General features: G+C 67.5%; 101 protein-coding genes, 13 tRNA genes, 1 other RNA gene and 1 pseudogene (2 of these 116 cut by a window edge). 78 read left to right on the top strand and 38 right to left on the bottom strand.

Features of this window, described 5'->3' with window-relative positions:
- The 3 genes and pseudogenes from AC1DCJ_RS15065 to AC1DCJ_RS15055 form a co-directional block, all read right to left on the bottom strand.
- Nucleotides 1-337: pseudogene (locus AC1DCJ_RS15065) on the bottom strand (oxidoreductase); its annotated part reaches 1,598 nt to the left of the window's first position; the annotation flags it as partial.
- A gap of 113 nt (nucleotides 338-450) precedes the next feature.
- The gene (gene yczE, locus AC1DCJ_RS15060) at nucleotides 451-1,065 is read right to left on the bottom strand and encodes a membrane protein YczE (RefSeq protein ID WP_478071312.1); all 615 of its coding nucleotides are present in this window, start codon (nucleotides 1,063-1,065) and stop codon (nucleotides 451-453) included.
- A 107-nt stretch (nucleotides 1,066-1,172) separates the two neighbouring features.
- On the bottom strand, nucleotides 1,173-2,195 hold the full coding sequence (locus tag AC1DCJ_RS15055; protein ID WP_478071311.1) for a zinc-binding alcohol dehydrogenase family protein: 1,023 nt from the start codon (nucleotides 2,193-2,195) through the stop codon (nucleotides 1,173-1,175).
- A gap of 368 nt (nucleotides 2,196-2,563) precedes the next feature.
- Here AC1DCJ_RS15055 and AC1DCJ_RS15050 point away from each other — a divergent pair, with 368 nt between their 5' ends.
- The 4 genes from AC1DCJ_RS15050 to AC1DCJ_RS15035 all read left to right on the top strand — a co-directional run bounded on the left by AC1DCJ_RS15050 (nucleotide 2,564) and on the right by AC1DCJ_RS15035 (nucleotide 6,071).
- Nucleotides 2,564-3,655, top strand: a complete 1,092-nt coding sequence (locus AC1DCJ_RS15050; protein WP_478071310.1) for an OmpA family protein — start codon at nucleotides 2,564-2,566, stop codon at nucleotides 3,653-3,655.
- Nucleotides 3,656-4,271: 616 nt separating this feature from the next.
- Nucleotides 4,272-4,781: a hypothetical protein gene (locus AC1DCJ_RS15045; RefSeq protein ID WP_137190941.1), complete on the top strand. Its 510-nt coding sequence runs from the start codon at nucleotides 4,272-4,274 to the stop codon at nucleotides 4,779-4,781.
- Between the two features lie 19 nt (nucleotides 4,782-4,800).
- Nucleotides 4,801-5,634, top strand: coding sequence for a pseudouridine synthase (locus AC1DCJ_RS15040; protein ID WP_478071309.1), 834 nt, complete (start codon nucleotides 4,801-4,803; stop codon nucleotides 5,632-5,634).
- Nucleotides 5,635-5,726: 92 nt separating this feature from the next.
- Nucleotides 5,727-6,071 (top strand): hypothetical protein, encoded by a 345-nt coding sequence (locus tag AC1DCJ_RS15035; RefSeq protein ID WP_313247214.1) that lies wholly within the window; start codon nucleotides 5,727-5,729, stop codon nucleotides 6,069-6,071.
- A gap of 836 nt (nucleotides 6,072-6,907) precedes the next feature.
- On the opposite strand, the gene kbl is transcribed toward AC1DCJ_RS15035, so the two are convergent.
- On the bottom strand, nucleotides 6,908-8,119 hold the full coding sequence (kbl, locus tag AC1DCJ_RS15030; RefSeq protein WP_478071308.1) for a glycine C-acetyltransferase: 1,212 nt from the start codon (nucleotides 8,117-8,119) through the stop codon (nucleotides 6,908-6,910).
- 193 nt (nucleotides 8,120-8,312) lie between these two features.
- On the opposite strand from kbl, the gene AC1DCJ_RS15025 reads away from it, so the two are divergent.
- Nucleotides 8,313-9,014, top strand: coding sequence for a TorF family putative porin (locus AC1DCJ_RS15025; protein ID WP_137190938.1), 702 nt, complete (start codon nucleotides 8,313-8,315; stop codon nucleotides 9,012-9,014).
- 193 nt (nucleotides 9,015-9,207) lie between these two features.
- On the opposite strand, the gene tdh is transcribed toward AC1DCJ_RS15025, so the two are convergent.
- Nucleotides 9,208-10,230 (bottom strand): L-threonine 3-dehydrogenase, encoded by a 1,023-nt coding sequence (gene tdh / locus AC1DCJ_RS15020; protein ID WP_038690209.1) that lies wholly within the window; start codon nucleotides 10,228-10,230, stop codon nucleotides 9,208-9,210.
- Between the two features lie 431 nt (nucleotides 10,231-10,661).
- Here tdh and AC1DCJ_RS15015 point away from each other — a divergent pair, with 431 nt between their 5' ends.
- From AC1DCJ_RS15015 to AC1DCJ_RS14985, 7 genes are all read left to right on the top strand, one after another.
- Nucleotides 10,662-12,824 carry a S46 family peptidase gene (locus AC1DCJ_RS15015; RefSeq protein WP_478071307.1) on the top strand — a complete coding sequence of 721 codons (2,163 nt, stop codon included), beginning with the start codon at nucleotides 10,662-10,664 and terminating at the stop codon, nucleotides 12,822-12,824.
- A 323-nt stretch (nucleotides 12,825-13,147) separates the two neighbouring features.
- The gene (locus AC1DCJ_RS15010; protein WP_038690206.1) at nucleotides 13,148-13,792 is read left to right on the top strand and encodes a histidine phosphatase family protein; all 645 of its coding nucleotides are present in this window, start codon (nucleotides 13,148-13,150) and stop codon (nucleotides 13,790-13,792) included.
- A gap of 46 nt (nucleotides 13,793-13,838) precedes the next feature.
- Complete coding sequence (gene folC / locus AC1DCJ_RS15005) at nucleotides 13,839-15,113, top strand: bifunctional tetrahydrofolate synthase/dihydrofolate synthase (protein WP_478071306.1); 1,275 nt, start codon at nucleotides 13,839-13,841, stop codon at nucleotides 15,111-15,113.
- A gap of 107 nt (nucleotides 15,114-15,220) precedes the next feature.
- Entirely contained in the window at nucleotides 15,221-16,276 is a 1,056-nt protein-coding gene (locus tag AC1DCJ_RS15000) for an SPOR domain-containing protein (protein ID WP_478071305.1), read from the top strand.
- Between the two features lie 55 nt (nucleotides 16,277-16,331).
- Entirely contained in the window at nucleotides 16,332-17,129 is a 798-nt protein-coding gene (locus tag AC1DCJ_RS14995) for a CvpA family protein (RefSeq protein ID WP_478071304.1), read from the top strand.
- Nucleotides 17,130-17,158: 29 nt separating this feature from the next.
- A complete protein-coding gene (gene purF / locus AC1DCJ_RS14990; protein WP_478071303.1) occupies nucleotides 17,159-18,625 on the top strand; it encodes an amidophosphoribosyltransferase in 1,467 nt (488 codons plus the stop codon).
- A 10-nt stretch (nucleotides 18,626-18,635) separates the two neighbouring features.
- Nucleotides 18,636-19,487: a ferritin-like domain-containing protein gene (locus AC1DCJ_RS14985; protein ID WP_478071302.1), complete on the top strand. Its 852-nt coding sequence runs from the start codon at nucleotides 18,636-18,638 to the stop codon at nucleotides 19,485-19,487.
- A gap of 49 nt (nucleotides 19,488-19,536) precedes the next feature.
- Here AC1DCJ_RS14985 and AC1DCJ_RS14980 read toward each other — a convergent pair whose 3' ends face one another.
- Complete coding sequence (locus AC1DCJ_RS14980) at nucleotides 19,537-21,024, bottom strand: DUF2235 domain-containing protein (protein WP_478071301.1); 1,488 nt, start codon at nucleotides 21,022-21,024, stop codon at nucleotides 19,537-19,539.
- Nucleotides 21,025-21,242: 218 nt separating this feature from the next.
- Here AC1DCJ_RS14980 and AC1DCJ_RS14975 point away from each other — a divergent pair, with 218 nt between their 5' ends.
- Nucleotides 21,243-22,496 carry a M12 family metallo-peptidase gene (locus AC1DCJ_RS14975; protein ID WP_478071300.1) on the top strand — a complete coding sequence of 418 codons (1,254 nt, stop codon included), beginning with the start codon at nucleotides 21,243-21,245 and terminating at the stop codon, nucleotides 22,494-22,496.
- Nucleotides 22,497-22,554: 58 nt separating this feature from the next.
- Here AC1DCJ_RS14975 and AC1DCJ_RS14970 read toward each other — a convergent pair whose 3' ends face one another.
- The 10 genes from AC1DCJ_RS14970 to AC1DCJ_RS14925 all read right to left on the bottom strand — a co-directional run bounded on the left by AC1DCJ_RS14970 (nucleotide 22,555) and on the right by AC1DCJ_RS14925 (nucleotide 37,392).
- Nucleotides 22,555-23,205: a hypothetical protein gene (locus AC1DCJ_RS14970; RefSeq protein ID WP_478071299.1), complete on the bottom strand. Its 651-nt coding sequence runs from the start codon at nucleotides 23,203-23,205 to the stop codon at nucleotides 22,555-22,557.
- Nucleotides 23,206-23,223: 18 nt separating this feature from the next.
- A complete protein-coding gene (lpxH, locus tag AC1DCJ_RS14965) occupies nucleotides 23,224-23,967 on the bottom strand; it encodes a UDP-2,3-diacylglucosamine diphosphatase (RefSeq protein WP_313247205.1) in 744 nt (247 codons plus the stop codon).
- A 52-nt stretch (nucleotides 23,968-24,019) separates the two neighbouring features.
- Complete coding sequence (locus tag AC1DCJ_RS14960) at nucleotides 24,020-24,559, bottom strand: phosphatase PAP2 family protein (protein ID WP_478071298.1); 540 nt, start codon at nucleotides 24,557-24,559, stop codon at nucleotides 24,020-24,022.
- On the bottom strand, nucleotides 24,540-25,679 hold the full coding sequence (locus tag AC1DCJ_RS14955) for a glycosyltransferase family 4 protein (RefSeq protein WP_314405091.1): 1,140 nt from the start codon (nucleotides 25,677-25,679) through the stop codon (nucleotides 24,540-24,542). The genes AC1DCJ_RS14960 and AC1DCJ_RS14955 overlap by 20 nt, the downstream gene beginning before the upstream one ends.
- A 534-nt stretch (nucleotides 25,680-26,213) precedes the next feature.
- Nucleotides 26,214-29,141, bottom strand: coding sequence for a TonB-dependent receptor domain-containing protein (locus AC1DCJ_RS14950; protein ID WP_137190925.1), 2,928 nt, complete (start codon nucleotides 29,139-29,141; stop codon nucleotides 26,214-26,216).
- A 456-nt stretch (nucleotides 29,142-29,597) separates the two neighbouring features.
- Nucleotides 29,598-31,124, bottom strand: coding sequence for an exopolyphosphatase (gene ppx / locus AC1DCJ_RS14945; RefSeq protein WP_038690184.1), 1,527 nt, complete (start codon nucleotides 31,122-31,124; stop codon nucleotides 29,598-29,600).
- 227 nt (nucleotides 31,125-31,351) lie between these two features.
- Nucleotides 31,352-33,433 (bottom strand): polyphosphate kinase 1, encoded by a 2,082-nt coding sequence (ppk1, locus tag AC1DCJ_RS14940; RefSeq protein WP_141059309.1) that lies wholly within the window; start codon nucleotides 33,431-33,433, stop codon nucleotides 31,352-31,354.
- Nucleotides 33,430-34,770, bottom strand: a complete 1,341-nt coding sequence (phoR, locus tag AC1DCJ_RS14935; RefSeq protein WP_038690180.1) for a phosphate regulon sensor histidine kinase PhoR — start codon at nucleotides 34,768-34,770, stop codon at nucleotides 33,430-33,432. The genes ppk1 and phoR overlap by 4 nt, the downstream gene beginning before the upstream one ends.
- 156 nt (nucleotides 34,771-34,926) lie before the next feature.
- Nucleotides 34,927-35,616, bottom strand: coding sequence for a phosphate regulon transcriptional regulator PhoB (gene phoB, locus AC1DCJ_RS14930; protein WP_038690178.1), 690 nt, complete (start codon nucleotides 35,614-35,616; stop codon nucleotides 34,927-34,929).
- Between the two features lie 135 nt (nucleotides 35,617-35,751).
- A complete protein-coding gene (locus AC1DCJ_RS14925) occupies nucleotides 35,752-37,392 on the bottom strand; it encodes a M48 family metalloprotease (protein WP_137190924.1) in 1,641 nt (546 codons plus the stop codon).
- Nucleotides 37,393-37,552: 160 nt separating this feature from the next.
- On the opposite strand from AC1DCJ_RS14925, the gene grxC reads away from it, so the two are divergent.
- The 6 genes from grxC (at nucleotide 37,553) to AC1DCJ_RS14895 (ending at nucleotide 42,196) form a co-directional block, all read left to right on the top strand.
- Entirely contained in the window at nucleotides 37,553-37,852 is a 300-nt protein-coding gene (gene grxC, locus AC1DCJ_RS14920; RefSeq protein ID WP_137190923.1) for a glutaredoxin 3, read from the top strand.
- Nucleotides 37,849-38,241 carry a carboxymuconolactone decarboxylase family protein gene (locus AC1DCJ_RS14915; protein WP_478071297.1) on the top strand — a complete coding sequence of 131 codons (393 nt, stop codon included), beginning with the start codon at nucleotides 37,849-37,851 and terminating at the stop codon, nucleotides 38,239-38,241. Before grxC ends, AC1DCJ_RS14915 begins: the two co-directional genes overlap by 4 nt.
- Nucleotides 38,242-38,515: 274 nt before the next feature.
- Complete coding sequence (locus AC1DCJ_RS14910; protein WP_038690170.1) at nucleotides 38,516-39,523, top strand: isocitrate dehydrogenase; 1,008 nt, start codon at nucleotides 38,516-38,518, stop codon at nucleotides 39,521-39,523.
- Between the two features lie 176 nt (nucleotides 39,524-39,699).
- Nucleotides 39,700-40,443, top strand: a complete 744-nt coding sequence (locus AC1DCJ_RS14905; protein WP_141059307.1) for a cysteine hydrolase family protein — start codon at nucleotides 39,700-39,702, stop codon at nucleotides 40,441-40,443.
- A 56-nt stretch (nucleotides 40,444-40,499) separates the two neighbouring features.
- Entirely contained in the window at nucleotides 40,500-41,408 is a 909-nt protein-coding gene (locus AC1DCJ_RS14900) for a LysR family transcriptional regulator (protein WP_478071296.1), read from the top strand.
- A gap of 26 nt (nucleotides 41,409-41,434) precedes the next feature.
- A complete protein-coding gene (locus AC1DCJ_RS14895) occupies nucleotides 41,435-42,196 on the top strand; it encodes a sulfite exporter TauE/SafE family protein (RefSeq protein WP_478071295.1) in 762 nt (253 codons plus the stop codon).
- A 44-nt stretch (nucleotides 42,197-42,240) separates the two neighbouring features.
- Here AC1DCJ_RS14895 and AC1DCJ_RS14890 read toward each other — a convergent pair whose 3' ends face one another.
- Nucleotides 42,241-42,999, bottom strand: a complete 759-nt coding sequence (locus AC1DCJ_RS14890) for a Bax inhibitor-1/YccA family protein (protein ID WP_313423653.1) — start codon at nucleotides 42,997-42,999, stop codon at nucleotides 42,241-42,243.
- Nucleotides 43,000-43,174: 175 nt separating this feature from the next.
- Between AC1DCJ_RS14890 and AC1DCJ_RS14885 the strand changes: the two genes are divergently transcribed.
- From AC1DCJ_RS14885 to AC1DCJ_RS14800, 18 genes are all read left to right on the top strand, one after another.
- Nucleotides 43,175-43,251 (top strand) — tRNA-Pro (locus tag AC1DCJ_RS14885).
- A 42-nt stretch (nucleotides 43,252-43,293) separates the two neighbouring features.
- Nucleotides 43,294-43,370, top strand: a tRNA-Arg gene (locus AC1DCJ_RS14880).
- A 35-nt stretch (nucleotides 43,371-43,405) separates the two neighbouring features.
- Nucleotides 43,406-43,482: transfer RNA gene (locus AC1DCJ_RS14875), tRNA-His, on the top strand.
- An 81-nt stretch (nucleotides 43,483-43,563) separates the two neighbouring features.
- Nucleotides 43,564-43,639: transfer RNA gene (locus AC1DCJ_RS14870), tRNA-Lys, on the top strand.
- Between the two features lie 224 nt (nucleotides 43,640-43,863).
- Nucleotides 43,864-43,939 (top strand) — tRNA-Lys (locus tag AC1DCJ_RS14865).
- Nucleotides 43,940-44,206: 267 nt separating this feature from the next.
- Nucleotides 44,207-44,470 (top strand): hypothetical protein, encoded by a 264-nt coding sequence (locus tag AC1DCJ_RS14860; protein ID WP_478071294.1) that lies wholly within the window; start codon nucleotides 44,207-44,209, stop codon nucleotides 44,468-44,470.
- A 64-nt stretch (nucleotides 44,471-44,534) separates the two neighbouring features.
- On the top strand, nucleotides 44,535-45,884 hold the full coding sequence (locus AC1DCJ_RS14855) for a chloride channel protein (RefSeq protein WP_478071293.1): 1,350 nt from the start codon (nucleotides 44,535-44,537) through the stop codon (nucleotides 45,882-45,884).
- Nucleotides 45,885-45,971: 87 nt separating this feature from the next.
- Nucleotides 45,972-46,056 (top strand) — tRNA-Leu (locus tag AC1DCJ_RS14850).
- Nucleotides 46,057-46,293: 237 nt separating this feature from the next.
- A complete protein-coding gene (gene tig, locus AC1DCJ_RS14845; RefSeq protein ID WP_038690156.1) occupies nucleotides 46,294-47,589 on the top strand; it encodes a trigger factor in 1,296 nt (431 codons plus the stop codon).
- A gap of 66 nt (nucleotides 47,590-47,655) precedes the next feature.
- Entirely contained in the window at nucleotides 47,656-48,282 is a 627-nt protein-coding gene (gene clpP, locus AC1DCJ_RS14840) for an ATP-dependent Clp endopeptidase proteolytic subunit ClpP (RefSeq protein WP_038690153.1), read from the top strand.
- A gap of 125 nt (nucleotides 48,283-48,407) precedes the next feature.
- Complete coding sequence (gene clpX / locus AC1DCJ_RS14835) at nucleotides 48,408-49,697, top strand: ATP-dependent Clp protease ATP-binding subunit ClpX (protein ID WP_038690151.1); 1,290 nt, start codon at nucleotides 48,408-48,410, stop codon at nucleotides 49,695-49,697.
- A gap of 142 nt (nucleotides 49,698-49,839) precedes the next feature.
- Nucleotides 49,840-52,305: an endopeptidase La gene (gene lon / locus AC1DCJ_RS14830; protein ID WP_137190915.1), complete on the top strand. Its 2,466-nt coding sequence runs from the start codon at nucleotides 49,840-49,842 to the stop codon at nucleotides 52,303-52,305.
- Between the two features lie 205 nt (nucleotides 52,306-52,510).
- The gene (locus AC1DCJ_RS14825) at nucleotides 52,511-52,783 is read left to right on the top strand and encodes an HU family DNA-binding protein (RefSeq protein ID WP_038690141.1); all 273 of its coding nucleotides are present in this window, start codon (nucleotides 52,511-52,513) and stop codon (nucleotides 52,781-52,783) included.
- An 11-nt stretch (nucleotides 52,784-52,794) separates the two neighbouring features.
- Nucleotides 52,795-52,869 (top strand) — tRNA-Val (locus AC1DCJ_RS14820).
- Between the two features lie 27 nt (nucleotides 52,870-52,896).
- A tRNA-Asp gene (locus AC1DCJ_RS14815) sits at nucleotides 52,897-52,973 on the top strand.
- Nucleotides 52,974-53,086: 113 nt separating this feature from the next.
- Nucleotides 53,087-53,163, top strand: a tRNA-Asp gene (locus AC1DCJ_RS14810).
- 90 nt (nucleotides 53,164-53,253) lie between these two features.
- Nucleotides 53,254-53,330 (top strand) — tRNA-Asp (locus AC1DCJ_RS14805).
- Nucleotides 53,331-53,864: 534 nt separating this feature from the next.
- Complete coding sequence (locus AC1DCJ_RS14800) at nucleotides 53,865-55,838, top strand: peptidyl-prolyl cis-trans isomerase (protein ID WP_478071292.1); 1,974 nt, start codon at nucleotides 53,865-53,867, stop codon at nucleotides 55,836-55,838.
- Between the two features lie 406 nt (nucleotides 55,839-56,244).
- On the opposite strand, the gene AC1DCJ_RS14795 is transcribed toward AC1DCJ_RS14800, so the two are convergent.
- A complete protein-coding gene (locus tag AC1DCJ_RS14795) occupies nucleotides 56,245-57,474 on the bottom strand; it encodes a lytic transglycosylase domain-containing protein (protein WP_038690138.1) in 1,230 nt (409 codons plus the stop codon).
- Entirely contained in the window at nucleotides 57,471-58,238 is a 768-nt protein-coding gene (gene gloB / locus AC1DCJ_RS14790) for a hydroxyacylglutathione hydrolase (RefSeq protein ID WP_478071291.1), read from the bottom strand. Before gloB ends, AC1DCJ_RS14795 begins: the two co-directional genes overlap by 4 nt.
- A gap of 11 nt (nucleotides 58,239-58,249) precedes the next feature.
- Here gloB and AC1DCJ_RS14785 point away from each other — a divergent pair, with 11 nt between their 5' ends.
- From AC1DCJ_RS14785 to dnaQ, 3 genes are read left to right on the top strand one after another with little or no spacing between them, the layout of a single operon-like run.
- Nucleotides 58,250-58,894: a class I SAM-dependent methyltransferase gene (locus tag AC1DCJ_RS14785; RefSeq protein WP_137190912.1), complete on the top strand. Its 645-nt coding sequence runs from the start codon at nucleotides 58,250-58,252 to the stop codon at nucleotides 58,892-58,894.
- A gap of 11 nt (nucleotides 58,895-58,905) precedes the next feature.
- Nucleotides 58,906-59,358 (top strand): ribonuclease HI, encoded by a 453-nt coding sequence (gene rnhA / locus AC1DCJ_RS14780; protein WP_038692460.1) that lies wholly within the window; start codon nucleotides 58,906-58,908, stop codon nucleotides 59,356-59,358.
- 4 nt (nucleotides 59,359-59,362) lie between these two features.
- Nucleotides 59,363-60,088, top strand: a complete 726-nt coding sequence (gene dnaQ, locus AC1DCJ_RS14775) for a DNA polymerase III subunit epsilon (RefSeq protein WP_137190911.1) — start codon at nucleotides 59,363-59,365, stop codon at nucleotides 60,086-60,088.
- 211 nt (nucleotides 60,089-60,299) lie between these two features.
- Here dnaQ and AC1DCJ_RS14770 read toward each other — a convergent pair whose 3' ends face one another.
- Nucleotides 60,300-61,004, bottom strand: a complete 705-nt coding sequence (locus tag AC1DCJ_RS14770; RefSeq protein WP_038690130.1) for a PP2C family protein-serine/threonine phosphatase — start codon at nucleotides 61,002-61,004, stop codon at nucleotides 60,300-60,302.
- Between the two features lie 169 nt (nucleotides 61,005-61,173).
- Here AC1DCJ_RS14770 and AC1DCJ_RS14765 point away from each other — a divergent pair.
- Nucleotides 61,174-61,264 (top strand) — tRNA-Ser (locus AC1DCJ_RS14765).
- Nucleotides 61,265-61,602: 338 nt separating this feature from the next.
- Nucleotides 61,603-62,004: a DUF6165 family protein gene (locus AC1DCJ_RS14760; protein WP_038690128.1), complete on the top strand. Its 402-nt coding sequence runs from the start codon at nucleotides 61,603-61,605 to the stop codon at nucleotides 62,002-62,004.
- A 101-nt stretch (nucleotides 62,005-62,105) separates the two neighbouring features.
- Here AC1DCJ_RS14760 and AC1DCJ_RS14755 read toward each other — a convergent pair whose 3' ends face one another.
- The gene (locus AC1DCJ_RS14755) at nucleotides 62,106-63,155 is read right to left on the bottom strand and encodes a glycosyltransferase family 9 protein (RefSeq protein WP_478071290.1); all 1,050 of its coding nucleotides are present in this window, start codon (nucleotides 63,153-63,155) and stop codon (nucleotides 62,106-62,108) included.
- A gap of 21 nt (nucleotides 63,156-63,176) precedes the next feature.
- Between AC1DCJ_RS14755 and AC1DCJ_RS14750 the strand changes: the two genes are divergently transcribed.
- The 3 genes from AC1DCJ_RS14750 to AC1DCJ_RS14740 are packed head-to-tail and all read left to right on the top strand — an operon-like array spanning nucleotide 63,177 to nucleotide 65,073.
- On the top strand, nucleotides 63,177-63,926 hold the full coding sequence (locus AC1DCJ_RS14750; protein ID WP_038690124.1) for a 3-deoxy-D-manno-octulosonic acid kinase: 750 nt from the start codon (nucleotides 63,177-63,179) through the stop codon (nucleotides 63,924-63,926).
- On the top strand, nucleotides 63,926-64,693 hold the full coding sequence (locus tag AC1DCJ_RS14745; RefSeq protein WP_478071289.1) for an MBL fold metallo-hydrolase: 768 nt from the start codon (nucleotides 63,926-63,928) through the stop codon (nucleotides 64,691-64,693). Before AC1DCJ_RS14750 ends, AC1DCJ_RS14745 begins: the two co-directional genes overlap by 1 nt.
- A gap of 2 nt (nucleotides 64,694-64,695) precedes the next feature.
- The gene (locus AC1DCJ_RS14740) at nucleotides 64,696-65,073 is read left to right on the top strand and encodes a nuclear transport factor 2 family protein (RefSeq protein WP_478071288.1); all 378 of its coding nucleotides are present in this window, start codon (nucleotides 64,696-64,698) and stop codon (nucleotides 65,071-65,073) included.
- 119 nt (nucleotides 65,074-65,192) lie between these two features.
- Here the strand turns inward: AC1DCJ_RS14740 and ffs are convergent.
- Nucleotides 65,193-65,289: signal recognition particle sRNA small type (gene ffs, locus AC1DCJ_RS14735), an RNA gene on the bottom strand.
- A gap of 133 nt (nucleotides 65,290-65,422) precedes the next feature.
- The gene (locus AC1DCJ_RS14730) at nucleotides 65,423-65,815 is read right to left on the bottom strand and encodes a hypothetical protein (RefSeq protein WP_137190907.1); all 393 of its coding nucleotides are present in this window, start codon (nucleotides 65,813-65,815) and stop codon (nucleotides 65,423-65,425) included.
- 218 nt (nucleotides 65,816-66,033) lie between these two features.
- On the opposite strand from AC1DCJ_RS14730, the gene AC1DCJ_RS14725 reads away from it, so the two are divergent.
- The gene (locus AC1DCJ_RS14725) at nucleotides 66,034-66,351 is read left to right on the top strand and encodes a DMT family transporter (RefSeq protein ID WP_141059295.1); all 318 of its coding nucleotides are present in this window, start codon (nucleotides 66,034-66,036) and stop codon (nucleotides 66,349-66,351) included.
- Between the two features lie 66 nt (nucleotides 66,352-66,417).
- Here the strand turns inward: AC1DCJ_RS14725 and AC1DCJ_RS14720 are convergent, their stop codons facing one another.
- Nucleotides 66,418-66,870, bottom strand: coding sequence for a GNAT family N-acetyltransferase (locus AC1DCJ_RS14720; protein WP_478071287.1), 453 nt, complete (start codon nucleotides 66,868-66,870; stop codon nucleotides 66,418-66,420).
- Nucleotides 66,871-66,970: 100 nt separating this feature from the next.
- Here AC1DCJ_RS14720 and AC1DCJ_RS14715 point away from each other — a divergent pair, with 100 nt between their 5' ends.
- The gene (locus AC1DCJ_RS14715) at nucleotides 66,971-67,660 is read left to right on the top strand and encodes a hypothetical protein (RefSeq protein WP_478071286.1); all 690 of its coding nucleotides are present in this window, start codon (nucleotides 66,971-66,973) and stop codon (nucleotides 67,658-67,660) included.
- 164 nt (nucleotides 67,661-67,824) lie between these two features.
- Here AC1DCJ_RS14715 and AC1DCJ_RS14710 read toward each other — a convergent pair.
- A tRNA-Ser gene (locus AC1DCJ_RS14710) sits at nucleotides 67,825-67,917 on the bottom strand.
- A 135-nt stretch (nucleotides 67,918-68,052) separates the two neighbouring features.
- Between AC1DCJ_RS14710 and dnaX the strand changes: the two genes are divergently transcribed.
- From dnaX to AC1DCJ_RS14690, 4 genes are all read left to right on the top strand, one after another.
- Entirely contained in the window at nucleotides 68,053-70,014 is a 1,962-nt protein-coding gene (dnaX, locus tag AC1DCJ_RS14705; RefSeq protein WP_478071285.1) for a DNA polymerase III subunit gamma/tau, read from the top strand.
- A 6-nt stretch (nucleotides 70,015-70,020) separates the two neighbouring features.
- Nucleotides 70,021-70,341, top strand: a complete 321-nt coding sequence (locus tag AC1DCJ_RS14700) for a YbaB/EbfC family nucleoid-associated protein (protein ID WP_038690110.1) — start codon at nucleotides 70,021-70,023, stop codon at nucleotides 70,339-70,341.
- 99 nt (nucleotides 70,342-70,440) lie between these two features.
- Nucleotides 70,441-71,040 carry a recombination mediator RecR gene (recR, locus tag AC1DCJ_RS14695; RefSeq protein WP_038690108.1) on the top strand — a complete coding sequence of 200 codons (600 nt, stop codon included), beginning with the start codon at nucleotides 70,441-70,443 and terminating at the stop codon, nucleotides 71,038-71,040.
- A gap of 96 nt (nucleotides 71,041-71,136) precedes the next feature.
- Entirely contained in the window at nucleotides 71,137-71,496 is a 360-nt protein-coding gene (locus AC1DCJ_RS14690) for a histidine triad nucleotide-binding protein (protein ID WP_141057369.1), read from the top strand.
- Between the two features lie 186 nt (nucleotides 71,497-71,682).
- Here AC1DCJ_RS14690 and AC1DCJ_RS14685 read toward each other — a convergent pair whose 3' ends face one another.
- Genes AC1DCJ_RS14685 through AC1DCJ_RS14670 form a run of 4 tightly spaced genes read right to left on the bottom strand, consistent with a single transcriptional unit; the run spans nucleotide 71,683 to nucleotide 76,057 of the window.
- Nucleotides 71,683-72,207 carry a Slp family lipoprotein gene (locus AC1DCJ_RS14685; protein WP_128096756.1) on the bottom strand — a complete coding sequence of 175 codons (525 nt, stop codon included), beginning with the start codon at nucleotides 72,205-72,207 and terminating at the stop codon, nucleotides 71,683-71,685.
- Nucleotides 72,204-74,153, bottom strand: a complete 1,950-nt coding sequence (locus AC1DCJ_RS14680; RefSeq protein ID WP_478071284.1) for a transglutaminase TgpA family protein — start codon at nucleotides 74,151-74,153, stop codon at nucleotides 72,204-72,206. The genes AC1DCJ_RS14685 and AC1DCJ_RS14680 overlap by 4 nt, the downstream gene beginning before the upstream one ends.
- Nucleotides 74,146-75,102, bottom strand: a complete 957-nt coding sequence (locus AC1DCJ_RS14675) for a DUF58 domain-containing protein (RefSeq protein ID WP_478071283.1) — start codon at nucleotides 75,100-75,102, stop codon at nucleotides 74,146-74,148. Before AC1DCJ_RS14675 ends, AC1DCJ_RS14680 begins: the two co-directional genes overlap by 8 nt.
- A gap of 1 nt (nucleotide 75,103) precedes the next feature.
- Entirely contained in the window at nucleotides 75,104-76,057 is a 954-nt protein-coding gene (locus AC1DCJ_RS14670; RefSeq protein WP_137190899.1) for an AAA family ATPase, read from the bottom strand.
- Nucleotides 76,058-76,097: 40 nt separating this feature from the next.
- Between AC1DCJ_RS14670 and AC1DCJ_RS14665 the strand changes: the two genes are divergently transcribed.
- Nucleotides 76,098-77,939, top strand: coding sequence for a glycosyltransferase family 39 protein (locus tag AC1DCJ_RS14665; protein ID WP_428712144.1), 1,842 nt, complete (start codon nucleotides 76,098-76,100; stop codon nucleotides 77,937-77,939).
- Between the two features lie 19 nt (nucleotides 77,940-77,958).
- Here AC1DCJ_RS14665 and AC1DCJ_RS14660 read toward each other — a convergent pair whose 3' ends face one another.
- Entirely contained in the window at nucleotides 77,959-78,531 is a 573-nt protein-coding gene (locus AC1DCJ_RS14660; RefSeq protein ID WP_478071282.1) for a Maf family protein, read from the bottom strand.
- A gap of 112 nt (nucleotides 78,532-78,643) precedes the next feature.
- On the opposite strand from AC1DCJ_RS14660, the gene AC1DCJ_RS14655 reads away from it, so the two are divergent.
- The 22 genes from AC1DCJ_RS14655 (at nucleotide 78,644) to AC1DCJ_RS14550 (ending at nucleotide 99,318) form a co-directional block, all read left to right on the top strand.
- Nucleotides 78,644-79,153 carry a YceD family protein gene (locus AC1DCJ_RS14655; RefSeq protein WP_038690091.1) on the top strand — a complete coding sequence of 170 codons (510 nt, stop codon included), beginning with the start codon at nucleotides 78,644-78,646 and terminating at the stop codon, nucleotides 79,151-79,153.
- Between the two features lie 108 nt (nucleotides 79,154-79,261).
- On the top strand, nucleotides 79,262-79,459 hold the full coding sequence (gene rpmF, locus AC1DCJ_RS14650) for a 50S ribosomal protein L32 (RefSeq protein WP_038690090.1): 198 nt from the start codon (nucleotides 79,262-79,264) through the stop codon (nucleotides 79,457-79,459).
- A gap of 88 nt (nucleotides 79,460-79,547) precedes the next feature.
- Complete coding sequence (locus AC1DCJ_RS14645) at nucleotides 79,548-80,525, top strand: beta-ketoacyl-ACP synthase III (protein WP_038690087.1); 978 nt, start codon at nucleotides 79,548-79,550, stop codon at nucleotides 80,523-80,525.
- Between the two features lie 74 nt (nucleotides 80,526-80,599).
- Nucleotides 80,600-81,382 (top strand): BUD32 family EKC/KEOPS complex subunit, encoded by a 783-nt coding sequence (locus AC1DCJ_RS14640; RefSeq protein ID WP_313247169.1) that lies wholly within the window; start codon nucleotides 80,600-80,602, stop codon nucleotides 81,380-81,382.
- Nucleotides 81,383-81,974: 592 nt separating this feature from the next.
- Complete coding sequence (gene fabD, locus AC1DCJ_RS14635; protein ID WP_137188751.1) at nucleotides 81,975-82,919, top strand: ACP S-malonyltransferase; 945 nt, start codon at nucleotides 81,975-81,977, stop codon at nucleotides 82,917-82,919.
- A 70-nt stretch (nucleotides 82,920-82,989) separates the two neighbouring features.
- On the top strand, nucleotides 82,990-83,733 hold the full coding sequence (fabG, locus tag AC1DCJ_RS14630) for a 3-oxoacyl-ACP reductase FabG (RefSeq protein WP_038690081.1): 744 nt from the start codon (nucleotides 82,990-82,992) through the stop codon (nucleotides 83,731-83,733).
- 153 nt (nucleotides 83,734-83,886) lie between these two features.
- Nucleotides 83,887-84,126, top strand: a complete 240-nt coding sequence (acpP, locus tag AC1DCJ_RS14625; RefSeq protein WP_017357544.1) for an acyl carrier protein — start codon at nucleotides 83,887-83,889, stop codon at nucleotides 84,124-84,126.
- A 136-nt stretch (nucleotides 84,127-84,262) separates the two neighbouring features.
- Nucleotides 84,263-85,525 carry a beta-ketoacyl-ACP synthase II gene (fabF, locus tag AC1DCJ_RS14620; protein ID WP_038690078.1) on the top strand — a complete coding sequence of 421 codons (1,263 nt, stop codon included), beginning with the start codon at nucleotides 84,263-84,265 and terminating at the stop codon, nucleotides 85,523-85,525.
- 85 nt (nucleotides 85,526-85,610) lie between these two features.
- Nucleotides 85,611-86,966 carry an aminodeoxychorismate synthase component I gene (locus AC1DCJ_RS14615; protein WP_478071281.1) on the top strand — a complete coding sequence of 452 codons (1,356 nt, stop codon included), beginning with the start codon at nucleotides 85,611-85,613 and terminating at the stop codon, nucleotides 86,964-86,966.
- Between the two features lie 66 nt (nucleotides 86,967-87,032).
- Nucleotides 87,033-88,091: an endolytic transglycosylase MltG gene (gene mltG / locus AC1DCJ_RS14610; RefSeq protein WP_320490652.1), complete on the top strand. Its 1,059-nt coding sequence runs from the start codon at nucleotides 87,033-87,035 to the stop codon at nucleotides 88,089-88,091.
- Nucleotides 88,088-88,756: a dTMP kinase gene (tmk, locus tag AC1DCJ_RS14605; RefSeq protein WP_478071280.1), complete on the top strand. Its 669-nt coding sequence runs from the start codon at nucleotides 88,088-88,090 to the stop codon at nucleotides 88,754-88,756. The genes mltG and tmk overlap by 4 nt, the downstream gene beginning before the upstream one ends.
- On the top strand, nucleotides 88,749-89,708 hold the full coding sequence (locus tag AC1DCJ_RS14600; RefSeq protein ID WP_038690070.1) for a DNA polymerase III subunit delta': 960 nt from the start codon (nucleotides 88,749-88,751) through the stop codon (nucleotides 89,706-89,708). The genes tmk and AC1DCJ_RS14600 overlap by 8 nt, the downstream gene beginning before the upstream one ends.
- Complete coding sequence (locus AC1DCJ_RS14595) at nucleotides 89,705-90,058, top strand: PilZ domain-containing protein (protein WP_137188756.1); 354 nt, start codon at nucleotides 89,705-89,707, stop codon at nucleotides 90,056-90,058. Before AC1DCJ_RS14600 ends, AC1DCJ_RS14595 begins: the two co-directional genes overlap by 4 nt.
- 65 nt (nucleotides 90,059-90,123) lie before the next feature.
- A tRNA-Val gene (locus AC1DCJ_RS14590) sits at nucleotides 90,124-90,198 on the top strand.
- 154 nt (nucleotides 90,199-90,352) lie between these two features.
- The gene (locus tag AC1DCJ_RS14585; protein WP_478071279.1) at nucleotides 90,353-90,649 is read left to right on the top strand and encodes a hypothetical protein; all 297 of its coding nucleotides are present in this window, start codon (nucleotides 90,353-90,355) and stop codon (nucleotides 90,647-90,649) included.
- A gap of 220 nt (nucleotides 90,650-90,869) precedes the next feature.
- Nucleotides 90,870-92,219, top strand: a complete 1,350-nt coding sequence (locus tag AC1DCJ_RS14580) for an SWIM zinc finger family protein (RefSeq protein WP_478071278.1) — start codon at nucleotides 90,870-90,872, stop codon at nucleotides 92,217-92,219.
- On the top strand, nucleotides 92,216-93,754 hold the full coding sequence (locus tag AC1DCJ_RS14575) for a DUF5691 domain-containing protein (RefSeq protein WP_478071277.1): 1,539 nt from the start codon (nucleotides 92,216-92,218) through the stop codon (nucleotides 93,752-93,754). Before AC1DCJ_RS14580 ends, AC1DCJ_RS14575 begins: the two co-directional genes overlap by 4 nt.
- A gap of 18 nt (nucleotides 93,755-93,772) precedes the next feature.
- Entirely contained in the window at nucleotides 93,773-94,855 is a 1,083-nt protein-coding gene (locus AC1DCJ_RS14570; protein WP_354287202.1) for an ATP-binding protein, read from the top strand.
- Nucleotides 94,856-94,864: 9 nt separating this feature from the next.
- Nucleotides 94,865-97,234 carry a DUF5682 family protein gene (locus AC1DCJ_RS14565; RefSeq protein WP_478071276.1) on the top strand — a complete coding sequence of 790 codons (2,370 nt, stop codon included), beginning with the start codon at nucleotides 94,865-94,867 and terminating at the stop codon, nucleotides 97,232-97,234.
- Nucleotides 97,231-98,427: a VWA domain-containing protein gene (locus tag AC1DCJ_RS14560; RefSeq protein ID WP_478071275.1), complete on the top strand. Its 1,197-nt coding sequence runs from the start codon at nucleotides 97,231-97,233 to the stop codon at nucleotides 98,425-98,427. Before AC1DCJ_RS14565 ends, AC1DCJ_RS14560 begins: the two co-directional genes overlap by 4 nt.
- A 153-nt stretch (nucleotides 98,428-98,580) precedes the next feature.
- A complete protein-coding gene (locus AC1DCJ_RS14555; RefSeq protein ID WP_478071274.1) occupies nucleotides 98,581-98,910 on the top strand; it encodes a hypothetical protein in 330 nt (109 codons plus the stop codon).
- Between the two features lie 24 nt (nucleotides 98,911-98,934).
- Complete coding sequence (locus AC1DCJ_RS14550; protein WP_038690053.1) at nucleotides 98,935-99,318, top strand: YbjQ family protein; 384 nt, start codon at nucleotides 98,935-98,937, stop codon at nucleotides 99,316-99,318.
- Between the two features lie 60 nt (nucleotides 99,319-99,378).
- On the opposite strand, the gene AC1DCJ_RS14545 is transcribed toward AC1DCJ_RS14550, so the two are convergent.
- Nucleotides 99,379-99,885, bottom strand: coding sequence for an SMI1/KNR4 family protein (locus AC1DCJ_RS14545; protein ID WP_478071273.1), 507 nt, complete (start codon nucleotides 99,883-99,885; stop codon nucleotides 99,379-99,381).
- 212 nt (nucleotides 99,886-100,097) lie between these two features.
- The gene (locus AC1DCJ_RS14540; protein ID WP_478071272.1) at nucleotides 100,098-101,171 is read right to left on the bottom strand and encodes a NucA/NucB deoxyribonuclease domain-containing protein; all 1,074 of its coding nucleotides are present in this window, start codon (nucleotides 101,169-101,171) and stop codon (nucleotides 100,098-100,100) included.
- Nucleotides 101,172-101,424: 253 nt separating this feature from the next.
- Between AC1DCJ_RS14540 and AC1DCJ_RS14535 the strand changes: the two genes are divergently transcribed.
- The 3 genes from AC1DCJ_RS14535 to AC1DCJ_RS14525 all read left to right on the top strand — a co-directional run bounded on the left by AC1DCJ_RS14535 (nucleotide 101,425) and on the right by AC1DCJ_RS14525 (nucleotide 104,347).
- The gene (locus AC1DCJ_RS14535; protein ID WP_478071271.1) at nucleotides 101,425-102,948 is read left to right on the top strand and encodes a serine hydrolase domain-containing protein; all 1,524 of its coding nucleotides are present in this window, start codon (nucleotides 101,425-101,427) and stop codon (nucleotides 102,946-102,948) included.
- A 31-nt stretch (nucleotides 102,949-102,979) separates the two neighbouring features.
- Nucleotides 102,980-103,393: a hypothetical protein gene (locus AC1DCJ_RS14530; RefSeq protein ID WP_478071270.1), complete on the top strand. Its 414-nt coding sequence runs from the start codon at nucleotides 102,980-102,982 to the stop codon at nucleotides 103,391-103,393.
- 75 nt (nucleotides 103,394-103,468) lie between these two features.
- Nucleotides 103,469-104,347 (top strand): SDR family NAD(P)-dependent oxidoreductase, encoded by an 879-nt coding sequence (locus AC1DCJ_RS14525; RefSeq protein WP_478071269.1) that lies wholly within the window; start codon nucleotides 103,469-103,471, stop codon nucleotides 104,345-104,347.
- A 157-nt stretch (nucleotides 104,348-104,504) separates the two neighbouring features.
- Here the strand turns inward: AC1DCJ_RS14525 and AC1DCJ_RS14520 are convergent, their stop codons facing one another.
- From AC1DCJ_RS14520 to AC1DCJ_RS14500, 5 genes are all read right to left on the bottom strand, one after another.
- A complete protein-coding gene (locus tag AC1DCJ_RS14520) occupies nucleotides 104,505-105,302 on the bottom strand; it encodes a hypothetical protein (protein ID WP_478071268.1) in 798 nt (265 codons plus the stop codon).
- Nucleotides 105,303-105,367: 65 nt separating this feature from the next.
- A complete protein-coding gene (locus tag AC1DCJ_RS14515) occupies nucleotides 105,368-106,165 on the bottom strand; it encodes a hypothetical protein (protein WP_478071267.1) in 798 nt (265 codons plus the stop codon).
- A 30-nt stretch (nucleotides 106,166-106,195) separates the two neighbouring features.
- A complete protein-coding gene (locus AC1DCJ_RS14510) occupies nucleotides 106,196-106,378 on the bottom strand; it encodes a hypothetical protein (RefSeq protein ID WP_478071266.1) in 183 nt (60 codons plus the stop codon).
- A complete protein-coding gene (locus AC1DCJ_RS14505; RefSeq protein WP_478071265.1) occupies nucleotides 106,375-107,511 on the bottom strand; it encodes a PepSY-associated TM helix domain-containing protein in 1,137 nt (378 codons plus the stop codon). Before AC1DCJ_RS14505 ends, AC1DCJ_RS14510 begins: the two co-directional genes overlap by 4 nt.
- Before the next feature lie 58 nt (nucleotides 107,512-107,569).
- Entirely contained in the window at nucleotides 107,570-108,493 is a 924-nt protein-coding gene (locus tag AC1DCJ_RS14500) for a LysR family transcriptional regulator (RefSeq protein ID WP_320490631.1), read from the bottom strand.
- Nucleotides 108,494-108,601: 108 nt separating this feature from the next.
- On the opposite strand from AC1DCJ_RS14500, the gene AC1DCJ_RS14495 reads away from it, so the two are divergent.
- Nucleotides 108,602-110,125 (top strand): MFS transporter, encoded by a 1,524-nt coding sequence (locus AC1DCJ_RS14495; protein WP_478071264.1) that lies wholly within the window; start codon nucleotides 108,602-108,604, stop codon nucleotides 110,123-110,125.
- Here the strand turns inward: AC1DCJ_RS14495 and AC1DCJ_RS14490 are convergent.
- Nucleotides 110,109-110,943: the 3' portion of a TonB-dependent siderophore receptor gene (locus tag AC1DCJ_RS14490; RefSeq protein ID WP_478071263.1), read on the bottom strand. The gene runs 1,265 nt beyond the window's last position; the window shows 835 of its 2,100 coding nt (coding positions 1,266-2,100); the start codon falls outside the window, past its right edge — the gene reads right to left on this strand; the stop codon is at nucleotides 110,109-110,111. The genes AC1DCJ_RS14495 and AC1DCJ_RS14490 overlap by 17 nt on opposite strands.

The raw sequence follows: 110,943 nt of genomic DNA, 5'->3' as shown, positions 1-110,943 counted from the left end.
GGTCAACGCCACCGGCACTCAGCGCGCGCGGGGTGAACGGATTGATCGGCGCCTTCAGCTTGCTGGGGGCCACCGACAGGGGGTGGTAGGCATAGCGCCCGGCGTGCAGCAGCTGCAGGCAGATCTTGCCGCCGTTGTCGTGCACCGCGGCGGTCACCTGGCGGTGCGGACGCACTTCCCACGGCCAGGACAGCTTGCCGCCGAACGGCTTGAGCCAGCCGACCACGTTCGGTGCGAAGCCGGTGAAAGGGCCTTGCGCGCAAGGCCCTTTCACGGCRCCCTGCGCGCTTCGCTCCAAGGTTCGCTGCGCGAACCTTGGACCCTGATGCATGCCTCCTCTACCCCCGCCTGTCGGCGCGCCCCTTCAACAGAAGGGGCTTTTCTCCGGAGGGGCGCGCGCGCTGCATTGGGTAGGTGCCAACCGTTGGTCGGCACGGCGGTGGTCGTGGCTTACGGTGCCGCGACGGTGGCCGGGGCGGGCTTGTGGATCCCGAACAGCGGCAGCGTGACGCCGCAGAGCGGGCCGATCAGCAGGGCGAAGGCGAGGGTGCCCACGCCGACGTTGCCGCCGAGCCACCAGCCGATCAGCAGGACGGTGCCCTCGATCTGGCTGCGTACCACCCAGATCGGCCAGCCGGTACGGGCGTGCAGGCCGGTCATCAGGCCGTCGCGCGGGCCGGGGCCGAAACGTGCGCCGATGTACAGGCCGGTGGCCACGGCCACCATCAGCAGGCCGCAGACGAATACCGGCACCTGCCACGCCAGCCCGTGCACCTCCGGCAGCAGCCACAGGCCGAACTGCGCGCTCGGGCCGATCAGCATGACGTTGAGTACCGTGCCCAGCCCCGGCTTCTGCCGGATCGGCCACCACAGCAACAGCACCAGCGCGCCGATCACGTTGGTGGCCACGCCGAACGACAGCGGCGTCTGCAATGCGATGCCCTGCGACAGCACATCCCACGGCGCCACCCCGATCGCGGCGCGGATCATCACCGCCGCGCCCATGCCGTACAAGAACAGGCCAAGCAACAGTTGTAACAGGCGCAGGGGGAATGAGGTGGGCATGGCGGGTGTCACCGGAGGGGCCCTTGAATGTAGGGCGCGCCCGCCACGCCGGACAGATACAGATGCACGCCAATATGCGCCGACACCTGCGCCGCCGGCGCAGGCCTCTACCAGCCGGCCAGCACCAGCTTGCCGACCGTGCCACCGCTTTCCAGTTGCCGGTGAGCGTCGCGCAGGTTGGCGGCGTTGATCAGGCCAACGTGCGTACTGCGCGTGCTGCGCAGTTCACCCGCATCAACCAGGCTTGCAACGCGGTTCAGGATGCGATGCTGTTCGATCATGTCCGCGGTGCGGAACTTCGCGCGCGCAAACATGAATTCCCAGTGGATGCCGATGCACTTGGCTTTATAGGGATCGCCGATGCGCAAGGCGTCGCGCGGTTCGACAATCAGGCCGACATGGCCCTGTGGTGCGAGCAGTTCGCCCAGCACGTCCCAGTAGCGGTCGGTGTCGGCCAGGTTGAGTGCCACCTGCACCTGCGCGATGCCCAATGCCTGCAGCTGTGGCGCCAACGGTTGATGGTGATCCACCACATGGTGGGCGCCCATCTGTCGACACCACTGCACCGAGCTCGCGCGCGAGGCCGTAGCGACGACGGTGAAGCCGGCATGCCGGGCAAGCTGGATCGCGATGGAGCCAACACCGCCCGCACCGCCGATGACCAGCAGCACCTGGCCGGCATGGCGACGGTCATCAAACTGCAATGGCATGCGCTGGAACAGCAGTTCCCAGGCGGTCAACGTAGTCAGCGGGAGCGCGGCAGCGTCGGCGAAATCCAGCGTGGTCGGCTTGCGCCCGACGAGTCGCTCGTCAACCAGGTGCCATTGCGCGTTGCTGCCGGGGCGTGTCACATCGCCGGCGTAATACACCTCGTCGCCGGGAACGAAGGCCACGACATCCGGTCCAACAGCCTCGACGGTGCCGGCCGCGTCGTAGCCAAGAATGCGCGGAGGATCTTCCTGCGCCGGGCGCGGCGCGCGCTGTTTGGTATCCACCGGATTGACGGAAACGGCCTGTATCCGCACCAGCAGGTCCGAACCCGTGGGTGGGGCAGGGTCGGGCAGGGTCAGATCAAGCAGTGCGGCGGGGTCGTCAATCGGCAGGTACTGGCGCAAACCCACGGCTTTCATGGCAGCTCCTGTGCAGGACGTTCCCCATCATACGTCCGGTAACAAAGCTGTTCTTGCGCTGAATCAAGGCGGGGGCGGATTTTTGGCGGAATACTGCGACGGCGCAGTCCACAGGTAGCAAAATCGGGTCGGATCCCTTGCCATTACTGGGTCTTGCGCAATTTCATCAACCTGTATAGGGTGCCACCAGCTGGGCCGGTAGAGGTCTGGCGGTCGTCTTCACATGTTACGTGACTGTTAACATCACCTTCACCCTCCTGAGCATAATGTTCGCGGCGGTGGCGTGCTGAATCGGCAGTCTGAAAACGACGCAGGTGCTGGCCCATGCCTCTACCGGTTTCATACCCCCGAAATAGGAGCTGTACTCAATGAACAAGAAGATCCTCACTGCCGCGCTGCTGGGCGGTCTGGCTTTCGCCCAGGCTGCATCGGCGCAGGATTTTGACGACCGCTGGTACCTGACCGGTTCGGCCGRCTTCAACTTCCAGGATAACGACCGTCTGACCAACGACGCTCCGTTCGTGACCCTGGGCCTCGGTAAGTTCATCAGCCCCAACTGGTCGCTGGACGGCGAGCTGAACTACCAGAACCCGAACTTCGACGCCAACCAGGATCTGAACTGGAGCCAGTACGGCGTGTCGGTCGACATGCGTCGCCACTTCATCTCTGAAGGCCGTGGCTGGAACCCGTACCTGCTGATGGGTCTGGGCTACCAGAAGTCGGAAGAAGAGTACGCTGCCAACAGCCTGAATGGTCCGCGTGAGCGCAAGGACGGCAACTTCGCCGCCAAGCTCGGCGTCGGCCTGCAGACCACCTTCGAAAAGCGCGTTGCTGTCCGCGCCGAAGTGGCCTACCGCGCTGACTTCGACGACCAGAGCATCTCCGCTCCGTCGGAAGACTGGTTCGGCGACGTGCTGGCTTCGGTCGGCGTCGTGATCCCGCTGGGCCCGGCCCCGACCGCTGCTGTGGTTGCCCCGGCTCCGGTTGCTCCGAGCTGCGCCGACCTGGATGACGACGGTGACGGCGTCAACAACTGCGACGACAAGTGCCCGGATTCGCAGCCGGGTCAGACCATCGGTCCGGACGGTTGCCCGGTCCCGGTGTCGATCGATCTGAAGGGTGTGAACTTCGACTTCGACAAGGCGACCCTGCGTCCGGACGCCGTGGCGATCCTGAGCGAAGCCACCGAGATCCTGAAGCGTTACCCGGATCTGCGTGTTGAAGTTGCCGGTCACACCGACTCGAAGGGTACCGACGCTTACAACCAGAAGCTGTCGGAGCGTCGCGCCACCACCGTGTATGACTACCTGACCAAGAACGGCGTGTCCGCTTCGCGTCTGGTGGGCCCGATCGGCTACGGCGAGAGCCGTCCGATTGCGCCGAACACCAACCCGGATGGCTCGGACAACCCGGAAGGTCGTGCAAAGAACCGTCGTACCGAGCTGAACGTCCAGAACTAATCCTTCTGGTAGTACAGTCTCAGAAGAGGGCCCGGCATTGCCGGGCCCTTTTTTTTTGTCTTTTTTTTAGGTCAAAAGCCAAAAGCCAAAGCCAAAGCCAAAGCCAGAAAGCGGTCGTTGCCGTCTGCTTCCAGGCTGGGCGGGGGTGTGTGGGTTCGCGGGACACGCTGCAAGTACGTCCATGTAAGCTCCGTCGCCGCATCCATGCGGCTCAGGGTCCCGCGAACCCACACACCCCCTCCCTCGACAGTGGGCCGGTGGCCAATGAAAAGCGACGAGCGAAAGCAGGCAGGGCCGTCGCGCACCGTCTTTTCTGTGCGCACCAGCCATGTGTCGGAGGCTGGTAGGGGTGGGGTTGCGGGACCCTGAGCCGCATGGATGCGGCGACGGAGCCTCCAGGGATGGATTTACGGCGTGTCCCGCAACCCCACCCCTACCAGCCCAGCCCGGGACAAGCGGACATGATGGGCCCCGCACTTGATCTTGGCCTCACGCTCTTGATCAAGAAATCAACAATAAATCCAACAAGTTGCCGTATTCATTGAATGTGGGATCTTGAAAGCCGTTGTGGCGCTGTTAAACTCGCCGCGTCGCCCCTTTTCCCTGGATGCATCCCATGCTGCGTATCGCACTGGCCGCCGTGCTCGGCCTGGCCTTGGTTCCCACCGCCTACGCAGCTGTGGATTGCTCGGCGCATGCCATCAGCGCCTCGCCGCTGCCGCTGCCGGCCACCGCGATTGCCCCGGTCGCTGAAGAGCTTTACATCCGGAATGTGCAGCTCGGCATGCCTGCCGGCGTGCTCACCTCCAACTTCGACCAGCAGCAGTCGCTTGATCGCGTCCTGCAGCGCCTGCGCATCGACGGCTGCCAGAACATCGCCAAGGCCATGCCCGGCGCACCGGCGATCAAGGCCAACGACCCGGCCGCCTACAAGCCGGCTACCGAATTCGACAACACGCCGTGGCGCTTCGACATGAGCCAGAACGGCAAGCGCATGACCGCTGAAGAATTTGATGCCTGGATGAAGGCCCGTGGCGTGCGCGTGGTCAAGGCGCGTCCGGTTCCTGCTGCCGCCCCGGCCGCGGCCGAAGCACCGGCTGACACCAAGCCGGGCGAGAAGAAGTAAGCCGCCTGCGCGGAGCACGATGAGCACACGCCGGCCCCCTGCCGCGCCTGCATCTCGACCACGCCGCCCCGAGCGGCGTGCGTCACCGGTAAGCGCAGCGCGCACCGACAGCGCGCCGCGCCATGGCCTGGCCCGCGTCCTGTCCAAGGCCGGGCTGTGTTCGCGCACCGAAGCCGCGCGCTGGATCCAGGCCGGGCGCGTCACCGTCGATGGCCGCGTCATCAACAACCCCGAATTTCCCATCATCGACGGTCGCCACCATGTGCGCGTCGATGGCCAGCCGCTGGACGCGCCGCGCCGCATCCACCTGATGCTCAACAAGCCCCGCGGCCTGGTCACCACCGCGCAGGACGAGCAGGGCCGTGACACCGTCTACCGCTGCTTCGATGGTGCCGGCCTGCCGTGGATCGCCCCGGTCGGGCGCCTGGACAAGGCCAGCGAAGGCCTGCTGTTGTTCAGCAACGACCCGCAGTGGGCCGCGCGCCTCACAGACCCCACCACCGGTCCGGACAAGACCTACCACGTCCAGATCGACGCCATTCCCGATGCGGCGCAGCTGCAGGCGCTGTGCACCGGCGTGGAGGACGAGGGCGAGCTTCTGCGCGCGCGCCGCGCCACCCTGCTGCGCAGCGGTGACAAGACCGCCTGGGTCGAAGTGGTGCTGGAGGAGGGCCGCAACCGGCATATCCGCCGCCTGCTCGCCGCATTCGACATCAACGTGCTGCGCCTGGTGCGCGTGGCCATCGGGCAGTTGCCGATGGGTGCGCTGGGCAAGGGCACCTGGCGCGAACTGAGCGCGCACGACCTCGAACTGCTGTATGCCGCGGCCGACGGTGCCGTGGCCCCGCCGTGATTTCCTGGCCTGCCCGTGCGTGGCAGGCCAACCGAACCGGGCAATGGATGGCCTTGTACCCGACGTTCCATTCACTCCCGGGAGATTCCCCCATGCACGCCCAACGCCTCAACTTTTCCCTGTTCCGCGGCGCCTGCCTGCTGGCATCGGCCGCGCTGCTGACTGCCTGCGGCGGACACAAGCACACCGCCAAGGCGGACGCGCCGGCGGCTGACAAGGTGGTGGAAGTCACGACGCCTGAACTCGACGGCCGCGGCAGCTACCGCTTCATGATGAGCAACGGCGACAAGAAGATGTCCGCCGACGAGTTCGATGCATGGATGAAGGCCAACGGCATCCGCGTGGCCAAGGGCAACGGCCAGGACCGCCCGGTCGCTGCCCCGGTGGTGGTGGCCAGCAAGGAACAGGCCAAGGACAAGAAGAAAAAGAAGAAATAACCCGGCGCGCGGGGCGGATGTCCATGACCCGCAACGGCCGGGTCAACCCCGTTCATGCGCACGCAACGCCGGTAGAGCCGACCGTTCGTCGGCTGGGGCACGCCCGCGTGCCCCGTGTCAGACGTTCATGACCCACACCGCCGGTAGAGCCGACCGTTGGTCCGCTGGACACGCCCGCGTGCCCCCGTGTCAGACGTTCATGACCCACACCGCCGGTAGAGCCGACCGTTGGTCGGCTGGGGCACGCCCGCGTGCCCCCGTGTCAGACGTTCATGACCCACACCGCCGGTAGAGCCGACCGTTGGTCGGCTGGGGCACGCCCGCGTGCCCCTTTGGCCGGATGTTGATGACGCCCAACGAAGGGCAGCCGACCAACGGTCGGCTCTACCTGGCCAGGCGCGTGTTCAGATGTTCATGACCCACGACGAAGGGCAGCCGACCAACGGTCGGCTCTACCTGGCCAGGCGCGTGTTTAGATGTTCATGACCCATAACGAAAGGCAGCCGACCAACGGTCGGCTATACCCGGCCAGGCGCGTGTTCAGATGTTCATGACCCACAACGAAAGGCAGCCGACCAACGGTCGGCTCTACCTGGCCAGGCGCGTGTTCAGATGTTCATGACCCACGACGAAGGGCAGCCGACCAACGGTCGGCTCTACCCCGGTTACGCGCGCGTGTCGGATGTTCATGACCCGCAACGGTCGGGTCCACCCCGGTCATGCACCCGTGTCGGATGTCCATGATCCGCAATGGTCGTATCCACCCCGGTCATGCGCGTGTCCGATGTCCATGACCCGCAACGCCGGTAGAGCCGGCCGTTGGTCGGCTAAAGCGCTCAGCCCTTGATCACACCCAGCTCCACACCAATGCGGGTGAACGCATCGATCGCGCGGTCCAGGTGGGCACGGGTGTGCGCGGCGCTGATCTGGGTGCGGATGCGCGCCTGGCCCTTGGGCACCACCGGGAAGAAGAAGCCGATCGCGTAGATGCCTTCTTCCAGCAAACGCTCAGCAAACTTCTGCGCCAGCGGCGCGTCGTACAGCATCACCGGGCTGATCGGGTGCACGCCCGGCTTCACGTCGAAACCGGCGGCGGTCATCTTCTCGCGGAAGTAGGCAGTGTTTTCGGCCAGGGTGCTGCGCAGGTCGTCGGCGGCGGCCAGCATCTCGAACGCCTTGATGCCGGCGGCGACCACGTGCGGCGGCAGCGAGTTGGAGAACAGGTACGGGCGCGAGCGCTGGCGCAGCAGTTCGACCACTTCGGCGCTGGCGCAGGTGAAGCCGCCCAGCGCGCCGCCCATGGCTTTGCCAAGGGTGCCGGTGATGATGTCGATCTTCTCCAGCACGCCCTTGACCTCGGCCGAGCCACGGCCCGTAGCGCCGAGGAAGCCGGTGGCATGGCATTCGTCGATGTGGACCAGCGCGTTGTACTTCTTCGCCAGCGCGGTGATCTCGTCCAGCGGGGCGATGAAGCCGTCCATCGAGAACACGCCGTCGGTGGTGATCAGCTTGGTCTTGCAGCCGGCGGCATCGGCGGCCTGCAGCTGGGCTTCCAGGTCGGCCATGTCGCAGTTGGCGTAGCGGAAGCGCTTGGCCTTGCACAGGCGCACACCGTCGATGATCGAGGCGTGGTTCAGCGCATCGGAGATGATCGCGTCGTTCTCGCCCAGCAGTGGCTCGAACAGGCCGCCGTTGGCATCGAAGCAGGCCGCGTACAGGATGGTGTCCTGCTTGCCGAAGAAGGCGGCGATCTGCTGTTCCAGCTGCTTGTGCAGGTCCTGGGTGCCGCAGATGAAGCGCACCGAGGCCATGCCGAAGCCGTGGCTGTCCAGCGCGTCCTTGGCCGCCTGGATCAGGTCGGGGTGGTCGGCCAGGCCCAGGTAGTTGTTGGCGCAGAAGTTCAGCACCTTGCGGCCATCGTCCAGGGTGATCTCGGCCGACTGCGGGCTGGTGATGATGCGTTCGGACTTGAACAGGCCCTGGGCGCGGATCGCCTCCAGTTCTTCAACGTAGTGCTGGGTCAGCGGGGCGGAGGTGGCGTCGCTCATGGCAGGCAGTCTTCGGCACGGGAAAACCGGGATTTTACCTGTCGGCGCCGGGCCCGGGGGCGCGGGCGGGGTCTTGCCAGGCCGATGGTGGGCGAAACGGTTGCACACGTGATTGTTGCATCGCAATATCAATCAGGTTAAAAAACCGTAAACCCCGCTGCACTGCCCACCCCACGTCCCGGAGAGACCCCGCATGAACCACGCCACGCGCTGTACCGCCGCCGCTGTGCTCTGCGCCGCCCTGCTTGCCCCGTTTGCCGCCAGCGCCCAGGACGAGGCCGAATCGCCGTTCAGCTGGAACGTCACCGCCGTATCGGACTACGTGTTCCGTGGTGTGTCCCAGACCGATGAGGATCCGACCCTGCAGGCCGGCTTCACCTATACCTCGCCGGTGGGCCTGTACGCGGGCGTGTGGGGCTCGGGCGTGGACTTCGGGCCGGGCGACCCGAGCACCGAGATCGACTACCTGATCGGCTACGGGGTGGATGTCACCGACGGCGTCAATTTCGACGTGCTGCTCAACCGCTACACCTACCCGGGCGCCAGCGAGCTGAACTACAACGAGCTGATCACCACCACCACCTTCGCCGAGCAGTACAAGCTGACGGTGGCCTACACCGACGACCTGTCCGGGTCCGATACCAAGAGCTGGTATTACGCGGTGGGCGGCGAGTGGGGCCTGCCCAATGATTTCACCCTGAGCGCGAACGTGGGCCGTACCTCGCTCGAGACCGATTTCGGCAAGGACTACACCGACTTCAACGTCGGCGTGAGCCGCCAGTTCGGCCTGTTCAACCTGGGCCTGGGGTACCACGGTACCGATGGCGCTGGTCGCGACAACAACGGCAAGCTGGCGGACAACCGCGTGGTGTTCACCGTGGCCGTGGGCAAATGACCTGACGCTGCGATGGACATGAAAAAGGCGCCGAAAGGCGCCTTTTTCGTTTGCGGGGCGTGTACCGACCAACGGTCGGTATCTACCGGGGTCATGCCACGGCTGAGGCGCGTACCGACCAGCGGTTGGTACCTACCTGGTAGGTCACGACCGTTGGTCGTGACACCGACCGGCGCGCCAACGGCGCGCTGCCTCAATTCCAGCTCAGCACCACCTTGCCGGCCTTGCCCTGTTCCATCAGGTCGAAGCCCTTCTGGAAATCGTCGATCGGCAGCTGGTGGGTGAGCACCTTGCCGAGCGGGAAACCGGACAGCACCAGCTGGGTCATCTTGTACCAGGTCTCGTACATCTTGCGACCGTAGATGCCCTGTACGGTCAGGCCCTTGAAAATGATCTTGTCCCAGTCGCAGCCGGCGCCCTTGGGCATGATGCCGAGCATGGCGATCTTGCCGCCGTGGTACATGCAGTCGAGCATGTCGTTGAAGGCGCGCGGGTTGCCGCTCATTTCCAGGCCGACGTCGAAGCCCTCCATGTGCAGGTCCTTCATGACGTCCTTGAGCGAGGTGTTGGACACGTTGACCACGCGGGTGGCGCCCATGTCCGCGGCCAGCTTGAGGCGGAAGTCGTTGACGTCGGTGACCACCACGTTGCGCGCACCGATGTGCTTGCAGATGCCCGCGGCGATGATGCCGATGGGGCCGGCGCCGGTGATGAGCACGTCTTCGCCGATGACGTTGAACTCCAGCGCGCAATGCGCGGCGTTGCCGTACGGATCGAAGAAGGCGGCCAGTTCGGACGGGATCTGGTCGGGGATGGGCCACAGGTTGCTGGCCGGCATCACCATGTATTCGGCGAAGGCACCGTTGACGTTGACGCCGATGCCGACGGTGTTGGGGCACAGGTGCGGGCGGCCGCCACGGCAGTTGCGGCAGTGGCCGCAGACGATGTGGCCTTCGGCCGAGACGCGCTGGCCGACTTCATAGCCGGTGACGCCGGGGCCGATCTCGGCGATGCGGCCGACGAATTCGTGGCCGATGGTGAGGCCCGGCTTGATGGTGCGCTGGCTCCATTCGTCCCACAGGTAGATGTGCAGGTCGGTACCGCAGATGGCGGTCTTTTCCAGCTTGATCAGGACCTCGTTCGGGCCCGGGGTGGGGACCGGAACTTCTTCCAGCCAGATGCCCTTGGCGGCTTCACGCTTGACCAGGGCCTTCATTGTTTGCTGCGCCATCGGGGTGGAACTCGTCTGGGGGAAAACGCGGATTATAGGGCCGCGGGCGGGTTTCCCATGTTGCATTGCGGGTGGTTTAGCGGGGCGGCAGCGCCTGCTTCTGGCGAGCGAGGTGGCGGGCAGGCCGGTGCAGGACACGCCGTGAACCCGTCCATGGGGGCTCGTGGTCCGCATCCATGCGGCTCAACGGTCCTGCACCGGCCTACCCGCCACCTCCAGCCGGCTATCCGTGCCCGCGGAGGGCGTAGAGCCGGGCTCTGCCCGGCTGGCAGGGCGGCCCGCCACCTCCAGCCGGCTGTCCGTGCCCGCGGAGGGCGTAGAGCCGGGCTCTGCCCGGCTGCCCCATGACTTCCGGGCTTCGGGCCGGGGCAGGGGGCTGGGCTACACTCGGCGGTTCTTTCACCAGGGGCTGCTCAATGCGCTCGAACCTGCTCGCTTTCTCCGTCGTCGCCAGCCTTGGGCTGGTCCAGGTCGCCCATGCCGCTGAAGGCATGTGGGTGCCGCAGCAGCTGCCGGAGATTGCCGGGCCGCTCAAGCAGGCCGGGCTGAAGCTGTCCGCCGAGCAGATTTCCAACCTCACCGGCGACCCGATGGGCGCGGTGGTGGCACTGGGCGGCTGCACGGCCAGCTTCGTGTCTCCGCAGGGCCTGGTGGTGACCAACCACCATTGCGCGTACGGCGCGATCCAGCTGAACTCGACCGCCGAGAAGAATCTGATCAAGGACGGCTTCAATGCGCCGACCCTGAAGGATGAACTGAGCGCCGGCCCGAATGCGCGCGTGTTCGTGCTCGACCAGATCACCGATGTGACCGCGCAGGCCAAGGCCGCGATCGCCGCCGCCGGCAAGGACCCGCTGGCCCGCACGCGCGCGCTGGATGCCTTCGACAAGGCGCAGACCGCCGCGTGTGAAGCCGACGCCGGTTTCCGCTGCCGTCTCTTCAGCTTCTCCGGTGGCAACACCTACCGCCTGTTCCGCAACATGGAAATCAAGGACGTGCGCCTGGTCTATGCGCCCCCGGGCAGCGTGGGCAAGTTCGGCGGCGACGTCGACAACTGGATGTGGCCGCGCCACACCGGCGATTTCTCGTTCTACCGCGCCTATGTGGGCAAGGACGGCAAGCCGGCGGCCTTCGCGGCCGACAACGTGCCCTACCAACCCAAGCACTTCCTGAAATTCGCCGACCAGCCGCTGGGCGCCGACGACTTCGTGATGGTGGCCGGCTACCCGGGCCGCACCAACCGCTACGCGCTGGCCGGTGAGTTCAACGAAACCGCCGGCTGGACCTACCCGACCATCGCCCAGCACTACAACGCGGTGCTGAAGATGATCGACGAGGCCGGCAAGGCCGACGCCGACATCAAGGTGAAGTACGCCGCCACCGCGGCCAGCATGAACAACGTGGCCAAGAACTACGTCGGCCAGCTGGAAGGCTTCAAGCGGATCGACGCGGCCGGCCAGAAGAAGGCCGAGGAAGCGGCCGTGCTGGCCTGGCTGAAGCAGCAGGGCGCCGCAGGCAAGCCGGCGCTGGCCGCGCACGCGCAGCTGATCAAGCACCTGGATACCAGCAAGGCCACGCGCGAGCGCGACCTGTTCGTGAGCCAGTTCAACAGCACCTCGGCGGTGGGCGCGGCCCTTTCGCTGTATCGCCTGTCGATCGAGCGCGCCAAGCCGGATGCCGAGCGTGAAGCGGGCTTCCAGGAACGCGACCTGACCACCATCGAAGGCGGCCTGAAGCAGATGGATCGCCGTTACGTGGCGAAGATGGACCAGCAGCTGCAGAGCTACTGGCTGGACCAGTACGTCGCCCTGCCGGCCGACCAGCGCAGCAATGAGGTGCTCAACACGTGGCTGGCCGGCAGTGATGCCGCTGCGGTCAAGGCGCTGGTGGCCAAGCTGGGCGGCACCGAACTGGGCAGCCTGGACAAGCGCCTGACCTGGTTCAAGGCCGACCGCGCGGCCTTCGAGGCCAGCACCGATCCGGCCATCCAGTACGCCGTGGCGGCGATGCCGTCGCTGCTCAAGCAGGAAGAGCAGAAGAAGATCCGCGAAGGCGAATCGCTGACCGCCCGCCCCCTGTACCTGCAGGCCGTGGCCGACTACAAGAAGAGCAAGGGCGGCTTCGTTTACCCCGATGCCAACCTGTCGCTGCGCATCACCTTCGGCAACGTGATGGGCTATGGCAAGGACGGCGTGAAGTACACCCCGTTCACCACCCTGGAAGGCGTGGCTGCCAAGGAAACCGGCGTGGATCCGTTCGACTCGCCCAAGGCGCTGCTGGATGCGGTCAAGGCCAAGCGTTACGGCGGCCTGGAAGACAAGCGGATTGGCTCGGTGCCGGTGAACTTCCTGTCGAACCTGGACATCACCGGCGGCAACTCCGGCTCGCCGGTGCTGGATGCGCACGGCAAGCTGGTGGGCCTGGCCTTCGATGGCAACTGGGAGTCGGTGAGCTCCAACTGGGTGTTCGACCCGGTTATGACCCGCATGATCGCGGTGGACAGCCGCTACATGCAGTGGATCATGCAGGAAGTGGCGCCCGCGCCGCAGCTGCTGAAAGAGCTGAACCTGGCGAAGTGACCCCCAAAACCCCGCGGCGAAAGCCGCGGGGTTTTGCGTTGGGGGATCGGGCGTGCCGCGCGTACCGACCAACGGTCGGCACCTACCGGCGGCAGATGCCGACCCACACCGATCCGCGTAGATGCCGACCGTTGGTCGGCATGCAGGCGACCCACACCCATCCGGTAGATGCCGACCGTTGGTCGGCATGCAGCCGGTTCAGGGCCGAGGCGGCATGCCGACCAACGGTCGGCATCTACCGGGTATCATGCGGTGCTGCGTGCTCATTCACGTCATGTGAACGATTGCGACAGCCTTCCTCCCCCCAAGGACTCCCAGTACGCATGCGCATCCTGCTTGCCCGCCACGGTGAAACGCCGTGGAATGCCGAAGGCCGTTACCAGGGCCAGATCGATATCCCGTTGTCGCCGATCGGCGAAGCCCAGGCCCAGGCCCTCGGGGAGCGCCTGAAGTCGGTGGATATCACCCGCGCGGTGGCATCGCCGCTGTCGCGTGCGCAGCGCACCGCGCAACTGGCGCTGGGCGCCGAACGCGCGTCGATGCTGCTGACCGAACCGGAGCTGCAGGAGATCGCGCACGGTGAGTGGGAAGGGCTGCTGGCCAGCGAAATCCATGAAAAAGACCCGTCGCGCCTGCAGGCCTGGCGCGACGAGCCCGATACCGTGCTGATGCCCGGTGGCGAATCGCTGCGCCTGGTGCTGGAGCGCAGCTGGCGTGGCCTGGCGCGTGCCGCCGAAGGCCTGGGCGAGCATGACACCCTGCTGGTGGTCGCCCATGACGCCGTCAACCGCGTGATCCTGTGCCGCATCCTCGGCCTGCCGCTGTCGCGCCTGTGGACCTTCCGCCAGGCCCCGACCACGCTGAACCTGCTCGAAGGTGCCGACCTGGACCAGCTCGAACTGGTGCGCCTGAACGACTGCGCGCATCACACCCCGTTCTTCGGCGAAGCCAAGCACCGCGCGCTGTAACCGTCCCGCGTCCCATTCCGTCGTTCGCCCCACTGATCCAATGCCCATGACCACCGCCCGACCGCAGACCCTTTCCGCCTGGCTCAGCCACATCGAGCAGCAGCACCCGGCCACCATCGACATGGGTCTGGAGCGCGTGCGCAGCGTCGCGCAGGCATTGGGGCTGGCGCAGCCGGGCGCGCACACCGTGGTCGTGGGCGGCACCAACGGCAAGGGCTCCACGGTGGCCTTCATCGAGGCGATCGCGCGGGCCGCCGGCTGGAAGGTGGGCGCGTACACCTCGCCGCACCTGCTGCGTTACAACGAGCGCGTGCGCATCGATGGGCAGGACGTCACGGACGAGGCGCTGATGGCCGCGTTCAATGCGATCGAAGACGCACGCGGCAGCACCACGCTGACCTATTTCGAGTACGGCACGCTGGCCGCGCTGTACCTGTTCGCGCAGGCCGGGCTCGACCTGGCGGTGCTGGAAGTCGGCCTCGGCGGGCGCCTGGATGCGGTCAACATCGTCGACAGCGACGTCGCGGTGATCACCACCGTGGACATCGATCACAGCGAGTGGCTGGGCGAGGACCGCGAAACGATCGGCGTGGAGAAGGCCGGCATCATCCGCGGCTGGAAGCCGGTGATCCTGGGCGAAACGGATCCGCCGTCCAGCGTGCTCGCACGTGCCTACCTGCTTGGGGCCAACGCGATCCGCGGCGGCAGCGATTTCTTCGCCGACGTCATCGACGCGCAGCAGTGGCGCTGGCGCGATGTGGGGTTCAGCATCGACTTGCCGACGCCGGCACTGCGCGGGCCGATCCAGCTGCGCAATGCCGCCTCGGCGATCGCCGCGCTGCGCACCCTGGACAAGCCGCTGCCGCGCGCGGCCATCGCCGAAGGCGTGGCCAACGCGCGCATCCGCGGCCGGTTGGAGAGCGTGCAACGCACTGGCGTGGACGTACTGGTGGATGTGGGCCACAACCCGCAGGCCGCGCGTGAACTGGCGGCCGCACTGAAGGCCGCACCGGTGGCCGGACGCACCCGGGCGGTGTTTGCCGCCCTGCAGGACAAGGATGCGGCCGGCGTGGTCGAGGCGCTGGGCGGGCAGGTGGATGACTGGCACCTGGCCGGCCTGGACGGTGCCCGCGCGCAGAGCGCGCAGGCGCTGCAGGCACGCCTGCACGACACCGCTGCCGCCGCCGCCCAGCAGCACGCCACCGTGGCCGATGCGCTGGAGGCCGCGCTGGCTGCCGCCGCCGCCGGCGACCGGGTGCTGGTGTTCGGCTCGTTCCATACCGCCGCACAGGCGCTGCAGTGGCTGGACGCAGCCGACTGAGTCACGCTTTTCATCGCGCTGCGGCCGTTCAGCCGCCACCGTCGCCGCTCACGCCGACACCCGTATAATCGCCGTGGCATTCCGCCGCGCCGCCCTGCCTGCCTTCCGTGGATACTCCTCTGAAACAGCGACTGATTGGTGCCATCGTTCTGGTGGCTTTGGCTGTGATCTTCCTGCCCATGCTGGTCAAAGGCCCCGCGCCTGACAGTGGCGTGGCCAGCGTGCCCATCAGTGCGCCGGCAGCGCCGTCGGACGGCCAGTTCGAAACCCGCGAACTGCCGCTGGTCGCGCCCACCGGTGCGGCCACAGGCCTGCAGGGGGCATCGACCACCCAGCCGCTGCAGGATGGCGTGGACGCCGCCACCCCGGCGGCCGCCGCAGCCGATACCTCGCCCGCGGTGGCGGCCGGCAACTTCGCGGTCAGCTTTGGCGCCTATGGCAGCCAGGCCGATGCCGATGCGGTGATCGCCTACCTGAAGAAATCGCAGCTGCCCGGGTTTGCCGAACCGGCCACCATCAACGGCCGCCAGGCGTGGCGCGTGCGCGTCGGCCCGTATGCCGATCGCGCCCAGGCCGAAGCCGCCCGCCTGCAGGCGGTGAAGGTGCGCAACGACGTCAAGGCTGAAGTGGTGACGCTGGACGCACGCGCCGACACGGCCGTGGCCGCTGCCCCGACGCCGACGCCGGCCGCCACTGCCGCCCCTGCCACTGCGTCCAGCGCGGCCGCCGCGCCGTCCAGCGCCGCGGTCAAGACCGAAGCGCTGCCGCCGGAGCCGGTCGCCGCGACCAAGCCGGTGGCGCCCAAGCCTGAGCCCAAGCCGGCCCCGGCCAAGCCCGAGCCGGCCAAGCCCGAGCCGGCCAAGCCGGATCCGGCGGCAACCGCCGCCGCCAAGCCGGTGGCCACCCCGGCGGCGCCGGCCGCCAGCAGCATCGGGTTCGCCGTGCAGCTGGGCGCGTTCGGTCAGGCCGCCGAAGCCAATGCGCTGCGCGACAAGGTCCGCGCGGCCGGGTTCAGCGCGTTCGTGGAACAGGTACGCACCGACAAGGGCACGCTCAACCGCGTCCGTGTCGGTCCGGTCGCCAACCGCGCCGACGCCGAAAACCTCAAGGCCCAGGTGGCGTCCAAGGTGGGCGTGGCAGGCATGGTCCGGCCGCATCCCTGATGCCGCACGCGTCCGCGCGCCCTGAGCCCGCACGGCCCCGATGCCGGGGGCGCGCATGATCGATATCGCCCTGCTGGTGGTGATCGCCCTGTCGGCCCTGCTGGGCGTGCTGCGCGGCTTTGTCAGCATCGTCATCAGCCTGGCGTCGTGGGTGCTGGGCGGCTGGGCCGCGCTGGTCTTCGGGCAGGACGCGGCCATCTGGTGGGCGGCGTCGGCCGAACCCGGCACCGGCCATGTGATTGCCGGCTATGTGTCGGTGTTCCTGCTGGTCATGGTGGCGGTGTGGGCCCTCGGCCTGGTGATCCGCCAGCTGGTGCGGGCCACCAGTCTCAACGGTGCCGACCGCCTGCTCGGCGGGGTACTGGGCGTGGCCCGGGGCGCGGTGATCGGTTGCGTGCTGTTGTTGGCGGCGTCCTACACCCCGATGGCCAATGAACCCAGCTGGCGCGACTCGCAACTGCGGGGCGTGCTCGACCCCGGCGTGGCCTGCTTGCAGGCGCGCATGCCGGGCATGCCCGAGCTACCGCAGCTGCCCGGGGTGGACGCCCTGCAGGGCCTGGCCGGCCTGCCGGCGGCGTTGCCGGAGGTGAATGCGGCGCAACTGCCCGGCGCGGAGTTGGGCAAGCCGGGCCTGACAGGCGATAATGGCGTGCTTGGCGGATTGCTGGCAGGGCGCGGATGGCCGCGACCACTGGATGAAACCCCGCAGCAGGCGGGAGACCCCACCGACGTGGGGGCGCGCAGCGGCAGCCCAGGTTCCTCGCAGCACAACGATCCGGCGCGCGTGCGCCCGGATCAGCCTGTTCCGGCACGGAACGGGTCCCCCGGCCAGGCACGGCCACCTTCACTGTAGATGGGCACAGCCCAGCGGAGATTCGCACCATGTGTGGCATCGTCGGAATCGTCGGCAACCAGAACGTCGCCGGGCAGTTGTATGACGGCCTGACCGTCCTCCAGCATCGTGGCCAGGACGCGGCCGGCATCGCCACCGCCGACGGCACGCGGCTGCGCGTGCAGAAGGCCAACGGCCTGGTCCGCGACGTGTTCGACGCCAAGCGGATGTCGACCCTGGAAGGCCGCGTCGGCATCGCCCACGTGCGCTACCCGACCGCCGGTTCGGAAGGCATGGACGAGGCGCAGCCGTTCTACGTGAACTCGCCGTACGGCATCGCGCTGGCCCACAACGGCAACCTGATCAATACCGAAGCCCTGCGCCAGCAGGTGTTCGAACAGGACCGCCGCAACGTCAACACCGATTCGGACAGCGAAGTGCTGCTGAACGTGTTCGCCTTCGAACTGGACGCGCAGCGCCAGCTGACCCCGGAAGCGGCGATCCGCGCCGTGGCCGCCGTGCACCGCCGCGTCAAGGGCGGCTATGCGGTGATCAGCGTGGTGCTGGGCCTGGGCCTGGTCGCCTTCCGCGACCCGCACGGCATCCGCCCGCTGGTGCTGGGCAAGCGCGCCCACGCCGAAGGCGACGAATACATCGTGGCCTCCGAATCGGCCGCGCTGGACGTACTGGGCTTCCAGCGCGTGCGCGATGTGCGCCCGGGTGAAGCGCTGGTCATCACCGCGCGTGGCGAGCTGTTCTCCGAAGTCTGCGCCGAACCGGTCGAGCACAGCCCGTGCATCTTCGAGTACGTGTACTTCGCACGCCCGGATTCGATGATCGACAACGTGTCGGTGCACAAGGCGCGCATGCGCATGGGCATCAAGCTGGGCGAGAAGATCCTGCGCCTGCGCCCGGACCACGACATCGACACCATCATCCCGATCCCGGACACCTCGCGCGACGCCGCGCTGGAGATCTCCAACACGCTCGGGGTGAAGTACCGCGAAGGCTTCATCAAGAACCGTTACATCGGCCGCACCTTCATCATGCCGGGGCAGGGCGAGCGCGTGAAATCGGTGCGCCGCAAGCTCAATCCGATCCACCTGGAGTTCCGCAACCGCGTGGTGCTGCTGGTGGATGACTCGATCGTGCGCGGCACCACCAGCCAGCAGATCGTGCAGATGGCGCGCGACGCCGGTGCGCGCAAGGTGTACCTGGCCAGCGCCGCGCCGCCGGTGCGTTACCCCAACATCTACGGCATCGACATGCCGGCCGCCGAAGAACTGGTGGCGCACAACCGCAGCATTGAAGACATCGAAAAGCACCTGGGCTGCGACTGGTTGATCTACCAGGACATCGAAGACATGGAAGCGGCGGTGCGCGAAGGCAACCCGGAGCTGAAGGCCTTCGATTCGTCGTGCTTCAACGGCATCTACCCGACCGGTATCGAGCCGGGGTACTTCGAGCGCATCCAGCAGCTGCGCTCGGACGATGCCAAGCACAAGCGCCGCGCCTGAGGGTGCACCGATGGCCGAGCAGTTGCCGCTGGAGGCGGCCGGTGACCTGCTGCGTGCCGCGCAGCAGTGCCTGGCCGCAACGAACCCGCTGCACAAGGTCGCGCTGACCCAGGCCTACGCGGTGCAGTTCCGTGCGGGCCAGCTCAAGGCCCGCGCCGATGCCGCACCACCCGCACCGATCCGCATGCCGGGCCGGCCGTCCCGGCCGCACCTGGTGCACCCGCGCGACCTGCCCAAACGCGGGCTGGGCAGTGTGGAGGGGCGCGCGGCGTTCATCCATGCCATCGCCCATATCGAACTCAACGCCATCGACCTGGCCTGGGACGCGGTCTACCGCTTCCGTGGCCTGCCCGGTGCGTTCCATGCCGACTGGGTGAGCGTGGCCGACGACGAGTCGCGCCATTTCATGCTGTTGCACGGGCGGCTGCAGGCGCTGGGATTCGACTACGGCGATTTCGACGCGCACAACGGCCTGTGGGAAATGTGTGAGAAGACCGCGCACGATGGGCTGTCGCGGATGGCGCTGGTACCGCGCGTGCTGGAGGCCCGCGGGCTGGATGTCACCCCGGGCATGATCAATAAGCTGCGGTCGGCCAATGACCACGCCACCGCCGATGTACTGGAGATCATCCTGCGCGAGGAAGTGGCGCACGTGGCCGCCGGATCGCGCTGGTATCACTGGTACTGCAAGCGCGCCGGGGTCGAACCGCGCGAACGTTTCATCGCGCTGTTGAACGAGTACGCCGGCGGCTTCCTGTATGGGCCCTTCAACCTGGAGGCGCGCCTGCTGGCTGGGTTCGACGAAGAAGAACTGGCCAACCTGATCGAGCAGGCCGGCCGCACCAGCGGCCCGGTGCGGTAAACCCACACCGGGTGCGGCTGGCGCATCACGTTGGGTGGCTGCACGTAGATCACGCGTTTGGCAACACCACGCGTTTGCCGTCCTCGGTGGGCCGGTTGATGTAGAACAGCCCCGGCCCGGGGCGATACGGCAATTCACGCGTGCCTTCATCGGCGGCGTACAACAGCGCGGTATCGCCCAGCGCATCGAAATTCCAATGCGCCGACTGCATCAGGTAGTGCTGCCGCAGCAGCTGTTCCTGTGCCGCATCCAACGCCTGGCCCGACAACAGCCGCGCTGCGATCGGCACTAGCACGTCGGGCAGGGTGAGCGCGGCCACGTCATCGGCATCGGCCAACCAGCGCACGCCGGCCGCGGCCGCACGCTGTTGCATCAACCGCAAGGCCACCCACTGGTAGCGCCCGTCGATGTCGCGCTTCAACACCACCGCCGCATGCGCATACAGCACCCACTGCGGCAGCACGCTGGCACTGCCGGCCACCCGCTGCGCCTGCCAGCGGTGCCACACATCCACCCACACCGCGTCATCGCCCAATCCCAGCGCGGCTTGCCAACGCTGGCACGCCGCCAGCGCCTGCCGGTACACCTGGGTGCCCTGTAGCAGGTGCAGCGGCGGCACCTCGGTGTCGGCCAGGCCGTGCCCTGTAACGCGCTGGCCGAGCGGGCGGGTCAGCAGCTTGGGCCCTTCGACGCGCTGGTCGTAGCCGCCGCCGATGTTGGCGTGCACGCCGGGCAGGGCGATCTCTTCATGCTGCGGTGCGACCGAGGTCAGCGCGAAGTGGTAACGGTGTTCGTCGCGCGCGGCAATCTGCAGCACCTTGGCAGCGCACCCGGCCGGCAGCGCGACATCGGGCAGTTCGTCGCGCTGCTGCGGGTTGATCGCCACCACCGTATCGAACAGCCCGACAAACCGCGCCGGCCGTGCGGGCACGACCGCCTCATTGGCCACCTGCCAGCCGGTGCGGCGCACCTGTTCGCGCAACCACGCGCGGCCGTCGGCGCGGTTGAGCCGAGTGAGTGCATCGCGTGCGGACGCCGCGCCGCGCGAAAAACCGAACAGGTCGATCTGCAGCGTCTCCAGCACCGCCTGCGGATGGGTACGCGCCAGCGCCCGCAGTGCATCGGGCAGCAGCTCGTCCAGCGCCCGCCGCGCCTTGGCACGCACCCCCGTGCGCCCGATGCCGAAGGCCAGGCCCATCAGGTCGTCATCGCTGCCGGTGCGGGTGCCGGCGCCTTCGATGTAGATGGCCAGCGACACCACCGGGCCGCGCGCCGGCTGTGCGCGGTCGTCGGGATACAACGCATGCAGCCGCGCGATGTTGGTCAGCCCGTTGCTGTAGCTGCTGGTCAGCCGGCTCTGGTAGGGCGAGGCGTCATCGGCCACCAGCGGTGCCGGTGGTCGTGCGGTGGGGGTGGTGCTGCCGGGCGGGCGTGACGCGCGCAACAGGTTGTCGGCGTTGTTGCGGGTGCCGTCGAAGAACAGGCCGATCTGCAGCGATAGCGTCGCTGTCGTTGCCGGAGGGGGCTGTCCTGCCATGGCCGTCTGTTCCCAGTGGATGTGACGACGTTAGCGCGAAAACGACACGGACGCGACGTCGCTGAACCGCGCGGTCGGCGGTCACAGTTCGGAAAAGTGATCGACCTTGTCTATTGAATTCACGCGATCAAGTGGAGCCATATGGGCGGGCCCGCTCGCAGGGGCAGCACCGTAACCACGATGTCCACCCCGTTTTCCACTCAGAGAGAGACGACACGATGTCCAGATCGATGAGCAAGGCCGCAGGTGTGATCACGTTGTGCATGGCGGCGGCAGGCGCTGCCAGCGCCGCCCCGTTGTTCGAACCGGTCACGGTGCTGAGCCGCGCCGGCAGTGCCAACCAGCCCGCCGCGCAGGCGGTGCTGTCGGCTGCGTCCACCGCGGCGGTGCAGGAGGTGCGAATCGATGCCGCAGCGGTCAATGCCGGCCAGCGCCAGCTCGAGTTCGAGCTGCTGGGTACGCCGGTGCAGGCGCTGCAGCAACGGGTCGAGGCCCTGCCGGATGGCGGCAGCGTCTGGTACGGCCAGCTGCAGTCGCGCAGCGCCAAGCTGGGCGCGCGGGCGGTGGCCAACGACCCGGCCAACTCGGTGATCCTGGTGCGTAACGGCGACACGGTCACCGGCTCCATCCGCAAGGACGGCCAGCTGTACCGCCTGCGCCCGCTCAGCGATGGCCGCCATGTGCTGGTGGAAGTGGACGAGTCGCGCATGCCGGCCGACCACCCGGCCGACTACAACAGCCTGCCGCAGGTGGCCATGCCGGTCAGCGACCGCGCCGGCATTGCGGCGGCGTCATCGGGCACCCCGGCCACCATCCGGGTGCTGGTGGTCGCCACCAACGGCGCGGTGGCCGCGTACGGCGGCAACATGCAGTCGCTGGTGCAGCTGGCGGTGGCCGAATCCAACCAGGGCTACGTCAACAGCAACGTGGGCATCACCCTGCAGCTGGCCGGTTACGAGACCACCTCCTATGTGGAATCGAGCAGCTTCTCCACCGACCTGTCGCGCTTCCGCAACACCGCCGACGGGGTGATGGACAGCATCCATACCAGCCGCAACACCACCCGCGCCGACGTCGCCGTGCTGGTGATCAACAACGCCAGCTCGTGCGGCCTGGCCTCCGGTATCGGCTCCACCGCCGCCACCGCGTTCGCGGCGGTGCATTGGGACTGCGCCACCGGCTACTACTCCTTCGCCCATGAAATCGGCCACCTGCAGAGTGCGCGCCACGACATCGCCACCGACCCGAGCACCTCGCCGTACGCGTATGGCCACGGCTACCGCTACGAGCCGTCGAGCGGGTCGCGCTGGCGCACGATCATGGCCTACGCATGCACGGCGGGCTGCCCGCGCCTGAACTTCTGGTCCAACCCGAACATCAACTACAACGGCGTGCCGATGGGCATTGCCAGCAGCGCCGACAACCAGCGCGTGCTGGTCAACACCAAGGCGACGGTGGCCGCCTTCCGCTGATCCTGGCCAACGCCCTGCCTGCCACCGCACGCTGCGGTGGCGGGCAGGGCACCTTGGGTCAGCTAGGATCTGCCGCGTCGGGGCGGCAGCGCCGCAGCGCGGTCTGGCCGTCGTCGGCCTCGATCCGACCGGCGCTCCTGTCGCCCCCGGCGGCGGTGCTGTCGGCGTCGATGAAGAGCAACAGGTTCACGATCGCACTGGTGGCCACATACGCGGTGTCGCCGTCGGCCGTGGTCACGCCGCGATACAGGCGCGGGGTTTTGCCACAGACCACCAGCTCGTAGGCCATCGCACCGATGCCCTCGCCATCACCGGCCTGCAGCCGCATGCGTTCGCCATTGGGGCCGCTGCCGAAGCGCTCCAGCAGTACCCAGCCCTGCGCGGGAGGCGCCTGTTCGAACGCGAACACGGGCGTGCGTCCCTGCGCATCGGTGATGCCCTGGTAGACATCTTTCTCTGCGGCCACGAACGGCAGGTCGAACGCGGTGTGCGACAGCGCGAACGGCCGCAGCGCGGCCGGTGCGGCGCTGACCGTATCGCGCAGCACGAACTGGTACCGGTGCGGGCCGCTGCCGACCTGCGGGGCCTGCGGGTCCGGGCGGATCTGTTCCACCTGGGGTGAGGCAGTGGCTGGGGCGGCGCTGGCTGCCACAGGCGCGCCCAGCGAAAGCAGCGCGGCCAGCAGCAGGGCCGGTGTGCGGTCGATCATCCGTGATCCTTTATCGGCTCAGCGCGCCAGCGTGTCCAGGCTCCAGCCCTGCGCGGTCACGCGCAGCACCGACCCTTGTTCATACCAGTCGCCCAGGACAATCCGGGTACACGGGCGATCGCCGACCTGCAGCGCATGGATCGCCGGGCGGTGGGTGTGGCCGTGGATCATGGTGTCCACGCCGTGGCGCGCGAAGGTGGCCTCCACTTCAGCCGGTGCCACGTCGGTGACGGTCTCGAAGCTGGCGCGGTCGTCCTGCTTCATTTCCGACTGACGCGCCTGGCTGGCATCGCGCGCTTTCTGCGCGAAGGCGATGCGTGCGGCCAGCGGCTGCGACAGGAACTGCGCCTGGAACACCGGGTCGCGGGTCTGCGCGCGGAATTGCTGGTAGGCCACGTCGTCGGTGCATAGCAGGTCGCCGTGCTGCAGCAGCACCGGGCGGCCGTACAGGTCGATCACGCTCGGGTCGGGCAGGATGCGGAAGCCGGCGCGGCGCGCGTAGTCGTTGCCGACCAGGAAGTCGCGGTTGCCGCGGATGAAGTACACCGGCACACCGGCATCGGCCACGGCATGCAGGGCGTCGGCTACCGCGTCGGCCGCGGCCGAGGGCGTGTCATCGCCGATCCAGGCTTCGAACAGGTCGCCCAGGATGTACAGCGCGTCGGCCTGCATCGCTTCATCGCGCAGGAACGCCAGGAACAGCTCGGTGATGGCTGGACGACTCGGGTCCAGGTGCAGATCGGAAATGAACAGCGTGGTCATGCGCGCATTGTAAAACGGGTCGGGCGGCTCTGCTGCGGCCGGCACCAGCGGGTTAGATCGGCAGCGGCAGCCACCGCAGGCTGGCACCGGCCAGCGCCGTGGCGATCGCCGTGGCGGCCAGCACGTCGCTGGGATAGTGCAGGCCCAGCACCACACGCGACAGGCCCACCGCGGCGGTGAACGGCACCAGCAGCGGTGCCAGCCACGGGTAGTAGGCCAAGGCGACGATGGTGAACGACACCGCGTGCAGGGTATGCCCGGAAGGGAAACTGAACTCATCCAGCGGCGCCACCCAGGCGCGGATGCGCAGGTCGGCGGCATACGGGCGCGGGCGTCGGGTCCAGCGTTTGAGGCCCTTGTACAGCAGCAACGCCATCAGCCCGGTGGCGGCCATGTGCAGCGAGGCCTGCAGCCCTTCAAACCCGTCCACCAGCACCAGCACGCCCATCAGCGCGTACCAGAACACGCCATCGCCCAGCCGGCTGACCACGGCGAATGCGCGGCGTACGCGGCGGCGCCGGCAGTAGTGGTTGGCGCGGCGGCACCAGCGGGTTTCGTGCCCGCGCAGGGCCTCAAGCGGCGTGGTCGGCATGCGGCCTCCGGGCATGGGCCAGTTCGGACAACAAGGCATCGAATTCGGCCACGACCTGCTGCGGATGCAGCCGTTTCATCGCGGTGGCCGCATTGCGGCCGAGCCGGGCCCGCAGCACATCGTCGCCGGCCAGTTGCAGGGCGGCGGCGACGAACTCGCTGTCTGTGTTCACCGCCATGCCGTTTTCGTCGGTGCGCAGGTATTCGCGTGCCGCGCCGTAATCGAAGGCCACTGTCGCCACGCCGCTGGCCATCGCTTCCAGGGTGACGTTGCCGAAGGTCTCGCTGCGGCTGGGGAACAGGAACAGGTCGCCGCTGGCGAAGTGGCGCGCGAGCGCGTCGCCGCGCTGCACGCCGCAGAAGATGAAGTCAGGATTCTCATGCGCCAGTTTTTCGCGCGAGGGGCCATCGCCCACCCAGATGAAGCGTGCCTTGGGGCGGATCTGCTGCAGGCGGCGGAACGCCTTCACCGCCAGCCCGAGGTTCTTTTCCGGCGCGATGCGGCCCACGTAGATCGCCGCGAAGCCGGTGCCATCGATGCCCCATTCCTCGCGCAGTGCCGGGTCGCGTCGCGGCGGTTCAAACTGGCTGCTGTCCACCGCGCGGGCCAGCAGGCGCACGCGGTCGAAGCCCTGTTCGCCCAGGAACTGCTGCAGTTCCTGGGTGGGCACGAGGGTGGCATCGGCTTGGTTGTGGAAGCGCCGCATCCAGCGCAGCGCAGCGGCCTGCAGCCAGGCCACGCCGTAGTCGGGCAGGTACTCGTCGAAGCGGGTATGGAAACCGCTGGCAACCGGAATGCCGAGCCGGCGCGCGGTGCGCAGCGCCGACCAGCCCAGCGGGCCTTCGGTGGCGATGTAGATCGCGTCGGGGCGCTGCAGCTGCCATTGCCGGGCCAGACGCTTGGGCGCGGGCAGCCCGAAACGCAGGCCGGGGTAGCGCGGCAGCCCGGCCCCGGTCACCAGCAGGGTGCCTTCCTCGCTGTCGGCTTCGGTGGCCTGGCGCGGGCGAACCAGGTCCACCTGGTGGCCGGCCGCGCGCAGTCCCTGTTCCAGCCCCTGTACGGTCAGGGCGACGCCGTTGACTTCGGGGGGGTACGTTTCAGTGACGATGGCATAGCGCATGGCGGGCCTCCGGTATGCGGCCATGCTGGGCGCGCGCGATGTAGCCCCCATGACGCGCGCATGACCGGCCGATGACGCCCCCAGCTTCTGCACGCGCAGTTTGGATCGGCTGGCGTCTCCGATCGGGGCGGTCGCGCGCGTGAGGGCCCCGCAGCAGCCGGTAGGCCCCTGGCGCAAATGTCCCCCGGCCGCGGGGCGGCCTCCTCCTTTATTTTGCCCAGGAGCCTACCGGCTGCTACGGGGCTCGGCTCGCGGTAAGCAGGGGAAGCCATGCTTTTCTGGCGCTGTCGGTGGGTCGGGCGCTGGGGCCCATGCCCTTGGAGGCGAAATAAAGGGGGAGGGGGCCGCCGCAGGCCGACGCCGGAGGACATTCGCCGGAAAGGGCATGGGGGCCCAGCGCCCGGCCCGCCGACGGCTGCGCCTGAAAAACGTCAAGGCACGTTTCTGCCTACCTCGCAGGTGGGCGAAGAACCAAAAAAAAACCACGGCCCCGAAGGGCCGTGGTCAGCGTGTTGCGGTGTTACCCGGCAACGATCAGAAGCGCTGCTGGTACTTCATGTACATGAAACGACCGATGTCATACCCGCCGTAGTACGAGAAGGCCGAGTTCGGCTTGCTGTACATGACCGGGCCGAGCTTGTCGAACACGTTGTTGGCGCCGACCGAAACGGTGGCATCCCACGGCAGGTTGTAACGGAACTGCAGGTCGTGGAACGTGACCGAACCGCGCTCGTTGTAGTTACGCGCGCCCTTGTACCACGGAGCGTACACGCCCGGATCGGAGCACTCGCCCGGGTACTTGGTGATATCCACGCACTGTTCCTTCACGCCGGAATAGTAACGCGCGGTCCAGGTCACGCCGAAGTTCTCCAGATCCCAGCCCACCGACAGGTTGGAACGGATGCGGAAGCCGCTGCCGATACCGTTGGTCGGGGTCGGAACCACCTTGCTGTCGTTGGTCGAACGGTAGATGTTCTCGCTGACGTAGGTGCTGGCCCAGTTGGCGCTCAGCTTGCCGTAGCCCGTATCCACGCGGTAGCTCACATCCAGATCGTAACCTTCGGTCTGCAGGAAGCCGGCATTGCGGTTGCCGAACTGCAGGTCCGTCACGATCCCGTTGGACGGATCACGCGTGAAGCGGGTGCAACGCGCGTCGATGCCCTGCTCGTAGCAGTCGATCAGGATCTGCGTCGGCGAATCGGCAATGATCGTGTTGTCGATGCGGATCTTCCACCAGTCCAGCGCAATGTTGAAGTTGCTGATGAAGGTGGGGCTCCACACCACGCCCAGCGTCTTGCTGGTCGAGGTTTCCGGGGTCAGCAACGGGTTGGAGCCGTTGGTGAACGGCACCGGGGTCGCGTCGGTCGCGGTGGCGACCGGCTGGTTGCCCTGGCGCAGCTGGCGGAAGGTATCGGCGTTGGCGATGTCGCGGGCGCAACGTGCGCGCACTTCGGCGCTCGTCTTGGACGCACCGAACTGGGTGTCGCACGGATCACTGAACTGCGCGAAGGTCTGCGAACCGCCACCGTACAGATCGTTGATGGTCGGCGCGCGGAAGCCCTCGGCCCACGTACCACGGACCAGCAGCTGCTCGATCGGCTTCCACTTGAAACCGAACTTGCTGTTGAGGGTGTTGCCGAAGGTGTCGTAATCCGAGAAGCGGGTGGCCGCGTTCAAGGTCAGTTCCTTGGCGCCCGGCAGGTCGGCCAGCACCGGAACGTTGACTTCCAGATAGGCTTCGTTGACCTGGTAGTCACCACCGGTCGGGCCAGCGGCCAGGTTGGTGGTGGCACCGGTCTGGGCCAGCGGATCGGGCACGTACTTGCCCACTTCCTTGCGGCTTTCAACGCCGAACGCGAAGCCCAGGTCGCCGGCCGGCAGGGTGACGATCGAACCGGCGATGTTGGCGAAGAAGTTCTTCGTCGTCGTCTGGCCCTTGGTCAGCTCCGGCGGGAACAGCCATTCCTGCAGAGACGCATTGCCGTCCAGGCCGTTCGGATCGATCGTGCCGTACGGCACCAGCGGGTTCCACGGCTTGCAGGTAGCGGCATCGATCGGCGCGCCCGGGGTACCGCACTGCACCTGGCCGGTGGCAGCGTTGAGGAACGACGGACCCACGGCAGCGGCGACACGCCCCTTGTGCAGGTTGCCGGTCGCTACCGACTCCAGCTCGTTGCGGTTGTACTGGTAGCCCACTTCCCAATCGAAGTAGCGCTCGCCGATGTCGAACGAACCATCAAACGAGGCCACCGCACGGTAGGTCTTCAGCTCGCTGGTGGTGACGCGCGGCACTTCCCAGGTACGGCGGTTCCACGCAATGGCGGTCGGCGCGGCGTAGCCGTGCTGGTTGCCGAACGGGTTGAAGTAGCTGTTGATCGACATCGAACCGACGCCGGCAGTGCTGGACTGCAGCGGGTAGCCGGCGATCTGGCGAACCGAGTTGCGCTTGTTGTAGCCCAGCTCGGTGCGGAAGTTGATGTTGTCGGTGATCGCAAAGCGACCATCGAAGTACACCGAGTCGCGCTTGACCGGATAGCTGACGTGCATCTGGTCGTTGGAGTTGCTCACATCACCGGTGAACCCGGTCGGGTCGGTCAGGTGATAGTTGGCCGGGTTGAGCGGGTCGGCGCCGCGGTTGAGCGAGTAGTTGCACCCGGCGGTGGCGTTGGTGCAGCCCGGGCGACCCTTCAGGCCGGTGAACTGGCCGTACTGGCTGATGGTGGCCCAGTTGGTCACGTTGTCGGCGTGGCGGTCGGTCAGGCCGTAGGCACTGAAGCCGCGGTCGGCGGCCCACACGCCCTTTTCTTCGGAATGCTCGGCCGACAGGGTCAGCGAGATCCGGTCGTTGCTCCAGCCGGCGACCACGTCGAAGCGGTCACGCGCGCCGTCGCCTTCGCTGTACTGGCCGTGGTAGACGTTGGCGGTGACGCCGGTGACGTTGCTGCGGGTGATGATGTTGACCACGCCGGCCATCGCGTCGGAGCCGTAGATGGCCGATGCGCCGTCCTTCAGCACTTCGATGCGCTCCACTGCCGAGACCGGCAGGGTGGACACGTCCTGGTAGCCGGAGGTGCTGATGCCCAGGCGCTTGCCGTTGACCAGCACCAGCGTGCGCTGGGTGCCCAGGTTGCGCATGTCGATGTAGGTACCGCCGGCATTTTCACCAGCGGTCAGCGCGTTGGCGCGGCTGATCGTCGGGCTGCCCATGGCGGTAACGTTCTGCAGGATGTCGGCCACCGAGCTGAAGCCCTGGCGTTCGATATCGTTGCGGCTGATCGCAAACACCGGCTGTGCGGTTTCCACGTCAACCTGGCGGATGCGCGAACCGGTGATCTCGATGCGGTCAAGGTTGGTTGCTGCCGGCGCGTCCTGTGCCATCGCCGGGGCGGCCATCAGGCCTGCGGTGCCGGCGACCAGGGCATAGCGGATTGCCTGCCCCAGTACGTTGGTGCGTGAATTCATGTGGCTCTCTCTCTCGGTTGGAACTGGATCAAAAAGAGTCGGCGGGCCCAAGTTCCCGCGTTCCCAAAAATCCGACCGTGTGAAGGCCGGTTCCTTGATCATAGTCTCGGTCGTTAATACTTTGTAAATAGTCCGCAAAGAAATTCTCACGAACTTGTAACGAGCGAGACAAAACTGCAAGAGAAGCAATGACTTGTCGTGGCGGTTCAGTAGTCGTGGCGTATCGATTTGTGTCGAAATGTAGCAATTTGCTGCGCTGCGGCATGGCGCGCGCGCAAATCAGCCCCTCGCGCTGGTGCTGGACCTGCCCGCAGACGCACGCAGCGATGCCGCCGCCCGCCGGGGTTGGGCGGTCAGCGGGAGGGGGATAAGGTGGGTTCACGACCGCCCGGTGCCGGCACGCGGCACGCAAGGGGCAGGGGAGGGCGGCCCGCGTCGGTGCGCGGGCCGGCGGGTTCAGGCCACGAACGGCCGGAACTGCACACCCAGGCCGGCCATGCCCTCGGTTTCACCGATCAGGTCGGCGCGCAGCAGCGGCCGCGCATCGATGTAGGCCTGCGGCAGGATCAGCGCCAGCCGGCTGTCGTCGGCGGTCAGTTCCAGTGCCGGCATGGGGGTCTCTTCGTGCGCCCGGTTGAGCAGCACCGCCAGCCGCAGCAGCGCGGTCATGCGCCGTGCCGGTTGCAGCAGGCGCTCGGGCAGCGCCTCGAACGCCGACTTGGAGATGTTGCGGCGGTGGCTGCGGACCAGCGCGGCCAGCAGCTGCTGCTCCTGCCGCGAGAAGCCGGCGATATCCGAGTTCTCCAGCACGTAGCTGCCGTGTACGTGGTAACCGCTGTGGGCGATCATCAGGCCCAGCTCGTGCAGGCGCGCGGCCCAGCCGAGCATGCGCGCGTCGTCGGGGTCCAGCGCCCAGCTGTCTTCCACCTGGGCCAGTAGGTTCATCGCGGTGTGCTCGACGCGGTCGGCCTGCACGATGTCGATGCCATAGCGCAGGGTCAGCGCGGCCACCGATTCGTCGCGCAGGTCGTTTTCGCTGGCGCGGCCCAGGATGTCGTACAGGATGCCTTCGCGCATGGCCGCCTTGCTGACCAGCAGCTTCTGCAGGCCCAGCGCCTGGAAGGCCGCCTCCAGCACCAGGATGCCGCCGGCGATGATCGGCCGGCGGTCGGCCGACAGCCCGGGCAGGTTGATGTCTTCGATGCGCTTGGCCTTGAGCAGCTCATCGCGCAGCTGCGGCAGGGCTTCGGCGGTGATCGCGCCCTTGCTCAGCTTCATGGTGGCGCAGATCTCGCTGATCGCCTTGTGCGTGCCCGACGAGCCCAGCGCTTCGTGCCAGCCCAGCGCCCGGTACTTGTTGGCGAACTGCTGGAACTCCGCGCCGATCTCGGTCAACGCATCCTTCCAGCGCTTGCGGCTGAGCTTGCCGCCCGGGAAGAACCGGCGCGTGCTGGCGATGCAGCCGGCCTGCAGGCTTTCGCGCTCCAGGGTCTGCATGCCCTGGCCGATGATGAATTCGGTGGAGCCGCCGCCGATGTCGATCACCAGCCGGCGCTGGTCCGGCTTGGGCGGCTGCGCGTGGGCCACGCCCAGGTAGATCAGGCGGGCCTCTTCGCGGCCGCTGACCACTTCGATGGCATGCCCGAGCGCGGTCTCGGCCGGCATCAGGAAGGCCTGCGGCGACCGCAGCTGGCGCACGGTGTTGGTGGCCAGGGCGCGCACCCGGACCGAGGGAATGGCGCGGATGCGCTGGCCGAACCGCGCCAGGCATTCCAGCGCGCGCTGGCGCGCCTCGGCGGACAGGCCACCCTTGCCATCCAGGCCGTCGGCCATGCGCACGGTCTCGCGCAGGCGGTCGACCACCCGCAGCTGCCCGAGCGTGTAGCGCGCGATGACCATGTGGAAACTGTTGGAACCCAGGTCGATGGCGGCGAGCAGGTCGCCATCCTGCAGGGCGGGCGGAGTCGTGGAGGTATGCGGCATTTGCGAATGTTAGCCGAAGGGTGGGTCGCGAAGTCACCGCGCGCCCTTCACATGGGCAGGCTGCGACGACCGGTCGCATCGAAGGGGGCAGGCGGCTGCCCGGCCGGTAGGTGCCGACCGTTGGTCGGCACGCATCGTCGGACATCACCGGCAGGTGCCGACCGTTGGTCGGCACGCAAGAACGTACCGACCAGGGCAATCAACGCGTACCGACCAACGGTCGGTACCTACAGGCCCTGCATCAACGCCATCTGCGCCGCATGCGGCGGCTCGTCGTGGTCCGGGGTGCACTTCCGGTAGCTGCCGTCGGCCTGCAGCTGCCAGGCGTTGAGGTTGTCGTCCAGGTAGTTCTGCAGCACGTCGCGGTAGACCTTGCGCGCCAGTTCCGGGTCCAGGATCGGGAAGCAGGTTTCGACCCGGCGCAGCAGGTTGCGCTCCAGCCAGTCGGCGCTGGCGCAGTAGAGCTCGGCGGCGCCATCGTTGCCGAACCAGTACACCCGGCTGTGCTCCAGGAAGCGGCCGACGATCGAACGCACCCGGATGTTGTCCGACACCCCGGGCACGCCCGGGCGCAGCGTGCAGGCGCCGCGCACGATCAGGTCGATCTGCACGCCGGCCTGCGAGGCGGCATACAGCGCACGGATCACCTGCGGCTCGTTGAGGGCGTTCATCTTGGCGATGATCCGGCCCGGGCGACCACTGGTGGCCAGGCGGGTCTCGCGCTCGATCCGCTGCAACAGGCCCGGGTGCAGGGTGAATGGCGATTGCAGCAGGCGCTTGAGCTTGGTCCGTGGCGCCAGGCCGGACAGCTGCTGGAACAGCAGGTGCACGTCGTTGCCGATGTCCGGGTCGGCGGTGATCAGGCTCAGGTCGGTATACGCGCGCGCCGTACCGCTGTGGTAATTGCCGGTGCCCAGGTGCACATAGCGGCGCAGCTTGCGGCCCTCGCGGCGCACGATCAGCAGCATCTTGGCGTGGGTCTTGTAGCCCACCACGCCGTACACCACCTGCACGCCGGCTTCCTGCAGGCGGTCGGCCAGGCCGAGGTTGGCCTCTTCGTCGAAGCGTGCGCGCAGTTCCACCACCACGGTGACGTCCTTGCCGTTGCGCGCGGCCTGGATCAACGCATCGACAATCTGCGAATCCTTGCCGGTGCGGTACAGCGTCTGCTTGATCGCCAGCGCGTTGGGATCCACCGCGGCCTGCTTGATCAGGTCCAGCACCGGGGTGAACGCATCGAACGGATGGTGCAGCAGCACATCCTTGCGCGCGACCACGTCGAAGATGCCGTCGCCGTCGCGCAGCACGCGCGGGCTGAGCGTGGGGTACTTCAGTTCCGGGCGGGCCAGCAGGTCGTACAGCTGGATCACGCGGTTGAGGTTGACCGGCCCGTCGATGCGGTACACCGCGTTTTCGGTCAGGCCGAAGTTCTGCAGCAGCGTGCGCACAATGTCGCGTGGGCAGTCCTGCGCGATCTCCAGCCGCACCGCCGGCCGGTAGCCGCGGTCGACCAGTTCGTCACGCAGTGCCAGCGCGAGGTTTTCCACTTCTTCCTCGTCCACCACCAGTTCGGAATTGCGGGTCACGCGGAACTGGTAGGCACCCTGGACTTCCATGCCCGGGAACAGTTCGTCGACGAACGTGGACAGCACCGAGGACAGGAACACATAGGTCTGCGGGCCGCCGAGCTTTTCCGGCAGCTGGATGATGCGCGGCAGCGAGCGCGGCGCGCGCACGATGGCCAGGTGGCCGGCGCGGCCGAACGCATCGGTACCCTTGAGCACCACCACGATGTTCAGCGACTTGTTGAGGATCTTCGGGAACGGGTGCGACGGATCCAGCCCCAGCGGCGACAGCACCGGCATGATCTCGTTGCGGAAATAGGCGCGCAGCCAGCGCTTCTGGCGGTGGTTCCAGGAGTGCCGGCCGAGCACGTCGATGCCGGCCTCGTGCAGTGCCGGGCGCAGGGTTTCATTCCAGCAGCGGTACTGCTGGTCCACCAGCTGTGCGGCGCGGTCATGGATCGCGTTGAGAATCGCCTGCGGGGTCATGCCATCCGGGGCCGGCGGCAGCCCGAACTCCTGCGCATGGCGCACCGCGGCGGCGCGGATCTCGAAGAACTCGTCCAGGTTGGTGCAGGAAATGCACATGAAACGCAGCCGCTCCAGCAGCGGCACCTGCGTGTCCATCGCCTGGGCCAGCACGCGGAAGTTGAAATCCAGCTGCGACAGCTCGCGGTTGATGTACAGCGCCGGGTCACGCAGTGGATCGTTGTCCACAGGCACGGCGATGGGAACGAGAGTGCTCATGCGGAAAGGTCTTCGGAAGAGGAAAGGGAGGCCGCGTCGGCGCGCTCGCGGACGTGGTCGGCATCGAAGTGGCACGCAAACACGCTGCCCTTGCCGACCTCGCTCTGGATCTCCAGGCGCGCATGGTGCAGGCCCAGGATGTGCTTGACGATCGACAGGCCCAGGCCGGTGCCGCCGCTTTCGCGCGAGCGGCTGCTGGACACCCGATAGAAGCGTTCGGTCAGGCGCGGCAGGTGGGTGGCGGGGATGCCATAGCCGGTGTCTCGCACGCTCAGCACCACGCCCTGGCCCTCGCGCGCCAGCTCTACTTCGACCCGGCCACCGGCCGGGGTGTAGCGCACCGCGTTGGTGACCAGGTTGGAGAAGGCACTGTGCAGTTCCTTGTTGGAGCCCTGCAGGTCGACCCCGGCGCTGTCGATCACGCTGATCTGGTGGCGGCCCTGGCTGTGCGCCTCGGCCTCACGGCGCAGCGTGGCCAGCATCGGGGCCATCGCCACGGTCTCTTCTTCGGTGTGTTCCTGCGATTCCAGCCGCGACAGGGTGAGCAGGTCTTCGACCAGCTGGGCCATGCGCTGGGACTGCTTACGCATCTCTTCCAGCATCGGACCGGTGCCGGGGAAGTCCTCCGGCTCCATCATGTCCAGGTAGCCGTGCACCACGGTCAGCGGCGTGCGCAGTTCATGGGACACATTGGCCACGAAGTCGCGGCGTACCTGTTCCAGCCGCAGCAGCTTGCTCACATCGCGTGCGATCAGCAGCCAGTAGTCCGGCGAATAGGGAATCAGGCGCAGGTTGAGCCGGATCGCCGGGTCGACCGGGGAGGGCACGTCCAGGATCGGTTCGGCATTGCGCCCGCCGGCCAGCCAGTGGGCCAGCGGCATCGGTTGCAGGCGCTCGACCAGGGCCTCGCCCAGGTCACCGGGATGGTGCAGGCCCAGCAGCGAGGTGGCCGCTTCGTTGAACCACTGCACGCGCTGGCTGTTGCGGTCCACCACCACCACCGCGTCAGGCAGGGCAGCGGCGGCGGCGCGGTAGCTGCGCAGCATGTCCAGCAGGCGCCGCTTGCGCGTGCGCATTTCCAGCTGGTTGCGGTACAGCAGGCGGTCCAGCTCGTTCCACACGCCGTTGCCGCCGCCCATGTCCCAGCGCTGCCGGGCGGTCAGCCGGCGCAGCACCCGGCGCAGCCGCCAGTAATGCCAGGCCAGTGCGCCGATGGAAGCCAGCGCGATGCACATCCACACATGGCCGGTGAGCAGCCCCAGCACGCCGGCGGCGAGCAGCAGCAGGGCGAGGGTGGCCAGTGTCTTCAACCAGGCAGAACGGATGTGGCGCGGCATTGCGGTCTCGCGGAAAGTGCGGTCCCCGGTGTGATCCGGGGGAGAGCGGGGCGCTGCCCCGCTACCAAACGTGGAGCGGGACGCTACCCCGCCGCGTAGAGCGGGGCTCTGCCCTGCTGCTGCGGCTGCCTGAGCCTAGCAGAAGCAGCGCCGTGATCAGGTCGACGTAGAGAAGCGATACCCGGCACCGCGCACGGTCTGCACCATGTTTTCCGCCGCGAACGGTTCCAGCGTCTTGCGCAGCCGGCGGATGTGCACGTCGATGGTGCGCTCTTCCACGTACACACTGCCGCCCCACACATGGTCCAGCAACTGGGCGCGGGTATAGACGCGCTCGGGGTGGGTCATGAAGAAGTGCAGCAGGCGGTATTCGGTGGGGCCGATCGGCACCGGCTGGTCGCCGGCGAACACGCGGTGGGCGGCGCCGTCGATGCGGATCGAACCGACCGCCACGCTGCCGTCCTCGTCATCGTCGCGGGCGCGGCGCATCACCGCACGGATGCGGGCCAGCAGTTCGCGGGCCGAGAACGGCTTGACCACGTAGTCGTCGACGCCGGCTTCCAGGCCACCGACGCGGTCGTTCTCTTCCCCGCGCGCGGTCAGCATGATGATCGGCACCTCGCGGGTGAGGGCTTCTTTGCGCCAGCGCCGGGCCAGATCCAGGCCGCTGGTGCCCGGGAGCATCCAGTCCAGCAGGATCAGGTCGGGGACGCGATCGGCGATCGCCGTCTGCGCTTCGCGCGCATCACCGGCATGGATGGGGTCGTAGTCGCCCTTGCGGAGGGCGAAGGCGACCATTTCGCGGATCGCGGGTTCGTCATCGACGATCAGAATGCGTTTCTGCACGTGCGCACCGTATTGCTTATCAGACCGGGATTGAGCCCAGTAGACTACGGTTTCATGACATGTTTGTGACGACCGGGGCGGCGATCGATGCCGATTGCCATGTGCTGGTCATCTGCCGGCCGCGCGACCGCCGGCTCAGCGCCGTTCCAGCTCCGGGTCGCGAACACCCTGGCGGCGCATTTCGAGCACGGTCGGGGTGATGGTCTCGATGCGCGCATCCACCCGCGCGCGGCCCACGTAGTCCAGCCCGGGCTGCTTCTTCAGGGCCTGCAGCTGGATCAGCGCCTGCTCCGGCCGGCCGTTCAGGTAGGCCGCCTCGGCGTACGCCTCGCTGGCCCGTACGGTGTCGCCGGCCAGTTCGCTGGCCCGGGCATAACGCAGCTGGAACACCGGATCATTGCCGCTTTGCGACAGCAGCGGGCGCAGCATCGCCTGGGCGCGCTGGCCGGCCTCGCGGCCGCCCTGCTCGTTGAGGACTTCGGCGTAGGTCAGCGCCACCGGGCGGCTGCCCGGGTGCTGGCGCAGCAGCGTCTCGAAGCGGGCGTTGGCCTGGGCAGCCTGGCCGGCGCGGGATTCGGCCTGGCCCAGGGCCACGGCGACCCACAGGTTGTCGGGATGGTCGCCCAGCAGCGCGGCAAGGTCGGTACGGGCCTGGGCGGCGCCGCTGTTGCGCAGTCGCGCCAGGGCCAGGCCGTAGCGCTGCGCCGGGCCCAGGCCGTTCTTCTGCGCGCGCTGCAGGCTTTCGTACTCGCGCACCACGTCGCCCGGGGTGTCGGCGCTGAGCACGCGCAGGCGTTCGCGCGCCCACTCGAACTGGCCGCTGGCGCCCCGGCTGAGGGCGTTCACCGACAGCTGCATCGAAGCCGGCAGCAGCGGGTTGCCGCGGCGCACGATCGGGTCCGACAGCGCCGGGTCGGTGGGGTTCACCCGTTCCTGGCGGACCCCGCCGGGAACCTCGGTGGTCAGCAGGACGGTGTCCTTCTTCATCTGCTCGGCGCGGGCCTTGGCCTCGCTGATCCGGGTGGTGTTGACCGGGTGGGTCTGCAGGAAGTCGGGGACCGAGTAGCCGCCGGCGTTGCCGCGCATCGAGGCGGACATGCGTTCGAAGAAACCGGCCATCGCATCCACGTCGTAGCCGCTGCGGGCCAGGGTGCGGATGCCCAGGCGGTCGGCTTCGGATTCGTTGCTGCGGGTGTAGTTGATCTGGCGCTGCTGCATCAGGCCCATGCCCGAGGTGATCGCGGCCATGGTTGCATCGCCGGAGGAGCTGCCGCCGGCCTGCTGCGCGGCGACCACCGCGGCCAGCATGCCCAGCAGGATCGGGATCTGGTCGCGCTGGGCGCGCTCCACCCCGCGCAGCACGTGCTGCTGGGTGACGTGGGCGATCTCGTGGGACAGCACCGCGGCCACCTCGTCCTCGCGTTCGGCGGTCAGCACCAGGCCGGCGTTGACCCCCACATAGCCGCCGAGCGTGGCGAACGCATTGATCTGGCGGTCCTTGAGCATGAAGAACGTATAGGACTGGCGGGGCTGGGCGCTGTTGGAGCCCAGCCGGGTGCCGATGTTCTGCAGCCAGTCGTCCACCAGCGGGTCGTCCAGCAGGAAGCCGTAGTTGCGCAGCTCGCGCAGCATCATCCCGCCGTATTCGGCCTGGCGCGCCGGGGTCAGCAGTTCCCCGGCCGACGACCCGATGTCCGGCAGCTTGCTGTCCTGGGCCGAGGCCAACGGCGTGGCCAGGGCGAGGGTGAGCGCGGCGGAGAGCAGCAGAGGGCGCAATCGAAGCTCCAGGACGGGCAGGGCGGGTGGAGGGGGCAGGCCCGGTAGCGTGACAGGCCGGGTGCAAATCTACGGTTAATCCACAGTGTTGCGGTCATGACATGGAAAAACCAGCGGACAGCTACCATATACAGACACTCGTTTGTCCGTGGAGTTTCCCGTGAGCCAAGATGTTGCGTCCAACCCGGGTGGGGCCCCCGCCATCACCATCTATTCCACCGCTGTCTGCCCCTACTGCGTGGCCGCCAAGAACTTCCTGAAGAGCAAAGGGCGCGACTGGACCGAAGTGCGGATCGACCTGGACCCGGTCGAGCGCGACAAGATGATGGCCAAGACCCGCCGCACCAGCGTGCCGCAGATCTTCGTCGGCGAGGTCCACGTGGGCGGCTATGACGACATGATGGCGTTGCACCGGGCCGGCAAGCTGGAACCGCTGCTGGCCGGCGAGGGCCAGGCGTGAGCGCGACCGACGACGGCAGCAAGGACCGCATCGCCGAGTTCACCGAATTCCGCCAGCGCATGAACCAGCGCATCCTGGGCGAGCCCAACCAGGTGGTCCGCCGCTTCTTCGCGCTGGACACCCAGACCTACCAGGCCGGCGCGCTGGATGTGAAGACCAAGGAGCTGCTGGGCCTGGTCGCCTCGATGGTGCTGCGTTGCGATGACTGCATCAGCTACCACGTGGCCCAGTGCAAGGACGCCGGGGTGACCCGCGAGGAGTTCTTCGAGACGTTCTCGGTCGGCCTGGTGGTCGGTGGCTCCATCGTGATTCCGCACCTGCGCCGCGCGGTCGATTTCCTGGACCAGCTCGAGGGCGGCGCCGCCGCGCCGGCGGTTCACGAGCATTGAGGCCGGGGCGGCCGCCGCGCTGCCCTCCCTGATGACGCCGGCGACGCGCCGGCGGGTTTCTGTTCATGTTCGGCACTGCGTGCCCACCGACCAGCGGTCGGTGGCTACCGGTGTGTGTGGCTGTCTTGGTTGCCGGCCAGCGGCCGGCACTACCACCAATGGCGGATTTGGGTCCGTTGGGCGGGTCAGGCATAATTGCCGATGAAACTTCCCTTGCGCCCGTGCTCCGCCTAGCTGACGGACGGCGCTCCCCCTCGGTTCGGAATACACATCAATGACGCAGAAAATCACGGTCATCCGCGGTGACGGCATCGGCCCGGAGATCATGGACGCTACCCTGTTCGTGCTCGGCAAGCTGGACACCGGCTTTGAATACGAAGACGCCGATGCCGGCCTGGTCGCGCTGGAAAAGCACGGCGACCTGATGCCCGCTTCCACGCTGGAATCGATCGCACGCAACAAGATCGCCCTGAAGAGCCCGCTGACCACGCCGGTCGGTGGCGGCTTCACCTCGATCAACGTCAGCCTGCGCCGTCACTTCGACCTGTACGCCAACGTGCGTCCGGCCGTGTCGTTCCCGAACACCAAGTCGCGCTTCGGCGACGGCGTGGACCTGATCACCGTGCGTGAGAACACCGAAGGCGCCTACCTGGCCGAAGGCCAGGAAGTGTCGGCCGACGGCGAGACCGCGTTCTCCGGTACCCGCATCACCCGCAAGGGCTCCGAGCGCATCGTGCGCTATGCCTTCGAGCTGGCCCGCAGCACCGGCCGCAAGAAGGTCACCGCCGTGCACAAGGCCAACATCATCAAGTCGACCTCGGGCCTGTTCCTGGCCGTGGCCCGCGAAGTGGCGGCCAAGTACCCGGACATCGAGTTCCAGGAAATGATCGTCGACAACTGCTGCATGCAGCTGGTGATGCGTCCGGAACAGTTCGACATCATCGTCACCACCAACCTGTTCGGCGACATCATCTCCGACCTGTGCGCTGGTCTGGTGGGCGGCCTGGGCCTGGCCCCGGGTGCCAACATCGGTGAGAACGCGGCCATCTTCGAAGCCGTGCACGGCACCGCGCCGGACATCGCCGGCCAGGGCAAGGCCAATCCGTGCGCGCTGCTGCTGGCGGCCGCGCAGATGCTGGACCACGTCGGCCAGACCGACAACGCCGAGCGCCTGCGCAAGGCCATCGTCGCCACCCTGGAAGCCAAGGACTCGCTGACCGGCGACCTCGGCGGCACCGGCAACACGATGGGCTTCGCCCAGGCCATCGCCAGCCGCCTGTAAGCGGTCGGTCGACATCGGCAGAGTCCACAGCGGGGCGCCTTCGGGCGCCCCGTTGCGTTGGGGGTCTGGAGCGCTATCTGTGCAGTTGATGCACAGATGATGTGCTGGAAGAGGGCTGGTTGGTGCACAGGCCGGCGCGCATCCTGTGCCCACTTTCAACGCGCAGGAGTGCCCACATGAACCTCACCGCCTTCGGTCTTGCCGGCTTGATCGGCATGGCCGCCACCGCCCCGGTCGCCGCCGCCGAACCGTCCCACCCCACCATCCGCCACCTGGCCGGTGCCCCGAACGTAGCCTCGCTGGATGCAGCAAAGACCGCCGTGCTGGTGATCGATGTCCAGAACGAGTACTTCGATGCAGATGCCGCGCCAGGCTTTACCGGCGGCCGCATGGTCATTCCCGACGGCGTGGCCGCACTGCGCCAGACCCGCCGCGTGGTCGACTTCGCCGATGCCCACGGCATCCGCGTCATCCACGTCCAGCATGTGCTGCCGGCCGGCGCGCCGCTGTTCGCGCAGGGCAGCGTCAACGTCGCCTTCCATCGCGACATGCAGCCGCGCAATGGTGAAACCGTCATCCAGAAAGACAACGTCAGCGTGTTCGCCGGTGCCTCGGCCGCGGTGCTGGACAACGTGCTCAAGGACGCCGGCATCGACACGTTGATCATCACCGGCCTGCAGACACACGCCTGCGTCGTCGGTGCGGCCCGCGATGCGGCGGCCGCGCCGCGCGGCCATCGCGTGCTCGTGGCGTCCGACGCCAGCGCCAGCCGCGACCTGGACCTGGCCGACGGCAAGCGCATCGGCCACCGCGCGCTGCACGAGGCGTCGCTGGCGCAGATCCAGGATGCGTTCGGCGATGTCATGACCACCGACGCGATCCTGGCCCTGCCGGTGCGCGAGGCGGGCAACGGCGCTTGATAAGCTGGCGGGGCCCGCAGCCGCGGGTCCCGCCACCTGCCCGGAGCTGCCTGTCGATGGACCACTTCGCCGCCCTGCGCGCGCTGCGCGCCATCGTCGAGGCCGGCAGTTTCAGTGCGGCCGCCGAGCGGCAGGGGACCACGCATTCGTCCATGTCGCGGCAACTGCGGCAGCTGGAAGAGCACCTGCAGGTCCGGTTGCTGGATCGCACCACCCGGCGGCTGTCGCTGACCGAGGCCGGGCGCGACTATTACCGCGATGCCGTGGCCCTGCTGGAGCGGCTGGAACTGGCCGACGACCGCGCCCGCGCCGTGCAGGCAGCGCCGAGCGGCCGGGTGCGGATCAGCGTGCCGCAGGTTGTCGCAAGCCAGGAGCTGCCGCACTGGTTGCCCGGTTTCCTGGCCCGCTATCCGCAGGTCTCGCTCGACCTGTGCGCCGACGATCAGCTGGTCGACGTGGTCGGTGGCGGTTTCGACATGGCGCTGCGCATTGCCGCCACCTTGCCCGACAGCCAACTGGTGGCGCGCGAACTGGCCTGCTGCCCGCGCATCCTGGTGGCCGCACCGGCCTATCTGGCCCGGCATGGCCTGCCACGCCAGGTGACGGACCTGCAGGCCCATACGCTGCTGGCGTTCCAGCCCGGCGGCGCCAGCACCGCGTGGCACCTGCACGGGCCGCGGGCTGCCCACACCAGCGTGGAAGTTGGCCAGCGCCTGCGCGTGGATGCCACGCCCGCCCTGTACGCCGCCGTGCAGGCCGGCATGGGCATCAGCCTGTTCACCGCATTGACCGTGCAGGACGACCTGCGTGCCGGCCGCCTGATCCGCGTGCTGCCCGGCTGGCATGGGGGTGATCGCCGCTACTTCGCGCTGTATCCGCACGCCCGTTCGCTGGCGCCGAAGGTGCGCGCGCTGGTGGACTACCTGGCCGCACATTACGCTGGGCTGGTCAGCGCGGCCGCCTAGCGGTCGCCCAGCAACAGGAAGCGTGGATGGATTCGGTGTATCTGGTGGTCGCGCTGGGCGCGATCGTGGCGGGATTCGTGCAGGGCCTGTCCGGCTTCGCGTTCGGCATGGTGGCGATGTCGTTCTGGGCGTGGACCCTGGACCCGCGGCTGGCGGCCACGTTGTCGGTGTTCGGTGCGCTGGTGGGTCAGTTGCTGGCGGTGTTCACCGTGCGCCGCGGCTTCAACCTGCGGTTGCTGCTGCCGTTCGTACTGGGCGGATTGGCGGGCATTCCGCTGGGCTTGGCGGTGTTGCCGCACCTGGACATGGCGTGGTTCAAGGCGCTGCTGGGTGGGTTTCTTGCGCTGTGGTGCCCGGTCATGCTGATGGCGCGTTCCCTGCCGCCCATCACCGTCGGCGGGCGCCTGGGCGACACGGTGGCCGGCATGGCCGGCGGCGTGCTCAGCGGCATCGGTGGCTTCGCCGGGCCGGTGCCAACGCTCTGGGCGACGCTGCGTGGCTTCGGCAAGGACGAGCAGCGAGCAGTCATCCAGAACTTCAACCTGTCCATGCTGCTGGTCACCATGGGCGTGTACCTGGGCAGTGGCGTGGTCACCGTCCAGATGCTGCCGTACTTCGCCATCGTCGCGCCGGCCATGCTGGTACCGACGCTGCTCGGCGCGCGTCTCTACATCGGTATCAGCGAAGCGCGCTTCCGCCAGATCGTGCTGGGTCTGCTGACCGCCTCGGGCGTGGCGCTGCTGGCCTCGTCAGTGCCCACGCTGCTGGCCCGCCACGCCGGCGCATGAAAAAGGGCGCCCGAAGGCGCCCTTGGGTGTTTCCCTGCGGTGATTCAGCGCTGCTGGATCTTCGACAGCAGGCGCAGGAATTCCACGTACAGCCACACCAGCGTGACCATCAGGCCGAACGCGCCGTACCACTCCATGTACTTCGGTGCGCGGGCCTCGGCACCGGTTTCGATGAAGTCGAAATCCAGCACCAGGTTCAGCGCGGCCACCACCACCACGAACAGGCTGAAGGCGATGCCGAGCCAGCCGCCTTCATGGATCATCGGGATGTTGATGTTGAAGAAGCCCAGCACGAACGAGGCCAGGTACAGCAGCGCGATGCCGCCGGTTGCGGCGACCACGCCGAGCTTGAAGTTCTCGGTGACCTTGATCAGCCCGCTGCGGTAAGCGGCCAGCATCACGAACAGGGTGCCGAAGGTGAGCATCACCGCCTGCATCACGATGCCCGGGAACTTGGCGTTGAACAGGGCCGAGATGGATCCCAGGAACAGGCCTTCCACCAGCGCGTACATCGGCGCGGTCACCGGCGACCATTCCTTCTTGAACACTGTCACCAGCGCCAGCACCAGGCCGCCGATCGCACCGCCCATCGCGTACAGCATGGCGCTGGAGGTGGGCAGGCCGGAGGCGTCGATGGCCTGGCTCCACGCGTACGCCGCGGTCAGCACGGTCAGCAGCAACAGCACGCCGGTCTTGTTGACGGTGCCATTGATGGTCATTACCTGATCGGGCGAGGTCACCACCGAGCCACTGGCCAGGTCGAGGAACGTCGATTCGGAAAGTGCGGGGTTGCCGCTGCGCATTGCCAATCTCCTTGAAGGGTAGGGTGCCGACCATCCGGCCGCTGTGCCGAGAATAGCCGATACACCGTTGCGGGATCGGGGCATGCACGACAACGTGAAAAAAGCGTTGACAGATCCCGCGCACATTCCCACAATAGCCGACTCTTTCGGGGGGAACCTCGGAGGGATCAACCGCCGGGGTATAGCGCAGTCTGGTAGCGCGCCTGCTTTGGGAGCAGGATGTCGGGGGTTCGAATCCCTCTACCCCGACCAAGCCTGCTCAAAACAGGATTGAAATGCGATAATCCAGCCAGGGCGCCCGTAGCTCAACTGGATAGAGCACCGGCCTTCTAAGCCGGCGGTTACAGGTTCGATTCCTGTCGGGCGCACCATCGGGTGCATGCGTCAGGAAGCAAAGGTTTCAGTGGTGGCTGTAGCTCAGTTGGTTAGAGTTCCGGATTGTGATTCCGGAGGTCGGGGGTTCGAGTCCCCTCAGCCACCCCACTGATTTGAAACTGGTTCGCCGAAAGTGAATCAGGGTTGCAAAAGACGACACACGCGTTACAATGTGCGTCTGAGTTTTCAGGGCTGTTAGCTCAGTTGGTAGAGCAGTTGACTCTTAATCAATAGGTCCAAGGTTCGAATCCTTGACAGCCCACCAAGACAGAAGCCACCTGGTTATCCAGGTGGCTTTTTTCTTGCCTGCGGTTCTGTGGGCGTTGGTAGTGCCGAGCCACGCTCGGCAACCACGTAGAGCCGAGAGGGATCGAAGCTCTGCCAGCCGGGCAGAGCCCGGCTCTACCGCGGAGCGGTGTTTCTCACCCGTTTAGAAAAAGTGCTTGCATCCCCTGTGGGAAGTCCAGCATAATTCGCCTCCCGATTTTCGGGCTGTTAGCTCAGTTGGTAGAGCAGTTGACTCTTAATCAATAGGTCCAAGGTTCGAATCCTTGACAGCCCACCAAGACGAAAGCCACCTGGTCATCCAGGTGGCTTTTTTCTTGCCCGGCGTTCGCGTGCGACGCAACCCGGTAGTGCCGAGCCACGCTCGGCAACGGTCCAACGCGCCAGGATCTCCATCGCGCACGGAGTTGCCATGACTTCCCGCCGCCTGCCGCGCCGAACACGTCACGGCGTTTTCCCAACCTGCAACGCCGCGCACGGTCTGTGCCTGGCAACCGCGCTTCACTCGACGTACCGCGCCAACGGCGCCTGTTCGAGGGCAGCAACGATGACTCTTCCCACCTTTGCCGGACTCATGCTGGCCGCCTTTGCCGGTACCGCGCTGGCGGCCGACGCGCCGCCGCAGGCCGCACCGCCGGCGATGCAGGCGCAGTACGCCACCACGGTGGTTCGCCACGACATGGCGCCGGGTACGTTCGTGCCTGCCACCCCGCTCGCAGACGCGCCGGCCCATCCTTACGCGCAGACCGTGCTGCGTACCGACCTGGCCGAGGGTGACTTCCAGCCCGCCCAGGCCGTGCCAACCGACTGATTCGGCCGCCGCTGCCGCCAGTCACTGCACATCGCGTGGATCGGTCCGGTGGAACACTATCGGCATGGATACCCCGTCACCTTCGTCGCGCACGCGCTGGCTCGGCTCGCGGCAGCAATGGTTCGAGCGCCTCGCGCTGTGGGGCGGGGCAGTGGCCGTGGCGCTGGCCGCCATCCTGTTCGCCAAGGCCAGTGACGCGGCATTCGCGCTGTTCCGGCGCATCTACGATGCCTCGCCGTGGTGGCCGCTGCTGCTCACCCCGGCCGTGTTCGGCCTGTTGGCCTGGCTCACCCACGGTGCGCTCAAGCCCACCCGCGGCAGCGGCATTCCGCAGGTGATCGCCGCGTTGGACAAGCCCGATGCCGACTTCCGCCAGCGCAACCTGGCGCTGCCGGTGTCTGCCGGCAAGCTGGGGCTCACGGTGCTGGCCTTGCTGGGTGGGGCGTCGGTCGGGCGCGAAGGCCCCACCGTGCATGTCGGGGCCAGCCTGATGTACGTGATCGGGCGTGCGCTGGGCTTCCGCGACCCGCGCCACGCCGGCCACTTCCTGCTGGCCGGTGGTGCGGCGGGTATCGCGGCGGCGTTCAACACCCCGCTGGCCGGCGTGGTGTTCGCCATCGAGGAGCTGTCCGGGCGGCTGGAGCATCGCTTCTCGGGCGCGCTGCTGACCGCGGTGATCGTCGGCGGCGTGGTTTCGCTGGGGCTGCTGGGCAACTACACCTATTTCGGCCGGGTCGATGTGGCACTGCCGCTCGGCATGGGCTGGCTGGCGGTGCTGTTGTGCGGGGTGGTCGGTGGTCTGGCCGGGGGTCTCTTCAGCCGCGTGGTGCTGGCCGCGATGGACGGACGCCCGCGCTGGCTGGGGCGGGCCAGGGCGGCGCGACCGGTGCTGTTCGCTGCCGCCTGCGGGCTGCTGCTGGCCCTGCTGGGGCTGGTGTTCGGCGCGGGCGCGTTCGGCACCGGGTACGAGCAGGCCCGCGGCCTGGTGCAGGGGCAGGCGCTGGTCGGGCACGAATTCGGCCTGATGAAGCTTGCCGCCAACCTGGTGTCGTATATCGCCGGCATCCCGGGCGGGCTGTTTTCGCCTGCATTGGCAGTCGGGGCTGGCATCGGCCACAACCTGGCCGCGCTGCTGCCCGGGGTGGACCCGTCGGCGGTGGTGCTGCTGGGCATGTGTGCCTACCTCACCGGGGTCACCCAGGCGCCGCTGACCTCGGCGGTCATTTCCATGGAGCTGACCGATAACACGGACATGCTGCTGCCGATCCTGGCGGCGGTGCTGCTGGCCCGTGCGGTGTCCTCGCTGGTCTGCCGCCAGCCGATCTACCGCGCACTCGCGCAGCGGCTGCTGGACGCCATGCCCGCCGCGCCCGTGCACCCGCCGGCGGCGCCGCCGGCTCGGCCGGATGCCTGAATGCGTGGTGCGCCGCTTGCCGGTAGCGCCGACAGCGCTTTTTCTTTGCCTCCAGCCCTGCAACAATGGTGGGCTGAGCATCTGCTCGCGAAAGTGGCGGAATTGGTAGACGCCCTGGATTTAGGTTCCAGTGCCGCAAGGCGTGGGGGTTCGAGTCCCCCCTTTCGCACCATCCCATTCCCGGCGCTGGCCGGCACCATGACGATGGGCACGTCCCGGATCCCGGGAGACGGCGGCATGCTGCCTTGGTGCGCCTTCACGGCCGCGCCCGGCCCGCGCTGGCGGCGCTGGCCGTTATCGGCGAAACTACAGGGCTGCGGCGGGCATGCGCGTCAACGACCCCGCGTTCTAAACCCGTTCCATCCATCACATCGTGCCGGGGGCGTTGCCGCCGGTGGCAGGAGTCAACATGCAAGCTTCGATCGAATCCACTGGCAATCTGGAACGCCGCCTGACCTTCTCGCTGCCGGAAGACCGCCTGCAGACCCACATCAGTGGCCGTCTGGGCGAAATCGCCCGCACCGCGCGGATCAAGGGCTTCCGCCCGGGCAAGATCCCGGCCAAGGTGATCGAACAGCGTTTCGGCCAGCAGGTCCGCAGCGAAGCCGTCGACGGCCTGCTGCGCGAGACCTTCGATGCCGCCCTGCGTGAGCACGAGCTGCGCATTGCCGGCACCCCGCGCATCGACAAGGGCGAGGAAGGCGAATTCTCCTTCGTGGCCACCGTCGAGCTGATTCCGGATTTCGGCGACGTGGACGTCAGCAAGCTGACCGTGGTGCGCCACACCGCCGACATCAGCGATGCCGACATCGACCAGATGATCACCAACCTGCGCGAGCAGCGCCGCAGCTGGAGCCCGGTCACCCGTGGCGCGCAGGAAGGCGACCTGGTCGCGCTGGAAACCTTCTCCCAGGCCGGCGATGAGCGCCTGCCGGCCGAAGGCAGCGAAAAGGGCAGCGTCATCGTGGGCCAGGGCATGATGTTCGAGCAGATCGAGCAGGGCCTGGTCGGCATGACCAAGGGTGAAGAAAAGACCCTGGACGTCGAATTCCCGGCCGACTGGCGCGTGCCGGCCCTGGCCGGCAAGCAGGTCAAGGTCACGGTCAAGGCCGTGGACGTCTCCGCCCCGGTGCTGCCGGACGTGGACGAAGACTTCATCAAGAGCTTCGGCGTGAAGGGCGGTGACGAGGAGCAGTTCCGCAAGGACATCCGCGCCAACCTGGAGCGCGAGCTGAAGGGCGCCCTGATGAACCGCCTGCGCCGCGAAGTGGGCGAGCAGCTGATCGCCGCCTATGCGTCGGTGGAAATGCCGCCGCGCCTGGTCGAGAACGAAGCCCGCGCCATGCTGGGCCAGCAGATCGAGCAGATCCGCCGCAGCGGCCGCAACCCGGGCGAAATCCCGGCCGATGCCCACGAAGGCTTCAAGGACGCCGCCGCCAAGCGCGTGCTGGTCGGCCTGCTGGTGGGCGAAGTGGCCCGCAAGAACGACCTGCGCCTGGATCCCAAGCGCCTGAATGAAACCATGCGCCTGATCGCGTCGACCTACGAAGAGCCGGAGCAGGTCATTGAGATGTACCGCAATGACCCCCAGCTGATGAGTGGGCTGCAGAATCGTGTGATGGAAGAGCAGGTGATCGACTGGATCGCCGAGCGCGCCCAGCACACCGAAGAACAGCTGTCGTTCCAGGACGCGATCCGCCAGTAAGCGGCCCGCGTTTTACGCCCCGCGCCCCGGCGCGGGGTTGTTCCCCCCAAAATAGGTGCCTCACTAATGGACAACCGAACCACAGCCCTGAACATGGTTCCGATGGTGGTCGAACAGACCAGCCGCGGCGAGCGCGCCTATGACATCTATTCGCGCCTGTTGAAAGAGCGTTTGATCTTCCTGGTTGGCCCGATCGACGATCACATGGCCAACGTGGTGGTGGCGCAGCTGCTGTTCCTGGAAGCGGACAACCCGGAAAAGGACATCAGCATCTACATCAACTCGCCCGGTGGCGTAGTCACCGCCGGTATGGCGATCTACGACACCATGCAGTACATCAAGCCGGACGTGAGCACCATCTGCGTCGGCCAGGCCGCCTCGATGGGCGCGCTGCTGCTGGCATCCGGCGCGGCCGGCAAGCGGTATGCGCTGCCGAACTCGCGGGTGATGATCCACCAGCCGCTGGGCGGCTTCCAGGGCCAGGCCACGGATATCGACATCCATGCCCGTGAAATCCTGACCCTGCGCTCGCGCCTGAACGAGGTGCTGGCCAAGCACACCGGCCAGTCGCTGGAGACCATCGCGCGCGATACCGAGCGTGACAACTTCAAGAGCGCCGCCGATGCGGTGGCTTACGGTCTGGTCGATCAGGTGCTCGAACGTCGTCCGGAAGAGTCGATCACCCCGGCGTGATGATGCAGCCAGGCCGGCAAACCGGCTTGTTTCCGCAGGGTCGGGCGGACTGGTGTCCCCCCGACCCTGTGTTATTCTCGAATCGAACCCCCGTTCAGCGGGTGGGGTAACTGGGTAAGCGAAGCATGAGCGAAGACCGCCAAGGTCGTTCCACGGACACCGGCAAGATCCTCTACTGCTCTTTCTGCGGAAAGAGCCAGCATGAGGTGCGCAAGCTGATTGCGGGCCCGAGCGTGTTCATCTGCGATGAGTGCGTGGAGCTGTGCAACGACATCATCCGTGAAGAGCTTGAGGAAAAGGCGCAGTCGGCGCGCAGTTCGCTGCCCAAGCCGCGCGAGATCCTCGAGGTCCTCGACCAGTACGTGATTGGCCAGAACCGGGCCAAGCGCACGCTGGCCGTGGCTGTGTACAACCACTACAAGCGCATCGAGAGCCGGCAGAAGAACGACGAGGTCGAACTGGCCAAGTCGAACATCCTGCTGGTCGGCCCGACCGGTTCGGGCAAGACGCTGCTGGCCGAAACCCTGGCCCGCCTGCTCAACGTGCCGTTCACCATGGCCGACGCCACCACGCTGACCGAAGCCGGTTACGTGGGCGAGGACGTGGAAAACATCATCCAGAAGCTGCTGCAGAAGTGCGACTACGACGTCGAGAAGGCACAGCAGGGCATCGTCTACATCGATGAAATCGACAAGATCTCGCGCAAGAGCGAGAACCCGTCGATCACCCGTGACGTGTCCGGCGAAGGCGTTCAGCAGGCCCTGCTGAAGCTGATCGAAGGCACCGTGGCCAGCGTGCCGCCGCAGGGCGGGCGCAAGCATCCCCAGCAGGAATTCCTGCAGGTGGACACCAAGAACATCCTGTTCATCTGCGGCGGCGCGTTTGCCGGGCTGGACAAGGTGATCCAGGCGCGTTCCAACGATTCGGGCGGCATCGGCTTTGGTGCCAAGGTCAAGAGCGCCGAGCGCAAGCAGGAAATTGGCAAGGTGCTGGCCGAAGTCGAGCCGGAAGACCTGATCAAGTTCGGCCTGATCCCGGAGTTCGTCGGCCGCCTGCCGGTGGTTGCGACCCTGGAAGAGCTGGACGAGGCCGCCCTGGTGCGGATCCTCACCGAGCCGAAGAACGCCATCACCAAGCAGTTCAAGAAGCTGTTCGAGATGGAGCACGTCGAGCTGGAGTTCCGCCCCGACGCCCTGGCCGCGATCGCCCGCAAGGCGCTCAAGCGCAAGACCGGTGCCCGTGGCCTGCGTACCATCGTCGAATCGGTCCTGCTGGACACCATGTACGACCTGCCGTCGGCCGAGAACGTCAGCAAGGTCGTGGTGGATGAATCGGTGATCGAGCACAAGTCCGAGCCGTACCTGATCTACCAGACGCCACCGGCGCCTGAACAGAAGGCGGCTGGTGCTGAATAATCGGTTCAAGCAATTGAATTGATAGAAGTTTTTCAGAACAGCTTGCATCTAGAAGCCGATGGCCCCATAACGAGGCCATCGGCTTTTTTTGTATCCGGGCGAGGCGCCCGGAGGCCATCCCCACTGTTCCACTGGAGCCCACATGGCCCGTTCCCCAACTGAGACTCTCGACCTGCCGGTACTGCCGCTGCGTGACGTGGTGGTGTTCCCGCACATGGTCATTCCGCTGTTTGTCGGCCGCGACAAGTCCATGCACGCGCTGGAACAGGCGATGGCGGCGGACAAGCGCATCCTGTTGCTGGCGCAGAAGTCGGCCGAGACCGACGATCCCACCGCCGCCGACCTGTACCAGGTGGGCACGCTGGCCCAGGTGCTGCAGCTGCTGAAGCTGCCCGACGGCACCATCAAGGTGCTGGTCGAGGGCCTGTCGCGGGTCAACGTCACCCAGGTCACCGAGCGTGACGGCGCGCTGCAGGGCATCGCCACCGAAATCGAATCGGACGAGTCGCGCGAGCCGCGCGAGATCGAAGCGATCGCCCGCTCGCTGATGTCGCTGTTCGAGCAGTACGTCAAGACCAACCGCAAGCTGCCGCCGGAGCTGCTGCAGACCCTGGCCGGCATCGATGAGCCCGCGCGCCTGGCCGACACCATCGCCGCGCACATCAGCGTGCGCCTGGCCGACAAGCAGCGTTTGCTGGAAACCCTGCAGATCGGCGACCGGCTGGAAATGCTGGTGGGCCTGGTCGACGGCGAAATCGACGTCCAGCAGATGGAAAAGCGCATCCGCGGCCGCGTGAAGTCGCAGATGGAAAAGAGCCAGCGCGAGTACTACCTCAACGAGCAGATGAAGGCCATCCAGAAAGAACTGGGTGACCTGGACGACGCGCCCGGCGAGCTGGACGAACTGGCCCGCAAGATCGCCGAGGCGGGCATGCCCAAGCCGGTGGAAACCAAGGCCAAGGCCGAGCTCAACAAGCTCAAGCAGATGTCGCCGATGTCCGCGGAAGCGGCGGTCGTGCGCAACTACCTGGACTGGCTGCTGGGCGTGCCGTGGAAGAAGCGCACCAAGGTGCGCAAGGACCTCAAGGCCGCGCAGGACACGCTGGATGCCGATCACTTCGGCCTGGACAAGGTCAAGGACCGCATCCTGGAATACTTGGCGGTGCAGTCGCGCGTGAAGCAGATGAAGGGCCCGATCCTGTGCCTGGTCGGCCCGCCCGGCGTGGGCAAGACCTCGCTCGGCCAGTCCATCGCCAAGGCGACCAACCGCAAGTTCGTGCGCATGAGCCTGGGCGGCGTGCGCGACGAGGCCGAAATCCGCGGCCACCGTCGCACCTATGTCGGCTCCATGCCGGGCCGCATCGTGCAGAACCTCAACAAGGTGGGCAGCAAGAACGCGCTGTTCGTGCTCGACGAGATCGACAAGATGTCGATGGACTTCCGTGGCGATCCGTCGTCGGCGCTGCTGGAAGTGCTGGATCCGGAGCAGAACAACGCGTTCAACGACCACTACCTGGAAGTGGACCTGGACCTGTCCGAAGTGATGTTCGTGGCGACCTCCAACTCGCTCAACATTCCCGGCCCGCTGCTGGACCGCATGGAAGTGATCCGCATCCCCGGCTACACCGAGGATGAAAAGCTCAACATCGCCATGCGCTACCTGGTGCCCAAGCAGCTCAAGGCCAACGGCCTGAAGCCGGAGGAACTGGAGATCGAAGCCGACGCCATCCAGGACATCGTGCGCTACTACACGCGCGAATCGGGTGTGCGCAACCTCGAGCGCGAAGTGGCCAAGATCTGCCGCAAGGTGGTCAAGGAAATCGCGCTGGCCGGCCCGGCCGGTCTGCCCAAGCCGGCCAAGACCAGCAAGAAGGCCGGTGCGAAGAAGAAGGCACTGGTGGTGGTCACCGGCAAGAACCTGGACAAGTACCTGGGCGTGCGCCGGGTTGATTTCGGTCGCGCCGAGGAACAGAACGAGATCGGCCTGGTCACCGGCCTGGCCTGGACCGAAGTGGGCGGCGACCTGCTGCAGATCGAATCGACCCTGGTTCCGGGCAAGGGCCAGCTGATCCTGACCGGCCAGCTGGGCAACGTGATGAAGGAATCGGCCTCGGCCGCCCTGTCGGTGGTGCGTTCGCGCGCCGAGCGGCTGGGCATCGACAACGAGTTCCTGCAGAAGCACGACGTGCACGTGCACGTGCCCGACGGCAGCACCCCCAAGGACGGCCCCAGTGCCGGCATCGCGATGGTGACCTCGCTGGTGTCCACGCTGACCAAGGTGCCGATCCGCGCCGAAGTGGCGATGACCGGCGAGATCACCCTGCGTGGCCGCGTCACGGCGATCGGCGGGCTGAAGGAGAAGCTGCTGGCCGCGCTGCGTGGCGGCATCACCACGGTGATCATCCCCGAGGAGAACCGCAAGGACCTGGCGGACATCCCGGCCAATGTCACCCGTGATCTGAAGATCATCCCGGTGAAGTGGATCGAAGAAGTGCTGGACCTGGCCCTGGAGACCCCGCTCACCCCGAAGAAGGCCAAGAAGGATGGGGCGCGCGTCACAGTGCGCGGCAAGAGCAAGACAGCTTCCAACACGCGCGTCAAGCATTGACATGTGCTGTCGAAATGCCCGAAACCCGCGTCGTTATTGGCTTTTCAGCTTGCGCGGGTAGGGGTGCACTGGTATAAAAGCACCACTCGCGAGTCAGTACGCACTGACGTCGGCGAATCGAGAACTTCACTGGCATCCGGCCGCAGTCTGGGTCGGATGCTTCACTGTCGAACATGCGGAATCCCCGCCAAAGGAGCTGTACAGAATGAACAAGACCGAATTGATCGACGCCGTTGCCGAGGCCGCCGACCTGACCAAGGCCGAGTCCAACCGCGCCGTCGATGCCGTCATCGCTTCCATCACCAAGGCCCTGAAGGGCGGTGACGCTGTGACGCTGGTGGGCTTCGGTACGTTCCAGGTTCGCGCGCGTGCTGCCCGCACCGGCCGCAACCCGAAGACCGGCGACACCATCAAGATCGCTGCATCGAACAATCCGTCGTTCAAGGCTGGCAAAGCCCTGAAGGATGCCGTAAACTAAGCGGCTTGCTGGGGTGCTTAGCTCAGCGGTAGAGCGTCTCCTTTACACGGAGAGGGTCGGGGGTTCGAAACCCTCAGCACCCACCACAGCACCGCAGTAAACGTTTGAAATTTGGAGCGGTAGTTCAGCTGGTTAGAATGCTGGCCTGTCACGCCGGAGGTCGCGGGTTCAAGTCCCGTCCGCTCCGCCAGTTTCAAGAAGGCCCCTGAGCAATCGGGGGCCTTGTTTTCTCCGCCGATGGTAGAGCTGACCGTTGGTCAGCTGGTAAAGCAGACCGTTGGTCGGCTGAAAAGGTTAAAACGCGGAGCGGTAGTTCAGCTGGTTAGAATGCTGGCCTGTCACGCCGGAGGTCGCGGGTTCAAGTCCCGTCCGCTCCGCCAGTTTTAAAAAAATCCTCGAAAAAAGCAGTCTTCGGGGTAGGTTTTCTGAATATCTTCGGATAGAATGAGCGCCTGCAAAGTTTCAAGCGCGGAGCGGTAGTTCAGCTGGTTAGAATGCTGGCCTGTCACGCCGGAGGTCGCGGGTTCGAGTCCCGTCCGCTCCGCCAATCTTTGAAGAGCCCCTGGTGCAAACCAGGGGCTTTTTTTTTGGTTTTTCTTCCCGCGGACGTGGGCGGTCTTGTTGCAAGGTCCGGAGCAGATGACGTGCATGGGATCGCGGCTCCGTTCGGCACTACTGCGAGCGTGAGGGCCCCGCAGCGGCCGGTAGGCCCCTGGCGCAAATGTCCCCCGGCCTGGCGGCCTCCTCCTTTATTTTGCCCAGGAGCCTACCGGCCGCTACGGGGCTCGGCTTGCGGTAAGGAGGGGAAGCCAGGCTTTTCTGGCGCTGTCGGTGGGTCGGGCCCAGCGCCCGATCCACCGACCACCGCGCCCGGAAAACTCCAGTACCACGCCGCTGGCAGAAGAAAGAAGAACCGGTTCTTCTGCGCGGCCAGCTGCCCCTGCCGGGATCGGTGTGATGGCGACATCCGGCGGCCCGCAGCCGTTGCGATGGCGGCGCCGCGCCTGCCTGCGATGGTTTTGGAGCCACGCCGGAAGCGGGTTACACTGCCCGGCTCGCCACTCAGGCCATGATTTTTCCCATGCTGCAGAAACTTCGCGACAAGACCTCGGGCTGGATCGTTACCGTGATCCTGGGGCTGCTGATGATTCCGTTCCTGTTCGTGATCGACTCCAGCTACCTCGGTGGCGTGGGTGCGCAGAACGTGGCCAAGGTGGCGGCACCGCCGACCTGGTGGCGCTCGGCGCCGTCGTGGTGGCCGATGTCGTTCCTGTGGCAGCACCACGAGATCAGCTCGCAGGATTTCCGCGTGCGTTTCGAACAGGCCCGCCAGCAGGCGCGCCAGGAGCAGGGCGAGAACTTCGACCCGCGCGCCTTTGAAAGCACCGAAAACAAGCTCGCCGTCCTGGACCAGATGATCGACGAACAGGTCGTGCGCCTGGCCGGTGAACAGTCCGGCATCGTCATCGGCGACAACGCCGTGCGCGAATACATCGCCGCGATCCCGGCCTTCATCGGCGCGGACGGCAAGTTCAACGACAACCAGTATCGCCTCGCACTGGCCGGTGGCAATCCGCCGCGTACCCCGACCCAGTTCGAGGCCCTGGTGCGCGAGAGCATCCAGCAGTCGGTGATTCCGTCAGCGCTGCAGGTGTCCGGTTTTGCCACCGCCGCCGAAGCCGAGCGCCTGCTCAAGCTGCTGGGCGAAACCCGCGACGTCGAACTGGCCGCACTGCCGGAACTGCCCGCCGACACCGCCGAAGTGACCGACGCGCAGATCAAGCAGTGGTACGACAGCCACACCAAGGATTTCCGCCAGCCGGAAACCGTGTCGCTGGAATACGTGGAAATCAACGGCGCCAACCTGCCCGCGGCCGCCCCGGCCGACGAAGCGGCCCTGCGCAAGCGCTATGAAGACGAGAAGGCGCGGTTTGCCACCCCGGAACAGCGCCTGGCCTCGCACATCCTGATTGCCGCCGATGGCAGCGACCCGGCCAAGCTCAAGGCCGCCGAAGAAAAGGCCACCCGCATTGCCGCCGACGCGCGCAAGCCCGGTGCCGATTTCGCCGCACTGGCCAAGGCCAACTCCGAAGACCCCGGTTCCAAGGAACACGGTGGCGATCTGGGCTGGGTCGAGCGTGGCGCGATGGTGAAGCCGTTCGAGGACGCGCTGTTCAACATGCAGGCCGGCGAAGTGACCGGCCCGGTCAAGACCGACTTCGGCTACCACGTGCTGCTGCTGCGCGAGAAGAAGGGCGGCGAAGGCCGTCCGTTCGAAGCGGTGCGCGACCAGCTCGCCGCCGAGGCACTCAAGGCCGACAACGAGCGTGCGTTCACCGACCTGAGCGGCCGCCTGGTCGACCTGGTGTACAAGAACCCGACCTCGCTGGAAGGCCCGGCCAAGGACATGGGCCTGCCGGTCCAGACCCTGGGGCCGTTCACCCGCACCACCGCCAGTGGCATCGCCGCCAACCCCGCCGTGCTGCGCGCCGCGTTCTCCGACGTGCTCACCCAGGACGGCACGGTCAGCGACCCGATCGAGCTGGAGCCGAACCACACCGTGATGATCCGCGTCACCGATCACAGCCCCGAGCAGGCGATGCCGCTGACCAAGGCGCGCGAGCAGGTGATTGCCGCCATCCGTGGCGAGCGTGTCCGTGTGGCGTCTGAGAAGGCCGCCGATGCGGTGCTGGCCAAGCTCAAGGCCGGCCAGACCCTGCAGGCCCTCACCGTCAGCGACAAGCTGCAGGTGACCCCGCTGCCGGGCCTGCCGCGTACCCAGCCGGTGCCGACCCCGGAAATCAACCGCGCCGTGTTCACCGCGGCACTGCCGGCCGACGGCAAGCCGAGCTACGGCAAGGTCGCCATGCAGGGCCGTTACCTGGTCTTCGCGGTGAACAAGGTCAATCCGGGCAACCTGGCCGAGATCCAGCCGGAGCAGAAGAAGGCCTTCACCGATCAGCTCAACCAGATCGATGGCATGGCCGCCGCCAAGGCCTACATCGACGCGATGCGCAAGCATTACAAGGTGCAGACCGAAGAGGCCAACCTGTAACCGAACCGGTTGCAGTGGCAGCAGAAGGCCCGGCATTGCCGGGCCTTCTGCGTTGTGGGGCAGGGCCGATGGCCTATGCGTCTGCGGCTGCGGTCATGCGCCGGCGCCGCGCCTTGGGCCCGGGTGGGTGTTCGGCCGGGGCGCACGGCTGGCCGAGGCTGGATCCATGGCGGCGCAACCTGTCGGCCGCGCCTGATGGCTCGCACGCTCGCTATGCCGGTAGGGTCGCGCCCCAGCCGACTGCCGACCCAGCCGATCAGCGCGATGGCGGCATGACCCGAACCGGCGCTGCCGTCCGCGGCAGACCCGCAGCATGCCGGCCCCCGGAAACGGCGATGCCCGGCAAGGCCGGGCATCGCAGGTACCGCATCGAACCGATCAGGCCGGCCGGGGCCGGCGTGTCGTATCAATCTTCCACGCGCAACACCGCCCCCGGCTTCAGCACGCTGCTGCCGGTAAGCCCGTTCAGCGACAACAGCGCCTTGAGCGGCATGCCGTAGCGGCGCGCGATGGTCCACGGCGACTCGCCGTCGCGCACGGTGTGGCGGCGGTTGCGCGGCCGGTCGGCACTGCTGGCCACGGTCCGGGCCGCGCGCGCGGTCGGCGCAGTGGCCTTGGCGGCCGGCGCGGTCTCGGTGCGGTCCGGGGACTCCACGGCGGCCACGGCGGCCATCACGGCTGCGCTGGCGTCGACGGGGGCGTGCGTGGCTGGTGCCAGCACCGTCACCTGGCCGCTGGGGCGGCCCTTGCCGCTCGCCAGTGCCGGGTTGAGCCGGGCAATCCGCGCCGGGTCCAGCGAGCGCTGTGCGGCCCACTGCTGGACGCTGGTGCCCGCGGGCAGGGTGTGGCCCTTCAGCACCGGCACGGTGCGGTCCAGCGAGGCCATCACGCCCGGCTTGGTTTCCGCGTTTTCCAGTACACAGGCCAGTGCGTGCAGCTTCTCGACGTAGGCATAGGTGATCGGCGACAGCCCCGGCAATTCGGCCGGGCGTGCGTTCTGCGCGTTCATGCCGGCCTTGCGCAGCGATTGCAGCACCCGGTACTCGCCGGCGTTGTAGGCCATGGTGGCCAGGCGCCAGTCGCCGCCGAACATGCCGTGCAGGGTCTTCAGGTAGCGCACCGCAGCCTGGGTGGAATCCACCGCAGACAGGCGGCCGTCGTAGCCCGGGGTCATCTGAACGCGGTGGTTCTTGGCGGTGGTGGCGATGAACTGCCACAGCCCGGCCGGGCCACTGCCATTGCGGGCATTGGGCCGGTAGCCGCTTTCCACGAACGGAATCAGCGCGAACTCGGTGGGCAGGTTGGAGCGGCGCAGTTCTTCGACCACGTAGCCAAACAGCACCAGGGCATCGTCATCGGTATTGGCCAGCCGTGACGGGGCGTGCGCGAACTGCTTCTGCCACCGCGGGCTGGTGGCCTCGGCGTTGCAGGTGGGTTCGGCCAGGCCATCGCGGAAGCTGGCGAAGATTTCCTGCCCGTTGCGCACCGATACCGGCGGCAGGGCGGCGGGGTCCAGGGGCAGCTGGGAGAGCCCGGCCACGTTCTGCGACATTCCCGCACTCAACGACTGGGCGCTCGCGCCACCGGCCAGGGACAGCGCCAGGCCGAGCGCGAGCGGCAACAATCGCCGGCTCATGTACCGAATCCGTCTTTCCAGCCGCGCAAGCCTGCGACGACATCGACTTCATCGGTGACGGGGCGACCCAGGTGGGCACTGACGGCCTGCTGGATCGACGGCGTTCCGGTACGCAGGAACGGATTGCAGTGGAGCTCGCTGGCCAGTGACACGGGCAGCGTAGGACGGTCATCGCGGCGCATGGCCAGGGCCTCCTCATGGCGCTGCAGCAACGCAGCGTTGGTGGGGTCGACATGCCGCGCGAAGACGGCATTTGACACGGTGTATTCGTGCCCACAGCACAGCAGCAGGTGCGGGGGCAGGGACGCCAGCTTGTGCAGGGATGCCAGCAGCTGGGACGGCGTACCTTCGAACATGCGGCCACAGCCCAGGCTGAACAACGCATCGCCACTGAAAAGATGTTCAGCGGTGTGAAACGCGATGTGGAACCGGGTGTGGCCGGGCACGGATACTACGTGGAACGTCTGGCCCGCTGCCTGAATGCATTCACCTTCCGCCACCCGGTGGGTGGCCATCGGGATGCGCGGATCGTCTGGCGCATACACCTCCAGCCCCGGATACCGGGCCTGCAGCGCCGCCACGCCGCCGATGTGGTCGTGGTGGTGGTGGGTGAGCAGAATCGCCGTGGGGGTCCATCCCTGCTGCGTTGCGGCAGCCAGGACGGGGGCGGCGTCGCCGGGGTCGACCACGACCGCCTGGCCGTCGTCGGCGACCAGCGCCCAGATGTAGTTGTCCGCAAATGCGGGTAGGGCAGTGAGTCGCATAGAATTGGACCATGCCCGCCACGCCGAGCCCCCGTCAAGCGTCAGTCGCATCCTGGTTTGATACTGAACCGGCACATGTGCTGTGCCAGTTGGAGTTCCAGCGGCTGACGCCGTTGCTGGCCGAGCGCCCGGTCACCCCATGGCTGTGGGTGGCCCCCACGGCCGCCTGGGCCGCCCTGCCGGACCTTCCCGGGCGCGGCCTGCGCCTGCATCGCGACGGCGCAGGCTTTGCCGGCGACACCCGCTGTGGCCTGCCGCTGCCGCTGCCCAACGAGAGCGTCAACGCCATCGTGCTGCAGCACGTGACCGCACGCGATGCCGAGCAGCTGATCGGCGAGTGCGAGCGGGTGCTGATGCCGGGCGGGCGGTTGTGGCTGTCCACGCTCAATCCGTTCAGCCCGTACCGCCGTCAGTGGCGCCAGCACGGCCTGGTGGTGCGCAGCCCGCAACGGTTGCGGCACACCCTGGAGCAGGCGGGCCTGACCTGTGACGGGCTGAGCTACCTGGGGCCGATGTGGCGTGACCGCGCCCCGGGCCAACGCAGCTTCGCGCCCCTGCGGGCGGCCTGCCTGTTCACCGCCGAGAAACGCACCCCGGCCCTGCCGGGACCTACGCCACTGCCGGTCCGTCGATGGCACGGCACCGTGGCGACCTGATCTGGACTGCAATGAAAACAATTGAAATACACACCGACGGTTCCTGCCTCGGCAATCCCGGCCCCGGCGGCTGGGCGGCCTTGCTGCGCTACAAGGCGCAGGAGCGCGAACTCAGCGGCGGTGAAGCACATACCACCAACAACCGGATGGAGCTGATGGCGGCCATCTCCGGGCTGGAAGCGCTGACCGAGCCGTGCAATATCGTGCTCTACACCGACTCGCAGTACGTCCGCCAAGGCCTGACCCAGTGGATGCCGGGCTGGATCCGCAAGAACTGGAAGACCGCCGGCGGCGACCCGGTCAAGAACCGCGAACTGTGGGAACGCCTGCACGCGGCCACGCTGATGCATACCATCGACTGGCGCTGGGTGAAGGGCCATTCCGGCGACCCCGACAATGAACGCGTGGACCAGCTGGCGCGCGACGCCGCGGTCCGGATCCGCGCCGCCGGCCCGGTACACTGAGCCCATGCGTCAGATCATCCTTGATACCGAAACCACCGGCCTGGAATGGCGGAAGGGCAACCGCATCGTCGAAATCGGCTGTGTGGAACTGCTTGAACGCCGCCCCAGCGGCAACAACTACCACCAGTACATCAAGCCGGACTGCGAATTCGAACAGGGCGCGCAGGAAGTCACCGGGCTGACCCTGGAGTTCCTGGCCGACAAGCCGGTGTTCGCCCAGATCGCCGAGGAGTTCCTCGCCTTCATCGACGGCGCCGAGCTGATCATCCACAACGCGGCCTTCGACATCGGCTTCCTCGACAACGAGCTGTCGTTGCTGGGTGACCAGTACGGCAAGATCACCGACCGCTGCACGGTGGTCGATACGCTGAAGATGGCGCGCGAGCGCTTCCCCGGCCAGCGCAACTCGCTGGACGCGCTGTGCAAGCGGCTCGGCGTGGACAACGCGCACCGCCAGCTCCACGGCGGCCTGCTCGATGCGCAGATCCTGGGCGATGTCTACATCGCGCTGACCTCGGGCCAGGAGGAGATCGGCTTTGGTTCGGCCGATGACGGGCAGCGCGGCACCGCGCATGCGCAGGCCTTCGACACCTCGCGCCTGCTGCCGCGCCCGCGCGTGGTGGCCACGGCGTCCGAGCTGGAGGCGCACGAAGCGCGGCTGGCCAAGCTGCGCAAGAAGGCCGGCCATGCCATCTGGGATGGGCCGAAGGTGGAAGAGGCGGTGGCGTAAATGCATCGCGACCAACGGTCGCGATCCACACACCGGTCGTGATCCACACACCGGTCGTGATCCACACACCGGTCGTGATCCACCCGGTCGTGATCCACGCAACGGCCACTGTCCGCCCGGCCGCGATCCACATTACGGCCGTGATGCACCGGCCGTCGTGATCCACGCAATAAACCGGTAGGTCACGACCGTTGGTCGTGACCGGGGTCAATCAATGGCACCGCACCAGAATCACGGTGATGTTGTCCGACCCACCGCCATCCAGCGCGGCCGCCACCAACGTGTCCACACATTCCTGCGCGCTGGCGTCATCGAAGGCCAGGGTGCGGGCGATGCCGGTGTCCTCCACTTCCTCGGTCAGCCCGTCGCTGCACAGCAGCAGCTGCATGCCCGGGCGCAGTTCGCCGGTGGTGGTGGCCACGTTCAGGTGCGCCGGGTCGGTGACCCCCAACGCCTGGGTGACCACGTTGCGGTGCGGGTGCGCGCGTGCCTGCTCGGCGGTCAGGTTGCCCTGGGCCACCATTTCCTGCACCACGCTGTGGTCCTGGCTGAGCTGGGCCAGCTGGCCGTCGCGCCACAGGTAGGCGCGGCTGTCGCCGACCCAGGCCACCTCGTACCGGTTGCCCTGGACCCGCGCGGCCACCACGGTGGTGCCCATCGGCAGGCTGTCGTTGCGGCGGCGCGAGGTGCGGATGATCTCTTCATCGGCCACCCGGATGGCGTGCGCCAGCGTGGCGCCGTGGCGGATCTCGCGCACGATGGTCTCGCGCGCCAGCGCGCTGGCCACTTCGCCGCAGGCGTGCCCGCCCATGCCATCGGCCACCAGCCACAACGCCAGTTCGCCATCGCCGTAGTAGGTGTCCTCGTTGAGGTCACGGCGCAGGCCGGGGTGGGTGAGATGTCCGAATTCGATCATGGGTGGGCTGCAGCCAAAGGGACGTTGCGGGGGATAACGGCATGATCGCGGCCCGCCGGACATCCGGCAAGGCATCCATACAGAAGAAATTCACTTCGCCGGTGCGGAATGACTTGTCGTCAGCGCGTCCTGCCCGTATCATTCGCGTCCCGGTTCGCCGGGACCATCTGGAGAGGTGGCAGAGCGGTTGAATGTACCTGACTCGAAATCAGGCAGGCGTTTATAGCGCCTCGGGGGTTCGAATCCCCCCCTCTCCGCCAGATACAAAGAAAAAGGGCTGCCCGGTGGGCAGCCCTTTTTCTTTGTATCTGGCGCGGGATGCGACGGCGCTGTGCGCCGTCGCCCCAAACGCTGCTGTGCAGCGTTTGGGCCCGTCCCTTTGCCTGCCTCTCCCCGCCCCTGTCGGGGCAGCCCCTCAACAGAGGGGCTTGTTCCTCCAGAAAGGATGTGTGGGGTGAAGCGGACGGAAGAGCAGGGGAAGGGCGGGGAAGGGAGGCCGCGGCGGGTGGGGTTCTGGTGGGCGACGCAGGCGGTCCGTTCGGCGTGGATTGAATGCCGGGTCCGTTAAACTGGCGGCCTCACGTAACGGATGGCCCCCATGACCGCTGAAATCCTTGTTCCCGTGTCCTTTGGCGAGCTGCTGGACAAGATCTCGATCCTGCAGATCAAATCCGAGCGCATCGACGATGCGGCCAAGCTGGCCAACATCCACGCCGAGCTGAGCGCGCTGGACAAGACCTGGATGGCGCACCCGGCCGCGGTGAAGGACATCGCGCGCCTGCGTGCCGACCTGAAGGCGGTCAACGAGCGCCTGTGGGACATCGAGGACAACATCCGCCTGCAGGACAAGGCGCAGGCCTTCAACGAGGACTTCGTTGCGCTGGCCCGCAGCGTGTACCTGCAGAACGACGAGCGCGCCCGCATCAAGAAGGCCATCAACCTGGCGCTGGGCTCGAGCTACGTGGAAGAGAAGTCATACAAGGATTACGCGGCCCGGTAATGCCGGCCGCTGGCCGTCAACCACGACGCCGCAAGGTAGTGCCGGCCGCTGGCCGGCAACCCCGCATCGCCTGACGTCGGAGGACGTCGCCGGCCAACCGATTACCCGGGCCGGTGATCGGTCACGTAGCGCTCGAACGCCGCAATCCCGTCCTCCACCGTGATCAGCTGCATCACGTCGTCGAACTCGACCTTCGCGCCCCACTTCAGTTCGCTGGCCGGCTTGCCCAGGAATTTGCGCGCGGCGTCGTCGTAGCGGTCCACGCAGTAGCGCCGGTCGGAGTAGGGGCCGCTGCGGTGCGGGTTGCTGGCCGCGTGCAGGCCCAGCACCTTGGTGCCCATGGCGTTGGCGATGTGCATCGGGCCCGAGTCCGGGGTCATCACCAGTGCGGCGCGTGCCAGCAGCGCCGGCAGCTGCTTCAGTGTGTCCTTGCCCACCAGGTCCAGCGCCGGGGTATCCAGCTGGGCCAGGATGGCATCGCTCATGTCGCGCTCCAGTTCACTGCGGCCCCCGCACAGCACCACCCGCCAGCCGCGCGCGGTGGCATGATTGGCCACGGCGGCGTAGCGGTCGGCGTACCAGTTGCGGCGCACATGGCTGGAGCAGGGCGAAATCATCAGCACCGGGCGGCCATCGTCCTGCCACTGCGCCTGCGCCCATTCCACCGCGGCAGGCGGCACCGCCAGATCCCAGCTGACCTGCTGCTGGACGATGCCCAGCGGCTCGCTGAAGCTGCCGATCGCGTCCAGCACGTGGATGCCGGGGCGGTCGGGAATGCGTTCGTTGATGAAAAGCCCGTGAAGGTCCTTCGAGCGTGCCTTGTCGTAGCCGATGCGGCGCACGGCCGGCACGAACGCCGACAGCACATTGGCGCGGAAGGCCACCTGCATCTGCAGCAGCGCTTCGAAACGGCCGGGCGGGAAGGTCGCCTTCAGCGCGCGCATGCCGGCCAGGCCGGTCTTCTTGTCGTAGGGGTGGAAGACCACGCCGGGCAGGCCGTCGAGCAGTTTGTGCCCGGCGTTGTCGATGATCCAGTGCAGCGGCGTGCCCGGCCTGGCCTGCTGCAGGGTCCGCACCAGCGGCACCACGTGGGTGACATCGCCCAGGGCGGACAAACGCAAAAGACACAAGGAAGAGGACGTTGGTGCCATGGTGTTGTTAGACTCGAAGGAATGGTCGCATTCGACGCCAATGAAGCGCTGACGCCCTGCCGTGATGGACGCGGACTGGGTGCCATTCTGTTCGACCGCGAACGGCTGCGGCAAGCCGAGATCGAGTTGTTCTCGCCGGCCCACTGGGCCGAGCGGGCGCGGCCGGTCGGCGATGGCGGCCGCGGCGGCGCCTGGTTCGTCGATGCGCCGTTCGGCCAATGCGTGCTGCGCCAGTACCTGCGCGGCGGCATGGCGGCCAAGCTGAGCCGCGACGCCTACCTGTGGCGCGGCGCCGACCGCACCCGCAGTTTTGCCGAATTCCGCCTGATGCGCGCCCTGCGCGCGCTGAAGCTGCCGGTACCGCGCCCGATCGCCGCGTTCTACATGCGCGAGGGCATGCGCTACCGCGCCGCCATCCTGATGGAGCGGCTGGAGGGCGTGCGCTCGCTGGCCGACCGCGCGCTGGTCGCCGGGCGCGGCGCCCCGTGGGAAGAAACCGGCCGGCTGGTCGCGCGCTTCCACCGCGCCGGGCTGGACCACGCCGACCTCAACGCACACAACATCCTGTTCGATGCCAACGGCCACGGCTGGTTGATCGACTTCGACCGCGGCGTGCAGCGCATTCCGGCCACGCGCTGGCGCGAGCGCAACCTCAAGCGCCTGCTGCGGTCGCTGCTCAAGCTGCGCGGCGAGCGCAGCGTGGAAGACGTGGAAAAAGACTATGCACGGCTGCGCCGCGCCTACGACCTGGCCTGGAACCGGGGCTACTGATGGACTGGACACTGCGCTTCATGGGGGTCGGCAATGCGTCGGCCGTGCAGCTGGGCTCGCCGATGGCGGTGATCGAGCGTGACGGCCGGCCCTGGCTCACCATCGACTGTGGTGGGGAAGGCCTGACCGCCTTCCTGGCGCAGTACGGGCAGGTGCCGCAGGCGCTGTTCGTCACCCATGTGCACCTGGACCACGTGGCCGGTTTCGAGCGATTGTTCGTGGATGCATATTTTTCGCCGCACCGGCGCGGGCGCATCCGCGTCTACGTGCCTGCCACGGTGGTGCCGCTGCTGCACAAGCGCGTGGCCGACTATCCCAACGTGCTGGCCGAGGGCGGCGCCAACTTCTGGGACGCCTTCCAGCTGATCGTGGTCGGCGATGCGTTCTGGCACGACGGGGTGCGCCTGGAAGTGTTCCCGGTGCGCCACCACTGGCCGGAAACCGCCTATGGCCTGCGCCTCAAGGGCGCGGTGACCTGGAGCGGCGATACCCGCCCGATACCGGAAATGCTGGCCCGCTACGCCGACGACAACGAACTGATTGCCCACGACTGCGGCCTGCACGGCAACCCCTCGCATACCGGCGTGGACGACCTGGAGCGTGAGTACAGCAGCGCGCTGCAGGCGCGGATGATGCTGTACCACTACGCCAGCGAGGCTGATGGGGCCGCGCTTCGCCAGCGCGGGCATCGCGTGGCGGTGCCGGGGCAATGCGTGGCGCTGGCCGCGCCGACCGCCCTGCACGTGCTGACGCAGGATCCGCCCTGAGCATGGCGCAGGCGACGGACAGCACCGCGCTTGCCGCCCATCTGGAAGCGCTCGAACGCGCTCTGCATGATCCGGTGGTGCGTGCCGATGCCGCGCGCCTGGACGCACTGCTCGATCCGGAGTTCAGTGAGATCGGCAGCTCGGGGACCTGTTACGGGCGCGCCGCCGCGCTGGCCGAGATCCCCGCCGAGCGCGCCGTGGTGGAGATCATCTCCGACGACTACCGCGTTTCCCTGCTGGCCCCGACCGTGGCGCAGGTCCGCTATTGCAGCTGGTATGTGGTTGACGGTGTACGCCAGCGCGCGGTGCTGCGCAGTTCGCTGTGGCGGCTGCACGACGCGGCGTGGCGCGTGCTGTTCCATCAGGGCACGCCGGCGTAGAGCCGACCGTTGGTCGGCTGACGTCGAATTCCGCGGAGCGTTGAGGGCAGCCGACCAACGGTCGGCGCTACGCCCGCGATGGCAGGGGCGCACAATGGCAGGGGCCCAAAAAGGTGGCGGCCCCGCCGGCTGACCTCGGCGCCCGCGTCGATCGATACCGTTGCTGCCTTCCGGCCCTGGCGGGATTTTCGACCTAGCGTCGCGAGGGGCCGACGGGGCCACCATAGAGACGTTCCAGGCACCGGGTGATCGAAATCAGCGGGTGCCGGAGGTGCAGTGCAGGGACAGCCCCGCAGTGCAGTCGCGCATTCTAGCGCATGCGCCGCGTGCAGTGCCAGCGGCGCGCCACTCAGCCGTCACGCTGCCACAGCAGCTGCAGGTCGCCATCGACGAAGCCCAGTCCGATGCCCTGTACCTGCGCGGTCAGGCGCGGGCCGAAGCGGGGCGTGGCCAGGGCCTGGAGCAACGCGGTGTGCAGCGCGGCCAGGCAGTCTTCCCAGTGGTGTCCGGTCAGCGAATAGGGCAATTCGATTTCGCGGACCTCCGGTGCCCAGACTTCATCACAGGCCCAGTCAGGATCCTGTGCATCGAAACGGTCGGTACCGACCAGTTCGATGCAGAAGCCGGCATCGTCGCCCGCCGCACCTTCGCTGAGATTGAATGACAGGCCCACCACCGCGTCGGGGAGTGGCGACTGCAGCGCCTGTTCCAGCCAAGGGGCGAGCGTCGAATCAAGCGTCATGCGGGCCTTCCTGCGTCAGGGCGGGTCAGGATGCCATGCCTGCCGCGCGTCCACGTAGCTGAATCGGCTGTAGCCACGGGCTGAACCCCGCGAAAAGCGGCGGGCATGCAGGCGCCGGCCATGGTCCGGCGTTGCTAGAATCGCCCCAGGAGGAACGGCCTCCCCCGCAGCGGGACACACTGACCAGGACGGCCTGGCCCCTATCAAAGGAGGGCCACATGGCCTGGATCTATCTGTTGGCAGCCGGCGTACTGGAAATCGTCTGGGCGTTCGCGATGAAGCAGTCCGACGGCTTCAGCAAGCTCACCCCCACCATCATCACGTTGGTCACCATGATCGCCAGTTTCTGGCTGTTGTCGCTGGCCATGCGCACCTTGCCCCTGGGCACCGCGTACACGATCTGGACCGGTATTGGCGCGGTGGGTGCGTTCGTCATCGGCATCACGTTCCTGGGCGAGCAGGTGAGTGCGATGCGCATCGCCGCGGCGGTGTTGATCGTGAGCGGGCTGGTGCTGATGAAGCTGTCGAGCACCTGAGTCCACGCGGTAGCGGCGAGGGCGCCACGCCGTGCGTGGTGGCCCTGCGCGCATACTTTTCGTCGCTCAACCCAGCGACAGCACGCGTTGCATGTCCACCGCGTCCAGGCCCGGGCCGTGGCCATCGGTCACGACCCGGGTGATGCCGAATCCCAGTCCGGCATAGAAGTCGCAGGTGTGCTGGCTGGTGCTCAACACCACGCGTCGCGCGCCACATGCGCGCGCCTGCTGCAGGCGCGCCTGCCCCAGTGCACGGCCCAGCCCCTGCTGGTGCACGGTGTGGTCGACCATGCCCCAGCAGAACGCGGCGGTCAGCGCGTCGTCCATCGCCAGTCCGCCGCAGGCCACCGCCCGGCCGCCGCGTTCGATCACCAGGTAGTCCGCAGCGCGCGCAGGCTGCTGCAGGTAGGTGGCAAAGTCCGCACGTTCATGCGCGCCGAAGAAGCGCGGCACGTTGCCATCGAAGATGGCCAGGCAGGCGGGTGCATCGGCGGCGGTGAAGGCGCGGATCGTGGACATGGGACGGCAGGCAGTGGCGAGGTAGCGCGACTGTGCCACGGAACCCGCTGTTGGTCCGCCGCGCTACCATCGGGGCGGACAGGTGAGGCAGGAGGCCGGAGTGTTCAGAGCGAAGATCGCTGCATGCGTGGTGCTGGCGACGTCGGTGTCGGGGTGCACGTACGTGGTCAAGGACACGGCCGTGGTCTGCGACGTGGTCGGTCACGCGCCGGTACAGGCGACGCTGCCGCCGACGGCGGGGCAGCCGGCACGCCGCATCGCGCTGGTGCTGGACTACTGGCTGGTGGAGACGGCGCCGGGCCAGGCAGACAACGTGGTGTGGCTGGCAGTGAGCGCAAGCAATGAAGGGCGGCGGCGCTACGACACGCGCCGGCACGGCCCGTACGCGCCAACCGTGTGGGGCCCGGGCGAAGCGCCGGTACCGCTGTGGTATTCCTCGGCAGGGGCGTACCTGGTTCGGGAAGACGGCCAACGCATCGCCGCCGATCCAGCGTTGTATCGCGGTTTCAGCACGGCATTGAGCGCCCGCCAGCGCGGCCCGGAGCGGTACGACGCGCGTCGGCTCGACCTCAACAGCGATGTCATCTGGGGGCCGCGCCAGGGCGGAGACCTCAACCAGGCCATCATGATCCGCTTCGATATTCCGCCACCGGCGCCGGACGCGCGCTGGACGCTGCATCCGGGCGAGGTGACCGTGGGTGACACCGACACCGTCGTGGCATTTCCCGCGCGCGGGTTGTGCCTGCGCAAGGGCCAGCGTGGCAAGGTGCACTGGAGCATGCTGCCGTGACGGGAGGAGGATCTGCGTCGCCCGTTGGCAGGCTGGAGGGGTAGAGCCACCCCATGGGTGGCTGCACGCCGGGAAGCGACGCCATCCATGGGTGGCTCTACCAGGGATCCTTTTGCGTCGCGCAGACAAAAAGGCCGCCCCGTAGGGCGGCCTTTTCATGTGTGTGGCGGAGAGAGGGGGATTCGAACCCCCGAAGCGCGGTTTAGACGCTTACACACTTTCCAGGCGTGCTCCTTCAACCGCTCGGACACCTCTCCGGACCTGCTGCGATAACCCGCTGCAGGGGCGCAGATTCTAGCGGGGGAATTGCATTCGCACAAGCGGTACGCCGCCGGGGCGGGAGGACTGGACAGGCGTGGCACAATGGACGTCCCGATGAAGACGGTGGCCTGATGTCCTATCTCGTCCTTGCCCGCAAGTGGCGTCCGAAGCGTTTTGCCGAGCTGGTGGGCCAGGAACACGTGGTCCGTGCGCTCAGCAATGCGCTGGACAGCGGCCGGGTGCACCATGCGTTCCTGTTTACCGGTACCCGCGGGGTGGGCAAGACCACCATCGCGCGTATCTTCGCCAAATCGCTGAACTGCGAACAGGGCACCAGCGCCGACCCGTGCGGCCAGTGCCCGGCCTGCCTGGATATCGATGCCGGGCGCTACATCGACCTGCTCGAGATCGATGCCGCGTCCAACACCGGCGTGGATGATGTCCGCGAGGTGATCGAGAACGCCCAGTACATGCCCTCGCGTGGCAAGTACAAGGTCTACCTGATCGACGAAGTGCACATGCTCTCCAAGGCGGCGTTCAATGCGCTGCTGAAGACGCTGGAGGAGCCGCCGGAGCACGTGAAGTTCCTGCTGGCCACCACCGACCCGCAGAAGCTGCCGGTGACGGTGCTGTCGCGCTGCCTGCAGTTCAACCTGAAGCGGTTGGACGAGGACCAGATCCAGGGCCAGATGACCAGGATCCTGGCGGCTGAGGAGATCGAATCGGATCCGACCGCGATCGTGCAGCTGGCCAAGGCCGCCGACGGCAGCCTGCGTGATGGCCTGTCGCTGCTTGACCAGGCCATTGCCTACGCGGGCGGGGCGCTGCGTGAAGACGTGGTGCGCACCATGCTGGGCACGGTCGACCGCACCCAGGTGGCCGCCATGCTGGACGCGCTGGCCGATGGCGACGGCGTGCGCCTGCTGCAGGTGGTCGCCGCGCTGGCCGAGTTCTCGCCGGACTGGAGTGGCGTGCTCGAGGCGCTGGCCGAGGCCCTGCACCGCATCCAGGTGCAGCAGCTGGTGCCGGGCGCGCAGTCCGACGGCGAGGGTATCGATGCGGCGGCCTTCGCCCAGCGGTTGCGCCCGGAAGTGGTGCAGCTCTGGTACCAGATGGCGCTGGGTGGCCGGCGCGACCTGTACCTGGCCCCGAGCCCGCGTGCGGGCTTCGAGATGGCCGTGCTGCGCATGCTGGCGTTCCGCCCGGCGGCCGCGGTACCGCCGGTGCCGCGCGATCCGGGCACCGGTACCGAGGTGAACAACGGCGCCGGCAGCCCCGCCCAGGGCAGCGGCATGGCCGCGGCGCCTGCCGCCGTGGCCGCAGCCCCGGTCGCCCGGGTGGTGCCGGCCGCCGCCAGCGTCGCCCCGGTCGCCCCGGTAGTGGCGGTGGCCGCGCCTGTGGCTGCCCCGGCCGTGGCGCCGGAACCCGTCCGGCAGACCCCGCCCCCGGCGGCCGAGCCGGGCCCTGAAGACGACCTGCCGCCGTGGCACCAGGCCGGTGCCGAAGAGCGCGACGAGGCGCTGGCCGCCGAACTGGCCAGCCCCGACGCGGCCATGGTGGCACCGTGGGAGGCGCCGCCGGCGCGTCCTGCCGCGCCAGCCCCGGCCCCCGTGGTGGCCCCGGCTGCCGTGGCGCGTCCGCAGGGCATCGCCATTGCGCCCTCGGCGCCGGCCGCCGAGGCGGGCGCTGCTGCCCCGATCACCCTGGCCTCGCCCGAAGCCTGGCTGGAACTGGTCGCCCAGAGCCAGCTCAACGGCCCCTCGCGGCAGCTGGCGGCCCACGCGGCGTTCATCAGTTTTCAGCACGGCATCTTGAAACTGGCGGTATCGCCCGGATTTGAGTACTTGTGTTCGGACCGTTCGCTGGCGGCGCTGACCGATGCGCTGTCCGGCCCGCTGGGGCAGACCCCGCGGATCGTGATCGAACATGGCGACGCCGAGGCCGAAACGCTGCACCAGCGTTCCGACCGCCAGCGTGGCGAGCGGCAACAGGCGGCCGAAGCCGCCTTCATGGCCGATCCGCAGGTGCAGGTGCTTATCCAGCAGCACGGCGCGCGGGTCGTGACCGATTCCATCCGTCCTTTTGATGAGTAACACGACATGCGCGGCAACATCGCCCAATTGATGCAGCAGGCCCAGAAGATGCAGGAAAACCTGCAGAAGGCCCAGGAAGACCTCGCCAAGCTGGAAGTCACCGGCAGCGCCGGCGGTGGCATGGTCAGCGTGACCCTGACCGGCACCAAGGAGTGCCGCAAGGTGCGTATCGATCCGTCGATCCTGGGCGATGCGGAAATGACCGAAGACCTGGTCGCGGCCGCCTTCAACGACGCGTCCAACAAGATCGACGCCGAATCGAAGAACCGCATGGGCTCGGCCACGGCCGGCATGCAGCTGCCGCCGGGCATGAAGCTGCCGTTCTGACCCACCGCAGGTGCCGGACCCGTGCCTGGTACCGGTGCGGTGACCACGACGCGAAGCCTTCGGGCTTCGCGCGTTCGTTTCTGAGATGAGCCCATCGCCATGAGCCTGCCCCTGCTCGAACAATTGATCGAGGCGTTCCGTGTGTTGCCGGGCGTCGGCCAGAAAACCGCCCAGCGCATGGCCTACCACGTGCTCGAGCGCGAGCGCGTGGGCGGGCAGAAGCTGGCCGAGGTGCTGGCCAAGGCCATCGAACGCATCGGCCATTGCGTGCAGTGCCGCGATTTCAGCGAGACCGAGACCTGCGCGGTGTGCGCCAACGGCAGCCGTGAGCGGCAGCAACTGTGCGCGGTGGAATCGCCCGCCGACCGGTTGGCGATCGAACATGCGACCGGTTTCCGCGGCGTGTACTTCGTGCTGCAGGGGCGGTTGTCGCCGCTGGACGGCGTGGGCCCGCGCGAACTCGGCCTGGATCAGTTGGAGGCCCGCCTGAAACAGGGTGAGGTGCAGGAACTGATCATCGCCACCAGCGCTACGGTGGAAGGCGAAGCCACCGCGCATTACCTGGCGCAGCTGGCACGCGCGCACAAGGTGCGCCCCAGCCGGTTGGCGCAGGGCCTGCCGCTGGGCGGCGAGCTGGAATACGTGGACCGCGGCACGCTGTCGCACGCCTTCGGCACGCGCACCGAAATCCAGGAATGACAATCGCGCCGCGCTGATCGCTCACCGCGCGGCCACCATCGAAACGGGCAGCACATCCGCGCTACTCTCCAAGCCCCTGTTCCAGAGAGGTGCCCCATGAGCCAAGACACCCTGTTCGGCAAGATCATCCGCCGTGAAATCCCGGCCACCATCGTCTATGAGGACGACGACGTGCTCGGCTTCAAGGACATCGCCCCGCAGGCACCGGTGCACGTGCTTTTCATTCCCAAGAACGAGGCGATCCCGACGCTGGACGACGTGCAGCCCGCGCAGGCGCACCTGATCGGCAAGCTGGCGCTGGCGGCGGCCGAGTACGCCCGCCGCGAAGGCTTCGCCCAGAACGGCTACCGCATCGTCATGAACTGCCGCGAGGACGCCGGGCAGACCGTGTTCCACATCCACCTGCACCTGCTGGCCGGCGCGCCGCTGGGCCACTTCGGCACGCCGAACGGCTGAGGCACCCCACGCCAACAGCATCCCGGGGGTAGAGCCACCCCATGGGTGGCTGCACGCGATGGTCGATGCCACCCCGCGTTGCATCGGCCCGCGGTGGAACAAAAAAAAGCCGCCCTTGGGCGGCTTTTTTTGCAAGGCGTACCGACCAACGGTCGGCAGCTACCTTTGCGGTCGGCAGCTACCGGCTTACCACCAGCCCCAGCCGCGGTAACCCCAGCCCGGGCCCCAGCCCGGACCCCACGGCCCGTACGGGTAGGCCGGCACCACGTCCACCTGGCGCTGTTCCGGCCACAGGTAGATCACATCGGCATCCAGCTTGGGCAGGCGGTAGTCGTACTCGCCGATGCGGGTGTTCTCGTAACCGGCGATCTTGCCGATGAAGGTCACATCGCGGCCCGGCTCGAACACGGCCGGGTCGTAGAAGCCGGCGCGGCAGGCAACGAAGCGGCCGTCGCTGGCATCAGCCGAGGTGGTGCTCGGGCGGCCACTGCCATTGAGCGGGCGCGAGATCATCTGGAAACAGGTCTGGCCCTGGGCCGGATTGGTTTCGATGATGCGGCCACCCCAGCGCACCGGGGTACCTACCTGCTGGGTGGGCACCGCATCGCGCGGGCTGACCATGCTGAACTGGCCTTGCAGCGGTTTGGGCGCGGTCGCGCAGGCGGCCAGTGCCAGCGAAGCAGCGAGGGGAAGCAGAATCTGGATCTTCATGGGGATGCTCCGGAGGACGGGCGATGCCTGCGCAGGTCGCGCAATAATGAAGTGAGGTCGACGTCCGCGCCAGCGTAGCGCGCGAGAACGAAACGGCTGCTGAGCGACAACAGCGCCGGATCCGGCCGCTGCTGGTGGACGCGCTGGGCCCAACGCCCCGCTGGCTCGGCACTGTCACGTGCCAGGCCAAGCTTGGCGTAGCGCCGCCCCAGCCGGTGCCAGGCGCGCAGCACGGGGTCGCGCTCGCGTTCGCCACGGCTCAGCAGCCACGCCATCCACCCTAGCGTGGCCAGCGCGAAGACCGTGAAAACGGCAATCAGCTGTGACGGTTCCAGCTTGTCGATGCCCAGCGGGCGCAGCATCTGCTGCTGGCGGTTGGCGTCGAAGGACAGCACCAGGTCGTTCCAGCCGCGGCGCAGCCAGTCGCTGGCCTGCCCCAGTTGCAGCCAACGGCTTTGGAAGGTGGCGGGGCCGCCTTGCTGCAGGCGATCTTCCAGCGTGTCGTAGATGCGCTCGGGGGCCACCGCGGCGGTTGGATCCACCCGCACCCAACCGCGCTGCGGCAGCCACACCTCGGCCCAGGCGTGGGCGTCCATGCGACGCACCACCCAGTAATTGCCGTACGGATTGCGCACGCCGCCGGCGAAACCGGTCACCACCCGCGCCGGAATGCCCGCATTGCGCATCAGCACCACGAACGCCGAACTGAAGTGTTCACAGAAGCCGGCCTGCTGGTCGAACAGGAACTCGTCCACGCCATCGCGGCCGGGCAGGGGTGTTTCCAGGGTGTAAGCGAAGCGGGCGCGGATCCAGTCCAGGCTGCGCGCGACGATGGCCGCGTCGTCGCTGCCCGCCTCGCTGCGCCATTGCCGGGCCAGCGCAGCAGTGCGTGGGTTGAAGCCGGCGGGCAGCTGCAGCGCCAACTGGCGCTGGTAGGGGCTGAGCGCGTCCTGGTAGCGGGCCACCGGCGAGGACTGCAGGCGCCAGCGGGTCAGCGTGGTCAGGCGGGCCGTGCTGCGCAGGCTGTGGGCGCCGTCCAGGCTGCTGCCGGCGGGCGCCTGCAACGGCAGGTCCAGCGCCACCAGCTGGCGGCGGTCGGTGGGCTCGTAGTCGATCTGGTAGTCCCAGCGCACTGCCGAATGCGTCACCGCGGCCGGCGACCGGTGCCGGGCGGCGTCATCCTGTTCCCAGCGGCGACCATCGAAGCGGGTCATCACCGGGCCGCGCCAGTAGCGCTGCTCGGCGGCCGGCACTGCACCGAAGAACTGCACGCGCAGGGCCGGGGCATCGTCGGCCATCAGGTCCAGCCACTGCCCCGGCTCCATGTGGTCGGACAAACCGGGCGTGCCCACGGCGCGGTCGGGAATGCCCCACAACGGTTCGCTCAAGCGCGGGAACAGCCAGAAGCCGGCCAGCGCCAGCGGCAGCCCCAGTGCTACCAGCTTGCCCACCCCGCGCAGCGCGCTGCCCAGGCGTGGGCTGGGTGCCTGGCCTTCGGCATGGGCAAGCCGCTGCAGGGTCAGCAGGGCGGTCAGCGCGGCCAGCACGGCCAGGGCCATCGTGGTGGGGCCTTGGTCCAGCAGAAACGCGGCGAACGGCGCGAACAGCGCGAAGCCGAGCATGCTGCGGGCATCGCGCAGGCTGCGCAGTTCGCTGGATTTGAGCGCCAGCATGGCCGCCAGCAATGCGCAGCCGGTATCGCGGCCGGGGCGCGCGCCCATCTGCCAGTAGATGGCGGCCAGCATGCACAGCACCAGTGCCACGCGCAGCACGGCAGGCAGCACGCGTTGGCGGGCTGCCGCAGCGGTCACCAGCGCGACCAGCGCGATGATGGCCGCCAGCAGCCCCGGCAGCTGCAGCAGCAGGGGCGCCAGGCCGAGTGCGGCGCTGGCCAGGGTCCAGTGGCGTGCGCTGGGGCTCAGGGTGGGGGACGTGGGCTCAGCCATGCGGCATCAGCGCCAGGGCGCGTTGGCAGAGGTGGTGGTGGGCGCTGCCATTGCCCGGACCCAGAACCGGCTGCCCGGGCAGCTGCAGGGTGTAGCGGCGGCCATCGCGCTCGGCAAGGTCCACCCAGTGTGCCAGGCGCGCGATGCGTGCTTCAACCGGCAGTGCGCTCAGCTGTCGCCAGTCCAGCAGTACGTCCACGCCGACCGGTTTTTCATACTCGCGCACCAGCAGGGTGTCACGCCGGGCCGAGTGCTTCCAGGCGATGCTGCGCGGCGGGTCGCCTGCGCGGTAGGGGCGCAGTTGATGCAGTTCGTCGCCGCTGGCATGCACGCGGGTATGCAGTGGATCACCGCCACTTTCCGGCAGCGCGGGCGCCTGGATTTCGGGGGCGGCGTAGACCAGCAGTGGCGCGTCGGGCCATACCCACGACCAGGCGCGCACCAGGCCCAGCGGCTGGGTGGTGGAAATGCGGATGCGCGTCAGGTCGAACCAGCCGCGTCGCACGGTGGGCAGCATGAGGTCCACTTCGACCTGGTCGGTATCCAGCAGATGGCCGAAGGCCACCGCCTGATCCAGGGCGAGTTCGAGGCCGCGTCGTGCGCGTGCGTCGGGCCGCGACAGGCTGATCCGCAACCGCATCGGCTGGCCGGCATGCACCGGTTCGGCCGACACCGCATCGATCTGCAGCCCGGACAGCTGCAGATGGGCGCTGATGGTGCTGGCGATCGCCACGGTGGCCAACAGCAGTGCCAGCAGCAATGCCGGATTGTTGTTGTAGTTCAGCGCGCCCAGCAGCATCGCCACCAGCAGGGTGGTCACGAACATGCCGAAGCGGGTGGGCAGCACGTAGATGCGGCGCCGGTCCAGTCGGCGCGGCAATGCTTCGGGCTGCCGTGGCCGTGCCATCAACTGCAGCTTCTGCCAGCGGTCTCCCCAGCCGCGGCGCATCTCAATCCACCGCGACGGTCTGGAGGATCGCGCGGGCCAGGGCCGGGCCGGTACTGGCTTCGGCCTCCGGCACCAGGCGGTGGCCGGCAACGGCCACGAACAGGGTCTGCACATCCTCGGGCACCACATGCGTGCGACCGAGCAGCAGCGCATGCGCCTTGGCTGCATGCAGCAGGGCCAGCCCGGCGCGGGGCGACAACCCCACGCGCACGCCGGCGTGCTGGCGGCTGCGGGTGAGCAGGGCCTGCACGTAGTGGATCAGGGCGTCGCTGGCATGCACCTGGCGGGCCGCTTCGCGCAGCGTGCGCACCTGCGTGTCGTCCAGGCGCGGCTGCGCCTGTGCGATCAGGTGGCGGCGGTCGGTGCCGCGCAGCAGCTCGCGTTCGGATTCCGCGTTGGGATAGCCCAGGGCCAGCCGCAGCAGGAAGCGGTCCAGCTGCGAGTCGGGCAGCGGGAACGTGCCCGACAGGTCCACCGGGTTCTGCGTTGCGATCACGAAGAAGGGATCAGGCAGTGGGTGGGTGACACCGTCCAGGGTGACCTGCTGTTCGGCCATCGCTTCGAGCAGCGCGCTCTGCGTGCGCGGTGGGGCGCGATTGATTTCATCGGCCAGCAGCACGTGGGTGAACACCGGGCCGGGATGGAACTGGAACTGCCGGCTGGCGGCATCGTAAACCGAGACGCCGAGCACATCTGCGGGCAGCAGGTCCGAGGTGAACTGCACGCGTTGGAAGCCCAGCCCGAGGCTGGAGGCCATCGCATGGGCCAGAGTGGTCTTGCCCAGGCCCGGCAGGTCTTCGATCAGCAGGTGACCGCCGGACAGCAGCGCGACGAACGCCAGCCGCACTTCATGCGCCTTGCCCAGCACCAGCCCGTTGACCTGGTCCTGGGCGCTGCGGAGGGCCTGTCGCACTACATCGGTTAGCATGGCTGGCACCGGGGGCGAATTTTCCATGTCCGTCTCGTGTCGATGATTCCTTCGATTCTATAGAGCAATGCAGGGCGAACAACGCGCACGCACAATTTTTCTGCTGTTGTGGACGCTGGTCACCGCAGTAAAGCTGGTGATCGCCGCGCGTCTGCCGTTGTTCGTGGACGAAGCGTTCTACTGGCAGGAAGGCCAGCACCTGGCTGCTGCCTATTCCGACCTGCCGGGGCTCACTGCCTGGCTGTCGCGGCTCGGGGTGGAACTGGGCGGCGCGCACGTGCTCGCCCAGCGCCTGCCGTTCCTGGCCATCGGCGCTGCGCTGCCGTGGTTGGTCTCGCGCATTGCCACGCGCTGGTTCGGTGCCGTGGCCGGCTGGCAGGCCGGCAGCCTGACGTTGCTGATGCCGTTGTCGGGCACGCTCGGCATCCTGGCGGTGCCGGACGTGCCGATGGCGCTGGCGGCGGTGCTGTGCCTGGACGCCGGCGCGCGCCTGCTGCGCACCGTGGACGCAGCCTCTGCGGTGAAGCTGGCGCTGGGCCTGATGATCGGCGCGCTCAGCCATTACCGTTTCATCGGCGTGATCGTAGTCGGCTTCATCGCCCTGCTGTTGTTGCCGCAGGGCCGCCGCATGCTGCGCGATCCGCGCGTGTGGGTGGCGCTGGCGGTCGGGGTGCTGGCGTGGTTGCCGCTGCTGTCGTGGAATGCCGACAATCAGGATGCCGGCCTGAAATTCCAGGTGGTCGAACGCCACCCGTGGGCGTTCGAATGGAGCGGCCTGTGGTTCCTGGTGATCCAGCCGATGCTGGTCACCCCGATCCTGTGCATGGCGATGTGGAAGGTGGCGCTGGCCGGCACCCGTCGTGGTGGCGGTGCGCGTGCACAGTGGCGCTACTTCGGCCTGGTAGGCGCGGTCTCCACCGTGGCGATCTTTGGCCTGGGCTTCTTCACCGATGTGGAGCGCATCAGCTTCCACTGGCCGCTGCCGGGCTACCTGGCGCTGCTGGTGGCGGTGCCGGTGGTGCTCAACGGCTGGCCGCGCTGGCTGCGGCGCACCGGCTGGTGGCTGGCCGGCACCGGCCTGGCACTGGCCTTCGGCTACTACCTGATGGCGTCCACGCCGAGCCTGCGCGAGCAGCTGGCCGGCGACAAATACTACCCGCGCAATTTCGCCGGCTGGGAACCGCTGGCCGCCGCGGTGCGCGACGAACTGTCCGGCATGCCCGAAGGTACCCGGGTGCTGGCCGGCAACTTCAAGGTAGGTGCCGAGCTCGGCTTCCAGCTGCGTGATCCGTCCATCGAAGTGCTGCGCCACCCGCTCAACGACAAGCACGGTCGCAGTGCGCAGTTGGGGCTGTGGGGGCTGTTGCACGATGGCCAGCGCAAGGCGCCGATGCTGCTGGTGCTGTCGCCCAGCGACCAGCGTTACCGCGACCTGCTGCAGCGCTACCACGCGGTGTGCGAGCAGGTCGGCCCGCTGCCGCCGCCGCGGGTGGTCAGCAACGATCACGGCTACCAGCGCTTCCTGCTGTTCAAGCTGCCGGCCGAGCGCGCGTCCGGCCCCTGCGTGACCCCGGCGATGGCCTGGATCGACACGCCGCAGGCGGACGCAACCGTGACCGGCGTGGTGGAAGTGCGCGGCTGGGCCTTCAAGGACGGGGTGGGGCTGTCGCGGGTGGAGGTGCTGCTGGATGGCAAGGCGGTGGCCGAGGCCGAGTACGGCCGCACCTACGACATCACCAGCTTCTGGACCAACTCCAACGACCCGCAGCACCCCAACGTCGGCTTCACCGCCCGTATCGATACGCGCGCGCTGGCGCCGGGCAGGCATTGGCTGGGCCTGCGCCTGCACGGGCGCGACGGCAGCGTGGAGCCGTGGCAGGAGCAGGCACTGCAGGTGCCCGCGCGCTGAGCGTGCGCGGCGGCAGGGATCAGGGCAGGGTGTAGCCGGCCTGGCGCAGCAGCTGGCTGGTGGCGATCAGGGGCAGCCCGATCAGCGCGGTGGGGTCGCGGTTCTCGATGGCCTCGAACAGGGCGATGCCCAGTCCCTCGCATTTGAAACTGCCGGCGCAGTCCAGCGGCTGCTCGGCAGCCACGTAGCGGGCGATCGTGTCCGCATCCAGGGCGCGGAAGTGCACCCGGGTCAGGTCGCAGGCTGCCAGCTCCCGGTCGTCGCAGCGCAGGCTGACCGCCGTATGGAACGCCACCACCTGGCCGGACATCGCCGCCAGCTGTGCCTGCGCCGCGGCTACCGTGCCCGGCTTGCCCAGCGGGGAACCGTTCAGCTCGGCGACCTGGTCCGACCCGATCACCCAGCGCCCGGGGTAGCGGGCGGCCACCTCGGCGGCCTTGGCCCGGGCCAGGCGCACCGCCACCGCACGCGGGGCTTCACCCGCCTGCGGGGTCTCATCCACGTCCGGGCGTGCGCAGTCGGGGGCCAGACCCAGCCGTTGCAGCAGTTCCAGACGGTAGCGGGAGGTGGAGGCAAGCACGGGCGGAAGCATGCGAAAATACCGGTTGGTGGGGTCGGCAGTCTGGCCGCGGTGGCCGGGCGGGGCAAGCCGGTACACGAGGGATTTGACAGCCGGGCAGACGGTCCTTAACATTCAGCGGCTTATGTCCGCGAACGTGCCCGAATTGCTGGATGCTTGGCGGATGGTTGCAGCACGCAGGTGCTTCGACGGCCAGGTGAATCTAGCTGAATTGACCCGCCTGCAAGGGCTTGTTGCCGATACCGAAGGTCAGTGCACCTATGCACTGGAATTCGCGCACGACGACATCCTGCGGGTATCCTATGTTGAACTGACCATTGAAACCGCGCTGCCGCTGATCTGTCAGCGCAGCCTGCAGCGCTTCCTGCTGCCGGTCTCGATGGTGCAGCGGCTCGGCCTGATCCGCAGCGAAGAGGAAGAATCCTCGTTGCCGGAAGGGTACGAACCGTGGCTGGTGCCCGAAGACGGCATGCTGCGACCGCTGGAACTGGTCGAGGACGAACTGGTCCTGGCCGTGCCCGTTGTGCCGTTGTCGCCCGATGGGCAGGCAGTGGATCGCGACTGGGCACCGACCGAAGAAGAAATCAGCAAGGCCAATCCGTTCGCGGCGTTGGCGGCACTGAAAAAACAATAGCAGCCGGATTGTCGTCGGCGGCTGCGGCGAAAGCGAAGACTGTGCTGGGCGCTGGCGTCCTGCGCGACGAAACGACGAAGCAAAACGAACCGAGTTTGGAGCAATCCCATGGCTGTGCAGAAATCCCGTGTCACCCCGTCCCGCCGCGGTATGCGCCGTGCGCATGACGCCCTGAGCGCCAAGCAGCTGTCCACCGATCCGACCACCGGTGAAGTGCATCTGCGTCACCACATCACCGCTGACGGTTTCTACCGTGGCAAGAAGGTGATTGCGACCAAGTCGAATTCGGCCGTCGAAGAAGATTGATCCGTGAAGGCCGCTGCCCGGTCGGGCAGCGGCCTTTACTCCATTCTTCCCGGCTGTCGGTGTTGACGGCCGTGCTACAGGACATGCAATGAGCAAGCGGATCTACTCGAGGATCGCGGGCACTGGTAGCTATTTGCCCGAAAAAGTGTTGACCAACCAGGATCTGGAGAAAATGGTCGACACCACCGATGAGTGGATCCAGTCGCGAACGGGTATCCGTGAGCGGCACATTGCAGCGGAAAACGAAACCACCAGCGACCTCGGCTACCACGCCGCGGTGCGTGCGCTGGAAGCGGCCGGTATCGACGCTTCGCAGCTGGACATGATCGTGGTGGGTACAACCACGCCCGATCTGATCTTCCCCTCCACCGCGTGCCTGATCCAGGCCAAGCTCGGTGCGAGCGGGTGCCCTGCCTTCGACGTCAACGCCGCCTGTTCGGGCTTCGTGTTCGCGTTGAGCGTGGCGGACAAATTCATTCGTTCCGGTGATGCACGTCATGTGCTGGTCATCGGTGCGGAAACCCTGACCCGGATCGTCGACTGGACCGAGCGCACCACCTGCGTGCTGTTTGGCGACGGCGCCGGCGCGGTCGTGCTGAAGGCCGACGAAGACACCGGCATCCTGAGCACCCACCTGCATTCGGATGGCAGCAAGAAAGAGCTGCTGTGGAACCCGGTGGGCGTGTCGGCCGGTTTCGGCGAGGGCGAGAACGCCCGCGGCGCGATCCTGATGAAGGGCAACGACGTGTTCAAGTACGCCGTGAAGGCGCTGGACTCGGTCGTTGACGAAACCCTGGAAGCGAACGCGCTGACCAAGGCGGACCTGGACTGGCTGATCCCGCACCAGGCCAACCTGCGCATCATCGAAGCCACGGCCAAGCGCCTGGACATGTCGATGGAGCAGGTGGTGGTGACGGTGGACAGGCACGGCAACACGTCGTCTGCGTCGGTGCCGATGGCGCTGGACGTGGCAATCCGTTCGGGCCGCGTCGAGCGTGGCCAGCTGTTGCTGCTGGAAGCCTTCGGCGGCGGCTTCACCTGGGGTTCGGCTCTGCTGCGCTATTGATAGCGCTCGTTACGACAACGTGACGCTTTCATTACGGCCCCATTTGGGGCCGTATGCATTTCAGGAGACCTGTCATGGTTGAGCCCATCGTCATTGAAGGGCAACGTGCCTGGCTGAAGCAGTACGGCGAAGGAAGCCGCGCGGTAGCCTTGGGCCTGCTCAATTTTGTTGCACACCGTTTCCAGCTGGATGCGCTGCGCCCGCCGCCGCATCGCGGTGGCGATGCCGCGAAGGAAACCGAGGCACGCCGTCTGGGCGAGCTGGCCGCGCAGGGGGTGAACGTGCCGCACGTGATCGGCAGTGGTCACGCGGCGTTGGTGCTGGAAGACAACGGCAGTTCGTTCAACACCTGCCTGCGCCAGGCCGATGCGGCCGGGCGCGACGTGCTGGTGGCGGCGGCGATGCAGGCGATTGCGGCGGCGCATGCGAAGGGGGCCTACTTTGGGCAGCCGTTGCCGCGCAACCTGACCTGGGACGGGGCGAAGGTGGGCTTCATCGATTTCGAGGAAGACCCGCTGGAGGTGATGGACCTGGCGCAGGCGCAGGCACGCGATTGGCTGATGTTCGGCTACGGTGTGGCCAAGTATTACGAGGACCGTCCGCAGCAGTTGCAGGCGCTGATGGCGCAGGCGATGGACGGGGTGGAAGCGCCGGTGATCGCGCATGCGCACGCGGTGTCGGGGCGGCTGCAGGGGCTGGCCCGGGCGAGTCTGAAGATGGGCCGTTCGGCGCGCGCGCTGGCCCACGCGATTCTGATCGTGCACGGGGCCACGACGCTGGGGGTGCTGATGCTGGCAGTGATCTGCTACGACTTCTTCTCCGACGGCGACCTCGACATCCTGCAGTTGTTGGTTTGATCGGGGTGGGCTTTTTTTGAAGCCAGAGCTTTGAGAGCCAGAGCGCTTAAGAGCCAGAGCGTTGTTGCTCGCTTGGGGCGTGCCGGGTCGGCGTGGGTGGGTTGGCGGGACACGCCGTGAATCCCGCTCCGCGGTCCGGCCCAGCCGCTGGCGGCTGGGCGTTCGAGCGCATGCGAGGCAGTGCCTCGCAAGCAATGCGCTCTCACCCCTGGAGGCTCGTGGGCGCCATCCATGGCGCCCAACGGTCCCGCCAACCCACCCACGCCGACCCCCGACAGATTCCGGGCGGGCATGGGCAATCAACGGCACTTCGTCTACGTTGCGCACCAGCCATGTCTGGAAGGGCTGGGGTGGGTGAGGTTGCGGGGCCCTCCACCGCATGGATGCGGTGGCGGAGCTTACACGGACGTACTTGCAGCGTGCCCCGCGGCCTCACCCACCCCAGCCCTCTCCAAGAAAGTGACTGACTGCCTTGGCTCCATGCTTGCGCTCAAAAGCGGCCAAAACGCCCCCCCACATACGCGTCAGTACAGACGGAGGGCGGTATTCCCCCTTATCATTCGCCGTTCGATTTTTGCAGGCGGATGACCGCGTGACCGATTCCAATCTCGCATTCGTGTTCCCCGGCCAGGGCTCGCAGTCGCTGGGCATGCTCGCCGAACTGGCTGAGCTGCACCCGCAGGTCCGCGAGGCCTTCACCGAGGCCTCCGATGGCGCCGGCGTCGACCTGTGGGCGCTGTCGCAGGGCGGCCCCGAGGAAATGCTCAACCGCACCGAATTTACCCAGCCCGCCCTGCTGGCCGCCAGCATCGGCGTCTGGCGCGTCTGGAATGCCGTCGGTGGCGCCAAGCCCGCCGTGCTGGCCGGCCACAGCCTGGGCGAGTACACCGCCCTCGTTGCCGCTGGCGCCCTGACCCTGCGTGATGGTGCCCACCTCGTGCGCCTGCGTGGCCAGCTCATGCAGGAAGCCGCCCCCGCCGGCGTGGGGGCCATGGCCGCCGTCCTCGGCGCCGAAGACGCCCTGGTCCTCGAAGTCTGCGAACAGGCTGCCGGCAGCCAGATCGTCGTGCCCGCCAACTACAACTCGCCCGGCCAGATCGTCATCGGTGGCGACGCCGCCGCCGTCGACCGCGCCCTGGCCCTGCTTGCCGAAAAGGGCGTCCGCAAGGCCGTCAAGCTCGCCGTCAGCGTCCCCTCGCACACCCCGCTCATGCGCGAAGCCGCCAACCGCCTGGCCGAAACCATGGCCGGCCTGGATTGGCGCGCCCCCGCGCTGCCGGTCGTGCAGAACGTCGACGCCCGCATCCACGACGGCGTCGAGGCCATCGCCCAGGCCCTGGTCCAGCAGCTTTACCTGCCCGTCCAGTGGACCGGGTGCGTACAGGCCCTGGCCGCCCGTGGCGTCACCCGCGTCGCCGAGTGCGGCCCGGGCAAGGTCCTGACCGGATTGATCAAGCGCATCGACAAATCGCTGGACGCGCGCACACTGTCCACGCCCGCCGATTTCGAGGCAGCCCGCGAAACCTGGGCCGCCTGATCCTTTGACTGGCTTTGCGTCGCCCGGCCCCGGCCTGGCGCGTGGACCGGTCCCGTTCGAGGAACTACAGATGAGCAAGCCCCTTCAGGGTGAAATCGCACTGGTGACCGGCGCCAGCCGTGGCATCGGCGCCGCCATTGCCGACGCACTGGCCGCGCAGGGCGCGACCGTCATCGGCACCGCCACCACCGACGCCGGTGCCGCCGCCATCGGCGAACGCCTGGCCGCCGTGGGTGGCCATGGCCGCGCGCTGAACGTCACCGACGCCGCCGCGCTGGACGCCGTGCTGGATGGTATCGCCAAGGAATTCGGCGCCATCAGCATCCTGGTCAACAACGCCGGCATCACCCGCGACAACCTGCTGCTGCGCATGAAGGACGAGGACTGGCAGGCCATTCTCGACACCAACCTGACCAGCGTGTTCCGCACCTCCAAGGCGGTCATCCGCGGCATGATGAAGGCCCGCAAGGGACGCATCATCAACATCGCTTCGGTGATCGGCGTGACCGGCAATGCCGGCCAGGCCAACTATGCCGCCGCCAAGGCCGGCATCATTGCCTTCTCCAAGTCGCTGGCCAAGGAAATCGGCTCGCGCGGCATCACCGTCAATGTGGTCGCCCCCGGCTTCATCGACACTGACATGACCAAGGCCCTGCCGGAAGAACAGCGCACCGGCCTGGTCAAGACGATCGCCCTGGAACGCCTGGGTGAACCGTCCGACATCGCCAACGCGGTGGCGTTCCTGGCCGGTCCCTCGGCCAGCTACATCACCGGCGAAACCCTCCATGTGAACGGCGGCATGTACATGCCGTAAGCATGTGGCGCACGGATCGCGCCGCAAGTGGTTGATCTGAAAGATGTTTTGCAGCAATGCAAGGCATCGCCGGTTTCCACTACACTATCCCACGGTCATCCGACATCGGATGGCGTCATTTTTGAACCACTACTCCATCTGGAGCGATATCCAATGAGCACCATCGAAGAACGCGTCAAGAAAATCGTCGTCGAACAGCTTGGCGTCAAGGAAGAAGAAGTCACCAACAGCGCATCGTTCGTCGATGACCTGGGCGCTGACTCGCTGGACACCGTTGAACTGGTGATGGCGCTGGAAGAAGAGTTCGAGTGCGAAATCCCGGACGAAGAAGCCGAGAAGATCAGCACCGTCCAGGCTGCAATCGACTACATCAACGCCCACGTCAAGGCTTGATGTCAGGCGGCTTGCGCGCGGCGGTGGCACCCGCCCCGGCCGCGCGCGGCAATCCCATGGGGCCGCACTTGCGGCCCTGTGCATTTGAGCGTTACACCGCGTCATACCCGTGAACCACGGGCCAGGAGAATCAGCAATGAAGCGTCGCGTCGTCGTCACCGGCATGGGCATGGTCTCGCCCCTTGGCAATGATCTGGACACCAGTTGGAAGGGCATCAGCGAAGGCCGTTCGGGCATCGCTGCGCTGACCAACGTTGCCGACAGCTACCTGGAACGGTTCACCACCAAAATTGCAGGTGAGGTCAAGGGATTTGACATCACCGCCGACAACGCACTGTTCGGCACGTACCGGGTCAGCGGCAAGGATGCCAAGAAGATGGACCCGTTCATCCATTACGGCTTGGGCGCAGCGTTCATGGCCCTGCACGATTCCGGCCTGGAGATCACCGACGCCAATGCCGAGCGCATCGGCGCGATCGTCGGCGCCGGCATCGGCGGCCTGCTCGGCATCGAAGAGCAGACCATCGATTTCCATGAGGGCAAGAAGATCTCGCCCTTCTACGTGCCCAAGACCATCATCAACATGTTGCCCGGCCAGCTGAGCATCATCAGCGGCCTGAAGGGCCCGTCGTTCTCGGCGGTGTCGGCCTGCGCCACCTCGAACCATTCCATCGGCACCGCCATGCGCATGATCCAGTACGGCGATGCGGACGTGATGGTGGCCGGTGGTGCCGAACGTGGCTCCTCGCCGACCGCCCTGGGCGGCTTCTGCGCGATGAAGGCCATGAGTACCCGCAACGATGATCCCGAAGCGGCCTCGCGGCCGTGGGACAAGGACCGCGACGGCTTCGTGCTCGGCGATGGTGCCGGCATCCTGATCCTGGAAGAGTACGAACACGCCAAGGCCCGTGGCGCGAAGATCTACTGCGAACTGGCCGGTTTCGGCGCCAGCTCCGACGCTTACCACATGACCGCGCCGAGCGAGAACGGCGAAGGCGCTGCGCGCTGCATGGTCATGGCCATGAAGGACGCCGGTGTGACCCCGGAGCAGATCGGCTACCTCAACGCGCATGGCACCTCGACCCCGCTGGGCGACCTCGGCGAGACCATGGCCATGAAGGCTGCCTTCGGTGACCACGCCTACAAGATGATGGTCAGCTCGACCAAGTCGATGACCGGCCACCTGCTCGGTGCCGCTGGCGGCGTCGAAGCGATCTTCTCGGTGCTGGCACTGCGCGACAACGTGATTCCGCCGACCATCAACCTGCACCAGCCGGGCGAAGGCTGCGACCTGGATTACGTGCCCAATGAAGCACGCCAGGCCAAGGTGGACGTGGTGATGTCCAACGGCTTCGGCTTCGGCGGCACCAACGGCACGCTGGTGTTCAAGCGCGTCTGATCGCCGCGCTGCCGTACCCGCACCCGGGCCGCCATCTTGGCGGCCTTGGTGTATCTGGCCCTCCCGCACCTTCCGGTTCCCCGCCATGCTGCTGACCCATCCGCTGCCCGCCACCACCGACCTGCTCGCGCTGCAGCGCGTGGCGCCGTCGCGCTATCCGCTGCTGATGGAGTCCACCGCGTCGGGCACCGCGCAGGGCCGCTGGGACCTGCTGCTGATGGGCAACGGGCAGGCGCTCGCGCTGCACGCGGACGGCGTCGTGCGCGATGCCGAAGGCGTTGCCCATCCGGGCAGCTTCCTGGACGTGCTGGACGCGCAGTGGGCGGCGCTGCGCCAGCCACGCGAGGAGATCCAGCTGCCGTTCCGTGGTGGCTGGGCGCTGATGCTGGATTACGAACTGGCCGGGCAGATCGAAACGGTGCTGCAGCTGCCCGCGCGCGCCGACGGGCTGCCCGCCGCCCTGGCCCTGCGCTGCCCCGCAGCGGTGCTGCACGACCGCGTACTGGGCCAGTACCACGCCGTGTGCGAAACCGACCACGCCGCGCTGCTGCAGACCCTGCTGGCCGACCTGGACGCCGCCGATGCGTTGCCGCCGCTGCCGGCCTGGCAGCCGCCGGCCGAGGTGGGCGAGGACGCGCCGGCGCGCTTCACCGACGGCGTGGGCAAGGTCATCGAGTACCTGCGTGCCGGCGATGTGTTCCAGGTGAACCTGTCGCGGCGCTGGAACGCCGAGTTCGCCAGCACGCTGTCGCCGCAGGCGCTGTACGCGCAGCTGCGGGTGGCCAACCCGGCCCCGTTCGCCGGGCTGTTCATGGCGCAGGGCAGGGCGGTGGTCAGTTCCTCGCCGGAGCGGCTGGTGTCGGTGCATGGCGATGACGTGCAGACCCGGCCGATCGCCGGTACCCGCCCGCGCTTTGCCGGCGACGATGATGCCGCGCGCATCCAGGAGCTGGTGGGCCACCCCAAGGAACGCGCCGAGCACGTGATGCTGATCGACCTGGAGCGCAATGACCTGGGTCGCATCTGCACGCCTGGCAGCGTCGAGGTCGACGAGCTGATGACGGTGGAAAGCTACGCCCACGTGCACCACATCGTGAGCAACGTGCGCGGCCGCCTGCGCGCGGGCGTGAGCCCCGGCCAGGTGATCGCCGCCACCTTCCCGGGCGGCACCATCACCGGTTGCCCGAAGGTGCGCTGCATGCAGATCATCGCCGAGCTGGAGCAGACCGCGCGTGGCGCCTACACCGGCGCGTTCGGCTGGCTCAACCGCGACGGCGACCTGGACCTGAACATCCTGATCCGCACCGCCGAAGTGGCCGCGTCCAGCGCCACCTTCCGCACCGGTGCCGGCATCGTGGTCGATTCGGACCCGGACAAGGAACTCGACGAAACCCGCGCCAAGGCGCGTGGCCTGATGCGTGCGCTGGGCAGGCATGATTGAGCTGTTTGGGCGTGTGCAGCGGTCGCGCGGTATGCTGCGCGGCGGCGAAAACCATTCGAGGTGACCATGGCGGGTGCGAAACGGGGATGTCTGGCCGTGCTGGCGGTGCTGCTGTTGGGGGCATTGCTGCTGGCTGGTGCAGGGGCGTGGTTCTGGCATAGCCAGCGCGGCTTCGCCGATGCGCCGTTGACCCCGGACCAGCCCAGCATGGTGATCGCCTCCGGCGACGGCCTGAACACGGTGCTGGGCAAGCTGCGTGCGGCCGGCGTGGACGAAGGCAGCGACACCCAGTGGCAGCTGCTGGCGCGCCAGCTGGATGCGGCCGGCAAGCTCAAGGTGGGTGAATACGCGCTGGACCCCAGCCTGACCCCGCGCGAGCTGCTGCTGCGCATGCGCCAGGGCCGCGTGCTGCAGCACCGGGTGACCATCGTGGAAGGCTGGAACATCCGCCAGGTCCGGGCCGCGCTCAAGCGCGCCGACCCGCTGGTGCACACCACCGACAGCCTCGACGACGCTGCCCTGATGAAGGCCATCGGCTTCCCCGGCGAACACCCCGAAGGCCGCTTCCTGCCCGAAACCTACGTATACCAGCGCGGCGACAGCGACGTGGACGTGCTCAAGCGCGCGCACGCGGCGATGGAAAAGGAACTGACCGCCGCGTGGGACAGCCGCGCCGACGATCTGCCGCTGAACTCGCCCTACGAACTGCTGACCCTGGCCTCGATCATCGAGAAGGAAACCGCGCTGCCCAGCGAGCGGCCGCAGATCGCCGGCGTATTCATGCGCCGGCTGAAGATCGGCATGCGCCTGCAGACCGACCCGACCGTGATCTACGGCATCGGCAGCAGCTACGACGGCAACATCCGCAAGCGCGACCTCACCACCGATACGCCGTACAACACCTACACCCGGGCCGGCCTGACCCCGACGCCGATCGCCATGCCGGGCCGCGACGCCCTGCAGGCCGCCGCGCAACCGGCCGCCGGCGATGCGCTGTACTTCGTGGCGGTGGGCGATGGCAGCGGCGCGCACGTGTTCTCGGCCAATTACACCGACCACAACGCGGCCGTGGCGCGCTACCTGCAGCAGCTGCGCCAGCAGCGCAGCCAGGCCGCACCGCAATGACCGCCTCGCTGCTGCGCCACCCGCGCTTTGTCAGCCTGGAAGGCGGCGAAGGCGCGGGCAAGACCACCGCCATCAATGCCATCCGCGAGGCCCTGCACGCACGCGGCCACGAGGTGTTGTTGACCCGCGAGCCCGGCGGCACGCCGTTGGCCGAGCGCATCCGCGCGCTGGTGCTCACCCCTGATGCGGAGATCGCCGCCGAGCCGTTGTCGGCCGAGGCCGAGCTGCTGCTGGTGTTCGCCGCGCGGGCCCAGCACGTACGCCAGGTGATCGAGCCGGCGCTGCGCCGCGGCTGCTACGTCGTCAGCGACCGCTTCACCGATTCCAGCTACGCCTACCAGGGCGGCGGCCGCGGCCTGGACGCGGCGTGGATCGCCGACCTCGAGCGCCGCGCGGTGGGCCTGCTGCCCGGGCTGACCCTGCTGCTGGATGTGGATGTGGCCGTCGGCCGCGCCCGCGCCAATGGCCGCGACCTGTGGCCGGACCGCATCGAGAGCGAGCAGGACGACTTCTTCCAGCGCGTGCGCGCGGTATTCCGCCAGCGCGTCAGCGCCGACCCCGCCCGTTTCCGCCTGATCGACGCCAGCCAGGACCAGGTCGGCGTTGCCGCATCGGTGGTGGCGGCGGTGGATGCCTGGCTGGCACCGGAGCCTGCCCATGAGTGAGACCTTTTCCCCGTGGCAGCAGCGCGCCTATGACCAGACCGTGGCCGCGCTGGACGCCGGGCGCCTGGGCCATGGCCTGCTCATCTGCGGCCCGGCCGGGCTGGGCAAGCGCGCCGTGGCGCTGCGCATGGCCCAGCACATCCTGTGCAGCGGTGAACCGGCCGCTGCCCAGCGCAGCGCCCAGCTGATCGCCGCCGGCACCCACCCGGACCTGCAGCTGATCTCGTTCGTGCCGAACAAATCCGGCGACAAGCTGCGCACCGAGATCGTGATCGAGCAGATCCGCGAGATCTCGCAGAAGCTGGCGCTGACCCCGCAGTACGGCATCGCCCAGGTGGTGATCGTCGACCCGGCCGATGCGATCAACCGCGCGGCCTGCAACGCGCTGCTCAAGACCCTGGAAGAGCCGCAGCCGGGCCGCTACCTGTGGCTCATCAGCAGCGACCCGGCGCGCCTGCCGGCGACCGTGCGCAGCCGTTGCCAGCGGCTGGAGTTCAAGCTGCCCCCGCGTGAGGAAGCACTGGCCTGGCTGCACGCCCAGGGCCACACCCCGCGCAGCGCGGAAGAGGCCCTGGACGCCGCGCGCGGCCACCCCGGGCAGGCCGACGACTGGCTGCGCGAGGATGGCCTGGCGCTGCGCCGGCAGGTGGCCACCGACCTGGAGGCGCTGGTGGCCGGGCGCGCCGGTGCGGTGGAGCTGGCCCAGCGCTGGACCGCCGACGACAACGCGGCGCTGCGCCTGCGTCACGCCGCCGACCTGGCGCTGGCCCAGGCCAGCACGGGCGGCTTGACCGATCCGGACCGATTGCACAAGCTGGCGGCGTGGTTCGACGCCGCCAACCGTACCCGCGATCTGCTGCGCACCACCGTGCGCGCCGACCTTGCGGTGGTGGAATTGTTGTTGGCCTGGAACAAGGTCAACGAGCGGCAAGCAAAGGGGAATAGAGCATGAGTGCCACCAACGCCCGCCAGGGCATCCTGTCGCTGGCGGTCAAGGACAAGGCCGCGCTGTACAGCGCGTACATGCCGTTCGTGAAGAACGGCGGCGTCTTCGTCCCCACCCCCAAGCGCTACTTCCTGGGCGACGAGGTGTTCCTGCTGCTGACCCTGCCAGACTCCAGCGAGCGCCTGCCGGTGGCCGGCAAGGTGATCTGGGTGACCCCCGCCGGCGCCCAGGGCAACCGCGCGGCCGGCATCGGCGTGCAGCTGGCAGAAGGGGCCGAGGGCGAGACTGTGCGCAACAAGATCGAGACGCTGCTGGCCGGCATCCTGACCTCGGACAAGCCCACGCACACGATGTGAAGAAATTTCGGCGAAACCGTTGACGCCGAAAATTGCCGCCCTATAATGAGCGGCTCAGCAGCATCGGGCGGTTAGCTCAGCGGTAGAGCATTGCCTTCACACGGCAAGGGTCGCAGGTTCGAACCCTGCACCGCCCACCACGATTCAGTCGAAAAAGCCTCCGGAAACGGGGGTTTTTTTGTTGGGCGTTTCATGCGCCTCAGATTCTGCCGGTCGGCCTCCGCCGATTCGACGCCCGCGCTATCGTGCGGGTGCAGCGACGCCCGCTGCCCCCCCGCTATCGAGGAGAAGGGCATGGACCCCAGTGGTACCGATCCCGCCGTTGGCACACCGGCTGACTACGGCGACACGCTGTACCGGGTGTACTTTGAAGTGGGCGAGTGGCAGGGCATCGCCCGCGACGCGATCACTGCCTTCCTGCTCGATCGCCACCACGCCCATGCAAGCTTCAGCGTCGCGCCTGCGGAACTACGGCCCCGACCGCATGGCTACGAGGTGGACCTGCCGATGCAGTTGATCCCTGAAGTGGTCCGCGTTCTGGCTGAGCGCAACATCGCCGTCTATCAAGTGGTCCGAACCGAGCGGCGTTGAGGACTGCAGTGCAGGACGGGGCGCAACCCTGCGCGCACGCGACGCGTTCGGGGAGCGCCGATGGCATCGAACGAGGTCATCGACAGTGCTGCATGCGACAGCGCTCGCCGGCCACCCGTGATGCGCTGCGTGGGTTTCAACGGGCGGGACGCGGATCACCCCATGCGCGCGCGATGCTCCTTTATGATGCGGCCTACGCAAGGAAAGCCCGGGAACGGATATGGATGCGCGTCTCACGCGCGAGCAGGTGCTCGCGCTGGCGCCGGATGCGTCTTCAAGCAAGGCGGCCGGCGGGTTGGCAACGGATGGCAAATGGGGCCTGCTGGGCGCCGACGATGAAGCGGTATGGGGCGAGTGCCAGGGCAGCGGCGCGAAGCCTTACCAAGCCCAGGTCGATCTGTCTGCGCTGGTCAGCCGTTGCTCGTGCCCCAGCCGCAAATTTCCCTGCAAACACGGCCTTGCCCTGCTGCTGTTGTACGCGCAGGGCAACCCACGCTTTGCACCGCTGCCGCAAGCCCGGCCCGGTTGGGTGGACGAATGGCTGCGCGGTCGTCGCGAGCGCGCCGCGCGCCACGTACCGACAGGTGAGGGCGCTGCCGCGGCGCCGGTGGTTGCACCCGAAGCGGCCGCCGCAGCGGCGGCCAAGCGCGAGGCAACCCGCTGGAAACGCATCGCCCAAGGCAGCGCCGAACTGGAGCGCTGGATCGCCGACACCTTCCGTCATGGGCTGGCCAACCTGGGGGCCAGTCAGCGCGAGGATGCGATGAACATGGCCGCGCGCATGGTGGATGCGCAGGCCCCGGCGCTGGCTGGCCAGCTGCAGCTCGCGATGGACGCCGAACAGATCGGGGTGGCCGGGCTGTCCGAAATGGGGGAGCGGCTGGGCCTGCTGCAGCTGCTGAACCAGGCCGTGCACCGGCGCAGCGCGCTGTCCCCGGGGCGGGTAGCAGACCTGCGCGCGGCACTCGGCTGGCCGCTGGACAAGGACGAGGTGCTGGCCACGGGCGAAAGGCTGCACGATCGCTGGCACGTGCTGGGGCAATGCGCCGTGGAACTGCCGGGGCGGCTGACCGAGCGTCGGGTGTGGCTGCACGGGCTGGATAGCGGGCGTACGGCCCTGCTGCAGGAATTCGCGCATGGCGGGCGCGGCTGGGAACGCACGTGGCCCGCCAACCACGTGCTGGCTGCCACCCTGCATTTCTTCCCGGGCACCGTGCCGCTGCGGGCGCTGGCGCCGGCTGCGACCGCGCTGGCAGAGTCGCCCGGTACACCGCAGTTTGATGGCAGCGCCGGCATCGATCAGGCCTCGGCGTCCTTCGCGACCAATCCCTGGCTGGCGCAGGTCCCGTTGCGTCTGCAGGGGCATGTACAGGTGGCCGACGACACATGGCACATGCACACCGACGCCGGCTGCCTGCCATTGCAGCTGGATACAGATGACGGCTGGGCCCTGATGGCGTTTGCTGGCGGTCATCCGCTATGCGTGATGGGCGAGTGGGACGGCCGCGCGTTGCTGCCGTTGTCGGCCTGGACCGCCCACGGACACTACTGGCACAGGAGCGCGGCATGAGCGATGCATGGTTGAAACCGGCCCTGCTCGGCATCGACCGCCCGCAGGTGATCGAGGCGGACGGCGCGCTTGGCGCGCTGCTGCAGCAGATCGGGCCAAGCGATGATGCCGCGCTGGCCTACAGCCGTGGCGTCGGTGCCATCGCCGCATGTGGCCTGGCCGCAGTGCGTGTGGGTAATTCGGAGAATCTGCCGCTACCCGCGCCAGCCGCACACGACGCGCAGGTCGTACCCGATGCGCACCCCTGGACCGCGTTGTTGGCCGCCGTATTCGCGCGCAGCGTGGTTGCCCAGGGACACGACGTCCGGCTGCGGCACGAGGTCTGCCTGCGTCTTGCCGCACACCAGCGCACGCTGCCGCACGCCGTCCTGCCGCAGGCGCTGGACGCCGGCGCACGCAGCGTGCCGCTGCGCACGCGCCTGCTGCCGGTGCTCGGCGTACGAGGACAGTGGCTGGCCGCCTGCAACCCGGCGTGGGCGTTCGCACATGCCGATACCGTCGGCGAGGCGGCTACCCCCGCAGATGAAACGGCATTGGCGTGGGACGACGCGCGGCATGACACGCGTCTGGCCTGGTTTGCACACACCCGCCACACCGACCCGGCGCTGGCGCGCGAACGCCTGCAGGATCACCTGAAAGCGATGTCGGCGCGCGAACGTGTCGATTTCGTCGGCGCATTGGCCGCGCAGCTGGAACCGGACGATGCGCCGCTGCTGCAGTCGCTGCTGAAGGACCGCAGCCGCGAGGTGCGCGCGCTGGTCGGGCCGTTGTTGGCGCAGTTGCCGGCCTCCCCGCATGCGCAACGCATCGCCGACTGGATGCAGCCCCTGCTGGTCAAACGCAGTGGGCTGCTGCGCCGGACCAGCTGGGAATGCGAGGCGCCGAAGGCGGCGGATCCGCAGTGGGCCGATGCCGGCATCGAACCCAAGCGCCCCCAGTACGACGACCTGGGCGAACGCGCGTGGTGGTTGTACCAGTTGGTGCGGCAGCTGCCGCTGGCCTGGTGGACCGGCCACACCTCGATGACCCCGGTGCAGCTGTTGGCCTTTGCGCGGGGCACCGACTGGGAGGCCGCCCTGCAGCGCGGCTGGCTTGAACGCGTCGACGCCACGCAGCCGGCGTGGCTGGCGGCGATGCTGGACGACCGCAGCCTGCACGCCCACACCCCACGCCTGCTGGCGATGCTGCCGGTACTGCAGCGCGAACAGTACTGGCCGGACACATTGGATGCCTTGGCTGGCGAAGGCATGCTCAGCGATGTGCTGGGCTCATGCGCACCGGGCGAAACGCTCACCGCGCACTATTCCGCACGCCTGGTGCCCGGCGTGTGTGCGTGCTTCGCCAGTGATCGCCTGCGCCACGACTACCTGCTGCGCCAGCAGCTGCTGGAACTGGCCAGCCTGCTGCACCCCAGCGTGTTGCCCCACGTTCTGTTGCCCGCACAGCCCGATGACGCCACCGATAGCATGCGCGCCTGCGCGCATGACCTGCTGCGCATCGTTGAAGTGCGCCACGCCCTGCATTCTTCCTTCTGACCTTCACCCGGAGCCACGATGAGCACTGCCGTCCTGCGCCAACACGCCGAACACCAATACGCCGAAGAACTGGATCAGCTGCGCCGCCTCGACCAGCGCCAACGGCCTGCCAACTGGCAGCTCTCGCCCTGGGCGGTGGTGACCTACCTGATCGGTGGCACGCTCGACAACGGCTTCGTGGTCAGTCCCAAGTACATCGGTGAGCGGCGCCTGATGGAAATCGCGGTGGCCACCATCGCCACCGACCGCGCGCTGCTGCTGTTCGGTGTGCCGGGCACGGCCAAGTCGTGGGTATCGGAGCACATGACCGCGGCCATCAGCGGTGACTCCACGCTGCTGGTGCAGGGCACCGCCGGTACCAGCGAGGAACAGATCCGCTACGGCTGGAACTATGCGCAGCTGCTGGCAAACGGTCCCAGCCAGGCCGCCCTCGTTCCCAGCCCGCTGATGAACGCGATGCGTCTGGGCAAGATTGCCCGCATCGAGGAACTCACCCGCATTCCGGCCGACGTGCAGGACGCGCTGATCACCGTGTTGTCCGAAAAGACCCTGCCCATTCCGGAGTTGGGCTCGGAAGTGCAGGCCACGCGTGGGTTCAGCGTGATTGCCACGGCCAACAACCGCGACAAGGGCGTCAATGAGCTGTCCAGCGCGCTCAAGCGTCGCTTCAACACGGTGATCCTGCCGGTGCCGTCCAGCGAGCAGGACGAGATTGCGATCGTGACCAAGCGCGTGGGCGAAATGGGCGTGGCGCTGGACCTGCCTGCCGAGCCGCCTGCGCTGCAGGAGGTGGCACGGGTGGTCCGCATTTTCCGCGAGCTGCGCAACGGCATGACCGAAGACGGCAAGGCCAAGCTGAAGTCGCCCACGGCCACGCTGTCCACGGCCGAGGTGATTTCGGTGATCAACAACGGCATGGCCCTGGCCGGGCATTTTGGCGATGGCGTGCTGCGCCCGGCCGACATGGCGGCCGGCATGATCGGTGCCATCGTCAAGGACCCCGTGCAGGACCAGGTGGTCTGGAACGAGTATCTGGAGACCGTGGTGAAGGAGCGCAGCGAGTGGAAGGACCTGTACCGCGCCTTCCGTGACCATGCCTAAGCCACGCCAATGAGCCAGAGCGTTTCCCTGTTTGGCGTCCGCCACCACGGCCCGGGCTGCGCACGCAGCCTGCTGGCCGCCCTGCATGCGCTGCAGCCGGACTGTGTGCTGATCGAAGGTCCGACCGGTACCGAAGCGCTGCTCACGCATGTGAGCGACCCGGCCATGGTGCCGCCGGTGGCGCTGCTGTCCTACAGCGTGGACGACCCGCAGCTGGCGGTCTTCCATCCCTATGCACTGTTCTCGCCGGAATGGCAGGCCCTGCAGTGGGCGCGCGACGCGGGCGTGCCGGTGCAGTTCATCGACGTTCCCCCGTCGCTGTCGCTGGAGTGGCAGCAGCAGGCCAAGGCCGGGCAGGTCCCGTCGATGGCGGAGGGCGAGGCCGAGGGCGACCTGGATGCTGCGACGGCCGAGGACACCACCGCCGTCACCGGCCCAGACGATCTGCCCGCAGTATCGGCCGATGCGCCGCTTGAGGAGGCCCCGGTCACCGACGCGGATCCACCGCTGCCGTCCGACCCGCTGGACTGGCTGGCGCGTGCGGCCGGCTATGGCGACGGCGAGGCGTGGTGGAATCACATGGTCGAAGAGCGCGGCGATGGTCAGGATCTGTTTGCCGCGATCGCCGAGGCCATGCACGAAGTGCGCGCGCACGCCCCGCCGCGGCCTTCCGCGCGGGCGGCGCAGGACGCCATTCGTGAGGCGCACATGCGCGCCGGGCTCCGGGCAGCGTGCAAGCAGTACCAGCGCATCGCCGTGGTCTGCGGTGCCTGGCACGTGCCCGCACTGGACGCGGCCGCGTTGGCGGCCCACAGCGTCGCCGCCGACAACCGTCTCCTCAAGGGCATGCCCAAGCGCAAGACCCAGTCCACCTGGGTGCCGTGGACCTACCGTCACCTCAGCGCCGGCAGTGGCTACGGCGCCGGTGTGGATGCGCCGGGCTGGTACGACCACCTCTGGCGCAATGCCGGCGCGCACCATCAGCGCGCCATCGGCTGGTACGCGCGCGTGGCCGGCCTGCTGCGTGAAAGCGGGCTCGACTGTTCTTCCGCACACCTGATCGAAGCGGCCCGGTTGGCCGATACGCTTGCGGCGATGCGCGAGCGGCCGGCGCCGGGTCTGGAAGAAATCAACGATGCCACCCGCAGCGTCATCTGCAATGGCGATGACACGCCCATGCAGCTGATCCGCGACAGACTGTTGCTCGGTGATGCACTGGGCAGCGTGCCGCCCGCCGTGCCGGTGGTACCGCTGCAGCGCGACCTGGAGGCGCAGCAGAAGCGCCTGCGGCTCAAACCCGAAGCGCTCGCCCGCACCCTCGACCTGGACCTGCGCGGTGACACCGACCTGCAGCGCAGCCATCTGCTGCACCGCCTTGCCTTGCTGGACATCCCGTGGGGCCAGTTGACCCATGCGGGTAGTTCCGCACGCGGTACGTTCCACGAGTACTGGCAGCTGGCCTGGCAACCGCACTTCCAGGTCGACCTGATCGATGCCAGCCGGCTCGGCCAGACCCTGGCCGCTGCCGCCAGCCAACGTGCCCTGGAAGAGGCTCGCCACGCCACGCAGCTCTCGGTGCTGTCGGCGCTGGTCGACCGCGTGTTGCTGGCCAACCTGCCCGAGGCGGTCAGCGCCATCGCCAGTGAGCTGGAAGCGCGCGCGGCCACCGACGCCGACCCGCTGACGCTGCTGGATGCCTTGCCGGCCCTGGCCAACGTGTACCGCTATGGCAACGTGCGCCGTACCGAAGGCGAGCAGGTGGCCCATCTCTTCGACGGCATGCTGCAGCGGGCCTGCATCGGCCTGACGATCGCCCTGTGTGATCTGGATGACGGCCGCGCCGAGCAGGCGCGCGAGACCCTGTTGGCCGCCGACCGTGCGATCGTCCTGCGCGGCGACGAGGCGGGCCAGCAGGCCTGGCGGCGCAGCCTGGCCAATGTTGCGTTGTCGACCACCACCAGTGCGCTGGTGGCTGGCGCGGGGACGCGACTGCTGCTCGATGCGGGCCACCTGGATGGCACGCAGGTGAACCTGCAGCTGCAGCGGGCGTTGTCGGCAGGTGCCGAGCCGTTGCCGGCGGCGCACTGGCTGGATGGCTTCCTCAACCGCAACGCGACGGTGCTGCTGCACGATGATGCGGTGTGGCACCTGATCGACGCGTGGGTCTGTGGGCTGACCGATGAGCATCTGGTGCAGGTGCTGCCGCTGGTGAGGCGCACGTTTGCCGAGTTCGAAGCGGCCGAACGGCGCGACCTTGGCGAACGCGTGAAGCGCGGCGTGGGGGCCGCCCCGGCAGCGGTCGTCGCATCCACCTGGAACATCACGCGCGCCGAGCGCGCGCTGCCGATGCTGCGCGAACTGTTTGGAGTGGATGCATGAGCGAGCTCACCGATCCGGCCGCCCCGGCGGTTCCGACCACCCGTGCCGAGCGCTGGCGGCTGATCCTGGGCCAGGAAAGCAGCGCCAGCTGTGGCGCCCTGCGCGGCACCCTGCAGGGCGTGGACGCGGCCTTGGGCGCGCTTTACGAGCCGCACGGTCCCAACGGCCTGGCCCGCCGTGGCGGGCGGGGCGGTTCGGCCCCGAACGTGGCGCGCTGGCTGGGTGACATCCGCCGCTACTTCCCGGCGTCGGTGGTGCAGGTCATGCAGCGTGACGCGCTGCAGCGGCTCGAGCTGCGCCAGATGCTGCTGGAAAAGGAAATGCTGGAGAACATCCAGCCGGACGTGCACATGGTGGCCAACCTGGTGGCGTTGTCCGGGGTCATCCCGGCCGAGACCAAGGAGACCGCGCGCCTGGTGGTACGCAGCGTGGTCAACGACCTGCTGCGCCGGCTGGAAGAGCCGATGCGCTCGGCGGTGAGCGGGGCGCTGGATCGCGCGCGCCGCAACCGTCGCCCGCGCCATGCGGAGATCGACTGGAACCGAACCATCCGCGCCAACCTGCGCCACTGGCAACCGGCGCTGCGCACCGTGGTACCCGAGACGTTGATCGGCTACGGGCGCAAGGCACGCAAACCGCAGCGCGAGGTGCTGCTGTGCATCGACCAGAGCGGTTCAATGGCTGCATCGGTGGTCTACTCCAGCATCTTCGGCGCAGTGATGGCGTCCCTGCCGGCGGTGTCTACCAAGCTGGTGGTGTTTGACACCGAGGTGGTGGACATGAGCGAGAAGCTGGATGACCCGGTGGATCTGCTGTTTGGTGTGCAGCTCGGCGGTGGCACGGACATCCACCGCGCGGTCACCTACTGCCAGGCCCAGATCCGCGAGCCACACAGTGCCATCCTGGTGCTGATCTCGGACCTGTACGAGGGCGGCGTGGAGAAGAAGCTGCTGGCGCGCGCCTTGGAACTGGTGGAGGCGGGCGTGCAGTTCATCGTGCTCCTTGCGCTCAGCGACGAAGGGACGCCTGCCTACGACCAGCATCTGGCGGGTCAGCTAGCCGCGCTTGGGGTGCCGTCATTCGCGTGCACGCCCGATGCCTTCCCCGGACTGATGGCGGCGGCCATCCGCCGTGACGACATCCACCAATGGGCGGCCGGCAACGGACTGGTGACCACGCGCCCGATCCGATGAGGGCAGGGATGCACCGTGGCCGTGCGACATGCTCAAATGGGCGCGACGCCGCGAACATGCCTGGGGGCAAGGATGAACATCGGGGGGCAACGGGGCGCTGGCACATCCGCGCGTTCGCTGGGGTTGGGGCTCGCGCTGGCACCCATGCCCGCGATGGCGTCTGACTTCCCGGGCATGCTGACGGTGTTCGTCGGATTGCCGTTGCTGCTTGTGGCAACGCTGGTGCTGGCGGTGCTGCTCATCTTCCGCCGCCACGGCTGGGCGCGCGCACTCGGCATACTGTGTGGCGTGCCTGTGCTGCTCGGTGGCGTGTACATCGCCTGCGTGGACACGTGGCGATTCTGGCCCAGCGTGGGGCACAACGAGTTCGGCTTCAGACTGGTCATCATCCTGGGCTGCGCGCTGTTGTGGCTGTGCGTGCTTGCGCTCCTGTGGCTGTTCTGGAAGACCCCGCCACGCCGGACCACACCCCAGTACCCCTGATCCTCATTCTCAGTGGAGACAACAATGGCAGATCCTTACAACAGCGGACCTCGGAGTCCGCCCGCACTGCGGCTGGACGATTCGATGGTCACCACGGCAATGGAATTGCCCGGCTTCCGCGTTGTGCGCAGTCTGGGCGTGGTGCGCGGCATCACGGTGCGCTCGCGTTCCATCGTGGGCAATTTTCTGGGCGGATTGCAGACGATCTTTGGTGGCAACATCACCATCTACACCGAACTGTGCGAACAGGCCCGGGAAGAGACCTACCGCGACATGGCCAAGCACGCGCGGATGCTGGGGGCGAACGCGATCATCGCGATGCGCTATGACGCTACCGATGTGATGACCGGTCTTACCGAGGTGCTGTGTTATGGCACGGCGGTGGTTGTGGAGCCTGTGCGGTTGTAGCACCGGATCATGCGTCGGCAGATGACGGGTGGGTTGGCGCCCCGTCATCCCATCCCGGCGTTAGCTGTTCTTCGAATAGAGGGTAATTACATATCGCGCTATGTAGATCGCCCGCTCCATCACCTCATGAAAGCTGTTGGCATACTCGGGCATCTCGTGACCGAGTTCCACGATCTCCAACTCGCCTTCGGCGTTTTTAACGTGTGGATCCAGCAGGATGAACTCGGGTTGATGATGGGGCGGTCCAGACAGTTGGATGGTTCCCTCCAGTCGACTCCATACGTCGTCTGCCATCTCGCCTGTCTGGTCATCGAGTACCTCACGCCAAAGAGCGGCCTGATCTGAGTGATGTTCTCCAAAGTGGGTAATGAGATCCACCGGCAGAAGAGTATTTATGATCGCGCCGGGAACGAAGAAACCATTCGCCACACGAAGAAATGACTTATAGCTCGAAGGTAGCGCAAGGCCGAGACGTTGCTCGGCTTCCTGGATCTGCTCTTCTGTGGCAGGTGGCATGCCAAGCCAGCGCGCTTCGCCGGCAATGATGGACGCTGCAAGGGCTGCCATTGGGTGGTGAGGATGCTTCCGAATGAAAGGTCCCATCCTAACTTCCAATGAAGGGTATCCATGAAGAACGTCCAGCTCAGCAAGACAGACCTCGTTGAGCTCGTGAAGTAGCTCGGTCCACATTTGGTGGTCCACGCGATTGGTGCTCCTTGTTGATGCAACGGTGGACACGGATCTTTTGTTCTTCAAATTCCAACTGTCGCCCTTCCGGGCTATTCAACTACTTTCACCCAGAAATCCTCTCCTTCAAGTACGCGCGCAGTAAGGCAAAGGAACGTGCCGAGTCGCCTGCCAACTTTCTGGTTGTCCGCACCTAGAATGTACTTGACGGACATTGAAGTTTCAGGGACAACCGAAGCTCCTTGGTTTGTCGACGCGAATGGGTACTCGTCACAGTTGAGCCCGGCTGCTGCACCGCCCGGGAATCTGGCTTCACACAGCTTCCCTGAGGCATTGCGATTTGCATCATTCAGCGTTTTATTCTGCGTGCGTGTCAACGGCGTTCCCCGCACACCGGGGTTCTCATGCCACCTTCCTATGGCCATCGGAAGTGTCGATTGAGCGACTTGGATATGCGTAGCAGATTCGTCGGTCTCTGAATCGCTCAGGCTCACGTCGAACACCGCAGGGTAATCCGTGAATCGGCATCCCGAGCTTCCACTTCGCGACAACTTATCGCACCGTAGCTGCGGCGCCACCATCTGTATGGGAGTTTCGTCGACGTTGAATCGCGTTAGCACAAGTTGGGTGTTCTGACTGGTTTTTCCGTTTTCGCTATCGAAGCCAAGTGCTGCAGTGAAGTCATAGGACCCAGGACCGGCTAGGGTCTGAGGTTGGAACTGCTGCTTTTCGGTGCAACTGCCGCAGTACACATCCGGTGCCACCACGAGGCCCGCCATCGCGTTTCCTTCGACGGCATCGAAAACTACGCGAACGCGATGATTCCATGCATTTCGGTTGTCTGGGACGGAAACATAGTCGTACATGGTTACGTTCGCGGTCTCGTTGATTCCAGTGTCAGGGTTGCGGGAGCTGTACACCGCGGTCCGCTTCACGCAGTAGTGCTTCCGCGAACCAGTCGCTTCTTCCTCATCCTTGTCGGTCGCATCCTTGCACGCCTCCTCGAAGGACATCTCCGGATTCTGCAGGCTGTGCTCGTACTGCCGGAGCTCGTCCAGCGTCATGCTGGCGACCATCTCCGCATCGGTGGGACAGCCTTCTTCATCCTGCGCATAGGCAGGCAATGCGAACAGCGCGACCGCCAAAGCCAACGGAGTGAGCTTCATGTATTGCTCCTGGAAGTTGGATGCGTCGCTGCATCCGGTATCCCGGTGTTACGCCTGCTCAAGGCGCTTCGATGTAGGGAAACTGCACGGCGTGCGCGAAGCGTGACGCTCCGTCGGCGGCGCCTGTGCCGCACTGCACGCTTGGCAGCTAGAAAGTGTGTGGGCTGCACGGCGGCATGACGATCCGTCACTGTCAGCGCGTGTCGCGATCAGCCGCTTCATGCGCGTTCCAATCAGAATCGGCGGTAGGGACGTGCATGCCGAAACCGTGCTGCCACGTCCTGCGCCGCCGTTGAAACCGGCCGCGATCTATCCGATAGTGTCCCGGCCACGCACCTGCCCCGGCGCGTTGGACATTCTCCAAACGGACGAGGTGGAATGCATGCGGCGGTTGATCATTGTCGGAATTGCAGCCCTGCTGCTGGTCTCACTGGCGTCCGATGCCAAGCCGCCGGTGGCGAAACAGGACACGGCCCAACAAGCCCTCACGGCGTGGCTGACCGCCTTCAACAACGCCGATGGCGACGCCCTGCGCGCGGTGCGCGAGACGTACAGCATGCGCTCCAATAGCCAGGCCGACCTGGAGTTCCGCAAGGACACCGGCGCCTTGCAGATCCTCGAAGCCAGGCCGGGCAAGCCAGGCACGGCGCAGGTACTGGTGCTGCCAACGGTGAATGACCGCGCGATGCTCGTCACCGCGACCGTCGACCCCACATCAGGCGCGACCACGCTCCAGTTCGAAGGCGCCGAAACGCCGCCCCGGTTCGCGCCCAAGCGTGTGCCCGAAGCCGCCCTCCTGGCCGAGGCGACGACCCGGCTCGACGCATTGCTGGCGTCGGACGAGGTGGCCGGTGCCTTCCTGGTCGCCAGGAACGGCGCCGTGCGCATGCAGTGGCAGGGTGGCCTGGCCGACCGCCAGCGTGCGCTGGCCGTCTCCCCCGACACGCGGTTCCGCCTGGCCTCGTTGAACAAGATGTTCACTGCCGTGGCGATCCTGCAGCTTGAGCAAGCGGGCAAGCTGACCCTCGATGATTCCCTGGGCAAACACCTGCCCAACTACCCGAACCGTACGGTGGCCGATGCAGTCACGCTGCGCCAGCTGCTGAACCACACCAGTGGGCTCGGCGACATTTTCGGCGAGAAGGCCAGCAGCAATGCCGCTGCGCTGCGCACCCTGCACGATTATTGGGCGGTGTTCGCTGACGAGCCGCTGGCCTTCCCGCCGGGCAGCAAGGACCAGTACGCGAACTACGCCTACATTCTGCTGGGCTCGGTGATCGAGGCGGTGTCGGGCCAGTCTTACTACGACTATGTGGATACCCACGTCTACCGGGTTGCGGGCATGACCGCGACCGGTTCGCTGCCGGAGTCGACACCGGTCCCGGCACGGGCGAACGCGTACACCCGGGTGGACGGGAAATGGACGCTGGAAACGGCGTCGCTGCCCTGGCGCGGCACCTCGGCGGGCGGCGGCTACAGCACCGTGGGCGACCTGCTGAAGTTCGGCGAGGCACTGCGCACGGGAAAGCTGCTGGCTCCGCGTGCATTGGCCGCAGCCACCGCGCCGCAGAACACCATGGCCTGGTATGGCTATGGCTTCATGGTGCGTGGCCAGGGCAGGGAGCGTGTGTATGGGCACGAAGGCGGGGCACCCGGTGCGAACGCGGTGTTCTATGTGCTTCCCGAGCAGGGCTATGTACTGGTGGGGTTGAGCAACGTGGATCCGGAGGCGATGGGCAATGTGGTCAACTTCGTGGCCAACCGGCTTCCCTTGTGAGCGTACTCGCGCGGACACAGGCGGCAGCACGGTGAGTGCGTATCCCGCGGCTGCGAACCTGGGCAGGCATCTCGCTCGGTTGTATGTGGGCCTTTTGGCCTGCCTGCCGCTGCCGGCGCTGGCGTCGGATTTCACCGGCCTGCTCACCGGCATGACGCTGCTGCTGCTCGCCGTCACCCTGGTGGTGCTGCTGCCCTTGCTGCTGGTCCGCCGTCACGCCTGGGTGCGGTGGCTGGGCACGTTCGTAGGCGTGGGCGTATTGCTGATTGGCCTTGGCACCGCGGGCGTGGATACCTGGCGGCTGGTGGCCCGGACCAAGGCGGCCGACGTGCTGTCGGTGGGCACCGGCCTGCTGCTGCTCTACCTGCTGCTATGGCTGGCCATTGCCTACACGACGTACCGTCTTCAGCGCAGGCCGCCCGGACCGGGCACGCGCCAGCGCTGACGATACGCGCAGCGTATCGCCACGGCACGCAACAGGTATTGGCGGCGCACCCCGTCGCTGCCCGATGCTGTGCGGATGACAACATCGAATCACGTTTCCTTCGACGGCCAGGTGGGTCTGGTGACCGGCGCGGCCAGTGGGCTGGGTCTGGCCTATAGCCGCCTGCTGGCCCAGCGCGGCGCACAGGTGGTGATGCACGACGTGGGCGCCGGGCTGGATGGCACGGGCCACGACCCGCAGCGGATTGCCCGCACGGTCGCACTGTTGCGCGAGGGCGGGCTGGGCGTGCATGCGGCACACGGCAACATCGACAATCGCGCCGACTGCCAGGCCTTGGTCGCCGCGATCCTGCAGCACCACGGCCGGCTGGATTTCATCATCCACAACGCCGGTTGGGTGGAGTACCAGCCGATCGAGGCGCTGGATGACGACCACTTCGACCGCATGATGACGCTCGCTGCCAAGACGCCGCTGTGGCTGGCCGAGGCCGCGTGGCCGTCGATGCAGGCCAATCGCCATGGGCGCATCGTGCTCACCACGTCCGACCGTGCGTTGTACCCACAGTATGTGCAGAAGGGGCTGGCGGCCTATGCGGCGGCCAAGCTGGCGGCGGTGGGCATCGTGAACGTGCTGGCCGCCGAAGGCGCAGCGCACGGCATCGTGGTCAACGCGGTGTCGCCGGTGGCCAAGACCCGCATGTGGGGCGTGGAAGGCGAGCCGGACGAGCTGCACCCGGACGCGGTGGCGCCGGGCGTGGCGTTCCTGGTGTCCCGTGCATGCGTGGACGGCGGCTGGATCCTGCGGGCGAGCAATGGCCAGTTCCACGCCACGCGCAGCACCGAGGCCGACGGCGTGGCGTATCCGCGCGACCTGCGTGCGGTGCGTGCCGGCAGCATCGAGGACATTGCCGGGCAATGGCCGGCGATTGCACCGACGGTGGCGGAACCACGCTGACGGCCGTGCTGCGGCGAGATCGTGTACCAGCCCATCAAGGGTGAGGACGCGCGCTTCGCGCTTGAGCTGTGCACGCGCGCTGCGGTGCCGTCATCGGCACTGCAGCCGTTCATGGCCGCCGCCGACGCAGCGCCGGCATGCGTGCGGCGCGACGTTGCTAAAGACAGGCGCGCAGATGCTCGATCGTGCGGAACACATCGGTGATGGTCTCCAGGCCTTCCCCGCGCAGCAGATGGGTGGTGTCCGGGCCATCGGCACCGCTGGCCAGCAGCACGAACTGGTTGGCCGGGTCCGGTTGATGGACCAGGCCGTACAGCGCACGCCGATCCAGGTAGCGCTCCTGCGGGTTGCCCAAGGTGCCGCGCGCGGGCACGTTTGCCAGCTGCGCCATCGTGGGTGGGGTGCGGTCCAGGTAATCGTAGAACTCCACGATCGGCGCACCCTCGCTGATCTCCAGCACGTACAGCGCATGGTAATGGTCGTCCACCTGCATCGAGACAACGTCACCGGCGCGCCAGCGCGTGAGTGATTTCTGCAGGCCGGGGCGTCGTGCCGGCATCACCGGTGCGCTTCGCAGCAGCCGGGCGATGTCCGGGCTTTTGCGGTAGAAGTGATCACTCAGGGCCACCGCCTTGTTCAGGGCCTTGATCGCGATGAGCGCGTTGGCCGTCAATGCGGCGGACTGGATGCCCTGTTGATGTAGAGCGGTGGCCAGGGCCAACGCGGTGGTATGGCGGTACAGTGGCGTGGCGACTGTGTCGTCGCTGTCCAGGATGCACCGCCAGCGCGTCAACAGGGTCGCGACAATGCCCGCCCCGATGGCCGCCTGGGTGAGCGCGGCAGGATCGGAACCGGAGCGCGCGCGACGCACGCAGTGCTTCACGTCAAGTTCGATGGCATCCACCAGATCGCCGCCGGCGAGCTGCTGGAGAATGCTGCGATGGGTGATCGACATGAACGGGTCCGGTCCGTGGAAGGCGCGACAGCATAGCCCGCGCACTGGCCGTAGCGCTGTGCGGTTCAGCGGTACGCACGTAGCCAATGGAGGGTGCGGAACACGTCGCTGACGGTGTACTTCCAGTCGGCGCGAAGCAGGTGGCTGTTGTCCGGCCCTTCGGCGGCGCTGGCGAGCAGAACAAACTGGTGCGCTGGATCCGGTTGGTGGACCAGGCCGTACAGGGCCAGACGATGCAGGTAGGCGTCCTTCGGGTCGCGCGAGGTGCCGCGCGCGGGTAGCGTGGCCAGCACGCCCAAGGTGGGCGCGACAGGGCTGAGGTAGTCGTAGAACTCCACCACCGGTGCACCCTGGTTGGCGCTCAGCACATAGAACGCATGGTACTGGCCGTCCACGTGCACCGAGGCGATGTCACCGGCGCGCCATTGGGTGAAGGACTTCTGCATGCCCGGGCGGCGTGCCGGCATCACCGGTTCGCGTTGCAACAGGCTGGCGATCTCCGCGCTCTTGCGGTGGAAGTGATCGCTCAAGGCCACCGCGTCGTTCAAGGCGCTGATCGCCGCGAGGGCCTGGGCGGTCAGGGTGGGCGAGGCGAACCCCTGCTGGTGCAGTGCGATGGCCAGTGCCAGTGCGGTCGTGTGGCGGTACAGCGGAGTGGTGATGCTGTCGCCGCTCTCCAGGATGCACTGCCAGCGCAGCATCAGGGTAGGAATGACCTCCGCGCCGATCTCGGTCGGATCGCGCGCGGCCTTGTCCGGGGCAAGGCGCGCCCATAGCGCACAGCGCTTCACGTCCGCTTCGATGGCCTCCACCAGTTCGCCGCCAGCCAAGTGGTTGAGCACGCTGCGGTGGGTGATGGTCATGGTGGCCTTTCGGTGTGCAGGCCGGACAGTCTAACGGGTGCGTTTGATCCAGGCGCGCACGGCCAGCGCCACCAGGCCGGCAAAGACCACCCACGACACTACATCGAAGATGCCATCGCCGAGCAGAGCGCTCACCAGCCCGAGCAGGCTGGCCAGGGCGATCCAGGCCGGGGCAACGAACGGGCTGCGCGGGGTGGAGGAGGGCCGGCTCATTCGGCTGCTCCGTTGCGTGCGGCGCGTTCGATCTCATTCACGCGCGCGTCGGTGTTGCCGCGCTTGAACCACAGGTACAGGCCGCTGATGAGTACGCCGATTGTGAGCAGATCCAGCAGCGCCCACAGCACCTTCAACGGCAGCTTGCCGTAGTCACCGAAGTGCAGCGGCTGGCTGAGCAGCAGCACGCTCATGTAGAGCGGCAGCTGCGGCTGCGCGGTGAGCGCGCCGGTCTGCGCGTCGATCAGCACCGGGCGGTACAGGCGCTCGGTGAGAGCGCTGTTGCCCTGCATGAACACGCCATAGTGGTGGTTGCCGCTGTAGCCGGTGCCGGGGAAGCTGACGAAGGCCGGGCGCATGCCCGGTTCGGCGGCGCGCGCGGTGTCCACCGCGGCCTGCAGCGAAGCCAACGTGGTGGGGCGTGGCTGACCGGCGTAGCGCGCGGCGAATTCGCCGAGCTGTTCGCCTTGCCAGGCCTGTTCGAGCGGCTTGGCGATGGTGTTGATCGCCCCGGTGATGCCCACTACCAACGCCCAGCCCAGAGTGACGATGCCGAGCACGTTGTGCAGGTCCAGCCAGGCCAGCCGGCGGCTGCGTCCGGTGCGCAGGGTGCCGAATGGCTGCTTGCGCATGAACGGGCCATACAGCACCAGGCCCGAGATGATGGCCACGGCGAACAGCAGGCCCATCGCGCCCATGAACAGCATGCCGGGCAGGCCCAGGAACAGGTCGGTGTGCAGGCGGTACAGGAAGTACATCACCCCTTCGTTGAACTGCGCAGCGGGCAGTACCTCGCCGCTGATCGCATGCAGCAGCGCAGTCTGCATCTGCGGCGGTGGGGTGTCGGCGCGTGTACCGGTGTTGACGTACACGGTGGGCGCGTCCGGGTCCCAGCCGACGAACAGCGGCACGTTGCCCGGATACTGCGCCAACGCGGTGCGCACCTGTGCGTCGAGATCGCGCGGGGCGGCATCGGTGGCCGGTGCGTCCACATGCGGTTCGGCCAGATGGGCGATCTCCTCGCCGAACACCAGCGGCAGGCCGGTCAGGCACAACAGCAGCAGGAACACGGTGCAGACCAGGCTGGTCCACTTGTGCACGAGGAACCAGGCTTTGAGGGTGGATCGTTGCATTCGGCTGGCGCAGGGCTGGCGGGGGTGCGGGCGATGGTACGGGATGCAGCCGGCGCGGTCAGCGCCGCGGGCGCGGAGCAGGCGGCGACGGCGCGGCGTTGAACAGGTGCTCGGCCATGAAGTCGATGAACACCCGCAGGCGCGCGCTGGGCTGTCGCGTGCCCGGCCACAGCAGTGAGAACTGGCCGGGCTGCCGCGGCTGGTCGGGCAGCAGCGCCCGCAGCCGGCCGTCGGCCAGCGCGTCGGCGGCCAGGAAGTCGGGCATCCACGCCACGCCCAGCCCACCCATGGCGGCGGCCAGCAGGGCCTCCATGTTGTTGCAGGTCATCACCGTGGCCAGCGCGGCGCCGGCATCGCCCTCGTGCCCGGGCAGCAACCACGGCTGCAGCTTGCCTGTGGTGGGGTAGCGGAAGCGCACCGCCGGATGCGTTGCCAGCTGCGCCAGCGTGGCCGGTTCCCCGTGCGCATGCAGGTGCGCCGGCGCGGCGCACAGCACGAAGTGGAACGGTCCCAGGCGGCGCGCCATCAGGCTGGAGTCGGCCAGTTCACCGCTGCGGATCACCACGTCCAGCCCTTCGCTGACCACATCGACCAGGCGGTCATTGAAGTCCAGCTCCAGCTGCACGTCCGGGTAGCGTTGCCGGAACAGCGGCAACAGCGGCAGCAGGAAACGGTAGCCAATGGTGGGCAGGCCCACCCGCAGCAGGCCGCGGGGCGATTGCTGGCGTTGGGCCAGGTCGGCCTGCACATCGGACAGTTCATCCAGCGCGCGTCGGCAGCGCTGCAGCAGCAGCTCGCCTTCTTCGGTGAGGTGCACCCGCCGCGTGGTGCGCTGGAACAGGCGCACGCCGAGTTGCTGCTCCAGGCGCGCAATGCGCTTGCCCACGGTAGAGGGTGACAGGCCCAGGCTGCGGGCAGCGCCGACGAAGCTGGCGGTTTCGGCGGTGCGGACGAAGGCGAGCAGGGCGGTAAGCGAATCCATGGGGGCGATGATTGCGGAACAAACGTCCGTAATCAAATGCCATCGCCGGCGTTTTTACCGGATAGACGCCGCTGTATCGTCAATTTCCCCCTGCTGTCTGGAACCACCATGTATCTGTTGTCCCGTGATGACCTGCGCCGCGATCCGCGCTGGGGCGTGCTGGCGGTGTGTCTGGTGGCGCTCGCGCTGCCGCTGTCGTTCTCGGCCGGTGCGGTGGCGGTGCCGGCGCTGGCCGGCCGGTTCCAGGGCGCGCCAAGCGCGCTGGCATGGGTCACCAACGCCTTCATGCTCAGCTTCGGCAGCCTGCTGCTGGCCGCCGGGGGGCTGGCGGACCGGTGGGGTCGCCGCCGGCTGTTCCTGTGCGGCAGTGCGGGCTTCGCACTGGCGACGTTGGCGGTGTGCCTGGCCGCGGACCTGCGCGCGCTGGACCTGGCGCGTGGCGTCCAGGGTGTGGCGGCCGCCGCCGCGTTGGCGTCGGGCAGTGCGGCGTTGGCGCAGCGTTTTGAGGGCCATGCGCGTACGCGGGTGTTCGCGCTGATGGGCACGATGTTCGGGGTGGGGCTGGCGCTGGGGCCGCTGCTGGCCGGCCTGCTGCTGCAGACGCTGGGCTGGCGCGCGGTGTTTGCCAGTGGTGGGGTGCTGGCGCTGGCCGGCTGGGCGCTGGCCTTGCGCCACCTGGACGAGAGCCGCGGCCCGCCGGTGCGCCTGGACGTGGCCGGCATGCTCTGCTTCAGCCTGATGCTGGCCGCGCTGACGGTGATGCTGCTGGTGCTGGCCGAGCACGGGGTGGGGTCGCCACAGGTGATTGGCGCGGCGCTGGCCACGCTGCTGTTGCTGGTGCTGTTCGTGCGGGTGGAAGCACGTGCGCGGCCGCCGCTGCTGGATCTGTCGCTGTTCGCGCAGCGCCGCTTCCTGGGCGTGCAGCTGCTGCCGGTGGCCACCTGCCTGGGCTATGTAGTGTTGTTGGTGGTCCTGCCGTTGCACCTGCTCGGGGTGCAGGGTCAGTCGCCGAGCCGGGTGGGTCTGCAGATGCTGGCGTTGTCGGCGCCGATGCTGGTGCTGCCGATGCTGGCAGCCGGCTGGTCGCGACAGGTGGGCGCGGCGCGGTTGTGCGTGCTGGGGCTGCTGGTGTGTGCGGCGGGGTTGTATGCGCTGTCACGCCAGGTGCTGCACGCACCACCCGCGCAGTGGTGGCCGGCGCTGCTGCTGATCGGCGCGGGCACCGCGCTGCCGTGGGGGCTGATGGATGGTTTGTCGGTGAGCGTGGTACCGGTGCAGCGCGCGGGCATGGCCGCGGGGATCTTCGGGACGGTGCGGGTGGCCGGCGAGGGCATCGCGCTGGCTGCGGTTACTGCATTGCTGGCGATGCTGGTGGCGCAGCGGTTGGCGGTGGACAGCGGGTTGCCGGCCGCCACGCTGGCGCGGGCCGGCGCCTACCTGGCCACCGGGTCGCTGGCGCAGGCCACCGCACTGCTACCGGGCCTGCCGCCGCAGGCGCTGCAGCAGGCCAGCAGCGAGGCGCTGGTGGCGCTGCTGCGCGGGCTGGCCGTGCTCACCGCCGGCAGCGCGCTGCTGGTGCATGCGCTGCTGGGGCGATCGCCGGCACCCGCGGCGATCAGAACCGGTAGCTGATCGTACCGGTGACCGTGCGCGGGTTGCCGGTGAAGCAGTCACCGAAGTTGCGGCACGGCGCGAAGTATTTCTTGTCGGTGAGGTTGGTGATGTTCAGCGCCATGGTCCAGTCGGTGACCTGCACTTCGAACAGGCCGTCGACCAGCGTGTAGCTGGGGGTGCGGATGAAACCGCCGTAGCCCAGCGACTGGGTGTTGCCGACATAGCGGCCGCCCACGCCCACGCGCAGGCGCGCGTCGGCATCGAGCTTGAAGCCCTTGGCGATCCACAGCGAGCTCAGCTCCTGCGGGGTGTCGTTGAGGCGCTGGTCCACTTCCATGGCGAAGTTGCTCTTGGTGACTTCGGCCTTGTTGCGCGCGTAGGCGGCGGTGATGGTGAGGTCGTTGGCGAAGGAGAACTGGCCTTCCAGTTCGACGCCCTTGGACTGGATTTCGCCGGTCTGGATGACGTTGAGCACGTTGTCCGGATCGTTGGTCTGGCGGTTGGTTTCGGTGATGCGGTAGAGCGAGGCGGTGACCAGCACGGCGCGCGCCGGCTGCCACTTCACACCCGCTTCGGTCTGGTGGCCCTGCATCGGCTTGAACGCGCGGCCGTACAGGTCCTGGCCGTTGACCGGCAGAAACGACTCGCTGTAGCTGATGTACGGCGATACGCCCGCGCCGATATCGCCGATCAGGCCGGCGCGGTAGGTGGTGGCGTTGTCGGTCTGGCTGGCCAGGCTTTCGGTCTTGCTGCGCGCATGGTCACGGCGCGCGCCGAGCACCAGCGAGACGCGGTCGGCCCAGCGGATCTGGTCCTGCACGTAAACGCCCAACTGG

Source organism: Stenotrophomonas sp. 10N36 (genome assembly GCF_056395005.1).
The sequence above is the reverse complement of the archived record's forward strand: the minus strand, read 5'-3'. Positions and strand labels throughout refer to the sequence as shown.

Excerpts from the sequence above, each read along its gene's own strand:
- AC1DCJ_RS14700 (WP_038690110.1), top strand. The coding sequence starts at position 70,021 with ATGCGCGGCAACATCGCCCAATTGATGCAGCAGGCCCAGAAGATGCAG.
- AC1DCJ_RS14730 (WP_137190907.1), bottom strand. The coding sequence starts at position 65,815 with ATGACGCTTGATTCGACGCTCGCCCCTTGGCTGGAACAGGCGCTGCAG.
- ppk1 (WP_141059309.1), bottom strand. The coding sequence starts at position 33,433 with ATGAGCACTCTCGTTCCCATCGCCGTGCCTGTGGACAACGATCCACTG.
- mltG (WP_320490652.1), top strand. The coding sequence starts at position 87,033 with ATGGCGGGTGCGAAACGGGGATGTCTGGCCGTGCTGGCGGTGCTGCTG.
- AC1DCJ_RS14890 (WP_313423653.1), bottom strand. The coding sequence starts at position 42,999 with ATGCGCAGCGGCAACCCCGCACTTTCCGAATCGACGTTCCTCGACCTG.
- AC1DCJ_RS14975 (WP_478071300.1), top strand. The coding sequence starts at position 21,243 with ATGTCCAGATCGATGAGCAAGGCCGCAGGTGTGATCACGTTGTGCATG.
- AC1DCJ_RS14595 (WP_137188756.1), top strand. The coding sequence starts at position 89,705 with ATGAGTGCCACCAACGCCCGCCAGGGCATCCTGTCGCTGGCGGTCAAG.
- AC1DCJ_RS14500 (WP_320490631.1), bottom strand. The coding sequence starts at position 108,493 with ATGGATTCGCTTACCGCCCTGCTCGCCTTCGTCCGCACCGCCGAAACC.
- AC1DCJ_RS14725 (WP_141059295.1), top strand. The coding sequence starts at position 66,034 with ATGGCCTGGATCTATCTGTTGGCAGCCGGCGTACTGGAAATCGTCTGG.
- AC1DCJ_RS14550 (WP_038690053.1), top strand. The coding sequence starts at position 98,935 with ATGGCAGATCCTTACAACAGCGGACCTCGGAGTCCGCCCGCACTGCGG.
- AC1DCJ_RS14745 (WP_478071289.1), top strand. The coding sequence starts at position 63,926 with ATGGACTGGACACTGCGCTTCATGGGGGTCGGCAATGCGTCGGCCGTG.
- AC1DCJ_RS14795 (WP_038690138.1), bottom strand. The coding sequence starts at position 57,474 with ATGAGCCGGCGATTGTTGCCGCTCGCGCTCGGCCTGGCGCTGTCCCTG.
- lpxH (WP_313247205.1), bottom strand. The coding sequence starts at position 23,967 with ATGACCACGCTGTTCATTTCCGATCTGCACCTGGACCCGAGTCGTCCA.
- AC1DCJ_RS14770 (WP_038690130.1), bottom strand. The coding sequence starts at position 61,004 with ATGATCGAATTCGGACATCTCACCCACCCCGGCCTGCGCCGTGACCTC.
- AC1DCJ_RS14495 (WP_478071264.1), top strand. The coding sequence starts at position 108,602 with ATGTATCTGTTGTCCCGTGATGACCTGCGCCGCGATCCGCGCTGGGGC.
- lon (WP_137190915.1), top strand. The coding sequence starts at position 49,840 with ATGGCCCGTTCCCCAACTGAGACTCTCGACCTGCCGGTACTGCCGCTG.
- yczE (WP_478071312.1), bottom strand. The coding sequence starts at position 1,065 with ATGCCCACCTCATTCCCCCTGCGCCTGTTACAACTGTTGCTTGGCCTG.
- AC1DCJ_RS15010 (WP_038690206.1), top strand. The coding sequence starts at position 13,148 with ATGCGCATCCTGCTTGCCCGCCACGGTGAAACGCCGTGGAATGCCGAA.
- gloB (WP_478071291.1), bottom strand. The coding sequence starts at position 58,238 with ATGCGACTCACTGCCCTACCCGCATTTGCGGACAACTACATCTGGGCG.
- AC1DCJ_RS14585 (WP_478071279.1), top strand. The coding sequence starts at position 90,353 with ATGGACCCCAGTGGTACCGATCCCGCCGTTGGCACACCGGCTGACTAC.
- AC1DCJ_RS14895 (WP_478071295.1), top strand. The coding sequence starts at position 41,435 with ATGGATTCGGTGTATCTGGTGGTCGCGCTGGGCGCGATCGTGGCGGGA.
- clpX (WP_038690151.1), top strand. The coding sequence starts at position 48,408 with ATGAGCGAAGACCGCCAAGGTCGTTCCACGGACACCGGCAAGATCCTC.
- AC1DCJ_RS15025 (WP_137190938.1), top strand. The coding sequence starts at position 8,313 with ATGAACCACGCCACGCGCTGTACCGCCGCCGCTGTGCTCTGCGCCGCC.
- AC1DCJ_RS14565 (WP_478071276.1), top strand. The coding sequence starts at position 94,865 with ATGAGCCAGAGCGTTTCCCTGTTTGGCGTCCGCCACCACGGCCCGGGC.
- AC1DCJ_RS14555 (WP_478071274.1), top strand. The coding sequence starts at position 98,581 with ATGGCGTCTGACTTCCCGGGCATGCTGACGGTGTTCGTCGGATTGCCG.
- AC1DCJ_RS14740 (WP_478071288.1), top strand. The coding sequence starts at position 64,696 with ATGGCGCAGGCGACGGACAGCACCGCGCTTGCCGCCCATCTGGAAGCG.
- AC1DCJ_RS14680 (WP_478071284.1), bottom strand. The coding sequence starts at position 74,153 with ATGGCTGAGCCCACGTCCCCCACCCTGAGCCCCAGCGCACGCCACTGG.
- AC1DCJ_RS14580 (WP_478071278.1), top strand. The coding sequence starts at position 90,870 with ATGGATGCGCGTCTCACGCGCGAGCAGGTGCTCGCGCTGGCGCCGGAT.
- AC1DCJ_RS14855 (WP_478071293.1), top strand. The coding sequence starts at position 44,535 with ATGGATACCCCGTCACCTTCGTCGCGCACGCGCTGGCTCGGCTCGCGG.
- tmk (WP_478071280.1), top strand. The coding sequence starts at position 88,088 with ATGACCGCCTCGCTGCTGCGCCACCCGCGCTTTGTCAGCCTGGAAGGC.
- AC1DCJ_RS14995 (WP_478071304.1), top strand. The coding sequence starts at position 16,332 with ATGATCGATATCGCCCTGCTGGTGGTGATCGCCCTGTCGGCCCTGCTG.
- AC1DCJ_RS14800 (WP_478071292.1), top strand. The coding sequence starts at position 53,865 with ATGCTGCAGAAACTTCGCGACAAGACCTCGGGCTGGATCGTTACCGTG.
- AC1DCJ_RS14685 (WP_128096756.1), bottom strand. The coding sequence starts at position 72,207 with ATGAAGATCCAGATTCTGCTTCCCCTCGCTGCTTCGCTGGCACTGGCC.
- AC1DCJ_RS14545 (WP_478071273.1), bottom strand. The coding sequence starts at position 99,885 with ATGGCAGCCCTTGCAGCGTCCATCATTGCCGGCGAAGCGCGCTGGCTT.
- AC1DCJ_RS14655 (WP_038690091.1), top strand. The coding sequence starts at position 78,644 with ATGTCCGCGAACGTGCCCGAATTGCTGGATGCTTGGCGGATGGTTGCA.
- AC1DCJ_RS14665 (WP_428712144.1), top strand. The coding sequence starts at position 76,098 with ATGCAGGGCGAACAACGCGCACGCACAATTTTTCTGCTGTTGTGGACG.
- AC1DCJ_RS15045 (WP_137190941.1), top strand. The coding sequence starts at position 4,272 with ATGCTGCGTATCGCACTGGCCGCCGTGCTCGGCCTGGCCTTGGTTCCC.
- AC1DCJ_RS14905 (WP_141059307.1), top strand. The coding sequence starts at position 39,700 with ATGAACCTCACCGCCTTCGGTCTTGCCGGCTTGATCGGCATGGCCGCC.
- AC1DCJ_RS14540 (WP_478071272.1), bottom strand. The coding sequence starts at position 101,171 with ATGAAGCTCACTCCGTTGGCTTTGGCGGTCGCGCTGTTCGCATTGCCT.
- recR (WP_038690108.1), top strand. The coding sequence starts at position 70,441 with ATGAGCCTGCCCCTGCTCGAACAATTGATCGAGGCGTTCCGTGTGTTG.
- AC1DCJ_RS14960 (WP_478071298.1), bottom strand. The coding sequence starts at position 24,559 with ATGCCGACCACGCCGCTTGAGGCCCTGCGCGGGCACGAAACCCGCTGG.
- fabF (WP_038690078.1), top strand. The coding sequence starts at position 84,263 with ATGAAGCGTCGCGTCGTCGTCACCGGCATGGGCATGGTCTCGCCCCTT.
- AC1DCJ_RS14670 (WP_137190899.1), bottom strand. The coding sequence starts at position 76,057 with ATGGAAAATTCGCCCCCGGTGCCAGCCATGCTAACCGATGTAGTGCGA.
- fabG (WP_038690081.1), top strand. The coding sequence starts at position 82,990 with ATGAGCAAGCCCCTTCAGGGTGAAATCGCACTGGTGACCGGCGCCAGC.
- AC1DCJ_RS14760 (WP_038690128.1), top strand. The coding sequence starts at position 61,603 with ATGACCGCTGAAATCCTTGTTCCCGTGTCCTTTGGCGAGCTGCTGGAC.
- AC1DCJ_RS15040 (WP_478071309.1), top strand. The coding sequence starts at position 4,801 with ATGAGCACACGCCGGCCCCCTGCCGCGCCTGCATCTCGACCACGCCGC.
- AC1DCJ_RS14860 (WP_478071294.1), top strand. The coding sequence starts at position 44,207 with ATGACTCTTCCCACCTTTGCCGGACTCATGCTGGCCGCCTTTGCCGGT.
- AC1DCJ_RS14520 (WP_478071268.1), bottom strand. The coding sequence starts at position 105,302 with ATGTCGATCACCCATCGCAGCATTCTCCAGCAGCTCGCCGGCGGCGAT.
- purF (WP_478071303.1), top strand. The coding sequence starts at position 17,159 with ATGTGTGGCATCGTCGGAATCGTCGGCAACCAGAACGTCGCCGGGCAG.
- AC1DCJ_RS14910 (WP_038690170.1), top strand. The coding sequence starts at position 38,516 with ATGACGCAGAAAATCACGGTCATCCGCGGTGACGGCATCGGCCCGGAG.
- AC1DCJ_RS14900 (WP_478071296.1), top strand. The coding sequence starts at position 40,500 with ATGGACCACTTCGCCGCCCTGCGCGCGCTGCGCGCCATCGTCGAGGCC.
- AC1DCJ_RS14505 (WP_478071265.1), bottom strand. The coding sequence starts at position 107,511 with ATGCAACGATCCACCCTCAAAGCCTGGTTCCTCGTGCACAAGTGGACC.
- AC1DCJ_RS15015 (WP_478071307.1), top strand. The coding sequence starts at position 10,662 with ATGCGCTCGAACCTGCTCGCTTTCTCCGTCGTCGCCAGCCTTGGGCTG.
- ppx (WP_038690184.1), bottom strand. The coding sequence starts at position 31,124 with ATGCCGCATACCTCCACGACTCCGCCCGCCCTGCAGGATGGCGACCTG.
- clpP (WP_038690153.1), top strand. The coding sequence starts at position 47,656 with ATGGACAACCGAACCACAGCCCTGAACATGGTTCCGATGGTGGTCGAA.
- AC1DCJ_RS14785 (WP_137190912.1), top strand. The coding sequence starts at position 58,250 with ATGCCCGCCACGCCGAGCCCCCGTCAAGCGTCAGTCGCATCCTGGTTT.
- phoR (WP_038690180.1), bottom strand. The coding sequence starts at position 34,770 with ATGCCGCGCCACATCCGTTCTGCCTGGTTGAAGACACTGGCCACCCTC.
- AC1DCJ_RS15055 (WP_478071311.1), bottom strand. The coding sequence starts at position 2,195 with ATGAAAGCCGTGGGTTTGCGCCAGTACCTGCCGATTGACGACCCCGCC.
- AC1DCJ_RS14645 (WP_038690087.1), top strand. The coding sequence starts at position 79,548 with ATGAGCAAGCGGATCTACTCGAGGATCGCGGGCACTGGTAGCTATTTG.
- AC1DCJ_RS14970 (WP_478071299.1), bottom strand. The coding sequence starts at position 23,205 with ATGATCGACCGCACACCGGCCCTGCTGCTGGCCGCGCTGCTTTCGCTG.
- acpP (WP_017357544.1), top strand. The coding sequence starts at position 83,887 with ATGAGCACCATCGAAGAACGCGTCAAGAAAATCGTCGTCGAACAGCTT.
- AC1DCJ_RS14985 (WP_478071302.1), top strand. The coding sequence starts at position 18,636 with ATGGCCGAGCAGTTGCCGCTGGAGGCGGCCGGTGACCTGCTGCGTGCC.
- tdh (WP_038690209.1), bottom strand. The coding sequence starts at position 10,230 with ATGAAGGCCCTGGTCAAGCGTGAAGCCGCCAAGGGCATCTGGCTGGAA.
- AC1DCJ_RS14675 (WP_478071283.1), bottom strand. The coding sequence starts at position 75,102 with ATGCGCCGCGGCTGGGGAGACCGCTGGCAGAAGCTGCAGTTGATGGCA.
- AC1DCJ_RS14755 (WP_478071290.1), bottom strand. The coding sequence starts at position 63,155 with ATGGCACCAACGTCCTCTTCCTTGTGTCTTTTGCGTTTGTCCGCCCTG.
- AC1DCJ_RS14515 (WP_478071267.1), bottom strand. The coding sequence starts at position 106,165 with ATGACCATCACCCACCGCAGCGTGCTCAACCACTTGGCTGGCGGCGAA.
- AC1DCJ_RS14955 (WP_314405091.1), bottom strand. The coding sequence starts at position 25,679 with ATGCGCTATGCCATCGTCACTGAAACGTACCCCCCCGAAGTCAACGGC.
- folC (WP_478071306.1), top strand. The coding sequence starts at position 13,839 with ATGACCACCGCCCGACCGCAGACCCTTTCCGCCTGGCTCAGCCACATC.
- AC1DCJ_RS14640 (WP_313247169.1), top strand. The coding sequence starts at position 80,600 with ATGGTTGAGCCCATCGTCATTGAAGGGCAACGTGCCTGGCTGAAGCAG.
- AC1DCJ_RS14750 (WP_038690124.1), top strand. The coding sequence starts at position 63,177 with ATGGTCGCATTCGACGCCAATGAAGCGCTGACGCCCTGCCGTGATGGA.
- tig (WP_038690156.1), top strand. The coding sequence starts at position 46,294 with ATGCAAGCTTCGATCGAATCCACTGGCAATCTGGAACGCCGCCTGACC.
- AC1DCJ_RS14615 (WP_478071281.1), top strand. The coding sequence starts at position 85,611 with ATGCTGCTGACCCATCCGCTGCCCGCCACCACCGACCTGCTCGCGCTG.
- AC1DCJ_RS14825 (WP_038690141.1), top strand. The coding sequence starts at position 52,511 with ATGAACAAGACCGAATTGATCGACGCCGTTGCCGAGGCCGCCGACCTG.
- AC1DCJ_RS14575 (WP_478071277.1), top strand. The coding sequence starts at position 92,216 with ATGAGCGATGCATGGTTGAAACCGGCCCTGCTCGGCATCGACCGCCCG.
- AC1DCJ_RS14525 (WP_478071269.1), top strand. The coding sequence starts at position 103,469 with ATGACAACATCGAATCACGTTTCCTTCGACGGCCAGGTGGGTCTGGTG.
- dnaX (WP_478071285.1), top strand. The coding sequence starts at position 68,053 with ATGTCCTATCTCGTCCTTGCCCGCAAGTGGCGTCCGAAGCGTTTTGCC.
- rpmF (WP_038690090.1), top strand. The coding sequence starts at position 79,262 with ATGGCTGTGCAGAAATCCCGTGTCACCCCGTCCCGCCGCGGTATGCGC.
- dnaQ (WP_137190911.1), top strand. The coding sequence starts at position 59,363 with ATGCGTCAGATCATCCTTGATACCGAAACCACCGGCCTGGAATGGCGG.
- AC1DCJ_RS14980 (WP_478071301.1), bottom strand. The coding sequence starts at position 21,024 with ATGGCAGGACAGCCCCCTCCGGCAACGACAGCGACGCTATCGCTGCAG.
- kbl (WP_478071308.1), bottom strand. The coding sequence starts at position 8,119 with ATGAGCGACGCCACCTCCGCCCCGCTGACCCAGCACTACGTTGAAGAA.
- AC1DCJ_RS14560 (WP_478071275.1), top strand. The coding sequence starts at position 97,231 with ATGAGCGAGCTCACCGATCCGGCCGCCCCGGCGGTTCCGACCACCCGT.
- AC1DCJ_RS14600 (WP_038690070.1), top strand. The coding sequence starts at position 88,749 with ATGAGTGAGACCTTTTCCCCGTGGCAGCAGCGCGCCTATGACCAGACC.
- AC1DCJ_RS14690 (WP_141057369.1), top strand. The coding sequence starts at position 71,137 with ATGAGCCAAGACACCCTGTTCGGCAAGATCATCCGCCGTGAAATCCCG.
- AC1DCJ_RS14950 (WP_137190925.1), bottom strand. The coding sequence starts at position 29,141 with ATGAATTCACGCACCAACGTACTGGGGCAGGCAATCCGCTATGCCCTG.
- AC1DCJ_RS14570 (WP_354287202.1), top strand. The coding sequence starts at position 93,773 with ATGAGCACTGCCGTCCTGCGCCAACACGCCGAACACCAATACGCCGAA.
- AC1DCJ_RS14510 (WP_478071266.1), bottom strand. The coding sequence starts at position 106,378 with ATGAGCCGGCCCTCCTCCACCCCGCGCAGCCCGTTCGTTGCCCCGGCC.
- AC1DCJ_RS14720 (WP_478071287.1), bottom strand. The coding sequence starts at position 66,870 with ATGTCCACGATCCGCGCCTTCACCGCCGCCGATGCACCCGCCTGCCTG.
- AC1DCJ_RS15035 (WP_313247214.1), top strand. The coding sequence starts at position 5,727 with ATGCACGCCCAACGCCTCAACTTTTCCCTGTTCCGCGGCGCCTGCCTG.
- rnhA (WP_038692460.1), top strand. The coding sequence starts at position 58,906 with ATGAAAACAATTGAAATACACACCGACGGTTCCTGCCTCGGCAATCCC.
- AC1DCJ_RS14660 (WP_478071282.1), bottom strand. The coding sequence starts at position 78,531 with ATGCTTCCGCCCGTGCTTGCCTCCACCTCCCGCTACCGTCTGGAACTG.